General features: G+C 67.0%; 100 protein-coding genes, 3 tRNA genes, 2 pseudogenes and 1 riboswitch (2 of these 106 running past the window's edge). Of the genes and pseudogenes, 62 read left to right on the top strand and 43 right to left on the bottom strand.

Annotated elements, in window-relative coordinates:
- From ACZ9BC_RS19890 to ACZ9BC_RS19875, 4 genes are all read left to right on the top strand, one after another.
- Positions 1-2,039, top strand: partial view of a prolyl oligopeptidase family serine peptidase gene (locus ACZ9BC_RS19890; RefSeq protein ID WP_476247434.1) — the 3' portion only. The gene continues 238 nt to the left of window position 1, outside the view; 2,039 of the gene's 2,277 nt are visible here — the last part of the coding sequence; its start codon lies off the left edge, out of view; the stop codon is at positions 2,037-2,039.
- Positions 2,036-2,566, top strand: coding sequence for a GNAT family N-acetyltransferase (locus ACZ9BC_RS19885; protein ID WP_476247433.1), 531 nt, complete (start codon positions 2,036-2,038; stop codon positions 2,564-2,566). Before ACZ9BC_RS19890 ends, ACZ9BC_RS19885 begins: the two co-directional genes overlap by 4 nt.
- Before the next feature lie 100 nt (positions 2,567-2,666).
- Positions 2,667-2,755, top strand: a tRNA-Ser gene (locus ACZ9BC_RS19880).
- A gap of 166 nt (positions 2,756-2,921) precedes the next feature.
- Entirely contained in the window at positions 2,922-4,448 is a 1,527-nt protein-coding gene (locus ACZ9BC_RS19875) for an MFS transporter (RefSeq protein WP_476247432.1), read from the top strand.
- On the opposite strand, the gene ACZ9BC_RS19870 is transcribed toward ACZ9BC_RS19875, so the two are convergent.
- Complete coding sequence (locus tag ACZ9BC_RS19870; RefSeq protein WP_476247431.1) at positions 4,372-6,594, bottom strand: RecQ family ATP-dependent DNA helicase; 2,223 nt, start codon at positions 6,592-6,594, stop codon at positions 4,372-4,374. The genes ACZ9BC_RS19875 and ACZ9BC_RS19870 overlap by 77 nt on opposite strands.
- A gap of 142 nt (positions 6,595-6,736) precedes the next feature.
- Between ACZ9BC_RS19870 and ACZ9BC_RS19865 the strand changes: the two genes are divergently transcribed.
- The 4 genes from ACZ9BC_RS19865 (at position 6,737) to ACZ9BC_RS19850 (ending at position 10,437) form a co-directional block, all read left to right on the top strand.
- Positions 6,737-8,155, top strand: coding sequence for a phosphomannomutase/phosphoglucomutase (locus ACZ9BC_RS19865; RefSeq protein WP_476247430.1), 1,419 nt, complete (start codon positions 6,737-6,739; stop codon positions 8,153-8,155).
- Between the two features lie 6 nt (positions 8,156-8,161).
- Positions 8,162-8,650: a hypothetical protein gene (locus ACZ9BC_RS19860; protein ID WP_476247429.1), complete on the top strand. Its 489-nt coding sequence runs from the start codon at positions 8,162-8,164 to the stop codon at positions 8,648-8,650.
- A 14-nt stretch (positions 8,651-8,664) separates the two neighbouring features.
- On the top strand, positions 8,665-9,114 hold the full coding sequence (locus ACZ9BC_RS19855; protein ID WP_079598304.1) for an RrF2 family transcriptional regulator: 450 nt from the start codon (positions 8,665-8,667) through the stop codon (positions 9,112-9,114).
- Positions 9,115-9,276: 162 nt separating this feature from the next.
- Complete coding sequence (locus ACZ9BC_RS19850; RefSeq protein WP_476247428.1) at positions 9,277-10,437, top strand: globin domain-containing protein; 1,161 nt, start codon at positions 9,277-9,279, stop codon at positions 10,435-10,437.
- Positions 10,438-10,567: 130 nt separating this feature from the next.
- Here ACZ9BC_RS19850 and ACZ9BC_RS19845 read toward each other — a convergent pair whose 3' ends face one another.
- A complete protein-coding gene (locus ACZ9BC_RS19845; protein WP_115525922.1) occupies positions 10,568-12,397 on the bottom strand; it encodes a phosphoenolpyruvate carboxykinase (GTP) in 1,830 nt (609 codons plus the stop codon).
- Between the two features lie 277 nt (positions 12,398-12,674).
- On the opposite strand from ACZ9BC_RS19845, the gene ACZ9BC_RS19840 reads away from it, so the two are divergent.
- The 5 genes from ACZ9BC_RS19840 (at position 12,675) to ACZ9BC_RS19820 (ending at position 17,817) form a co-directional block, all read left to right on the top strand.
- A tRNA-Arg gene (locus ACZ9BC_RS19840) sits at positions 12,675-12,748 on the top strand.
- A gap of 118 nt (positions 12,749-12,866) precedes the next feature.
- Positions 12,867-14,321, top strand: a complete 1,455-nt coding sequence (locus ACZ9BC_RS19835) for a dihydrolipoyl dehydrogenase family protein (RefSeq protein WP_476247427.1) — start codon at positions 12,867-12,869, stop codon at positions 14,319-14,321.
- Positions 14,322-14,387: 66 nt separating this feature from the next.
- Positions 14,388-15,104 carry an ABC transporter ATP-binding protein gene (locus ACZ9BC_RS19830; protein WP_476247426.1) on the top strand — a complete coding sequence of 239 codons (717 nt, stop codon included), beginning with the start codon at positions 14,388-14,390 and terminating at the stop codon, positions 15,102-15,104.
- Entirely contained in the window at positions 15,101-17,137 is a 2,037-nt protein-coding gene (locus tag ACZ9BC_RS19825) for a YhgE/Pip family protein (RefSeq protein WP_476247425.1), read from the top strand. The genes ACZ9BC_RS19830 and ACZ9BC_RS19825 overlap by 4 nt, the downstream gene beginning before the upstream one ends.
- Positions 17,134-17,817 carry a TetR/AcrR family transcriptional regulator gene (locus ACZ9BC_RS19820; protein ID WP_476247424.1) on the top strand — a complete coding sequence of 228 codons (684 nt, stop codon included), beginning with the start codon at positions 17,134-17,136 and terminating at the stop codon, positions 17,815-17,817. Before ACZ9BC_RS19825 ends, ACZ9BC_RS19820 begins: the two co-directional genes overlap by 4 nt.
- Before the next feature lie 490 nt (positions 17,818-18,307).
- On the opposite strand, the gene ACZ9BC_RS19815 is transcribed toward ACZ9BC_RS19820, so the two are convergent.
- The 3 genes from ACZ9BC_RS19815 to ACZ9BC_RS19805 all read right to left on the bottom strand — a co-directional run bounded on the left by ACZ9BC_RS19815 (position 18,308) and on the right by ACZ9BC_RS19805 (position 21,061).
- On the bottom strand, positions 18,308-19,309 hold the full coding sequence (locus ACZ9BC_RS19815) for an EamA family transporter (protein WP_476247423.1): 1,002 nt from the start codon (positions 19,307-19,309) through the stop codon (positions 18,308-18,310).
- Positions 19,310-19,431: 122 nt separating this feature from the next.
- On the bottom strand, positions 19,432-19,959 hold the full coding sequence (locus tag ACZ9BC_RS19810; protein WP_476247422.1) for a SixA phosphatase family protein: 528 nt from the start codon (positions 19,957-19,959) through the stop codon (positions 19,432-19,434).
- Positions 19,960-20,197: 238 nt separating this feature from the next.
- Positions 20,198-21,061, bottom strand: a complete 864-nt coding sequence (locus ACZ9BC_RS19805; protein ID WP_476247421.1) for a winged helix-turn-helix domain-containing protein — start codon at positions 21,059-21,061, stop codon at positions 20,198-20,200.
- 745 nt (positions 21,062-21,806) lie between these two features.
- On the opposite strand from ACZ9BC_RS19805, the pseudogene ACZ9BC_RS19800 reads away from it, so the two are divergent.
- The 3 genes and pseudogenes from ACZ9BC_RS19800 to ACZ9BC_RS19790 form a co-directional block, all read left to right on the top strand.
- Positions 21,807-21,980 (top strand): annotated as a pseudogene (locus ACZ9BC_RS19800) (ATP-binding protein); the annotation flags it as partial.
- 103 nt (positions 21,981-22,083) lie between these two features.
- Positions 22,084-22,236, top strand: a riboswitch (cyclic di-AMP (ydaO/yuaA leader).
- A gap of 5 nt (positions 22,237-22,241) precedes the next feature.
- Positions 22,242-22,970, top strand: a complete 729-nt coding sequence (locus ACZ9BC_RS19795; protein ID WP_476247420.1) for an aggregation-promoting factor C-terminal-like domain-containing protein — start codon at positions 22,242-22,244, stop codon at positions 22,968-22,970.
- Positions 22,971-23,078: 108 nt separating this feature from the next.
- Positions 23,079-23,354, top strand: a complete 276-nt coding sequence (locus tag ACZ9BC_RS19790; RefSeq protein WP_476247419.1) for a YdeI/OmpD-associated family protein — start codon at positions 23,079-23,081, stop codon at positions 23,352-23,354.
- Here ACZ9BC_RS19790 and ACZ9BC_RS19785 read toward each other — a convergent pair.
- From ACZ9BC_RS19785 to ACZ9BC_RS19770, 4 genes are all read right to left on the bottom strand, one after another.
- Positions 23,335-24,015: an HAD-IA family hydrolase gene (locus ACZ9BC_RS19785; RefSeq protein WP_476247418.1), complete on the bottom strand. Its 681-nt coding sequence runs from the start codon at positions 24,013-24,015 to the stop codon at positions 23,335-23,337. The two genes, ACZ9BC_RS19790 and ACZ9BC_RS19785, sit on opposite strands and share 20 nt — an antisense overlap.
- A gap of 15 nt (positions 24,016-24,030) precedes the next feature.
- Entirely contained in the window at positions 24,031-24,399 is a 369-nt protein-coding gene (locus ACZ9BC_RS19780; RefSeq protein ID WP_476247417.1) for a glyoxalase superfamily protein, read from the bottom strand.
- Positions 24,400-24,539: 140 nt separating this feature from the next.
- The gene (upp, locus tag ACZ9BC_RS19775; protein ID WP_079598319.1) at positions 24,540-25,175 is read right to left on the bottom strand and encodes a uracil phosphoribosyltransferase; all 636 of its coding nucleotides are present in this window, start codon (positions 25,173-25,175) and stop codon (positions 24,540-24,542) included.
- A gap of 12 nt (positions 25,176-25,187) precedes the next feature.
- The gene (locus ACZ9BC_RS19770; protein WP_476247416.1) at positions 25,188-25,991 is read right to left on the bottom strand and encodes a phosphatase PAP2 family protein; all 804 of its coding nucleotides are present in this window, start codon (positions 25,989-25,991) and stop codon (positions 25,188-25,190) included.
- A gap of 62 nt (positions 25,992-26,053) precedes the next feature.
- On the opposite strand from ACZ9BC_RS19770, the gene ACZ9BC_RS19765 reads away from it, so the two are divergent.
- On the top strand, positions 26,054-26,557 hold the full coding sequence (locus ACZ9BC_RS19765; RefSeq protein ID WP_476247415.1) for a nucleoside deaminase: 504 nt from the start codon (positions 26,054-26,056) through the stop codon (positions 26,555-26,557).
- Positions 26,558-26,598: 41 nt separating this feature from the next.
- Here the strand turns inward: ACZ9BC_RS19765 and ACZ9BC_RS19760 are convergent, their stop codons facing one another.
- The 5 genes from ACZ9BC_RS19760 to ACZ9BC_RS19740 form a co-directional block, all read right to left on the bottom strand.
- A complete protein-coding gene (locus ACZ9BC_RS19760) occupies positions 26,599-26,961 on the bottom strand; it encodes a DUF3846 domain-containing protein (protein WP_476247414.1) in 363 nt (120 codons plus the stop codon).
- 62 nt (positions 26,962-27,023) lie between these two features.
- Positions 27,024-28,130: a glycosyltransferase family 4 protein gene (locus tag ACZ9BC_RS19755; RefSeq protein WP_476247413.1), complete on the bottom strand. Its 1,107-nt coding sequence runs from the start codon at positions 28,128-28,130 to the stop codon at positions 27,024-27,026.
- Positions 28,131-28,133: 3 nt separating this feature from the next.
- Complete coding sequence (locus ACZ9BC_RS19750) at positions 28,134-28,529, bottom strand: 6-pyruvoyl trahydropterin synthase family protein (protein WP_476247412.1); 396 nt, start codon at positions 28,527-28,529, stop codon at positions 28,134-28,136.
- 77 nt (positions 28,530-28,606) lie between these two features.
- Positions 28,607-29,638, bottom strand: coding sequence for a zinc-dependent alcohol dehydrogenase (locus ACZ9BC_RS19745; protein ID WP_476247411.1), 1,032 nt, complete (start codon positions 29,636-29,638; stop codon positions 28,607-28,609).
- 169 nt (positions 29,639-29,807) lie between these two features.
- On the bottom strand, positions 29,808-31,241 hold the full coding sequence (locus ACZ9BC_RS19740; RefSeq protein ID WP_476247410.1) for an HNH endonuclease signature motif containing protein: 1,434 nt from the start codon (positions 31,239-31,241) through the stop codon (positions 29,808-29,810).
- Positions 31,242-31,349: 108 nt separating this feature from the next.
- On the opposite strand from ACZ9BC_RS19740, the gene ACZ9BC_RS19735 reads away from it, so the two are divergent.
- A tRNA-Ser gene (locus ACZ9BC_RS19735) sits at positions 31,350-31,439 on the top strand.
- A 119-nt stretch (positions 31,440-31,558) separates the two neighbouring features.
- Positions 31,559-32,140, top strand: coding sequence for a dihydrofolate reductase family protein (locus ACZ9BC_RS19730; RefSeq protein WP_476247409.1), 582 nt, complete (start codon positions 31,559-31,561; stop codon positions 32,138-32,140).
- Between the two features lie 162 nt (positions 32,141-32,302).
- Here the strand turns inward: ACZ9BC_RS19730 and ACZ9BC_RS19725 are convergent, their stop codons facing one another.
- From ACZ9BC_RS19725 to ACZ9BC_RS19710, 4 genes are all read right to left on the bottom strand, one after another.
- The gene (locus tag ACZ9BC_RS19725; RefSeq protein ID WP_476247408.1) at positions 32,303-33,766 is read right to left on the bottom strand and encodes an MFS transporter; all 1,464 of its coding nucleotides are present in this window, start codon (positions 33,764-33,766) and stop codon (positions 32,303-32,305) included.
- 85 nt (positions 33,767-33,851) lie between these two features.
- Positions 33,852-34,325 (bottom strand): MarR family winged helix-turn-helix transcriptional regulator, encoded by a 474-nt coding sequence (locus tag ACZ9BC_RS19720; RefSeq protein WP_476247407.1) that lies wholly within the window; start codon positions 34,323-34,325, stop codon positions 33,852-33,854.
- Between the two features lie 123 nt (positions 34,326-34,448).
- A complete protein-coding gene (locus ACZ9BC_RS19715; protein ID WP_476247406.1) occupies positions 34,449-35,708 on the bottom strand; it encodes an FAD-dependent oxidoreductase in 1,260 nt (419 codons plus the stop codon).
- On the bottom strand, positions 35,705-36,928 hold the full coding sequence (locus ACZ9BC_RS19710) for an MFS transporter (protein WP_476247405.1): 1,224 nt from the start codon (positions 36,926-36,928) through the stop codon (positions 35,705-35,707). Before ACZ9BC_RS19710 ends, ACZ9BC_RS19715 begins: the two co-directional genes overlap by 4 nt.
- Before the next feature lie 180 nt (positions 36,929-37,108).
- Between ACZ9BC_RS19710 and ACZ9BC_RS19705 the strand changes: the two genes are divergently transcribed.
- The 8 genes from ACZ9BC_RS19705 to ACZ9BC_RS19670 all read left to right on the top strand — a co-directional run bounded on the left by ACZ9BC_RS19705 (position 37,109) and on the right by ACZ9BC_RS19670 (position 46,875).
- Entirely contained in the window at positions 37,109-37,915 is an 807-nt protein-coding gene (locus ACZ9BC_RS19705; protein ID WP_476247404.1) for an IclR family transcriptional regulator, read from the top strand.
- Positions 37,916-38,030: 115 nt separating this feature from the next.
- A complete protein-coding gene (locus ACZ9BC_RS19700; protein WP_476247403.1) occupies positions 38,031-39,161 on the top strand; it encodes a cupin domain-containing protein in 1,131 nt (376 codons plus the stop codon).
- Entirely contained in the window at positions 39,161-39,985 is an 825-nt protein-coding gene (locus ACZ9BC_RS19695) for a fumarylacetoacetate hydrolase family protein (RefSeq protein ID WP_476247402.1), read from the top strand. Before ACZ9BC_RS19700 ends, ACZ9BC_RS19695 begins: the two co-directional genes overlap by 1 nt.
- Entirely contained in the window at positions 39,985-40,743 is a 759-nt protein-coding gene (locus ACZ9BC_RS19690) for a maleylpyruvate isomerase family mycothiol-dependent enzyme (protein ID WP_476247401.1), read from the top strand. The genes ACZ9BC_RS19695 and ACZ9BC_RS19690 overlap by 1 nt, the downstream gene beginning before the upstream one ends.
- 192 nt (positions 40,744-40,935) lie before the next feature.
- Positions 40,936-42,534, top strand: a complete 1,599-nt coding sequence (locus ACZ9BC_RS19685) for a PucR family transcriptional regulator (protein ID WP_476247400.1) — start codon at positions 40,936-40,938, stop codon at positions 42,532-42,534.
- Complete coding sequence (locus tag ACZ9BC_RS19680) at positions 42,531-43,502, top strand: glutaminase (protein ID WP_476247399.1); 972 nt, start codon at positions 42,531-42,533, stop codon at positions 43,500-43,502. Before ACZ9BC_RS19685 ends, ACZ9BC_RS19680 begins: the two co-directional genes overlap by 4 nt.
- A 73-nt stretch (positions 43,503-43,575) precedes the next feature.
- Positions 43,576-45,090 (top strand): amino acid permease, encoded by a 1,515-nt coding sequence (locus ACZ9BC_RS19675; protein WP_476247398.1) that lies wholly within the window; start codon positions 43,576-43,578, stop codon positions 45,088-45,090.
- A gap of 45 nt (positions 45,091-45,135) precedes the next feature.
- Positions 45,136-46,875, top strand: a complete 1,740-nt coding sequence (locus ACZ9BC_RS19670) for a thiamine pyrophosphate-dependent enzyme (protein ID WP_476247397.1) — start codon at positions 45,136-45,138, stop codon at positions 46,873-46,875.
- 104 nt (positions 46,876-46,979) lie between these two features.
- Here ACZ9BC_RS19670 and ACZ9BC_RS19665 read toward each other — a convergent pair whose 3' ends face one another.
- Complete coding sequence (locus tag ACZ9BC_RS19665; RefSeq protein ID WP_476247396.1) at positions 46,980-47,327, bottom strand: hypothetical protein; 348 nt, start codon at positions 47,325-47,327, stop codon at positions 46,980-46,982.
- A 210-nt stretch (positions 47,328-47,537) separates the two neighbouring features.
- On the opposite strand from ACZ9BC_RS19665, the gene ACZ9BC_RS19660 reads away from it, so the two are divergent.
- The 5 genes from ACZ9BC_RS19660 to ACZ9BC_RS19640 all read left to right on the top strand — a co-directional run bounded on the left by ACZ9BC_RS19660 (position 47,538) and on the right by ACZ9BC_RS19640 (position 51,439).
- Positions 47,538-47,747 (top strand): hypothetical protein, encoded by a 210-nt coding sequence (locus ACZ9BC_RS19660; RefSeq protein ID WP_476247461.1) that lies wholly within the window; start codon positions 47,538-47,540, stop codon positions 47,745-47,747.
- A gap of 176 nt (positions 47,748-47,923) precedes the next feature.
- Positions 47,924-49,012 (top strand): NAD(P)H-dependent flavin oxidoreductase, encoded by a 1,089-nt coding sequence (locus ACZ9BC_RS19655; RefSeq protein ID WP_476247395.1) that lies wholly within the window; start codon positions 47,924-47,926, stop codon positions 49,010-49,012.
- A gap of 117 nt (positions 49,013-49,129) precedes the next feature.
- Positions 49,130-49,765: a hypothetical protein gene (locus ACZ9BC_RS19650; RefSeq protein WP_476247394.1), complete on the top strand. Its 636-nt coding sequence runs from the start codon at positions 49,130-49,132 to the stop codon at positions 49,763-49,765.
- A gap of 139 nt (positions 49,766-49,904) precedes the next feature.
- Positions 49,905-50,654, top strand: a complete 750-nt coding sequence (locus ACZ9BC_RS19645; RefSeq protein WP_476247460.1) for a YcnI family copper-binding membrane protein — start codon at positions 49,905-49,907, stop codon at positions 50,652-50,654.
- Between the two features lie 134 nt (positions 50,655-50,788).
- Positions 50,789-51,439 (top strand): DUF4232 domain-containing protein, encoded by a 651-nt coding sequence (locus ACZ9BC_RS19640; protein ID WP_476247393.1) that lies wholly within the window; start codon positions 50,789-50,791, stop codon positions 51,437-51,439.
- A gap of 157 nt (positions 51,440-51,596) precedes the next feature.
- On the opposite strand, the gene ACZ9BC_RS19635 is transcribed toward ACZ9BC_RS19640, so the two are convergent.
- Positions 51,597-52,058, bottom strand: a complete 462-nt coding sequence (locus ACZ9BC_RS19635; RefSeq protein ID WP_079598175.1) for a DUF4383 domain-containing protein — start codon at positions 52,056-52,058, stop codon at positions 51,597-51,599.
- Positions 52,059-52,253: 195 nt separating this feature from the next.
- Between ACZ9BC_RS19635 and ACZ9BC_RS19630 the strand changes: the two genes are divergently transcribed.
- From ACZ9BC_RS19630 to ACZ9BC_RS19620, 3 genes are read left to right on the top strand one after another with little or no spacing between them, the layout of a single operon-like run.
- On the top strand, positions 52,254-53,804 hold the full coding sequence (locus ACZ9BC_RS19630; RefSeq protein WP_476247392.1) for an FAD-dependent oxidoreductase: 1,551 nt from the start codon (positions 52,254-52,256) through the stop codon (positions 53,802-53,804).
- A 56-nt stretch (positions 53,805-53,860) separates the two neighbouring features.
- On the top strand, positions 53,861-58,900 hold the full coding sequence (locus tag ACZ9BC_RS19625) for an ATP-dependent helicase (RefSeq protein WP_476247391.1): 5,040 nt from the start codon (positions 53,861-53,863) through the stop codon (positions 58,898-58,900).
- The gene (locus tag ACZ9BC_RS19620) at positions 58,893-59,723 is read left to right on the top strand and encodes an Fpg/Nei family DNA glycosylase (RefSeq protein WP_476247390.1); all 831 of its coding nucleotides are present in this window, start codon (positions 58,893-58,895) and stop codon (positions 59,721-59,723) included. Before ACZ9BC_RS19625 ends, ACZ9BC_RS19620 begins: the two co-directional genes overlap by 8 nt.
- Before the next feature lie 23 nt (positions 59,724-59,746).
- On the opposite strand, the gene yczE is transcribed toward ACZ9BC_RS19620, so the two are convergent.
- Positions 59,747-60,367 (bottom strand): membrane protein YczE, encoded by a 621-nt coding sequence (gene yczE / locus ACZ9BC_RS19615; protein WP_476247389.1) that lies wholly within the window; start codon positions 60,365-60,367, stop codon positions 59,747-59,749.
- Between the two features lie 60 nt (positions 60,368-60,427).
- Between yczE and yczR the strand changes: the two genes are divergently transcribed.
- Entirely contained in the window at positions 60,428-61,912 is a 1,485-nt protein-coding gene (gene yczR / locus ACZ9BC_RS19610; protein ID WP_476247388.1) for a MocR-like transcription factor YczR, read from the top strand.
- Between the two features lie 15 nt (positions 61,913-61,927).
- Here the strand turns inward: yczR and ACZ9BC_RS19605 are convergent, their stop codons facing one another.
- Positions 61,928-62,455, bottom strand: coding sequence for a DUF4188 domain-containing protein (locus tag ACZ9BC_RS19605; protein WP_476247387.1), 528 nt, complete (start codon positions 62,453-62,455; stop codon positions 61,928-61,930).
- Between the two features lie 76 nt (positions 62,456-62,531).
- On the opposite strand from ACZ9BC_RS19605, the gene ACZ9BC_RS19600 reads away from it, so the two are divergent.
- The 3 genes from ACZ9BC_RS19600 (at position 62,532) to ACZ9BC_RS19590 (ending at position 64,898) form a co-directional block, all read left to right on the top strand.
- Complete coding sequence (locus tag ACZ9BC_RS19600; protein WP_476247386.1) at positions 62,532-63,107, top strand: TetR-like C-terminal domain-containing protein; 576 nt, start codon at positions 62,532-62,534, stop codon at positions 63,105-63,107.
- 114 nt (positions 63,108-63,221) lie between these two features.
- On the top strand, positions 63,222-64,190 hold the full coding sequence (locus ACZ9BC_RS19595) for an RluA family pseudouridine synthase (protein WP_476247459.1): 969 nt from the start codon (positions 63,222-63,224) through the stop codon (positions 64,188-64,190).
- A 90-nt stretch (positions 64,191-64,280) separates the two neighbouring features.
- A complete protein-coding gene (locus ACZ9BC_RS19590; protein WP_476247385.1) occupies positions 64,281-64,898 on the top strand; it encodes a DedA family protein in 618 nt (205 codons plus the stop codon).
- Between the two features lie 6 nt (positions 64,899-64,904).
- On the opposite strand, the gene ACZ9BC_RS19585 is transcribed toward ACZ9BC_RS19590, so the two are convergent.
- The 4 genes from ACZ9BC_RS19585 to ACZ9BC_RS19570 all read right to left on the bottom strand — a co-directional run bounded on the left by ACZ9BC_RS19585 (position 64,905) and on the right by ACZ9BC_RS19570 (position 69,483).
- Positions 64,905-65,210 carry a hypothetical protein gene (locus tag ACZ9BC_RS19585; RefSeq protein ID WP_115526230.1) on the bottom strand — a complete coding sequence of 102 codons (306 nt, stop codon included), beginning with the start codon at positions 65,208-65,210 and terminating at the stop codon, positions 64,905-64,907.
- A 117-nt stretch (positions 65,211-65,327) separates the two neighbouring features.
- Complete coding sequence (ppc, locus tag ACZ9BC_RS19580; RefSeq protein WP_476247384.1) at positions 65,328-68,138, bottom strand: phosphoenolpyruvate carboxylase; 2,811 nt, start codon at positions 68,136-68,138, stop codon at positions 65,328-65,330.
- A 113-nt stretch (positions 68,139-68,251) separates the two neighbouring features.
- Complete coding sequence (locus ACZ9BC_RS19575; protein WP_476247383.1) at positions 68,252-68,788, bottom strand: hypothetical protein; 537 nt, start codon at positions 68,786-68,788, stop codon at positions 68,252-68,254.
- A 5-nt stretch (positions 68,789-68,793) separates the two neighbouring features.
- Positions 68,794-69,483: an NADPH-dependent F420 reductase gene (locus tag ACZ9BC_RS19570; RefSeq protein ID WP_476247382.1), complete on the bottom strand. Its 690-nt coding sequence runs from the start codon at positions 69,481-69,483 to the stop codon at positions 68,794-68,796.
- A gap of 152 nt (positions 69,484-69,635) precedes the next feature.
- On the opposite strand from ACZ9BC_RS19570, the gene ACZ9BC_RS19565 reads away from it, so the two are divergent.
- Positions 69,636-70,472 (top strand): DUF1684 domain-containing protein, encoded by an 837-nt coding sequence (locus ACZ9BC_RS19565; RefSeq protein ID WP_476247381.1) that lies wholly within the window; start codon positions 69,636-69,638, stop codon positions 70,470-70,472.
- A gap of 65 nt (positions 70,473-70,537) precedes the next feature.
- On the opposite strand, the gene ACZ9BC_RS19560 is transcribed toward ACZ9BC_RS19565, so the two are convergent.
- Both ACZ9BC_RS19560 and ACZ9BC_RS19555 read right to left on the bottom strand, forming a co-directional pair.
- Positions 70,538-71,749 carry an acyl-CoA dehydrogenase family protein gene (locus tag ACZ9BC_RS19560; RefSeq protein WP_476247380.1) on the bottom strand — a complete coding sequence of 404 codons (1,212 nt, stop codon included), beginning with the start codon at positions 71,747-71,749 and terminating at the stop codon, positions 70,538-70,540.
- A complete protein-coding gene (locus tag ACZ9BC_RS19555; protein WP_476247379.1) occupies positions 71,746-72,537 on the bottom strand; it encodes an SDR family NAD(P)-dependent oxidoreductase in 792 nt (263 codons plus the stop codon). The genes ACZ9BC_RS19560 and ACZ9BC_RS19555 overlap by 4 nt, the downstream gene beginning before the upstream one ends.
- 134 nt (positions 72,538-72,671) lie before the next feature.
- On the opposite strand from ACZ9BC_RS19555, the gene ACZ9BC_RS19550 reads away from it, so the two are divergent.
- On the top strand, positions 72,672-73,898 hold the full coding sequence (locus tag ACZ9BC_RS19550) for a glycoside hydrolase family 76 protein (protein WP_476247378.1): 1,227 nt from the start codon (positions 72,672-72,674) through the stop codon (positions 73,896-73,898).
- On the opposite strand, the gene ACZ9BC_RS19545 is transcribed toward ACZ9BC_RS19550, so the two are convergent.
- Complete coding sequence (locus ACZ9BC_RS19545) at positions 73,851-75,845, bottom strand: glycoside hydrolase family 32 protein (protein ID WP_476247377.1); 1,995 nt, start codon at positions 75,843-75,845, stop codon at positions 73,851-73,853. The genes ACZ9BC_RS19550 and ACZ9BC_RS19545 overlap by 48 nt on opposite strands.
- Positions 75,846-75,969: 124 nt before the next feature.
- Positions 75,970-76,587 carry a YdeI/OmpD-associated family protein gene (locus ACZ9BC_RS19540; RefSeq protein WP_476247376.1) on the bottom strand — a complete coding sequence of 206 codons (618 nt, stop codon included), beginning with the start codon at positions 76,585-76,587 and terminating at the stop codon, positions 75,970-75,972.
- 103 nt (positions 76,588-76,690) lie between these two features.
- On the opposite strand from ACZ9BC_RS19540, the gene ACZ9BC_RS19535 reads away from it, so the two are divergent.
- From ACZ9BC_RS19535 to ACZ9BC_RS19510, 6 genes are all read left to right on the top strand, one after another.
- Complete coding sequence (locus tag ACZ9BC_RS19535; protein ID WP_476247375.1) at positions 76,691-77,443, top strand: VOC family protein; 753 nt, start codon at positions 76,691-76,693, stop codon at positions 77,441-77,443.
- Positions 77,444-77,452: 9 nt separating this feature from the next.
- Positions 77,453-77,992: an NUDIX hydrolase family protein gene (locus tag ACZ9BC_RS19530; RefSeq protein ID WP_079598113.1), complete on the top strand. Its 540-nt coding sequence runs from the start codon at positions 77,453-77,455 to the stop codon at positions 77,990-77,992.
- Positions 77,993-78,080: 88 nt separating this feature from the next.
- Positions 78,081-79,142 (top strand): DUF6707 family protein, encoded by a 1,062-nt coding sequence (locus ACZ9BC_RS19525; RefSeq protein WP_476247374.1) that lies wholly within the window; start codon positions 78,081-78,083, stop codon positions 79,140-79,142.
- Between the two features lie 47 nt (positions 79,143-79,189).
- On the top strand, positions 79,190-79,918 hold the full coding sequence (locus ACZ9BC_RS19520) for an SRPBCC family protein (protein ID WP_476247373.1): 729 nt from the start codon (positions 79,190-79,192) through the stop codon (positions 79,916-79,918).
- Positions 79,919-79,987: 69 nt separating this feature from the next.
- Positions 79,988-81,292, top strand: a complete 1,305-nt coding sequence (tgt, locus tag ACZ9BC_RS19515) for a tRNA guanosine(34) transglycosylase Tgt (protein WP_476247372.1) — start codon at positions 79,988-79,990, stop codon at positions 81,290-81,292.
- A 180-nt stretch (positions 81,293-81,472) separates the two neighbouring features.
- Complete coding sequence (locus ACZ9BC_RS19510; RefSeq protein ID WP_476247371.1) at positions 81,473-82,465, top strand: type IV toxin-antitoxin system AbiEi family antitoxin domain-containing protein; 993 nt, start codon at positions 81,473-81,475, stop codon at positions 82,463-82,465.
- 75 nt (positions 82,466-82,540) lie between these two features.
- Here the strand turns inward: ACZ9BC_RS19510 and ACZ9BC_RS19505 are convergent, their stop codons facing one another.
- Complete coding sequence (locus ACZ9BC_RS19505) at positions 82,541-83,275, bottom strand: queuosine precursor transporter (protein ID WP_476247370.1); 735 nt, start codon at positions 83,273-83,275, stop codon at positions 82,541-82,543.
- 186 nt (positions 83,276-83,461) lie between these two features.
- Between ACZ9BC_RS19505 and ACZ9BC_RS19500 the strand changes: the two genes are divergently transcribed.
- The 4 genes from ACZ9BC_RS19500 to ACZ9BC_RS19485 all read left to right on the top strand — a co-directional run bounded on the left by ACZ9BC_RS19500 (position 83,462) and on the right by ACZ9BC_RS19485 (position 86,632).
- A complete protein-coding gene (locus tag ACZ9BC_RS19500; protein ID WP_476247458.1) occupies positions 83,462-84,118 on the top strand; it encodes a TetR/AcrR family transcriptional regulator in 657 nt (218 codons plus the stop codon).
- A gap of 34 nt (positions 84,119-84,152) precedes the next feature.
- Complete coding sequence (locus ACZ9BC_RS19495; protein WP_476247369.1) at positions 84,153-85,121, top strand: TIGR01777 family oxidoreductase; 969 nt, start codon at positions 84,153-84,155, stop codon at positions 85,119-85,121.
- Positions 85,118-85,687: a hypothetical protein gene (locus ACZ9BC_RS19490; RefSeq protein ID WP_476247368.1), complete on the top strand. Its 570-nt coding sequence runs from the start codon at positions 85,118-85,120 to the stop codon at positions 85,685-85,687. Before ACZ9BC_RS19495 ends, ACZ9BC_RS19490 begins: the two co-directional genes overlap by 4 nt.
- An 87-nt stretch (positions 85,688-85,774) precedes the next feature.
- Entirely contained in the window at positions 85,775-86,632 is an 858-nt protein-coding gene (locus tag ACZ9BC_RS19485; protein ID WP_476247367.1) for a hydroxymethylpyrimidine/phosphomethylpyrimidine kinase, read from the top strand.
- 37 nt (positions 86,633-86,669) lie between these two features.
- Here ACZ9BC_RS19485 and ACZ9BC_RS19480 read toward each other — a convergent pair whose 3' ends face one another.
- A complete protein-coding gene (locus ACZ9BC_RS19480; RefSeq protein ID WP_476247366.1) occupies positions 86,670-88,001 on the bottom strand; it encodes a serpin family protein in 1,332 nt (443 codons plus the stop codon).
- A 197-nt stretch (positions 88,002-88,198) separates the two neighbouring features.
- A complete protein-coding gene (locus tag ACZ9BC_RS19475; protein ID WP_476247365.1) occupies positions 88,199-89,605 on the bottom strand; it encodes an MFS transporter in 1,407 nt (468 codons plus the stop codon).
- 240 nt (positions 89,606-89,845) lie between these two features.
- Between ACZ9BC_RS19475 and ACZ9BC_RS19470 the strand changes: the two genes are divergently transcribed.
- The 3 genes from ACZ9BC_RS19470 (at position 89,846) to ACZ9BC_RS19460 (ending at position 92,974) form a co-directional block, all read left to right on the top strand.
- Complete coding sequence (locus ACZ9BC_RS19470; protein ID WP_476247457.1) at positions 89,846-90,514, top strand: response regulator transcription factor; 669 nt, start codon at positions 89,846-89,848, stop codon at positions 90,512-90,514.
- Entirely contained in the window at positions 90,511-91,956 is a 1,446-nt protein-coding gene (locus tag ACZ9BC_RS19465) for a sensor histidine kinase (protein ID WP_476247364.1), read from the top strand. Before ACZ9BC_RS19470 ends, ACZ9BC_RS19465 begins: the two co-directional genes overlap by 4 nt.
- 79 nt (positions 91,957-92,035) lie before the next feature.
- Positions 92,036-92,974, top strand: coding sequence for a TAXI family TRAP transporter solute-binding subunit (locus ACZ9BC_RS19460; RefSeq protein ID WP_476247456.1), 939 nt, complete (start codon positions 92,036-92,038; stop codon positions 92,972-92,974).
- Between the two features lie 131 nt (positions 92,975-93,105).
- Here the strand turns inward: ACZ9BC_RS19460 and ACZ9BC_RS19455 are convergent, their stop codons facing one another.
- Complete coding sequence (locus ACZ9BC_RS19455; RefSeq protein ID WP_476247363.1) at positions 93,106-94,620, bottom strand: helix-turn-helix domain-containing protein; 1,515 nt, start codon at positions 94,618-94,620, stop codon at positions 93,106-93,108.
- A 148-nt stretch (positions 94,621-94,768) separates the two neighbouring features.
- Here ACZ9BC_RS19455 and aceA point away from each other — a divergent pair, with 148 nt between their 5' ends.
- On the top strand, positions 94,769-96,085 hold the full coding sequence (gene aceA / locus ACZ9BC_RS19450; protein WP_115526170.1) for an isocitrate lyase: 1,317 nt from the start codon (positions 94,769-94,771) through the stop codon (positions 96,083-96,085).
- A gap of 224 nt (positions 96,086-96,309) precedes the next feature.
- Positions 96,310-97,962: a malate synthase A gene (aceB, locus tag ACZ9BC_RS19445; RefSeq protein WP_476247362.1), complete on the top strand. Its 1,653-nt coding sequence runs from the start codon at positions 96,310-96,312 to the stop codon at positions 97,960-97,962.
- A 185-nt stretch (positions 97,963-98,147) separates the two neighbouring features.
- On the opposite strand, the gene ACZ9BC_RS19440 is transcribed toward aceB, so the two are convergent.
- Positions 98,148-99,341 (bottom strand): MFS transporter, encoded by a 1,194-nt coding sequence (locus ACZ9BC_RS19440; protein WP_476247361.1) that lies wholly within the window; start codon positions 99,339-99,341, stop codon positions 98,148-98,150.
- 138 nt (positions 99,342-99,479) lie between these two features.
- Here ACZ9BC_RS19440 and ACZ9BC_RS19435 point away from each other — a divergent pair, with 138 nt between their 5' ends.
- Positions 99,480-100,439, top strand: a complete 960-nt coding sequence (locus tag ACZ9BC_RS19435) for a D-2-hydroxyacid dehydrogenase family protein (protein ID WP_476247360.1) — start codon at positions 99,480-99,482, stop codon at positions 100,437-100,439.
- A gap of 13 nt (positions 100,440-100,452) precedes the next feature.
- Positions 100,453-100,986 (top strand): GNAT family N-acetyltransferase, encoded by a 534-nt coding sequence (locus ACZ9BC_RS19430; protein WP_115526167.1) that lies wholly within the window; start codon positions 100,453-100,455, stop codon positions 100,984-100,986.
- Between the two features lie 33 nt (positions 100,987-101,019).
- Here the strand turns inward: ACZ9BC_RS19430 and ACZ9BC_RS19425 are convergent, their stop codons facing one another.
- Together ACZ9BC_RS19425 and ACZ9BC_RS19420 are read right to left on the bottom strand one after the other, a co-directional pair.
- On the bottom strand, positions 101,020-103,182 hold the full coding sequence (locus tag ACZ9BC_RS19425) for an amylo-alpha-1,6-glucosidase (protein ID WP_476247359.1): 2,163 nt from the start codon (positions 103,180-103,182) through the stop codon (positions 101,020-101,022).
- A gap of 61 nt (positions 103,183-103,243) precedes the next feature.
- Positions 103,244-104,305, bottom strand: coding sequence for a glycosyltransferase family 4 protein (locus ACZ9BC_RS19420; RefSeq protein ID WP_476247358.1), 1,062 nt, complete (start codon positions 104,303-104,305; stop codon positions 103,244-103,246).
- A 217-nt stretch (positions 104,306-104,522) separates the two neighbouring features.
- Here ACZ9BC_RS19420 and ACZ9BC_RS19415 point away from each other — a divergent pair, with 217 nt between their 5' ends.
- Positions 104,523-105,221, top strand: coding sequence for a DsbA family oxidoreductase (locus tag ACZ9BC_RS19415; RefSeq protein WP_476247357.1), 699 nt, complete (start codon positions 104,523-104,525; stop codon positions 105,219-105,221).
- A 36-nt stretch (positions 105,222-105,257) separates the two neighbouring features.
- The gene (locus ACZ9BC_RS19410; RefSeq protein WP_476247356.1) at positions 105,258-105,908 is read left to right on the top strand and encodes a TetR/AcrR family transcriptional regulator; all 651 of its coding nucleotides are present in this window, start codon (positions 105,258-105,260) and stop codon (positions 105,906-105,908) included.
- A 6-nt stretch (positions 105,909-105,914) separates the two neighbouring features.
- Here the strand turns inward: ACZ9BC_RS19410 and ACZ9BC_RS19405 are convergent, their stop codons facing one another.
- Together ACZ9BC_RS19405 and ACZ9BC_RS19400 are read right to left on the bottom strand one after the other, a co-directional pair.
- Positions 105,915-106,592, bottom strand: coding sequence for a LytR C-terminal domain-containing protein (locus ACZ9BC_RS19405; protein WP_476247355.1), 678 nt, complete (start codon positions 106,590-106,592; stop codon positions 105,915-105,917).
- The gene (locus ACZ9BC_RS19400) at positions 106,585-106,884 is read right to left on the bottom strand and encodes a type II toxin-antitoxin system VapB family antitoxin (protein ID WP_009358464.1); all 300 of its coding nucleotides are present in this window, start codon (positions 106,882-106,884) and stop codon (positions 106,585-106,587) included. Before ACZ9BC_RS19400 ends, ACZ9BC_RS19405 begins: the two co-directional genes overlap by 8 nt.
- Before the next feature lie 149 nt (positions 106,885-107,033).
- Between ACZ9BC_RS19400 and ACZ9BC_RS19395 the strand changes: the two genes are divergently transcribed.
- On the top strand, positions 107,034-107,963 hold the full coding sequence (locus ACZ9BC_RS19395; protein ID WP_476247354.1) for a Cof-type HAD-IIB family hydrolase: 930 nt from the start codon (positions 107,034-107,036) through the stop codon (positions 107,961-107,963).
- A gap of 62 nt (positions 107,964-108,025) precedes the next feature.
- Positions 108,026-109,663 carry a stealth family protein gene (locus tag ACZ9BC_RS19390; RefSeq protein WP_079598139.1) on the top strand — a complete coding sequence of 546 codons (1,638 nt, stop codon included), beginning with the start codon at positions 108,026-108,028 and terminating at the stop codon, positions 109,661-109,663.
- Positions 109,664-109,743: 80 nt separating this feature from the next.
- On the opposite strand, the gene ACZ9BC_RS19385 is transcribed toward ACZ9BC_RS19390, so the two are convergent.
- The 4 genes and pseudogenes from ACZ9BC_RS19385 to ACZ9BC_RS19370 form a co-directional block, all read right to left on the bottom strand.
- Positions 109,744-110,673, bottom strand: a complete 930-nt coding sequence (locus tag ACZ9BC_RS19385) for a phosphodiesterase (protein ID WP_476247353.1) — start codon at positions 110,671-110,673, stop codon at positions 109,744-109,746.
- Between the two features lie 163 nt (positions 110,674-110,836).
- Positions 110,837-111,322, bottom strand: coding sequence for a glutathione peroxidase (locus tag ACZ9BC_RS19380; protein ID WP_476247352.1), 486 nt, complete (start codon positions 111,320-111,322; stop codon positions 110,837-110,839).
- Positions 111,323-111,828: 506 nt separating this feature from the next.
- Entirely contained in the window at positions 111,829-112,083 is a 255-nt protein-coding gene (locus tag ACZ9BC_RS19375; RefSeq protein WP_476247462.1) for a hypothetical protein, read from the bottom strand.
- A 161-nt stretch (positions 112,084-112,244) separates the two neighbouring features.
- Positions 112,245-112,334: pseudogene (locus ACZ9BC_RS19370) on the bottom strand (M23 family metallopeptidase); its annotated part runs 216 nt beyond the window's last position; the annotation flags it as partial.

Here is a 112,334-nt window from a genome sequence, read left to right as displayed (position 1 = left end):
ACCGCATCGCCATGGTGGGTAAGCGCGGGGACTGGTACTACAACTTCTGGAAGGACCAGCAGAACCCCAAGGGCCTGTGGCGCCGCACCACGTGGGAGAGCTACTGCACGGACTCGCCCGAGTGGGACATCCTGCTGGACGTGGACGCCCTGGCCGCCGCCGAAGGCGAGGAGTGGGTGTTCCATGGCGCAACGTTCCTCCGCCCCGCTCCCGGCGAGCCATACCGGCTGGCCCTGCTGGCGCTCTCCCCCGACGGCGGCGACGCCAACCGCTACCGCGAATACGACGTCGAGGCACGCGGCTTTGTGGACCCGTCCCGCGGCGGCTTTGACCTTCCGACGGCGAAGGGCAACGTGTCCTGGCTCGATGCGGATACGCTGCTGGTCGCCTCCACCGCCGACGGGCTCCCCAAGACTGCCTCTTCCTACGCCCGGACCGCGGTAACCCTCAAGCGCGGCGCCGGACTGCCGGGCGCACCCCGGCTCTTCGAGGTCCCCGAGGACCACATGATGGCGGTGGTGGCGCACGACTCCACCCCCGGCTTCGAACGCACCTTTGCCGTGGACTACATCGACTTCTTCAACCGCACCAACCTGGTGCTGCGGGACGGGGAGTGGGTGGCAATTGATGTCCCCACCGATGTCAATGTCAGCGCCCACCGGGAATGGCTGCTGTTCCGCCCGCAGCAGGACTGGGTCCTGGACGGAACCACCTACCCCGCCGGATCACTGCTGGCCGCCAACTTCGAGGACTACCTGGCCGGCGCCCGGGACGTCCTGGTCCTGTTCACCCCGGATGAGAGCACCTCGCTGCAGTCCTGGAGCTGGACCCGGAACTTCCTGCTGCTCAACCTCCTCCAGGACGTCTCGTCGCAGATCAGGGTCCTTGACCCGTCCCGCCCGGCTGGGCGAACCGCCAGCCAGAGCGGAACCGAAGGCGCCTGGGCCTCCACTCCCCTGGATGCCTGCCCGCCGCTGCACGACGTCAACGCCTACGCAGTGGACGACGAGGACGAGACTGCGGCCGACGGCGGTGCGGGCGACGACTTCTGGCTCGTCGCCACCGGGTTCACCACCCCCAGCACGCTGATGCGGGGCACGCTGGAACGCAACCACGGCGATGCCGGGACGCCCGGCGTGGTGAGCCGTCATGCGGCCGTGAAGACGTCGCCGTCGTTCTTCGCCGACGGTGACTACGAAGTACAGCAGCACTTCGCCGTCTCCGACGACGGCACACGCGTCCCCTATTTCCAGGTGGCCGCGCGGAACCTGCCGCTCGACGGCCAGAACCCCACCCAGCTTTCCGGATACGGCGGGTTTGAGATTTCCCGTACGCCCTCCTACAGCGGCACGGTGGGCAGGGCCTGGCTGGAGCGCAGGACCACCGGCCGGCCGGGCGACGACGGCCAGACCCCGCACTCCCGCGGCGGCGTTTACGTGGTGGCCAACATCCGGGGCGGCGGGGAGTACGGCCCGGCCTGGCACCGGGCAGCCCTGCGGGAGAACAGGCACAAGGCGTTCCAGGACTTTGCCGCCGTGGCCCGCGATCTCATCTCGCGGGGCGTCACGTCACGGGAACGGCTGGGCTGCGTGGGCGGCTCCAACGGCGGACTGCTGGTGGGAAACATGCTCACCCAGTACCCGGAACTCTTCGGCGCCGTCTCGTGCGGCGTTCCCCTGCTGGACATGCGCCGCTACACCAGGCTGTCCGCGGGCCACTCCTGGATCGCCGAATACGGTGATCCCGACGTGCCGGAGCAGTGGGAGTTCATCAAGACGTTCTCTCCCTACCACCTGCTCAAGGACGGGGTGGAGTATCCGGAAACCTTCATCTGGACGGCGACGTCGGATGACAGGGTGGGCCCCGTCCAGGCCCGGAAGATGGCGGCGCGCATGCTGGCCATGGGCATTCCCAACGTGTGGTTCCACGAAGCCCTGGAGGGTGGCCACGCCGGCGCATCGGACAACCGGCAGGCCGCAGCGCTGCAGGCCCGCAGCCAGCATTTCCTGTGGAAGGCGCTGGCGGGCGGGACGGCGTGACCCCGGAGTTGTCGGTACGGCAGGCCGTGGTGGGTGACGTGGAACGGCTGGCGGTGGTGCACCTCCGCTGCTGGCAGGAAACCTACCGGGGCATGCTGTCCGACGCGCACCTCGCAGCAGCGGACCCTGCCGACAGAGCGGCCATGTGGCGGGGGTTGCTGGACCGGCCGGAGCCGGCCGGGGCGTGGGTGGCGTGCGACGGCGGCACGATAGTTGGGTTCTCCGGCGTCCGGCATGTGCCGGCGGACGATCCATGGCACGAGTCGCCGCCGCCGTCTTCCGGCGATCTTGAGTTGTGGGGGCTGTACCTGTTTGCCTCGCACCAGGGTCTCGGCCTGGGGCGGCGGTTGCTGGAGGCCGCCCTCGGCACCGCGGCCGCGTCACTCTGGGTTGCCGCGGACAACGGCAACGCCATCGCTTTCTACCGCAGGTTCGGCTTTGAACCGGACGGGGCCGTGGAAGTGATTCCCAGCTGGGAGAACCTCCGGGAGATCCGGATGGTCCGTCCGGCGCAGCCCGCCTCCTGACGTTGCCCGCGTCCTGCCGCCCTGTCCTGCGGCCGGCGGACAGCCGTTTTGCACTGCATGCCCCGATCTGCGTATCCTTGGTGGGCTAGGAATAGCAATTGGAGACGTGCCAGAGCGGCCGAATGGACTTCACTGCTAATGAAGGGTCGGGGTTAAACTCGACCGGGGGTTCAAATCCCCCCGTCTCCGCGTTTGGCCCCGGTCCTTGGACCGGGGCCTTTTGCGTATCCGGGGCTTGCGCAGCCTCATGTCCTGGTCTTGTTCGCCGATCCGAGCCGTCTGGATTCGGATTCGCGAACACGCTTCTGATCCAGCAGTGTTTCTGGAGATGCCCGTCGGGTGGCACCATAATCGGATGGCAGCAAGCGCACCTCACAACGGACCCGACGGTATCCGGCATGTGTGGAGCCCCCGCCTGGCCCTCCTGGTGGCGGCAACGTTCTTTATGGAGTTCCTGGACGGCACGGTCCTCACCACCGCCATCCCCAACATATCCGCGGATTTCCGGGTCCCCGCGGCCGACGTGAACATCACCATGACGGCCTACCTGCTGACCGTGGCCGTGGGCATTCCGATCAGCGGCTGGTTGGCCGAACGGTTCGGAGCCCGGCGGATCTTCTGCCTGGCCATCGCCGTCTTTACCGTGGCCTCGCTGGCCTGCTCGCTGAGCCAGGACCTGGCCACGCTGACCCTGAGCCGCATCGCCCAGGGGGCAGGCGGCGCGATGATGGTTCCGGTGGGAACCCTGCTGGTGCTCCGCGGCACCCCCAAATCCGAACTGCTCCGCGCCACTGCCTTCCTGGTGTGGCCGGGGCTCCTGGCACCGGTCCTTGCACCCTTGGTGGGCGGCGCACTGACCACCTACCTGTCCTGGCACTGGATCTTCCTGATCAACCTTCCCCTTGGCCTTGCTGCATTCCTTGCCGCGTTGAGGCTGGTGCCCCGGTCAGCAGGAGACCCGGGCCGCCGGCTCGACTGGGCCGGCCTGGTCCTCACCACGGTGGGCGTCGGCGCCCTGGTGGTAGGCCTGGAACTGGCGAGCGCCCACCCGGACACGCCCTGGGCCGGGATCAGCGCAGCATCCGGTGCCGCGTCGCTAGCCGCCGCCGTGCTGTGGATGCGCCGTACCCGGAATCCGCTGTTCAACCTGGACGTGTTCCAAACCCGGACCTTCCGGGCCATGGCGACGGGCGGTTTCGTCTACCGGCTCACCATCAGTTCCGTCCCCTTCCTGCTGCCGCTGATGTTCCAGGCAGGATTCGGCTGGTCCCCCATCCACGCCGGCATCATGGTGGCGGCAGTCTTCATCGGCAACATCGGCATCAAGCCGGCCACCACGCCGCTGATCCGGCGCTTCGGCTTCAAGGCCATGCTGGTGTTCGCGTCGCTGGCGTCGGCCGCAACCTTCGCCGCCTGTGCCCTGCTGACGCCCCAAACTCCCCAGGCCGTGATGTTCGCCCTGCTCGTCTGCAGCGGAGCCTTCCGGTCCATCGGCTTCTCGGCCTACGCCTCGGTGCAGTACGCGGACATCGTGCCGGCCCAGCTGACGTCCGCGAACACCGTCTCCGCCACGCTCGTTCAACTGGCCACGGGCGCGGGCATAGCGGTGGGGGCCCTGCTGATCCGGATCTTCGACGGGCTGGCCGCGTTTCCCCAGGACCCTGCGGGGCCATTCCGCGGGGCGTTCCTGGTCATGGCCGCCCTGATGCTCGCCAGCACCGTCGACAGCCTGTTCCTGCCGCGGCATGCGGGCGCTGAAGTCAGCCGGCCTGGAGTGAACAATCCTGTGCCCAGCGGTCCAGAAGTCAGCCGGCCTGGGCCAGGACCAGCGGAAGAACAGCTCCAGCCCCGGCCTGCCGAAGAGCGCGGCCCGCGACCGTAAGTGTCCACCGGCTGTCCGCCAAGTCATCAATGAGCATCACGCTTTGCCCCTGGATACCGCCCATCGCGGCTGCAAGCTCCGGCCCAACCACCAGACGGTCCCAGACCCCGGCCAGCCGATAGGCGCTGTTGCCGCCCCGGCCTCCGGTGGGGCCGCCATGCTCAAGCTGCAGCTCTCCAAGGTAGGGTATGCGGCCAATCTCCGAGATCCCCCTGGCAAGGGATCCGACCAGCTGGGGCTTGCTCCGGGACGGGACGCTGATAATGGCGGCGGGCCTCCCGGCCCCGCTCCAGCCCGGCGTACGCGAATCACCGGCACCCCATTCCCTCAGGACCTGGACACATGCCTGCAGCATCCCCGGGTCCACGGGCCGGTCCTCTGCGCCGGCAGCAAAAAGCTCACGCAAGGCACCGCCCCACCCCAGATCGGTGAGCCTGGCAAGGACACGCCCTTCTGCAAGGCCTTCACCGGGTTTGAGCTTGCCCTTCACCGGGACACCCAGGCGGTCCATACCGCTGGGCCATTGCAGCCGTACTTCCAGCACGCCACCCGCCCTGCTGAGGGTCTGGTTCGCCGCGGCCGTGGCATCGGCCGCCACCTCTGCCGGGAACCACCGCCCGGCGCAGTTGTCGCACCGCCCGCAGGGGTGCGCCGTTTCGTCGTCCAGGACCGACGTGATGTACTCCATCCGGCAGCCGGCCGTGTCCTGGTAGATGATCATGGAGTCCTGCTCGTCCACGCGGGCCTCGGCAATCCTCTGGTACCGCTCCGCGTCGTAGACCCACGGCTGCCCGGTGGACCGCCAGCCGCCGCCGACGCGTTCCACGGCACCGTCCACCGAAAGGACCTTCAGCAGCAGCTCGAGGGGAGTGCGGCGGAGGTCCACCCGCGCTTCCAGCGCCACGGTGGAGAGCGCCGTACCTGCCTCGGCCAGTGCAGTAAGGACAGCCGCCGCCTTTTCCTCCGACGGCATGGAGGCGGTGGCGAAGTACTGCCAGATCTCGCGGTCCTCCGAGCCGGGCAGCAGCAGGACGTCGGCGTTGGCTGCGCCACGTCCGGCTCGGCCCACCTGCTGGTAGTAGGCCACCGGCGAGGACGGTGCGCCGAGGTGCACCACGAAACCGAGGTCCGGTTTGTCGAATCCCATCCCGAGGGCAGAGGTGGCAACTAGCGCTTTGACCTGGTTGTCCTTCAGCAGCTGTTCGGCGCGTTCCCTGTCGGCGGGGTCGGTGCGGCCGGTGTAGGCAAGGACTTCGTGCCCCGCTTCGGCGAGGAGCCTGGCAGTGTCCTCCGCCGCGGAGACCGTCAACGTGTAGATGATGCCGCTGCCGGGAAGGTCGGACAGGTGCGTCAGGAGCCAGCCCAGGCGCTGCTTCGAGTCGGGCAGCGTCAAGACTCCCAGCCGCAGCGAATCGCGGCCCAGGGCGCCGCGGATGGTGAGGACCCCCGCTCCGAGCTGTTCCTCAATATCGTGCACTACCCGTGAATTGGCGGTTGCCGTGGTGGCGAGGACAGGGACCGACTCCGGCAGCCGGGTGATGAGATCAGCGATCCTGCGGTAGTCCGGGCGGAAATCATGGCCCCAGTCGGAGATGCAGTGTGCTTCGTCGATAACCAGCAGGCCGGTCCGCCGGATCAGTTCGGGCAGCTGGTTCTCGCGGAAGGAGGGATTGGTGAGCCGCTCAGGGGAGACCAGCAGGACGTCCACCTCGTTTGCGGCCAGCTGCTCCCTGACGGTGTCCCATTCGAGCTGGTTGGCGGAGTTGATGGCCACCGCGCGGACCCCGGCCCTGGCTGCGGCGGCCACCTGGTCGCGCATCAGGGCAAGCAGGGGCGAGACGATCAGGGTGGGACCGGCACCCCGGCGCCGCAGAAGCAGGGACGCGACGAAGTACACCGCCGACTTTCCCCAGCCGGTGCGCTGGACCACCAAAGCACGACGGCCGCCGTCCACCAGCGCCTCAATGGCTTCATACTGTCCCTCATGGAAACCGGCTTCGGGGTGTCCGACCAGCTCCCGGAGGACCTCCAGCGCCTGGTGGTGCGTTCCGGAGGCGGAAGAAGTTGAGCCGGCATGGGTGGCATCGGCAACGGCAACTGTTGAAGGGGGCGTGTCAGAGAACGTGGCGTGCTGGTTATCGACCATTGATTCAGTATCCCAGCCGGCTCCGACACCCGGCACCTCGGCAGCACGTATGTGGAAAGCCTGGACCAGTACCGACCGTCATATTCTGCAGCCCCCACCCCTCCTCCGCAGGCACCTTCCGCGTCCACGTAAGATAAAGCCCGTGACTAGCGAACAGACAACGACTTTTGATCTCTCGGCATCCTTCAAGGCCTACGACGTCCGTGGCATTGTGGGCGAGTCCATTACCGCCGAAATTGTCGAAGCCGTGGGGGCCGCTTTCGTGGACGTCCTGCAGCTCGAAGGCCAGACCATCCTGGTGGGCGGGGACATGCGTCCGTCCTCCCCCGAATTCAGCAAGGCCTTCGCCAACGGGGCAGCCACGCGCGGCGCCAACGTGGAGCTGCTGGACCTGATTTCCACCGATGAGCTGTATTTCGCCTGCGGTTTCCTCAACCGCGCCGGCGCCACCTTCACCGCCAGTCACAACCCGGCCGGCTACAACGGCATCAAGATGTCCAAGGCCGGCGCCGTCCCCATCTCATCCGAAACCGGACTCAAGGACATCCAGACCCTCGCCGAGCACTACCTCAACACCGGCTCCATCCCCGCCGCCGGCGCCCGGGGCCTGATCGGCGTCCGCGACGTCCTCAAGGACTACTCCGAGTACCTCCGCAAGCTGGTGGACCTTTCCGGCTCCCGGCCCCTGAAGGTTGTGGTGGATGCCGGAAACGGCATGGCCGGCCTCACCACCCCCGCGGTCCTGGGTGACGCCCTGCTCCCCAAGCTGCCCTTTGACATCATTCCCCTGTACTTCGAGCTGGACGGCTCCTTCCCCAACCACCCCGCCAACCCGCTGGAGCCGGAGAACCTTCGCGACCTGCAGGCGGCAGTGGTCGAGCACGGTGCGGACATCGGCCTGGCGTTCGACGGCGATGCCGACCGCTGCTTCGTGGTGGACGAGAAGGGCGAGCCCGTCTCGCCGTCGGCCATCACCGGCATGGTGGCCCGCCGGGAAATCGCCCGGGCCAAGGCCCTGGGTGAGACCACTCCCACGATCATCCACAACCTCCTCACCTCCCGTGCCGTATCCGAACTGGTGGAGCGCGACGGCGGCCGCGCCGTCCGCACCCGTGTGGGCCACTCGTTCATCAAGGCGGTCATGGCAGAGGAAGGCGCCGTGTTCGGCGGCGAGCACTCAGCGCACTTCTACTTCCGCGACTTCTGGAACGCTGATACCGGCATGCTGGCTGCTATGCATGTCCTCGCCGCTCTGGGTGAGCAGGACGGCCCCCTGTCAGAGCTCGGCCGTGAATACGAGCCCTACGTCAGCTCGGGGGAAATCAACTCAGAGGTGGACGACAAGCCCGCCGCCGTCGAGCGTGTGCGTGCAGCCTTTGCCGGCGAAGACATCACCATCGACACCATGGACGGCAGCACGTTTACGGCGAACGACGGCAGCTACTGGTTCAACCTGCGCCCGTCCAACACTGAACCGTTCCTGCGGCTCAACGCCGAAGCAACGGACCGCGGCACCATGGAACGGATCCGCGACCGCGTCCTGTCGATCGTCCGGGCCTAATCCGGGATGGCGGACCATACGGGGCCAGCTGCGGAAGAACAGGCCGGCTGGCGTGGTTCTGTTCCGGAGGGCACGGCGACTGACCTGGAGAACCTCCTGGGAACGGGCGTCAGCGCCGCCCAGGAGCAACTCCAGCGCAACGGCGGGTTCATGCCCTTCGCCCTGACGGTGCAGAACGACGGCGAGGTGCGGCTCGTGGCTGTCTCCCCGGCCGACGCGGCGGAGGGAACGGACGCGGACTTCGACGCCGACGCCATGATCAGTGACCTGCAGGCCCTGCTGCGGCAGAACCGGGACGACTTCCGGGCAGCGGCCGTGGTCTGCGACATCCTGCTGGTGGAAGAGGATTCAGACGCCATCCACGTGGCCGCGGAGCACCGGGACGGATCAGTTTTTGCTGCCGTACTGCCCTACGTAGCCAACCCGGCCACCAGGACCTGGGAGTTCGGCGAATTGGGTGCGGACACCAACGAACCCTCAATCTGGGTGGACTAGACCGCGGTCCGGCCATGAAGATCAACGCCTTCGCCGACGTCAGCCTGCGGGCATTGATGGTGCTTGCTGCCGTTCCCGGCGGCGAGCTGCTCACCACCCAGAACATCGCCGATGCCGTGGGAACGCCCTACAACCACGTCAGCAAGGCCATGGCCAAGCTCCGGATCATGGGCCTGATCGAGGTAGTCCGCGGCAGGGCGGGCGGATCCCGCCTGAGCCACGCGGGCCGCACGGCAACCGTGGGGCAAATCCTGCGCGAACTCGACACCCGCAGCGACCCGGCGGAGTGCGTCGCACCCAGCGGCAACTGCCCGCTCATCAACGAGTGCCATCTGCGCGGCGCCCTGGCACGGGCCCGGGAGGCGTTCTACCGGGAGCTCGATTCCGTGGTGATCGCAGACCTGCCGGGCTCCCGCCAGATGGCTCCCGTCTTCACCATGATCGGCCTCCGGCCAGGCCTTTAGCCTCCCCGCACCATGGTTCGGAACACCGCGGCAACGTCCGTCCGCGTAAGTTGATTTCATCTTCTACAAGCTGTAGAACTTGAGGTGTGAATACACGCATTTCAAATGCTGGTATTCGTGACTGGCCGGACGAAGGCCCCGGCCGCTATCTCAGGAGTCCGTATGCTCTCGGAAAAGTCCCGCCCCGTCATTGAAGCCACCCTTCCGCTCGTCGGGTCGCGGATCGGCGCGATCACGCCCAAGTTCTACTCCCGCCTTTTCGCTGCCCATCCGGAATTGCTGGACGGACTTTTCAGCCGCTCCAACCAGCGGTCAGGCAACCAGCAGCAGGCACTGGCAGGCAGCATTGCGGCGTTCGCGGCCCACCTGCTCAGCAACCCGGGCACGCTCCCCGAGGCCGTCCTGTCCCGGATCGCGCACAAGCACGCTTCCCTGGGCATCACTGAGCCCCAGTACCAGGTGGTCTACGAGCACCTGTTCGCCGCCATCGCCGAGGACCTCGCCGAGGTCATCACACCGGAGATCGCGGAAGCCTGGACCGAGGTCTACTGGCTGATGGCCGATGCCCTGATCAAGATCGAAAAGGGACTGTACGCCAGCCAGGCCAATGGCCGGACGTGGATGCCTTGGCGGGTTGCGGCCAAGACTCCCGCCGGCACGGGTGCCATGACCTTTACGTTGGAGCCGGCCGACGATACGCCGGTCACCGCGGCGCTCCCGGGCCAGTACATCAGCGTCAAGGTAGTCCTGCCCGAAGGCCTGCGGCAGGTCCGCCAGTATTCCCTGTCCGCGGACGCCGGCACCAACCGCACCTTCACCACCAAGCTGGACGACGGCGGCGAGGTCTCCCCCGTGCTTCACAACAATGTGCAGGTGGGCGACATCCTCGAGATCTCGAACCCATACGGCGAGATCACCCTCAAGGACGGAGACGGCCCGGTGGTCCTGGCCTCCGCCGGGATCGGCTGCACCCCCACCGCGTCCATCCTGCGTTCACTCGCCGAGGCCGGAACGGACCGGCAGGTCCTGGTGCTGCACGCCGAGAGCACCCTGGACAGCTGGGCCCTGCGCGGCCAGATGACGGACGACGTGCAGCGCCTGGACAGTGCCGAACTCCAGCTGTGGCTGGAAAAGCCTGAGGCGGGCGCCCGGGAGGGCTTCATGTCGCTGCGGGAAGTGGACCTGCCCGCTGACGCGTCCCTCTACCTCTGCGGGCCGCTGCCGTTCATGAAGAACATCCGCAACGAGGCCATCAACGCCGGCATTCCGGCCACCCGGATCCACTACGAAGTCTTCGGACCGGACATCTGGCTGGCCGGCTAACCCCTCATCGATTGCTCCGAAAGCGCCGTTTTGACAAGCGAAAAGGGCAATTACGGAGCAATCGATTGAGGAACGACGACGGTCCCGCACCTTTTCGCAAAGGTGCGGGACCGTCGTCGTACTTTTTTGGCTACTGGCCCAGGCGCTTCTTCAGCCCGGCGAGCTCGGACTGGAGTGCCTCCGGGAGGGAGTCGCCGAAGTTGGCGAACCATTCCTCGATGGAGGCAAGCTCGGCGGCCCACTCGGTGGGGTCAACCTTGACAGCTTCCTCAACCTGCGCCGGGGTCATGTCGAGGCCTTCGAGGTCAATGGCGTCACCGGTGGGAACGAACCCGATGGGGGTCTCTACGGCGTCGGCCTTGCCTTCGAGGCGCTCGATGGCCCACTTCAGGACGCGGGCGTTGTCGCCGAAGCCGGGCCAGGCGAAGCCGCCCTCGGAGTTCCGGCGGAACCAGTTGACCAGGAATATCTTGGGCAGGCGCTCCGGGTTGGCCTTGGCGGACAGGTTGACCCAGTGGTTCAGGTAGTCGCCTGCGTCGTAGCCGATGAAGGGGAGCATGGCCATCGGGTCGCGGCGGACCACGCCCACCGCACCGGCTGCCGCGGCAGTGGTCTCGGAGGACAGGGTGGAGCCCATGAAGATGCCGTTGGTCCAGCTGCGGGCCTCGGTGACCAGCGGGATGGTGGTCTTGCGGCGGCCGCCGAACAGGATGGCGGACAGCTCCACGCCGTTGGGGCTGTGGTATTCCTCGGCCAGCATGTCGATCTGGTCGATCGGGGTGCAGAAGCGCGAGTTGGGGTGGGCGGCGGGCTTGTCCGAGTCCGGAGTCCAGGAGTTGCCCTGCCAGTCGGTCAGGTGTGCGGGCACTTCCTCGGTCATGCCCTCCCACCAGACGCCGCCGTCGTCGGTCAGTGCCACGTTGGTGAAGATGCTGTTGCCCTTGGCGATGGCGCGCATGGCGTTGGGGTTGGTGCCCCAGCCGGTGCCCGGGGCGACGCCAAAGAGGCCGGCCTCGGGGTTGACGGCGCGCAGCTCGCCTTCCTTGCCGAACCGCATCCAGGTGATGTCGTCGCCGAGGGTCTCCACCTTCCATCCCTTGATGGTGGGATCGAGCAGGGCGAGGTTGGTCTTGCCGCAGGCGGAGGGGAACGCCGCGGACAGGTAGTAGGTCTTCTGCTCCGGGGAGGTGAGCTTGAGGATGAGCATGTGCTCAGCGAGCCAGCCCTCGTCGTGTGCCATGACGGAGGCGATGCGCAGTGCGTAGCACTTCTTGCCCAGCAGGGCGTTGCCGCCGTAGCCGGAGCCGAAGGACCAGATGGAGCGCTCTTCCGGGAAGTGGACAATCCACTTGTCCGGGTTGCACGGCCACGGCACGTCCGCCTGGCCTGCTTCCAGCGGAGCACCCAGGGAGTGCAGCGCGGGAACGTAGAAGGCATTGGTTTCGGTGATCCGGTTCAGGACATCAGTGCCAATGCGGGCCATGATGCGCATGGAGGCAACAACGTAGGCGCTGTCCGTGATTTCGACGCCGAACTTCGGGTCTTCGGCGTCGAGGTGGCCCATGACGAACGGGATGACGTACATGGTGCGGCCGCGCATGCAGCCGGCGAACAGCCCGCGCAGCTTGTCCTTCATCTCGGCCGGGGGCATCCAGTTGTTGGTGAAGCCGGCGTCGTGCCTGTTCTCGGAGCAGATGAAGGTCTGCTCTTCAACCCGGGCCACGTCAGCGGGGTCCGAGAAGGCGGCGAAGGAGTTCGGGAACAACTCCTGGTTCAGCCGGGTCAGGGTGCCGGCTGCAACAAGCTCATCGGTGAGACGGGTGTTTTCCTCTTCGGACCCGTCAACCCAGTAGATGCGGTCCGGCTGCGTAAGCTCAGCAACCTCTTCGACCCATGCCAGCAGACCGGCATGTGTGGTGGGTGCATTCTCAAGCAGCGGCTTCTGCGCCAGATCGCCCATTGCGGTTCCCTTCCTCGGGTTCATCGGTGTGTCCTAAATGCTATGGTCCGGACCACTGCCGTTTTTTGGGAGCATGCTTAGGGAATCTGCAGCTTCAGACGGGAATCCGCGTAAATCCAAGGAATAGTTGCTGGAAATAGGCCGATTAAGTGACGAAGGTCACCTATACCGGTCTAGTCGTGCAGATTACACGCCTTTCGATTTGGCACTACGGCCAACCCTCGCGTAAAGTAATTCGAGGTTCAGGGAGAGCGGTTCTTCTCCAGGAACACGAGATGCGCCCATAGCTCAGCTGGATAGAGCGTCTGTCTACGGAACAGAAGGTCAGGGGTTCGAATCCCTTTGGGCGCACCGACAAGGTCCGCACCGGTTCGCTGGTGCGGACCTTTTGTTTTAAGTTTTGTTACCGCCTCCCGGGCTGGCCGCCAACCCGCGCTTCCCGCGCCACCTCGGGGCGTAGGCTTTCCCCATGACGCCCCAGCCTGTTGAACGCGAATTTGATGTTGTGGTGATCGGCGCAGGCGCCGTGGGGGAAAACGTGGCCGACCGGGTTGTGCAGGGCGGGCTCACCGCTGTGCTGGTGGAGGCGGAGCTGGTGGGCGGTGAATGCTCCTACTGGGCATGCATGCCGTCGAAGGCAATGCTCCGGCCCGGCACCGCCCTGCACGGAGCACAGACCACGCCCGGAGCCAAGGAAGCGGTCACCCGTACACTGGACGCCGCCGCCGTCCTGAAGCGCAGGGATTACTTCACCGCCAACTGGCAGGACGACAGCCAGGTTTCGTGGGTCAAGGAGACCGGGATCGAACTGGTGCGCGGCCACGGCTGGCTGACGGCGCCGAAAATGGTCGAGGTGGCGGGGCTGGACGGCACGTCGCACCAACTGCAGGCACGTCATGCAGTAGTCCTGGCCACCGGTGCCATGCCCACCATGCCTCCCATCGAGGGACTGCAGGACGTGCAGGTGTGGGGCACCCGCGAAGCCACGTCGGCCAGCGAGGTTCCGGAACGGCTTGCCGTACTGGGCGGCGGCGTGGCAGGCACCGAGCTGGCCCAGGCCTTCGCCCGGCTGGGATCAGCCGTGACCCTCGTCGCGCGCAGCGGACTGCTCGGAAACTTCCCGCGGGAGGCTGCCGGCCTGGTGGCGGCCGGCCTGCGTGCGGACGGCGTGGAGCTGCGCCTTGATACAGCCACGGAGCGCATCAGCGGGAACGACGACGGCACGTTCAGCCTCGAGCTGGGTGACGGAACCACCCTCACCGTGGACAAGGTCCTGGTATCCACCGGCCGGCATCCTGCCCTGGAGGGCCTTGGCCTGGAGAGCCTCGGCTTCGAACCGGACGGGCACGGCCGCCTGGTGTTGGCAACGGACGAGTCCGGCCTGGTGCGTGGAACTCCCGGTGACGAGCCCTGGCTCTACGCGGTGGGGGACGCCGCCGGGAAGAACCTCTTCACCCACCAGGGGAAGTACGAGGCCCGCGCCAGCGGCGATGCCATCGCCGCGCGGGCAAAGGGGGAACTTAAGGGCACGCCGGGCGCCTGGAGCCGGTACGCCCAGACCGCCAACCAGCACGCCGTCCCGAGCGTCGTTTTCACCGACCCCGAACTGGCCTCCGTGGGCCGGACCCTGGAGAAGGCGCGGAACGACGGGTACAACGCCTCCTCCGTGGAGCTTCCCATCCAGGTTGCCGGATCCTCGCTCCACTCCGAGAACTACGAAGGCTGGGCCCAGCTGGTGGTGGACGAGGACCGGAGGGTGCTCCTCGGTGCTACCTTCGCGGGACCGGACGTGGCTGAACTGCTGCACGCCGCCACGATCGCCGTGGTGGGCGAGGTTCCGCTCGACCGTCTATGGCACGCCGTTCCCTCCTACCCCACCATCAGCGAGGTATGGCTGCGTCTTTTGGAAAAGTACGGCCTCTAAGACCTATTTGTACTGACTGGTCAGTTTAGTTAGGCTGGAAGCAGACGCATTCTGTGAAAGGCAACCTTGCTCTCAGCACACCAGCTTCACGTCAAAGGCCGCCGCGATCCCCTGCTTCCCCCCACCTCACTCCAGGTCAGCCGTGGCGAACTGCTGCTCGTGACCGCGGGCCGGCAGGACCAGCGGACATCCCTCTCCCTCGTTCTCAGCGGCAGGATGAAGGCCAGCAGCGGCCTCATCAGCTGGGACAACCAGGAGCGCGTCAGGCCGCTCCGGGTGGCCAGTGCGCTGGTGGACTCCCCCGGGGTCAATGAACCCGAGCAGCACCTGAGTGTCCGAGACCTGGTGACGGAGGACCTTGCCCTGGTGCCGCGCCGCTACCGGGGAGCCCTGCTCAGCAAACCCTGGCTCAAAGTGAACAGCTTCGAGGACATCGCGGACCTTTGGACAGAGCAGCTGGCGCCCGGCAGGCGCCTGGAACTTTTGACGGCGCTGGCGCTGGCCAACCCCCGCACGGACTTGCTGGTTGTCGACTCCCCTGACCGGCACAGCGCGGACGACGGCGACTGGCTGCCACGGCTGCAGCGTTTAGCGTCCGACGGCGGCAGGCAACTTGCCGTCGTCGCTGCGGTCAGTGCCCTCCCGCCGTCGTGGACGGGGCCCACGGCCGCGGTCGGCAATGCCATCCAGCACCAGCCCGCACGGCAGGCAAAACAGCAGCCGGACGCCACCGCCCAGCCTGACAACCAGGACACCGAACTCGAAACAGAGGTTGCCAAGTGACCGTACTGCGGCTGGCCCGCTCAGAACTCAAGCGCATGACCGGCGGTCTGCTGCCCAAACTGACAATCCTTGCCCTGACCATGGTGCCGCTCTTGTACGGCGCCGTATACCTGTACGCCAACTGGGATCCGTACGGCAACCTGGACCACCTGGATGCCGCCCTGGTAATGGAGGATTCGGGCGCCACAGCCAGCGACGGCAGCCACCTTTCAGCCGGCACCAAGGTGGCGGACAGCCTGGTGGAAGGGAACGTCTTCCACTGGGTGCCCGTGGACAGCACGGCCGAAGCCGACCAGGGTGTCAGCGACGGCAAGTACGCATTTGCACTGAAAATTCCGAAGGACTTTTCCGCCAACCTGGTATCGCCGGGCAGCTTTGATTCGGCCAGCAAAGCGATGCTCAACGTCACTACCAACGACGCCAACAATTACCTTCTGAGCACCATCGTGGACAAACTGACGACGTCGGTCCACTCCACGGTGGCCACCGAGGTGGGCGAGGAAACTGCCAACCAGCTGCTCACCGGCTTTGGCACCATCCACACCCGGATGGTCAAGGCAGCCGAAGGCGCCGGACAGCTGGCCAGCGGCGTAGCAGGCCTTCGAGACGGCACGGTCACCCTTCATGAGGGGACCACCGGGCTCAGCAGCGGAGCCTCCGAGCTGTATGCCGGGCAGCTGAGGCTGCGGGACGGCGCCAACCAGCTGACCGACGGCGCCGGGCAGCTGAGCAGCGGACTGTCCACCCTCAAGGACAAGACCGCCTCGTTGCCCACCGATACGCAGACCCTCGCCAACGGGGCCGCACAGGTGGCCGCGGGGAACGCCCAGCTGAATACCAAGGTCCAGGACGTAGCAGCCCAGCTGGACGCCGCCGACCAGGGCCTCCGTACACGGGTTATCGAAGCCAACACCCGGCTTATCGCGTCCGGCGTCCTGACCCAGGAGCAGGCTGATGGCGTCCTGGCCGATTTCGATGCGGTGGCAGCATCCAGCCCTGTTGCAGCGGCAAAAACCAAAATCCAGACCGACGCGGCCCAGATCCAGCAGCTGGCCGACGACGCCGAAGCCGTCAGTGTGGGTGCCGCGCAGCTGGCCGCCAGTACGCCGGCGCTTCGGGACGCGATCCAGCAGGCATCCGGCGGAGCCGACCAGTTGCACACGGGTGCTGCCACGCTTGCCACCGGTGGGCAGGCAGCCCTGGACGGCACCGCCGCCCTGGTGGACGGTGCGCGGAAGCTGGACGCGGGCGCAGCCCAGCTGGAGGAAGGCGCCGGCACGGCCGCGGACGGCTCACGGACCCTCGCCGACGAGATCGGCAAGGGAGCAGGGCAGGTACCCAACCCGGATGACGCCCAAAAGAGCAACCTGTCCCGTGTCATGGCGGATCCTGTTGCGGTCAGCAACGTTTCGCAGGCAAAGGCCGATTCATACGGGGCGGGACTTGCCCCGTTCTTCCTTACCCTGGCCCTGTGGATCGGCATCTTTATGCTGGTGCAGGTGATGCGTCCCATCACCCAGCGGGCGCTCGCCTCCAACGCCCCGTCATGGAAGATCGCCCTGGGGGGCTGGCTTCCGTTCCTGGCCGTCTCCGTCGTGCAGGCCACCCTCCTGACCCTGGTGGTGAACCTCGCCCTTGGCCTGAACCCTGCCCACCCGGTCCTGATGTGGCTCTTTATGCTTGCTGCAGCCATGGCCTTCAGCGCCATCATCCAGGGCGTGGTGGCACTGCTGGGCTCACCCGGCAAACTGGTGGTGCTGATCCTGCTGGTGCTCCAGCTGGTGTCCTCCGGCGGAACATTCCCCTGGCAGACCACTCCGCAGCCCCTGCACGTGGTCCACGAAATCCTGCCCATGGGCTACGTGGTCACCGGCATGAGGCACCTGATTTACGGCGCCGACCTTTCCATGATTGCTCCCACGGTGGCCGGGCTCCTGGGCTACACCCTGCTGGGCACGGCCCTGTCCACGCTGGCCGTCCGCAAGAACAAGTACTGGACGCTGAAGACGCTCAAACCGGAGATCGCCGTATGACCTCCGGGGCACCACCGAAAGGGCCAGCACCGAAGGGGCCGACACCGACGGGACAGCGCCCGGCACGGACCACCGCCACGCGGCAAAAGCTCTTCGACGCCTGCATGGAACTCATTGGTGAACGCGGTGCCGCCAACGTCACCGTGGACGAGATTGCCGCCGCCGCCGGAGTGTCCAAGGGCACCGTCTATTACAACTTCGGCAGCAAGGCCGAACTCATTGCCCAGCTGCTGCGGCACGGCGTGGACATCCTCAAGGCCCGCCTGCTGGGAGCGGCAGAGGACGGGACAGTGGGCCCAGGGACAGCCAGAGACCCTTTGCTGGCCATGGAGGCCATGATCGGGCAGGCCATGGATTTCATGTCCGAGTATCCATCCTTCGCACGTCTCTGGGTCAGCGAAAACTGGCGGACGCCCAGTGAATGGCAAGGAACATTCACGGTACTGCGCGGTGAGCTGCTGGCCGTGATCGCGCAAGCGGTGGAGAGCGTGGCGAAGGCCTACCCCGTGGACGAATCGGTGTCCCGGGGCAGCCTGGAGACGGCCATTTTTGGTGCCTGCTTCGTAGTGGGCCTGGACCGCCAGACCTACAATCCAGAGCGCACCCGTGACCAAAGCGTTGCAGCAATCATGGCCATCATGCGCGGCTACGTGCTGAAGCCGGATGTTCCTCAGGAATGATGGTGCTCATGCGGCATATGGGGAACAGCGGAAAGTTTGCGGTCATCTGCGGCGTCGTCGCTGCCGGGTTGCTTGTACTCACGGGAATCACGCTCGCGGAACCGGTGTTCGTCGCGTTCCTGGGGGTCCTGGGCCTGGCCTACGTTGCCGCTGTGGCCGAGATCCTCGCCCGGGGTCGGCGGTTCATGCTGCTGGCCGCAGGCGCCGGCACCAGCCTCACGGTCGGCTTCGCCCTGGCGTTTATGGGCACGTGGGAATTGGCATACGACGGACAGTCCTCATTCCTGGGCACTCCCCTGCCCACCAGCGACCCTGACAACTACTTCATTGGTGCGGCTGCCTCGTCCGTCGCCACCCTGCTCGTCCTTTTCCTCGGCGCCGCCTGGCCCGCCGGACGGCGGCCCGGCACCCCGAGCGGCAGGCAGTCCCCAGCACAGGGCCGTGCGGCCGCCACAACGGCACGCCCTGTCGCAAGGAACACAGCAACAGCTCAGCGGCCCTCCGGTTCACGCGCTCCGGCGAGGGTGCCCGCGGCAGCCAAGCGGCCGTCGTCGTCCGTCCCGCCGGTCCGCAAGCCTGCACCCAAGCCAGGCGCCGGTTCGGCAACCCGGCGCTGACGCCGCCGGCCGCCAAAGGTGAGCACCGCCGTCGCAACCCCGCCCAGGAGCAGCAGCCCGCCGCCCAGTTCGGCGGGCGTCGGAACCTCCCCCAATGCCAGCCAGGCAGCCGTCATCCCCACCACGGGGACCAGCAAAGTGAATGGAACAACGGCCGACGACGGGTGGCTGGCCAGGAGCCGGTTCCAGATTCCGTAGCCCACGAGCGAGGCAAACACCGCGGTGTAGAGGGCGCTGAGGATTGTGGGCGGCTGCAGGGTGGTGAGCGTGGCGATGACCTCGTCCGGGCCGTCGACGAGCAGGGAAAGCGCGGTCAGGGGCAACGGCACCACCGCACCGGACCAGACCACCAGGCCAAGTCCGGAGGCAGCCTTGGCCTTGCGGGCAATAACATTTCCGGCAGCCCAGGAGAGGGCCGCGGCCAGCACAATGAGCAGGGGCAACAGCGGTGCCACGGCGCTGCGCCCCACTGCAACCACCGCCAGGCCCGCCACGCCCAGGACAACACCTGCCAGCTGCCTGCGGTTCGGCCGCTCTCCCAGGAAGGCGGCGGCGAGGAGGACCGTCAGCAGCACCTGGGCCTGCAGCACCAGCGACGCGAGGCCCGCCGGCATGCCCAGCGCCATGGACAGGTACAGGAGGCCGAACTGGCCCGCGCTCATGAACAGCCCGACGCCGACGATCGCCTTCCAGCTGACGTCCGGTTTCCTGATGAAGAAGATCCACGGGAAGACGACGAGCACAAAGCGCATTGCCACAAACAGGAGCGGGGGCACTTCGTGGCCTTCGGGGTGGAGCCCGACGTCGATGGCAACGAAGTTCAGGCCCCACAGGACGGCAACCAGGGCGGCGAGGAGGGAATCTCGGAGGTTCACGCTCCCACTGTGTCAGAGCGCGGGCACATTGCGGGGCTGCTGCGGGAAATCACGGCCCCAACTGGGTAGCGCTATATGCCGTTTTGAGTGCTTATAACGGCACTTGGCGCGACCTACATGGGTCAATGGGCGCGCGGAACCTTGAATTTCGTGATGCGGGCGTCCTGTCCGTCCAGCTCCGCCCACGATTTTTCCGTCTCCAGAACCGTCAGTGCGCTGGTGGGAAAGCGGGTGGCGGCATCCATGTAGGCGTCGTGGTCGGAGTCCCGTGAGGCCAGGTGCATGGCCAGGTCCTGGACGCCGGGCAGGTGGGAGATCAGCATGAGCGTGGTGACGGTGTCCGGCACGTGGTTGATGACAGTGAGCATCCGCAACGCCGAAGCAGCGTAGAGCCCGTCTTCCAGTTTGGGGGTGGGGGCCTTGTCACCGAGTTCGGAGCACACCCAGGTGCAGGTCTGCCGGGTCCGCAGCGCGCTGGAGCACAGGATGAAATCCGGAACGATGTTGTGCTTGAGCAGCCAGCGTCCGGCCAGCGGGGCTTCCCGGTGTCCGCGTTCCTCCAGCGGCCGCTCATGGTCAGCCACGCCCCCGGGCCAGTCGGCCTTGGCATGCCGCATGATCACAAGCCGTCGAAGATGGTGCTCACTCATGCCCCAAGCCTAGTCGGCCCGGAAATTATGGGGCGCACCGACGGAGCCCAACCAGCCGCGGAGGCACATGCCCGGAGAGGCCGGACGCGCAAAAGCGGCATTTCGCGTAGTGCCGCATCGCCGGGGGCCACGCCGCCCGGGTTCCCTGGCCGAGCTTGCGAGGCGAGGGAGGCGGTGGGGAGGAACGAAGGAGGTGTCTAAGGCACGGCGAAATGCCGCTTTCGGGCGTCGCTGAGTGCTAGATCGAGTATTCCGGAGCGGCCCAGACCACAACTTCGGGGTGTTCGTAGAACCGGTAGCCCTGGCCGCGGACGGTGCGGACGGTGTTGGCGAGGCGGCCCAGCTTGGAGCGGAGCCGGCGGATGTGGACGTCGATGGTGCGCTCGTTGGGCACTTCCTCGGCATTGCGCCACAGGCCTTCGAGGAGTTCGTCGCGGCCCACGGTGCGGGTGCCGTTCTCCACGAGGTAGTTCAGGAGCTCGAACTCCTTGAACGTGAGGTTGAGTGACTCGCCGTCGAGGTGCACTTCGCGGCGGGCGAGGTCGATGAGGACACCGGACGGGCGCGGCTCCTGCGGCTGCTGCGGACGGGGCGTCTCCGTGCGCTGGCGGGAGTTGACGGTGGGGTCACCGAAGGTGGAACGGACGACGTCGAGCGCGGAACCGGGGGTGCCGGCGGGGGCAACGGCCACGGCCGCGTAGCTCTCGGCCCCGGTCACCAGGGACTGGGCGTAGGCGCGGATTTCCTGGGCGAGCTTGGCAATGGAGGTGCCTGCAGCGGCCGCGGTTTCCTCGTCGATGCCCATGTAGAGGACGAATCCGCGGGCCACGGTGTCGTTTGCGACGGGACGTACTGCGTTGGGTCCTGCTACCACAGGGGTGGGTGCGGTCAGGGGCGCAGACTCGGCCGGCGGAACAGCGCGCAGCTGGCCGTAGGAGTTGGGGTTGTATCCCTGCGGGGCGTAGCCCTGCGCCGGGAAGCTGCTTCCGGATGACGGCGAGAGCGACGGGCGGGGCCCGAAGCCGGGGCGCAGGCCGGAGGGCTGGCCGGCCTTGGCGGCGTTACGGACGGAAATGTGGACGTATCCGGATGCAACTGACATGGAATGCTTACCTCAATGTGAATGGCCGCAGTAGCGGCTCGAATGCTGGGTTTCCCCGCAATGCGAATTGGAGAGGGGCGCCCGACGCTGGGCTGGGGGGCGAATGCCTAGGAACTTCGGCGGGTGGGAAGGTCAGGCGTGCATTCGACAACAGCGCATGTCGGCAGCAGCTGATGTGCTGGGCCAATATTCTGCGGCTGCAGGTGCTGTTGAGTTCTTGTTCACATTGGAAGTGTGCAGCGTAACAATGGCAACTTGCAAGTAACAATGGACGCAATCGTCCGCATGGTGAGACAAAATGCTCCGTTGTGGCGCAGATCACGATTCCGGAAGTCCCTAAAGAATAACGTTCGTTATCCGATGAGTGGACCTCGAAGGGAGTATTTCGCAACATCCTTCGCCGAAACACTCCTTTCGTGCTCTTTTATTCAACTGAGGGCAGAATCCCAAAATCGGACTCCTTACCTCCCTGCTATGTCCAGCGGCGCGCTGGCGGGGCAGGAAAATTTTTTGGGCTGGGGCACCAAAAAGGATGGAACGGCACGTGGAGGCGTTACCGAAGGCCCTGCCCAAGGATCGGTGGCATCCCTGCAGCAGGAGCGGGGCAGTACAACCTCCCCAAACTCTCGCACCCGCACGGGTCCCCATCCGCACCCTGGTCGTGGACGATGAGTCCAGCCTCTGCGAGCTGATGAGCATGGGGCTGCGGACAGCCGGTGGTCCGTCGAAAGGATCGGAAGGCCAGGCGGCACCCTCCGCGGCCGAAGGCGCCAGCGGCCTGGGCCTGTCCATCGTGCAGTCGATCGCGGAAGCTCACGGCGGCCGGATAACGGTGACGTCACGGCCGAGCCGTGCGGAGTTCGCCCTGCAACTGCCACTCCTTCATCAAAAGGGGCAAGGCGACGCGCCGCCGTCGTGATCTCCGTTACCTAAATGTGACTTAAGTCCTGCACTCCTGTACCGTCGATTGGGTGCGGTTCCCGTTCGGACCGCATATCCGGATGACGCCAAGCTCTGCCACTTCCCGGATCTCCCCGATTGACCAAGGCAGAGGCGGGGGACCCACCGTCCCGGGCATGTACTGCCCTTGGGGTTAAGCCAGCACGTGATCTTTCCGTGTGGCCGGATGCCCTCATCCGAACCCGACAGCTAACTCCGCAGGTGTGAGAGGCGATCAATCATGTTCAAATTCCCGGTAGAACCGCGCCCGAAAAACGGCTCTGACAGCAATGCGGAGCGTCCTGAAGGCAAGAACTTCACCTTTGGCCAGCGTGCCGCAGTCCTGGCAGCGTCCTGTGCGCTGCTGGTCGGAGTAGGCGCCGCAGGCCAGGCGACCAATGCCATGACTACAGTCTCATCAAGCGCCCAGTCCGCAGCGGATTCGGATGCGCAGATGAGCATCGAGAAGAGCGAGATCCGGTCCAACCCGGCTCAGTCACCCGCGCCCCCTGCGATCAACGTTGTGCCGCAGGCGGCGGAGCCGGCACCGGCCCCCGCACCCGAGCCTGCTCCGGTTGAACCTGCTCCGGCACCGGCCCCTGAACCCGCGCCCGCTCCGGCACCGGCACCGGCACCCGAGCCGGCTCCCGTCGTCGCGGTTAATGACCCCGCAGGTGCCCAGGCTTACGCAGCCGGCCAGCTGGCATCCTACGGCTGGGCCGCGGACCAGATGCAGTGCCTGGTGACGCTGTGGGACAAGGAATCGGACTGGACCACCACGGCCACCAACCCCAGCAGCGGCGCCTACGGCATCGTGCAGTCCCTGCCTGCCGAGAAGATGGCGAGTTCCGGCGCCGACTACCTCACCAACTACCGCACGCAGATCAACTGGGGCCTGAACTACATCCAGGAGCGTTACCAGTCCCCGTGCGGCGCGCTGAACTTCCACTACGCCAACAACTGGTACTAAGCCTGCGCTGCCGCCGTTGAAGCGGCACTAGCATGTTGAAGCCGCCCTCTTCTTTTGAAGGGGGCCGCTTCTGTTGAAGCCGGTCCGGGGCCGGGTTTATTTTGAACCATGAACTTCACCACCACCATCCAGGGCAGCGGCAATAAGACCGGCATCGAGGTTCCCGAGCATGTTGTGGAGGGGCTGGGGGCCGGCAGGCGGCCTCCGGTGGTGGTGACCATGGCAGCGATGGCTGCGGAGCCGGCTGCGCAGGAGCGCTACGCCACCCTCAGCTACAGCGCCCAGCGGCGGTATGTAGAGCCGCTGGATAACGCCACGGCACCGGAAACCCGGGCGCGGCGGATCGCCAAGGTTGTGTCGGATTTCAAAGCCGCAAAGAAATAACCGGCTGGCCGTTGCCGTCCGCGTCCACAACGGCGGTGACACTGCTGTAGTCCGCGATGTGCAGCACGCCGTCCGGCAGCGGTCCGGTGTTCGGCCCCACAGCCACGGTGCGGATGCCAGCAGCAACGCCTGCGGCAATGCCGGCGGGGGCGTCCTCGAACACCAGCGCCTCCGCCGGGTCCGCTCCCAGGAGGGCTGCTGCCTTGAGGTAGCCTTCCGGGTCCGGCTTGCCGCGGCTCACCTGTTCGGCCGTAACTGCAATGGCCGGCATTGGCAGCCCCGCAGCGGCCATGCGGATATCGGCCAGCACACGGTCGGCGGAGGTGACCAGCGCGACGGCGTCGGTGGGCAAGGCTCCCAGCAGCCGCGCCGCTCCGGCCAACGCCAGGATGCCGTCCGTCCGGACCCGCTCCATGGCGCCGAGCTCCGCAGCCAGGGCGTGAACATCAGCACCGGCGGGGGCAAAGCGCCGGACGGTATCAATGGCCTGCACACCGTGGGACGTCCGCAGGATCTCCTCGAAGTCCAGGCTGTAGCGCACGGCGAATTCACCCCAGACCTCTTCCACCACGGCGGTGGAGTCCACCAGCGTGCCGTCCATGTCGAACAGGACGGCACGGCAGGTCAGGGTTCGTTGGCTGGCGGAAGCGGAATGGCTCATGCTTCCCATCGTGCCCTACCGGCCTGGGATGTACTGCACCGCCCACCTGTTGCCGTCGGGGTCTGCGAAGTAGACAAAGTGGCCCCAGTCCTGCACATCGACGTCGGTGACATCAACGCCGTTGTCCTTCAGGTGGCGGTGCGCGGCCTCGATGTCGCTGACCACCAGCTGCAGGTTGGAGCCCGTTCCGGGAGCGGCGTCGGTGAGCCCGTCGCCGATGCAGATCGAACAGGCGGAGCCGGGCGGCGTCAGCTGGACAAAGCGGATGGAGTCCGTGGGCCGCTCGTCGAAATCGGCGTTGAACCCCACCTTGTTGACGTAAAAATCCTTGGCGCGGTCCACATCGGACACAGGGACATATACAAGTTCAAGTTTCCAGTCCATGGGCACAGGCTACGACCGGGCCCGGGAATGCGGAAGGCTTCGCCCTTGCCGGCTTCCCGGAAGCCTTTACCGGAGCCCTACACCGGACCCTTTACCGGAGCCCTCGTCCGGAGCCCTTGTCAGGAGTCTCAAAGGCGGCGCTAGCCTGCGATGCCGTACAGGCGGTCGCCCGCGTCCCCAAGCCCGGGAACGATGTAGGACTTCTCGTTCAGCTTCTCGTCGATGGAGGCCAGGACGATAGTGACGTTGGCGCCGGACAGTTCCTCTTCCAGCTTGGCCAGGCCCTCGGGCGCCGCCAGCAGGCAGATGCAGGTTACGTCCGACGCGCCGCGCTTGAACAGGAACTTGATGGCCTCGCGCAGCGTTCCCCCGGTGGCCAGCATGGGGTCCAGCACGAAGATCTGGCGGTCCGTGAGGTTCTCCGGGAGCCGCTCTGCATAGGTGATGATGTCCAGGGTTTCCTCGTCCCGGGCCATTCCCAGGAATCCCACCTCGGCGGTGGGCACCAGCTTGGTCATGCCCTCGAGCATGCCCAGGCCTGCGCGGAGGATGGGAACCACCAGCGGGGTGGGCTTGGTGAACGCCGTGCCCACGGTGGTGCTGACGGGCGTCTCGATGGTTACCGGTTCCGTGCGGACCTCGCGGGTGGCCTCGTACGCCAGGAGCGTCACCAGTTCCTCCGTCAGCTGCCGGAAAACCGGGGACGGAGTGTTTTTGTCCCGGAGAACGGTGAGCTTATGGGCGACCAGCGGGTGGTCCACAACGAGAGTGCGCATGCGTCAAAACTATCATCCGGCGTTATCCTTGCCGCGTCCGCCGTGGCCGTCATGGTGCATGGCATCCGCCACGACATCGCGCACCACGGGGTGCTCGAAGGTGGGTGCCGGGCCTGCGTGCTCCCGCCGCCGGATCAGGTGGAACAGCCGGTGGGCCAGAATCACCATTCCCACCCAGGCGAGGCCCAGCAGCCAGCCGGCCATAACGTCCGTCAGCCAGTGGTGGCCCAGGAACACCCTGCTCAGGCCCATGGCGATGATGAAGATGACCCCCGCCGTGATGGCGGTGATCCGCGCCCAGAGCATCTGGAACTGCAGGCACATGATGTAGAGCAGCACGCCGATCACCACGGTGGTGTTCAGGGTATGGCCGCTGGGGAAGGACGGCGAGTTCTCGTAGGGCGGTACCGCTTCCGTGTGGTCCGGGCGGGTCCTGCCCACGAGCCGCTTGCCCACCGTGGTGGCCGTGGTGGACACCAGAGCCGCACCTCCGACCAGGATGATGGGCCGCCACGTCCTGCTTAGGAAGGTCAGCCATGCCGTCAGGATGCTTGCCAGGATGGGCATGCCGATTCCGCCGCCCACATTCGTGAAGCCGGTGACAAAGGCGTCCGTTTCGGGGTTCCGCAGCGTCTGGAAGTATTCGAGGGCGGGAATATCAAGGCCCGCCAGCCCTTCCTCGTCCACAACGTCGGAATACACCTCCGTGCCCAGCGCGGCAAGGCTGACCACCAGGGCTCCGCCTATGATCAGCGTCAGCCACAGGGCGGCATACGGCTTGATCCACTGGTCCATGCGGTCTCGGACGGTGCTCATGTGTGCCTCCCGGCGGATGTTCGTCACGGGCTCTGGGTATCCTTCGAAACTATCATTGAGCCATGGTCTCCGCTGAAAAACACGACACGTGGATGGGGCTTGCCCTCGCGGAAGCCCGCCGTGCCCTTGCTACCGAGGATGTGCCGATCGGTGCCGTGGTGTTGGGGCCCGACGGCGCCGTACTGGGTTCCGGACGGAACCAGCGGGAGGAGCTTGGAGACCCCACCGCCCATGCCGAGGTGGTTGCCATCCGCCGGGCTGCGGAGCGGTTGCGGGAGCGCGCGCTGCTCGACGGCGGCCAGGCGGACGGCTGGCGGTTGTCCGACTGCACGCTGGTGGTCACCCTCGAACCGTGCGCCATGTGTGCCGGCGCCATTGTCCTGGCCCGGATTCCCCGGGTGGTTTTCGGGGCGTGGGATGAGAAGGCGGGAGCGGCGGGCTCTGTGTTCGACGTCCTGCGCGAGCGCCGCCTTAACCATTGGGTGGAGGTGTATCCAGGCGTACGGGAAGCGGAGTGTGCGGTGCTGCTGCGCGATTTCTTCGCCGGGCACCGGAGCCGGCTTTAGGATCTGTCAGACGGCCGGTGAAGGACAGACGCCGGTGAAGGTCAGGCGGCCATGCCGGATCCGCCAAAGAGTTGTTCCGCACGGCGGATGAGGTGTTCCGGGACGTCTGCGGCAGAGCCCCAGTTCCTGCCCCGGCCCAGGAAGACTGCGGTGCCGCGCGGCACCACCACGTCATCCACGCCGCACTCCTGCATCAATCGCGCGGCCCGGGCATTGACGGGATGGTTTGCATAGTGGCCTTCGGCGTTCAGATAGACGCACCAGTCGCCGCGGATGACGTCCTCCAGAACCCCGCACACCAGGCCCTCAAGGACCTCCGGGTTGTATTCCAGGCGCTCAACGCGGACAGCCTCGGCGTCGTCGTCCGGGATGATCAGTGCTCTGTACTTCGTGGTGTCCACCATGTTTGTCTCCACCAGGTTTAACACCAGAAAGCTACGTTGTGTTCCCCAATCGAGCGGGGCGGCTAAGGGGCGGACGCACCTTTTGGGCCGGGTGTGGCCAGGGCCTCCAGGACGATCTCCGCGGTCCGGTTCCAGTCCGGCAGGAGGGTCCGGGCTTCCATGGCGGCACGCCGCCATGCCCCACGGATGTCCGGGTCCCCAAGCCAGCCGCGCAGCACCCCAGCCAGCCTGGCCGGCCCCTCCCGGTCGCCCGGCACAAGGGGCACTGCCACTCCGGGAAGCCGGGGGCCGCCGTCGTCAGCTGTCAGCCCGGCAAGCCCCAACGCTTCCACCGCTCCCGTCCCCTGGCGCACTACCACCGGAAGGCCCCGGGCAAGAGACTCTGTAACCACCATTCCGAACGCCTCAGCCCGGGACGGCAGGAGGCTCAGGTTGGCAGCATCCCACTCCCGGTCCAATTCTTCGCCCACCAGCTCGCCGGTCAGCCGCACCCGCTCCTCCAGTCCGTTGGCGGCGATCGAGGCCCGCACCTGCCCCGCATACGCGGGGTCGGCCTGGTCGGATCCAACCAGCCCCGCCGTCCACTCAAGGTCCTGGATCCGGGATAACGCATCAATCGTCAGCAGCTGGTCCTTGTTGGGCAGGAGGGCCGCCACGGCAATCATGTGGGGTGGCCGGGAACCGGAAGCAACAGGTGCGGGATCCACACCGGGCAGTGCAACCCTGATGCCGTGAAGCCCGTGCCGCTGCGTCAACGTGGCCGCCGTGCTGCTGCTGGTGCTGATGAGGCCGGAAGCGGCGCGAAGAGCGCGCCCCTCCCGCTTCCATGCTGGCCCGCCGGGGCCATCGGGCACTGTCATGTGGAGCAGCACCCAGGTCTCGTGCCCTGCCTTGGCTGCAAACTCCATCTCGTCCGGGGCACCCACAGCCACCAACCCGTCCACGATGACCACCGCCGGCCCCCGTCCCGCCTCCGGTTCCCACGCCCCGAGAAGCGTCCCCAGCCGGCGTCGATCCTTCGCCGAGGCCTCGGGCCAGGATCCTTCCACCGCCAGCACCTCGACGTCGGCTCCCAATCCCTTCAGCCCTTCCACCATCCGGGCGTTGTAGGCGTTCCCGCCGGAATGATGGTGGATGTTGCCGGGGACCAGCAGGCGGATGGGTCGCATGGATCAGGCGGAAAGGTCCAGCGAGAAGGTGGCCCACGCGTCCGGGTTCTCGCGGAGGGTGACGTCGATTCCTTCAAGGTGGCGGCCGTCGTCGTGATCCTTGATCTTTTCGGCGACCGACTGGGCGATGTACTGGGCGAGCGCCTCAGTGGTGCTGAGCTTGCCGGCAAAGTCAGGATGTGCGTCCAGGTTGCGGTAGTTCAGCCCTGCCAGCACCTCCTCGATGACCGTGCCGGCGGCGCCGATGTCCAGGACGATGGCGTCATCATTGAGGGCACGACGGCGGAACGCCACTTCCGCGACGAAGGTTGCGCCGTGCAGGGCCTGGGCCGGCCCGAAGGCCTCCCGGGGCAGGCTGTGGGCGATCATGAAGTGGCGGCGGACGGTCAGGCTGAACATGGATTACCTCGTGGCTTGGGGGTCGATGGGCGGGGTGGGCTTTGCGGTGTCCTGGCTGTTTCAGGCGCCCTGCTGTTTCAGGCGTCCTGGCTGGTGTCCTGGCCGCCCTGGCTGCTGTCCTGCGGGTACTCGATGACGTGGCAGAGCGCCTCCAGGGTTCCGTGGGCCAGGCCCTGCACTACCTCCGGCAACTCGTCGAACGGGGACGAGCCGGTGAGGAAGGCGTCAAACACCGGATCGGCCAGCAGGGAGACGGCCAGGTCCAGGCGGTCTGCGTTGGTCCGGCGGTGGCGGCGGGCGCGAGCCACCACCCCTACCTGGCTTGCCCTGATGGAGAGGCGCCGCGCGTGGAAGTCCTCCCCCAGCGGCAGGGTGACCTCGCGGTTGGCGTACCAGGACATCTCGATCACGTCCCCTTCGTCGCCCGCCAGCTGCAGGCTGCGTTCCAGGCCCTCCTGTGAGGCGGAGCAGTGGAACACGATGTCGCAGTCGGCCAGGGCCTCATCGGGGTGGGCGAAATCAACGTCCAACGCATCCGCCAGCTGTTTCCTGCCGGGGTCCAGGTCCACGAGCTGCAGGCGGTCCAGGGGGAAGGTGCGCAGGAGCGTGGCCACCATGCCGCCCACCAGGCCTGCCCCTACCACTGCAACCCGGTCCCCCAGCCGAGGTCCGGCTTCCCAGAGCGCGTTGATTGCGGTTTCCACCGTTCCCGTGAGGACGGCGCGCCGGGCGGGGACGCCGTCGGGAATTCTTGTCAGGTCGGCAACCGGGACGATGTAGCGGTCCTGGTGCGGGTTCAGGCAGAACACGCGCTGGCCCTTCCAGCCCTCCGGCCCGTCCTCAACCACTCCTACCGACAGGTATCCGAATTTCACCGGCCCGGGGAACTGCCCCTCCTGGTGCGGAGCCCGCATTTCCTTGGCGACCCGTGGCGGGACAGCACCGTGGTGGACCACCATTTCGGTGCCCTTGCTGATGCCGGAATAGAGGGCGCGGACGAGGGCCTCGCCGGGGCCGGGGGCCGGCAGTTCCTCGGACCGGAGCTCGCCGTGTTCACGTTCGGTGGTCCAGTAGGCGATGGCGTGGACGGGATTCTGCGCGTTAGTCATTGTGCTGATGAATCTAGCTGGACGGATGGGTGCGGGGAAAGTCTGACACCAACGGCGTGCCTCTTCTCAGAAGTTGTGTCCGGTGCAGCCCAGGGAACGCCCGCCCGCGGCAGAACCGTTAGGCAGAGCCGGCCGCTAGGCAGAGCCGGCCGCTAGGCAGAGCTGGCCGCTAGACAGAGAGTCGTTCCAGTATCGCCTCCTCGAAAAGGCTCCTCTCCCCGGGCAGGCACCCTCGAGGCAAGTGTGGTGGTTCCCAGTCCTGGTGTTCGCTTTTGTAGCGGCGGCCTGTTGGTGAGATCCAGCTGGGTGGTTCGTTTTTGGTGGCCGGGGTGGGTGTCCAGCCGCTGGTGTGCCTGAGGCGGTGGTGTTTGCGGCAGGGCTGACCCAGGTTACTGATCCCGGTGGTCCCACCCTCGTGCCAGGCGAGAATGTGGTCTGCTTCATTGTCCAGCGAGTTGTTGCTACAGCGCGTGAAAGGGCACTTCCCGTCCCGCAAGCGCAGCCACCGCCGGATGGCCTTCGTAACCCGGTAGCTGGTGCGGCCGATCTCCAGCGGCGCCCCGTCCCGCGGATCCACCAGCACCCGGTAAAACGAGCCAGCCCCGTCCGCCACCAGCTTCCGCGCCATCGACGCAGGGATCGGGCCGTGGCCATCGAGCATGGCCGGTTCATCCGTCAGACCCATGAGCGAGAACACGGGCACCGTAACCAGGACCTCCGCGTGCGGAGTGCGGACATCGGCCGCCGTACCGCCGGAATCCTGCACGTTCTGCCCGTTATGCCCGTCCTGTCCGTTGCTGAGGACGGCGGCGGCGAAGATGTCGGCGCAGAGCTGGGTCAGGGTCCGGGACTCGTCCGGGCCCTGCAATCCCCGGGCCAGCGCCCTGGTCCGGTTCCACATCGCCGACGCCGTGTCCGCCGGGAGGTAGGCGTGGAACCAGGCCATCCCGTCCACGTCCGGACGGTGCTCCACCCGCCGCTCCGCAACACTCCGGGCATGGCGCTTTTCAAGGGATTCGGGATGGTGGCGTTCGCGCCAGGTCCGGGCCTTGTGCCGGAACCGGTGCGGCACCAACTCCCCCGGCGCCGCACACCCGCGGGCCGGGTTCGGTGCGTCCGGGCCCAGGAAATGCGCCTCCAGCGCGGCGGCCCCGGCCCGATCCAGCGTGGCCGTTTCCTCAACCACCGCCTTCGCGTGCGCCCACGACAAGCTTCCGTCCTGCAACCCCGCCAAGGTCAACGGCAAAACATTCGCCAGCACCTGCGACTGCTCCAGCAGCACACCGGCAGCCCTCGCACCAATGGTCAACACACCCGCAACCTCGGCGGCCACCGCCATCTCCTGCGCCTGCGCTGATACAGCGGCAGGCGTCACCGCCCGGTCGCTCTCCGCATAGGCCGCCACAGCCTGGACCTTCAACCCCGCCAGCCGCGCCTCACACCCCGCAACACCGGCAAGGATGTCCAGGCACCCATCCGCCAAACCACGCAACGGATCAGCCACCGAAAACGGCTCCACACCCGCCCCAGCCACCTCAGCAGCCAGCACAGCAAGAGCGCCATCGATATCCGCAAATGCCCTCACCACCGCTGCGCTTCCCATAAAAACATCATCCCGCGAGGGTCTGACAATGCGAGCGGCCACAGGGCCTCATCAGCCTGACCGCCCGTTTTGGGGATGTGCGCCTCGCTCCGGTACCCTATTGAGGTTGGTGACGTGTCCGAGCGGCCGAAGGTGCAACACTCGAAATGTTGTTTGGTGTAAAAGCCAACGTGGGTTCAAATCCCACCGTCACCGCCAATGAGAAGGTCCGTTTCCCTGACACCAGGGAAACGGGCCTTTTGCTTTGTCCCGGAGGGGTTGATGGGTTCCAAGCCCCGGCGTAAAGTCCACGACGTCACGGGAGCGAGGAGCAGGCCATGGGGCAACTGATCATTCAGGACTTCGTCAGCGCCGACGGTTTCGCCACAGACGCCAATAATAAGTTCACCTTCTATGAATATCTGGACGGGGGCACCGCTGAGTTCGACCGAAGCCAGCTGGAGTGGCTAAAGACAGTGGACACGATGGTCCTCGGGGCAAACACCTACCGGGAGTTCGCTGAGTACTGGCCCACCCCGGCCTCCAAGGACGAGATCATCGCCCCGTCGCTGAACGGACTCCGGCGCGTCGTTTTCTCCCGCCACCTGGCAAAGGCGCCATGGGGAGATATGGCGGAGGCCGCCGTCGAATCCGGCGACGCCATCGAAGCGATCAGGCGGATCAAGGGCGAGACCGACGGCGATATTGTCGTCTGGGGCAGCCTCACCCTGGCAGAAATTTTCCTGGCCGCGGGCGTCGTGGACTCGGTGCGGCTCGTGGTGATGCCGATTGCGATCGGCGCGGGCCGGAGTGTTTTTCCGTCCGGGCAGGACCCGAACGTGCTGAAGCTTCAGAGCGCAACAATGTATGACCAGGGTTTGGTCGAGCTGGTATATGGAATGCGGGCGATGAACGAATAGCTCACCCAGGAAGCGGCTGGCCTAGAGACGAGCATCGAAGGGTTTAGTCACCGCCCATCTACGACGAACGGCCCAACCGGACCGCAGCAAGTGTCGTTTCGGGGGCGCACAACGACACTTGCTGCGACTGGATTGGGCAAGGGGTTGCCGGAGCGGGTTTGCCTAAAGGTGGACCGCCGGCGCGGCGGAGGAAGCAGCGCCGCTGAACGTCTTCCGGCTGATGTCGATCAGCAGCAGGGCGATCGGTGCGGCCAAAATGGCCAGGCCTGCCGCCCAAAGGAACACAGCGGAGTAGCCGGCCGACAGGGCCGCCAGCTGTGTGCCCCCTGCCGCGGCCGTTACCGCCGCGGCGATGGTGCTGAAAAGGGCAATCCCCAGGGAGCCGCCAATCTGCTGGGACGCGTTGACAAGGGCACTTGCCACGCCCGCGTCGTCCTTGTTCACCCCAAAGAGCGCAAGGTTCTGCATGGGAACGAAGACCATGCCCAGGCCGATACCCAGGAGGATCAGTGCGGGCAACATGGTGACCGCGTAGCTGCCGTCAGCTGTGACCTGCGTCAGCCACAGCATGGCTGCCGCCATGAATACCGGGCCCACGGCAGAGGGGATTTTCGCTCCCAGCACCGGAAGGTTCCGCGCAACGATGCCTGCGGTGACGATCAGCACCACCGTCATGGGGAGCGATGCGATGCCGGCGAGGAACGGGGCGAACCCCAGCACGATCTGGATGTAGTAGTTGATGAACAGGATGCCGCCGATGAGGACAGCGCCGGCCAGGAAAGAGGCACAGAACGCCGCGGCCCGGTTGCGTTCCGTTGCCACGCGGAGGGGCAGCAGGGGGTGCTGCACCTTCTTTTCGACGACGACGAAAAGCACCATCAGCACCACACCGGCCAGGATGAAGCCCCACGCCTCCGGCGCACCCCAGCCATGCTCGGCGTTGGTGAAGCCAAACACGAGGGAGCCCAGGCCAAGCGCGGCCAGGACAACGCCCGGCCAGTCATATTTGGTGGAGCCCCCTGCCCTGCTCTCGCTGCCCCGCCGCCCGACACCCAGCAGGGCAACCACCGCAATGGGGACGTTGATGAAGAAGCACCAGCGCCAGGAGACATAGTCCGTCAGGAACCCGCCCAGCAGGACGCCCACGGCTGCCCCCACACCACTGATGGAACCGAAAATGGCAAAGGCGGTGCCGCGCTCCTTCCCGCCCGGGAAGGAAACGGTCAACAGTGCCAAGGCCGCAGGTGCCAAAAGTGCCGCGAACAGCCCTTGCAAGGCCCGCGCTCCGATCAGCTCCCACGGCTGCTGGGCGATTCCGCCCAGGAGGGACGCTGCGGCGAACCCGGCCGCTGCCAGGATGAAGGTGCGCTTCCGCCCCCAGAAGTCCGCGATGCGACCGCCCAGCAGCAGGAACGCTCCCAGCGCGAGTGCGTATGCAGTCACCACCCACGATCGGGTGGAATCGCTGATGCCCATTTCCACCTGGAGGCGGGGCAACGCCAGGTTAACGATGGTGCCGTCCAGGACCACCATGAACTGGGCAAGCGCCAGGAAAACCAGCGCCCACCACTTCCCTTTTTCTTTGCTCCGAGGCTGAACCTCAGCCGCTGCCAACTGTGTAGCCACGTACGTCTCCATCTTCTTTTGCAAATACTTATATAAGTATAAGTGTTGCCGGGTGAAGCGGTAAGCGGATCCGGTGTTATTCCGGTTACTCCGGCTCGGCCAGCAGGGACGCCAGGCGCTCCAGTACGGGGGCTGCGGCCATGAGCTGCTCACGCTCCTCGGGCAGCAGCCTGCTGCTGGCCGCGGCGAGGGTATTGGCCCAGGCGCCCTCCAGGAGAGCCTTGATCCGGACGGCTTCAGGCGTGGGATGCAGGGCAACGTATCTCTTGTCCGAGGCATCGCGCGTCCGGGTGACCAGCCCGAGTGCCACCAGTTCGCGCAGTTGCGCGCTGACGTTGCTTAACTGCCGGCCCAGGCGGGCGGCGACGTCCGCCACCGTGATTCCGGGGTGCCGTTCAATGACGCGGATGACGTCAAGCACCCCACTGGACAAGGGCAGCACCCCGGTTCCCTCGTGGGATTTCCGCCGTACCTCAAAGGAGATGTCGAGGACCGCCACCGCCAGTGGCCGGTGGTCCGGCAGGGCTGCTTCTTCGTGAGGGGGCGTGGACTGGCGCATCCTCCAAGCATAGGAGAGCCCGGCGCGAACCTTTCCAGGAGGGCTTACCAGCCCCCGCGCACAGCAAAGCGGCCGACGGCGGGAAGCACCCGCCGTCGGCCGCTGGCCTTCCGGGCCTGCTGCTTAGGCCTTTGCCAGGACCGCGTGGGCCGGCGCCTGGCCGGGAACCTCGGCCGGAACCCCCGGCTCGCCGCGGCCGTACAGCCAGTCGTTGTACTGGAAGTTGTTGTCGCCCCGGCTCTTGAACAGCATGTTCCGCAGCACCCGGGCCACACCGTCCACGTGCCAGGACTCGCCCCAGATCCGCGCAGTCCGCTGGACCCGGGCAGTCCTGGCGGCCCGGGCCTCGTTGAAGTCGCGGAAGGCAGTCTCCCACGCACTTGCGTCAATGCCGTCGGCGGTGAAGACGCTGCCACGGGTGGCGTCCTGCAGGACGGCTGCATCCTCGAGCGCCTGGCACGCACCCTGCGCCAGGTACTGGAGCATCGGGTGCGCCGCGTCCCCGATGAGTGCCATCCGGCCGGCAACCCAGTTTTCGATCGGATCCCGGTCATACATCGGCCAGCGGATGCCGGTGGCCAGGTTCTTCAGGGCTTCCTGCACGGCGGGCACGCAGCCCGCGTAGGCGGCCTCAAGCTCGTCAACGCCCCCGTACTGTTCTTCACCCCGTTCAAAGGAGGCGGACTTGAAGACCGCCACGGTGTTCAGCAGCTCGCCCTTGCGCAGCGGGTACTGGACAAGATGGCAGTTCGGCCCCAGGTAGACAATGACGTCCTCGAGGTCCGCGGCGGGCGTCTCGGGCGTGATGGGCACGGTTCCGCGGTAGGCAACGTAGGCCGATGAGACGGGACCGTCACTGGCCACGGTGCCACGGAGGGTGGACTTCAGGCCGTCTGCTGCCAGGACGGCGTCGGCCTCGTACACGGTGCCGGCGGCGGTGTAGGCCCGGGCCTTGCCGCCGTCCGTCTCCACTTTCTGGACCAGGACGTCGTTGACCAGGGTGACGCCGGCTGCCTGGCAGGCCTCGAGCAGGATCCGGTGCAGGTCGCTGCGGTGGATCACCACGTAGGGGGCGCCGTAACGCTCCTCGAATTCGCCGCCGAGGGTCTGGCGGGTCAGTTCCTCGCCGGTGACGGCGTCGCGGAACACCAGGTGCTTGGGCTGCACACCGATCTCCAAGGCCTTTTCCAGCAGGCCCCAGCGCTTGAGCACCCGGGAGGCGTTGGGTGCCATCTGGAGTCCGGCGCCCACTTCGCCGAAGGCGGGAGCCACCTCCACCAGGGTGACGTCGGCGCCGTTCTCCTTCAGTGCGAGCGCCCCGGCAAGCCCGGCCATGCCGCCGCCCACTACCAGGACATCGGTGGACGCTTTGATGTTGGTCATTGTGAAACTCCTACTGCTTTAGTGGTCGATGCGATTTTGGTGCCGATGATTCCGAGCAGTACGGCTGCTGCGGCGGCTGCCCCGGCAAATGCCAGGAAGTTCGAGTTGACGCCCAGGCCCGCTGCGAGCAGCAGCCCGCCCACCTGCGGGGCGGCCACGGCGCCGATCCGGCCGACGCCGAGTGCCCAGCCAAGTGCCGTGCCCCGCAGGTGCGCCGGATAGTGGCTGGCCACCGCGGCGATGATGAGGCATTGGGTGCCGTGCGTCCCCACCCCGGCGAGCACCAGCATGAGATAGACGACGGCGACCGGCGGCCCCGTGACCAGGACCAGCAGTCCGGCGGCGGCGACGGCGGCCGCCGCGATGGCCGTGGGTATGGGTCCGAAGCGGGTGCCCGCCCAGGCGGTGATCACCGAACCGGCCACCGCTCCGAGGTTCAGCGCCAGCGCGAACGTCAGGGCGGAGCCCAGGTTGTAGCCCGCAAGCTGCATGAGGTTGGGCAACCAGGTCCCCAGCCCGTACCAGGCGAACAGCGTCACGAGCGTCGCGATGGCATACAGCACGCTCATGCCGATGAACGGTGCGCGGAGCAGGGATCCAAAGCCCACGGGCTCCTTGCCGGCGCCATTCCCGGCGGTTCCGGTTTCCCCGGTTACGCCAGTTGCACCGGGCGGCAGTGTCTCCGGCAGGTAGCGCAGGCCCAGTGGAATGACCACTACCAGCGCGAGGACGGCCACCAGGAACATGATGGGCCAGCCGAAGGCCGGGATGAGCGGGATGCCCACCAGGGCCGCGATGGACCCGCCGATGGGAACACCGGACATCATGAGGGTGGCGATGGTGGACCGCCACTTGACCGGCACCAGCTCAGCCACCAGCGCGTTGGCGGAAGGCACCAGGCCGCCCAGCCCTATTCCGGCGAGCAGCCGCAGGCCGCCGAACACCGGAGCGTTCGGGGCGAAGGCGCACAGGATGGTGAACACGGAGAAAACCACGGCGCACCCGAGGATGGTCCGCCGTCGGCCCCAGCTGTCGGACATCCGGCCGGCGAAGATTGCACCGATCATCATGCCGATAAAGGCCATGGACCCGACGGTCCCTGCCGTGGCTTTGGTCAGGCCCCAGTCGGTGTCGTTGATCAGGGATCCCTGCACTGTCCCGTAGACGATGAGGTCGTAGCCGTCGAAAACGACCAACAGCCAGCAGACCAGGACGGCCATGACAGAACGCCTGGGAAACGCGGCTGGTCCTGACTCTGGATTCCCGGAGCCTGCAGTCCCGGGACCCGTGCCGGCGGGTATGGTGCCCGCAGATGGGCGCTGCGGCACTGCAGCGGAAGGTGTGTGATTCATCCCACTACTGTGCTGGCCGCTCCCCTGCACCGCCTATAAGATTCTGGCATGCAGAATCTTCCGGCCCGCCGGATGCCCACGTACCCCATCGAGGCCGTGGACAACGCCCTGCAGCTCCTCCAGCTCCTGCGCGACGTCGGCAGCCTTCGACTCAAGGACGCCGCCGAAGAACTGGGAGTGGCGCCGTCCACCGCCCACCGGCTGCTGGCCATGCTGGTGTACCGGGGGTTTGCGGTGCAGGACGAAACGCGGCGTTACGTTCCCGGTCCTGCGATGGGTGCAGGTCCGGCGGGCGTCAACTGGACCCGGCCTTTGCGTGAACTGGCGCGGCCGCACATGGAGCTGCTCAGCTCTCGGACCAGCGAAACCGTGAACCTGATGATCAGGGTGGGAACGAAAGTGCGTTTCCTGGACACCGTGGAAGGCACCAACGCGCTGCGGGTGGGCGACCGCCAGGGAACAGTTATGCCGGCCAACAAGGCCTCGGGCGGGAAGGCGATGCTGGCCGAACTGGATCCGGCAATGCTCGAACAGCTGTTCCGCAGCCCCAATGCGGAGATCGGCGGCGACAACATTCCGGATGACGAATATCCCGGCTTCCTGCGCGAACTGGAAACCATCCGCAGCAACGGGTTCGCGGCGAACTTCGAAGGCACCGAGGAAGGGATCAGCGCATTCGGTGTGGCCCTCCATAACGGCCGGGGCAACGTAGTGGGCGCCATCAGCGTCGCAACCCCGGTGGCCAGGTTCCGCCGCCTGTTCGATGCCGGCCTCGTTGCGGTGATGATGGAAACCCGGAGGCAGCTGGAAATCGACATCGCGGCCAATCCGGTGGACCCCGCCGCCCGCACCTAGGCCAATCCCGCTCCCCCAATAATTCTGTACACCAGAATTAGATGGGGATCACACTCCACTCTCCTTAGTGTCGAATGCACGCCGCAATCAGTCCGCATGCAAGGAGAAGGCCATCGTGTCCATCAGCGCTGAAAACCACACGCACGAGTCCGTAGCCCAGGGGATGTCCCTTCCGGATCCCACTCCCGAAGAGACTGCCCAGCTTGAGCAGCTCTACCGTGACTTTGACCGGGAAAACCTGATCCCGTTGTGGACCGAGATCGCGGACCTGATGCCCATGGTCCCGTCGCCCAAGGCGGTGCCGCATGTGTGGCGGTGGAGCGACCTGTATCCGCTTGCAGCCCGCGCCGGCGACCTGGTTCCGGTGGGCCGCGGCGGGGAACGCCGGGCCATTGCCCTGGCCAACCCGGGCCTGGGCAACACCCCCTACGCAACCCCCACGCTGTGGGCCGCCATCCAATACCTGGGCGCCCACGAGACCGCCCCCGAGCACCGCCACTCGCAGAACGCCTTCCGGTTCGTCGTCGAGGGCGAAGGCGTGTGGACCGTGGTGAACGGGGACCCTGTGGCCATGCGCCGCGGGGACTTCCTGCTGACGCCGGGCTGGAACTTCCACGGCCACCACAACGACACGGACCAGCCCATGGCTTGGATCGACGGCCTGGACATCCCCTTCGTGCACTACACGGACGCCGGGTTCTTCGAGTTCGGCACCGAGCGGGTCACCGACGAAGCCACCCCGGACATCTCCCGCTCCGAACGCCTCTGGGCCCACCCCGGCCTGCGCCCGCTCTCCGGCCTGGATGACACCACCAACTCCCCCATCGCCGCCTACCGGTGGGAGCACACGGACGCCGCGCTCCGTGAACAGCTCCTGCTGGAGGACGAGGGCCACCCCGCCACCGTGTCCCAGGGCCACGCCGCCGTCCGCTTCACCAACCCGACCACCGGCGGGGACGTGATGCCCACCATCCGCGCCGAGTTCCACCGCCTGCGCGCCGGTGCCGCCACCGAACCCCTCCGCGAGGTGGGGTCCAGCGTCTGGCAGGTCTTCGAAGGCACCGGCACCGTGGTGCTCAACGGCGAACCGAAAAACCTGGCCAAGGGCGACCTGTTCGTCGTCCCCTCCTGGCAGGAATGGTCCCTGCAGGCCGGCACCGAATTCGACCTCTTCCGCTTCAGCGACGCCCCCATCTTTGAACGCCTGAACTTCAACCGCACCTACATCGAAGGACGCACCAAGTAATGAGACTCCTCACCCTCCGCACTTCCGAAGGCACGACGGCGGTCCGCCAGGACGGCGACACCCTCACCGAAATTTCCGGGTTCGGCGACGTCGGCGCCCTGCTGCAGGACCCCGCCTGGGAAAGCACGGCGAAGGCCGCCAGCGGCGCAAGGCACGCCCTCGACGGCGCCGACCTCGCCGCCGTCGTGCCCTCCCCCGGGAAGATCATCTGCGTGGGCCACAACTACCGCAACCACATCAAGGAAATGGGCCGCGAAGTCCCCGAATACCCCACCCTGTTCGCCAAGTACGCCGAATCCCTGATCGGGCCCAACGACGACCTCGCCCTGCCGCAGGAATCAGACACCGTGGACTGGGAAGCCGAACTCGCCGTCGTCATCGGCAAGCAGGGCCGCCGGATCAGCGAAGCCGACGCCGCGGACCACATCGCCGGCTACGCCGTCCTGAACGACATCAGCATGCGTGACTACCAGTTCCGCACCATCCAGTGGCTGCAGGGCAAAACCTGGGAGAAGTCCGCCCCGTTCGGCCCCGCCCTGGTCACCAAGGACGAATTCACCCCAGGCCCGCTCATGACCTCCGCCGTGGACGGCGACTTCCAGCAGTCCACCCCCACCTCGGACCTGGTGTTCACCCCCGAATTCCTGGTGTCCTACATCTCCACCATCATCACGCTGAACCCCGGCGACGTCATCGCCACCGGCACCCCCGGCGGCGTTGGCCACGCCCAGGACCCCAAGCGCTACCTGCAGGAAGGGCAGGTCCTGGTCACCACCATCGAGGGCCTGGGCCAGCTGACCAACCGCGTGGTCAAGGAAGCCTGATGGCAGCACGCCACGACCAGACGAAGGACCCGGCGCTCCTGGACGCACTGCTCCAGGCGCACCGGGGCACCGCGTTCTTCGCCCGCAAGCTCAACGAGCTTTCCGACGCGGACCTCGACGGCGCATCGCTGCTGCCGGGCTGGACCCGCCGGCGCGTCGTGGCACATGTGGGCTACAACGCGCGGGCCATCGCCAGGCTGACTGAGTGGGCGGCCACCGGGGTGGAGACTCAAATGTATGCCTCCCCGGAGGCCCGGAACCACGAGATCGATTTTGGCTCCACACTCAGCCCCATCGCGCTGCGGAACCTCTTCGACCACTCCGCCATCCACCTGAACGTTGAATGGCGCGACCTGCCCGCCGACGCCTGGCACCACAAGGTCAAAACAGCCCAGGGAAGGGTTGTTCCTGCCGAGGAAACCGTCTGGATGCGCACCCGCGAAGTCTGGCTCCACGCCGTCGACCTGGACAACGGCGCCTCCTTCGCCGAGATCCCGGACCCCGTCCTGGCACGGATCCTCAAGGACGTCACCGGAGCCTGGGCCACCCGCGGCACGGACCAAGGCCTGAGGGTGGAGGTCACCGGGCAGCCCACCGCTATGGTGTTCGGCGATGCCGCATCCGCCTCGCCCCTGGTGGTCTCCGGCACCCTCTCCGCCATCGCACAGTGGGCCACCGGCCGTGGCACAGCCGGGACCTCCGCTTGGCACAACGGCGGACCGGTCACACCGGTGCCCGCGGCACCTGCTTGGATATGAGCTGCGTGCACTGACCTGCATGCTCTGACATGCGCTTTTTCAACCCCAGGTACGGAACCCGGTTCCTCGGAACGCCGACCAAAGAACGGCCGCCCGAGTTGGACCGGGTTCCATACCTAAGGCCCTCCGCGCTGGATACCATGAGGTGACCGGACAGAGCCGTCCGGCCGGATCGAGCGCAAAGGGAACCCCATGGCCGCGGTTACGGTGGACGACATCCTCTCGGATCTCCCCCTGGGTTTCGCCAGCCTCATCCTGCGGCCCGGCCCGGCCGGCGCTGCCATCGAACGGTTCCTCATCCTGGACGCCGACGATGAAGCCGCCGACGCCGGCGGGGCCTTTGTCCTCCTGATCGGCGTGCGGGGTCGTTCCGCGCTGCCCGCGCTCCGCAGGCTCCTGCGGAACCCGCCGCCGGTGGTTGCCGTCAAAGGCAGCCGCGAAGACCTCGCCGAAGCCGAAGAACTGCTCCAGACCGCCGGTACCGGGCTGCTCCTGGTGGATCCGGGGGCCGACTGGGACCGGCTGCTGTCCATCGCCAAGGACCGCATCCAGCCGCCCAGCTACCAGAGCGAAGTCCTCACGCTGCTGGAAGAGGACCTTTTTGCCATCGCCCAGACCACGGCCCGGCTGACCTCAAGCCACGTGGTCATCGAGGATGCCGCCAACAAGGTCCTGGCCTACTCCACCGTCTCAAACGACATCGACGAGCTGCGGAAAGCCTCCATCCTGGCCCGGCGCGGGCCCCGGAAATACGAGCTGCTGCTCAAGGACCTTGGCGCCTACCGCGAACTCCACCGCACCCGGCTGCCGGTCCGTGTTCCGGCCCGGCCGCAGGACGGGCTGCGGGAACGGGTTGCCATCACGCTCTTCGCCGGCGAGCGGATCATGGGCTACATCTGGCTGCAGGAAACCGGGGACGGCTTCGGGCCGGACGTCGACTATGTCCTCACCGGGTCCGCCGCCCGCGTTTCGGCCGAGCTGATCCGCTACCGCAACCAGCAGTCGGTGCACATGCGCGAAGACCGGATCGTCCGGATCCTGTCCGGTCCGGCAGAGGCGGCAGCCAGCGCCCACAGCGAAAAGATCCCGGCGGAGCACCCGGCCGCGCTGATCCTCATCGGCATGTCCGACGCCCAATCCCAGGCCGACGACGCCGCACTCAAGCACGGCGAACTGGCCAACCTCGCCTCCATCCATGCCGCTGCCTACAAGGCGTCCGCCGTCGTCGGGCAGTTCAACGGGGACACCGCCGTCATTGTCCCGGGCCTGCAGTCGGCTGCCGTGGAACCGGGGCTGCGCACGCTTGCCGAGGCCATTGTCCGGGACGCCCGCAAGCATCTGGGCATCAGTCCCTTCGCGGCCATCAGCCCGGTGGTGCCGAACCTGCTGACCATCCACTCGGCCACCCGGATCACCGAGGCCCTGCTGGCTTGCGTTGCCACGTCACCGGACGCCGCCGTGGCAACCGTGGACGACTTCGAAGGCGAAATCCTGTTCCGCGAAGCCGTCACGAACTTCACCTCCTCGCCCTTCCGCCACCGCAGCCTGGCGGCGCTGCTCCAGGGGGACGCCGAACTCGCCGAAACCCTGCGGGTGTACTTTGACGCGTCGTTCGACGTTGCCGAGTGTGCACGGCGCCTGGCCCTTCACAAAAACACCGTCTATTACCGCGTCAGCAAGGCCGCCCGCTCCACGGGCCTTGACTTCGGCAACCCGCGCGACGCGCTGGTGGCCATGCTCCACCTCCAGGAATGGGCTGCTGCGCACAACGATCGATCAGGCAGGAAATGACCACACTTCTCGAGGCCCCGCCGCTTGGCCCGCTGCTCGATGACATCGTCCGCAGCCACCGCCCCCGGCAGGAGTCCGGCACTGTCCCCACCAACATCCCGTTCCTGGCGAACGTGCCTTTCGACAGCTTCGGGATAGCCGTTGCCACCACCGGCGGCGAAGTCTTCAGCTCCGGCGACGCGCACGTCCCCTTCTCCATCCAGAGCATCTCCAAGGTTTTTACGCTGGCCATGGCGCTCCAGGGGAGCAGCCCGGGAAGCCTCTGGTCCCGGGTCCTGCGCGAACCGTCCGGAACATCCTTCAACTCCCTGGTGCAGCTGGAGGTTGAGCACGGCATCCCGCGCAATCCCTTCATCAACGCGGGCGCGCTGGTGGTAACCGACCACCTGATGGAAGAAACGTCCGACGCCGCCGCGCAGCTTCTGCGGTTCGTCACCGAACAGGCGGGAAACGGCCAGGCGGGGAGCAGACCGGGGGCAGGTTCCGGGGCAGCGGGGCCCTTTATCGACGAGGCCGCCGCGGCCAGCGAATTGGCCCGCAGCAGCCGCAACCTCGCCCTGGCCCACTTCCTGAAGGACTTCGGCAACCTTCGGCGCCCGGCCGAAGCCGTGGTTCACAACTATGTCCGGCAGTGCTCCATCATGATGACCTGCGTTGAACTGGCCAGGGCCGGACTGTTCCTTGCCAACAACGGCCAGGGCACGCAAGGAACCGTCCTGTCCAGGAGCGAGGCGAAACGGATCGGGTCCATCATGCTCACCTGCGGCATGTATGACGCCGCGGGCGAGTTCGCCTACCGTGTGGGCCTGCCCGGCAAAAGCGGCGTGGGCGGCGGCGTCCTGGTCATCGTCCCGGGCCAGTGCGCCATCTGCGTCTGGAGCCCGCGCCTGGACGCCAAGGGCAATTCCCTGGCCGGCACCGCGGCCCTGGCTGATCTTTCGGACCGCACCGGCTGGTCCGTTTTCTAGGTTTCCCCCGCTGCACTCCCCACAGCTTCTTTCCCCAACCAGCAGGATCTTCTCCGTATCGAAAGGATCACCCATGCCCAACAACCCCAATGACGAGGTTGAGATTTCCCAGCTTGACGGCGGCCACGCCCATGCTTCCGAGTCGGCATTGCATGCCGAGGACAAGGGTTACCACAAGAACCTCAAACCCCGGCAGATCCAGATGATCGCAATCGGCGGTGCGATCGGTACCGGCCTGTTCCTGGGCGCCGGCGGGCGGCTGAACGCCGCGGGCCCGTCGCTGGTCATCGCGTACGCGGTCTGCGGGTTCTTCGCGTTCCTGATCCTCCGGGCCCTGGGCGAACTCGTCCTCCACCGCCCCTCCTCCGGCTCGTTCGTCTCCTACGCCCGGGAATTCTTCGGCGAAAAAGCCGCGTTCGTCTCCGGCTGGTTCTACTGGATCAACTGGGCCACCACCACCATCGTGGACATCACCGCCGCGGCCCTGTACATGAACTTCTTCGGCAACTACATCCCCTGGATGGCAGCGGTCCCGCAATGGGCCTGGGCCCTGATCGCCCTGGTCGTGGTCCTGGCCCTGAACCTGGTCTCGGTCAAGGTCTTTGGCGAAATGGAATTCTGGTTCGCCCTGATCAAGGTCGCCGCCCTGGTCATCTTCCTCATCGTGGGCACCTACTTCGTCATCTTCGGTACCCCCGTGGACGGCCAACAGGTCGGCTTCAGCCTCATCTCCGATAACGGCGGGATCTTCCCCAACGGCCTGCTGCCCATGATCATCCTCATGCAGGGCGTCCTGTTCGCCTACGCCTCCATCGAACTGGTCGGCACCGCCGCCGGCGAAACCGAAAACCCCGAAAAAATCATGCCCAAGGCCATCAATTCCGTGGTCTTCCGCATCGCCGTGTTCTACGTCGGCTCCGTCATCCTCCTGGCCCTGCTGCTCCCGTACACCTCCTACGAAAAAGGCGTCAGCCCCTTCGTGACCTTCTTCGGCTCCATCGGCATCCAGGGCGTGGACGTCATCATGAACCTCGTGGTTCTCACCGCCGCCCTGTCCTCCCTGAACGCCGGGCTCTACTCCACCGGCCGGATCCTGCGCTCCATGTCCGTCAACGGCTCCGCCCCCAAGTTCGCGTCCCGGATGAACAAAGCAGGCGTCCCCTACGGCGGCATCGCCATCACCGCAGGCGTCTCCCTCCTGGGCGTCCCGCTGAACTACCTCGTTCCCGCCGACGCCTTCGAAATCGTCCTCAACGTCGCCTCCGTGGGCATCATCATGACCTGGGCCACCATCGTCCTGTGCCAGATCCAACTCCACCGCTGGTCAAACAAGGGCTGGCTCAAACGCCCCTCCTTCCGCATGTTCGGCGCCCCCTACACCGGCTACCTCTCCGTCCTCTTCCTGGTAGGCGTGCTGGTCATGGTCTTCATCGAATCGCCCCTGACCATGCTCGTCACCGCCATCGCCTCGATCCTGATGGTCTTCGGCTGGTACGCCTGCCGCAAACGCATCCGCGACATCGCCGAAACCCGCGAAGGCTACACCGGCACCGCACCCGTCATCGCCAACCGCACGCCCATCTCTTGAATTCGCCACATTCGTCTCCAGCCCGCCCTCAACAAAAGAAAGACCATGACACCTGAGTCCCAGTCCACCGTGACCACCTCCCCCACCCCGCCCTCCGCCGTCGTCCTCCACGAGGACGGCGCGCTGCAGGCGCGGCCCAACGTCCCCAACGCACCACTCAAATCCGCCGGCCACGTCATCGTCGATTCGCTCGCGGCCCACGGCGTGGAGCGCACGTACGTGGTTCCGGGCGAAAGCTTCCTGGACGTCCTGGACGGCCTGCACCATTCGGACATCGAGACCGTCGTGTGCCGGCACGAGGGCGGCGCCGCCTACATGGCCGAGGCCGACGGCAAGATGCAGCAACGCCCCGGCGTCGCCATGGTGACCCGCGGGCCGGGCGCGGCGAACGCCCATGTAGGTCTGCACACGGCGTGGCAGGACTCAACGCCCATGCTGCTCTTTGTAGGCCTCATCCCCTTCGCACACCGCGACCGCGAAGCATTCCAGGAGTTCGACATCAAGGCCTGGTTCGATACCGGTGCCAAGCGCGTGATGGTCCTGGACCATGCCGAGCGGGCATCCGAAATCGTGGCCGAAGCAATGTTCGCAGCCATGAGCGGCCGGCCGGGACCGGTGGTGGTGGGCCTGCCGGAGGACATCATCCGGCAACAGATCAACCCGGCCCTGCACCCCGCCATCCCGGTTGCCGCAGGCGGCATGAGCAGGACGGACGCCGCGGCCTTGGAAGCTGCGCTGACGGAATCGAAAAAACCGCTCTTCGTCACGGGGGGCAACGACTGGAGCCAGGAAGCAGCCGACGAGCTCACCGGCTGGCTGGAGCGGCACCACATCCCGGCAGCGGCAGAATGGCGCACCCAGGGAACCGTGTCATTCGATTCCCCCTCCTATGTGGGCCCGATTGGCTATGGCCGCCCGCGCCCCACCTATGACCTGCTGGAGGAAACGGACCTGCTGGTATTCGTGGGCACGGTGCCGGGCGACGTTATTACGGACGGTTTTGTCTGCCGGCAGGACTGGAACAAGAAAAACTTCCTGGTCACCGTCGACCCGTCCCTTCGTGGCCGGTCCGGTCCGGTGTCGCGGCAGATCCTGGCCAAGCCGGAAGCGTTTGTGCGTGAACTGGCGGACATCAGCCTCCCTGTGAAGGAGGAGTGGAAGGCCTGGACCGGCCGAATGCGCGCCGAGCAGGAGCAGTTCGCCGCGCTTCCCCCAGCGGCGCCTGCACCGGGCCAGGCACGGATGGACACGCTGATGGCGAACCTGGTGCCGCGGCTGCCCAAGGATGCGATGGTGACGTTCGGGGCGGGCGAGCACACCAACTGGGCCCACCGGTACTTTCCCACCCGCCGCTACGCGTCCATGATCAGCGCCCGCAACGGCTCCATGGGCTACTCCGTCCCGTCGGCCATCGCGGCATCCCTGGCTGAACCACGACGGCGGGTGGTCACCATCGCCGGGGACGGCGAGTTCCTGATGAACGGGCAGGAGCTGGCCACGGCGGCGCAGTACGGCGCCACTCCGCTGGTGATTGTTATGGACAACCAGGAATACGGCACCATCCGCACCCACCAGGAGCGGCACTACCCGGAACGGGTGTCCGGCACCCAGCTGAAGAACCCCGACTTTGGCCTCATGGCCCGGGCCTTCGGCGGTTTTGGCATCACGGTTACCGAGGACAAGGATGTTGCGGCAGCACTGGACGCGGCGCTGGCAGCCATCGACGGGGACGGCGTGTTCGCGCTGATCCACCTGGTGGTGGCGCAGCGGGTCAAGGCGTACTAGCCACTCAAGGCGTACTGAAGAACCGCACGCTGAACGCGTGCCACAGGGAAAGCGGACAGCGCGAGGAGGTCCCGGCGTCGTCCGCTTTCCCTGCCGGCCGCCGGCTAAAGCCGGTCTGACCTGTCGTCGCCGCCCTTGTGGCCTGCCCCGCGGAGGTTTTCCTGGACCTTGCCAAACAGGTCCTTGATGGTGGATTCGGCGTTGGTCATGACGTCCACCTGCAGGTAGACGTCATGTGTGAGGGGAAGATCGTACTCATCCTTCAGGTGCGTGCCGCCCGCCACCCCGTCCAGGGACAGGTAGACCATTGCCTCGGTCCGGGCGATCCCGGCGATCCTGCCGAAGACAACGGTGAACTCGTTCGGCTGAAAGCTGACGGTGTGGCCAATATGGGAACGGTCCAGCTCACCTGCGGGAACGGCCTTCTCTGACTGGCTTCCGGTGTAGTCCATGAACTTCTCCTTCAATCGCCTGGCACTTACGCAGGCAGTCTAGCGCCCCGCTCCTTTTGGCTGGCTTGGGTGCCTGCTGGAGGGCTGCACAAACAGGCAGCGGAGGCCGTGGTCAGTCCTCCATTGAAGCCGCGGGCCCGGCACCTGTTTGATGGCAGGAAGCGGTGGTAAGGCCGCTGCCGTAAACCGAAGGAAAAAACCGTGACTTCAATGGCGAACCGCGTCACAAGCCCTGCGCGCTGGGACGATGTCGAAATTGGCGACAACGTCGAACTTCGACGGAATGATGCCCCCGTCTTCGCCGGACTGGTGGATGCCCGCACGGAAGACGGCGACGTGGTGTGGGTTGTCGCCCTTGGCGGAGGACGCCGGTTGTTTCACATCGCCGACGGCTACCACCTGACGGCGGCACCGGCGTGACGCAGAGCTGCCCGGAGGACTGCCACTACTGCCGGGGCCCGGAGACGGACTGAGGCACTGGTCGCGGGGCACTGGCTGATGTGGATGCCGAGTGACGCGGGTCCTGGCTGACTTGGGTGCCGCGGCCGGTCCTGCCAGACTGGCACCAGCCCAGCAGCCAACCGCCAGGAGACCCCATGGCCCCGCACAGCACCCCCGCCTTCGGCACCAACCGGTTCACGGATCTCCTGGGGATCGACCTTCCGGTGGTCCTGGGCCCCTTCGGCGGCGCTTCCTCCGTCCAGCTCACCGCGGCAGTGAGCGACGGCGGCGGGCTGGGTTCCTACGGCCTGTACGGTTACGACGGCGAGGCGATCCACCGGACCGCGGCGGACCTTCGCGCTGCCACGGCCAAACCCTTCGCACTCAATTTATGGGTGCCCACCGGCAGTGAGGCCACGTCCGTGCCGCAGGCTGACTTCGACCGCTACGTCGATGGCCTCAAACCTTACTTCGAGGAGCTCGGCATTCCGCTGCCGCAGATGCCGGCCCGGTACCTTGCCGACTACGACGAACAGGTGGAGGCCACGCTGGAAGCCCGGCCCGCCGTCGTCAGTTTTGTGTTCGGTGTCCCCGCTCCCGAGGTTGTGGAAAAAGCACACCGGCGCGGCATCAAGATCCTCGGCACCGCCACCACCGTTGATGAGGCAGTTGCCCTTGAGGAAGGCGGAGTGGACGCCGTCGTGGCCAGCGGGATGGAGTCCGGAGGCCATCGCGTTTCCTTCCTGAAGCCGGCCGAAGAATCGCTGGTGGGAACCTTCGCCCTCATCCCCCAGGTGGTGGATGCCGTGGCAATTCCGGTCATTGCGGCCGGCGGAATCGCCGACCGGCGCGGATTTGCCGCTGCCCGGGCCCTCGGCGCCGACGCCGTGCAGGTGGGCACGGCGTTCCTGGCAACGCGCGAATCGGCCGCCGTCCCCGCTTACCGCGCAGTACTCCGCAGCCCCGATGCCGGCCGCACTGTACTCACCCGTGCAATGAGCGGCAGGCTGGCCCGCGGCATCCCCAACCGCGTCGTCACAGAACTGGCCGACTCCCCATCCGTCGCACCGTTCCCGGTCCAAAACTGGCTCACAGGCCGCTTCCGGCCCGAGGCCGCTGCGCAGGGAAAAACCGAGCTGATGTCCCTCTGGGCTGGCCAGTCCGCACGCCTGATCCGGCATGACACCGCCGCGGACGTCCTGGCCGAACTGCTGGCCGGCGTCCCCGGCCAGTTATCCACTTAGACCCCATCCCGGCAGGTTTGTACGGCGAATCCCCGATAGTATCTGGTGGACCGAAAACATGGCCTGGACCGCAGTTCTGCCCCCGGCAGTTCCGCATCTGCCCGGAGAGGATTAGCCGTGCCAACGCATCGCCCGCGGACTCCCTTCCACGTCTTCCGTTCCTCCGCGCTGGCAACCGGCATCCTCACCCTTGCGGCGGGGGCGCACCTTGCCGGCGGCGCTCAGCTGCCCGCCCCCGGGATCCTGCTGGCAGTTCTGGCACTGACCGTCCTCGTCAGCACCGCAGCCACACGGCTGCGGCTCGCCTTCCCCGCGATGGCAGCTCTCCTCGGCGCCGGCCAGCTTGTGCTGCACGAGCTGTTCACTGCGTTCGGCCGCCCGGGTTTGGCGGCAGCACCGGGGTTCCGAATGGACGGCCACCAGCACGGCGGGAGCCACGCAGCCTCAGCGGAACTGGCTGCCCTGGCCGCGCACCTGAGCCCTGCAGACCCCCGCTCGGCGCCGCTAATGCTGGCGGCCCACGCAATGGCAACACTCGGCTGCGCGCTCCTGCTCGCCAGGGGTGAGGCGGCCCTCTGGGCCCTCGCCGCCTGGCTTCGCCCGCTGGCCGCCCTCCCCCAGGCCGTAACGCCCAGCGCTGATAGCCCCGTTGCCGAAACTTTTCCGCCCGACGCCGTGCCCCGGCGTCCCTGGCGCAATCTCCGGCAGGACAACCGGCGCGGCCCGCCTTCCGCCGTCGTTCTCCCGTCCTGAACCGCACCCGGATACCTGCCGGCCGCGGCCCCCACTTCCTGCACGCCCGGTTCCGGGCATGCATCCGAAAGGCAACCCCATGAACACCCACCCCCTTCGCCGTACCCAGATGCGGCGTCCCCTGAACCACCGTTTCCTGATGCACCGTTCCCTGATGCACCGTTCCCTGGCCGCCGCCGCTGCAACCGGCGGCGCCGCAGCCCTGCTGCTGGCAGCAGCGGGCGGAGCCGCGGCACACGTCGGCGTCACACCTGACAAGACCTCAGCCAACTCCTACGCCCTGTTGACCTTCGCGATTCCGCACGGCTGCGAGGAGTCCGGCACCACCAAGGTGGCAATTACCCTGCCATCGGAACTCAACGACGCCCAGCCCACGGTCAACCCCAACTGGACGGTCGAAAAGGTGACGGAGCAGCTTCCCGAGCCTCAAAAGCTCGCGGACGGCACGTCCATCACCAAGCGGACCAGCCAGATTGTCTACACCGCCAAGGCGCCCCTCCCCCACGAACTCCGGGACGCCCTGGTCCTGTCCGTGAAACTCCCCGACTCAGCCGGGACAACCCTGCACTTTCCCACCCTCCAGACCTGCGAAGTGGGCCAGACGGACTGGTCGGAGATCGCGAAGGACGGCGAGGACCCGCACTCCCTCAAGGCCCCCGCCCCGGCCATCACCATCACGGAGGCGGCTAACGCTGCCGGCCATGGCGAGGGCTCCGCCAGCCCGGCATCGCACTCCACCGAGCAGGCCGCGGCCGTCACGGACAGCGGAGCCGAGGCCCGCAGCTGGGCAGGACTCGCGGCCGGCATCGGCGGCCTGGCACTGGGCGGGGCAGCCCTGCTGCGCAGCGGTGCCCGTAACAAAGCAACGGCCGGCGCCGCCGGAAAGTAGGCGGCCCGCGGCACCAAAACCGGTGCCGCACTAACGGCCCCTTTGATGCCCGGATCATCACGATCCGGGCATCAAATGCGCGCCAGGCACACCGCATCGTTGACGCGGCCAGCGGCTGCCGCGAAGGTGGTGCCATGAGGTCTCAGAAAATTTTCCAGGGGATAGCCGTGTCGACGGCGGCCGCAGCTGCCGCCCTGATGCTTACAGCGTGCGGGCCCAGCAGCACGCCGCAAGCGCAAACCACCACGACGGCGCCGGGCACCGGCTCAGCCAGCCCGGAGGCGCCGTCCGCGTCACCGCCGTCGTCCGCAGCGCCGTCGTCCGCGCCGTCCACCCCTGCACCGGCAACCTCCACCCCGGCGTCACCGGGGCTGTGCAAGGCGGCGGCACTGTCCGCCGCCACCGATGCATCAGGCGGAGGCGCCGCCGGCAGCGTCTACATGAAGCTCAACCTGACCAACACCGGCCCTGAATCCTGCATCCTTAAGGGCTTCCCCGGTGTATCCCTGGCCGCGGACAACGCCGGCGCTCCCATCGGTGCGCCCGCCACCCGCGACGAATCTGCCCCTGTTGTGGACGTCCTCCTGGCCCCGGGCCAGACGGGCTCCGCGGTGCTGCGCTATACCCAGGCCGGAAACTACACCGACTGCGCCATGGTGGACGCCGCGGGCTACCGGATCTACCCGCCGGAGGACACCGCGTCCCTGTTCCTGCCGCAGCCCACCAAGGCATGCAGCAACGCCGGCATCACGCTACTGAGCATCGGCGCGTTCCAGCCGGCCTAGCGCCTTTCCTGTCCATACGCGAAAACGACCGCAGGCGGTCCGGCATGTAGCCGGGCCGCCTGCAGTGAAATGTCCGCCGCCAGGCACGCTGTCGCTGCCTGGTCCGATGGTCCTGGTTCTTGATTCCTCGTTGGATGATTCCTGGTGCGGCGCTTTTCTAGTGCGCCGTGGTGGTGCGGCCGGCACGTGCCGTGCCCCGGGACAGGGCGAGGCCCAGGCCCAGCATGCCGACACCCAGGATGAAGTGCAGCCAGTTGTCCGCCATGTTGACAGGGACGAAGTTGGCCGGGGTGTCCAGGCCGATCAGCAGGCCGTAAAGCCACAGCACCAGGTAGATGGCACCGCCAATAACCAGGTAGTTCCTGGACTGGGCGGCACTGCGGGCCATGGCGATACCGGCTGCGCCGAAGAGCAGGTGGACGATGTTGTGCAGCACTGACACCTGGAAGATGCCCAGCAGCAGGGCCCCGGATCCATGCCCCGCGAAGCTCATGGTCTCGTAGTTGGTGGTGATTCCGGGGATGAATCCCAGGATGCCTACCAGGAGGAAGACCGCTCCCACGGCGAGGGCTGCCTTTTGAATGTTTGTCCGGCCTACGGTTCGACCGTCGGAACTCATGCTTGTCATGGTTTCTCCTGCTATTTGTCGAAAACGTTCACATCATGGCTGCCGGGCTGTGCCTGACCATAGACTTAAACCCCGACAAGGTAAGTATACTTATCAAGTGCGCCACGGATAGGTCAGGGTATATAACAGACCCATCACAAACTGGCCCCCCACCAGCGGATTTATTACCGGAGGCAGGTTGAGCTCATGACGTCGATTTGGTTGGACCGCAGCGAAACGTTCACTTCTGATCCGTTTGAGCCCGACAGCAAGTACGACACCGTGGTGGCAGGGGCCGGGCTGACCGGCCTGGTCACCGCCTTGCTGTTGGCGCGCTCCGGACAGAAGGTACTGGTGATCGAGGCGCGCTTCCCCGGAGCTGTGACCACCGGGAACACCACCGCCAAAGTGACCCTGCTGCAAGGGACCTTCCTGTCCCAGCTCGCCCGCCAGTACTCCGCCAAACAGGTCCAGGCGTATGTTGATGCGAACCGTGAAGGCCAGGCGTGGCTGCTGCGCTACCTGGACGAACACCAGGTGCCTTACCAGCGCCGGGACGCCTACACCTACGCCGCCACCCCGCAGGGCACCGAGAAACTGCGGGAGGAGGTCAGTGCCGGCACCACCGCCGGACTGGACATGGAGTACGTGCGCGACGCCGGCCTTCCCTTTGCCGTGCACGGCGCCGTCCGGCTCCCTGACCAGGCCCAGATCAACCCGATGCAGGTCCTGGACACACTGATGGCGGACATCCGGAGCCGCGGGGGCAGCATCGTCAGCGGGGTGCGCCTGCGGGACGTCACCGGCGACATTCCCTCAGCCGTGAAGACGGACCGCGGCAGCGTGCGGGCGGACCGGGTGGTGCTCGCCACCGGCGTCCCCGTCCTTGACCGGGGCCTGTACTTCGCCAAGCTGAAGCCGAGCCGTTCCTACGCCGCAGCACTTCAGCTGCAGGAAGGGCAGGAGCCGCCTCCGGGCATGTACATCTCGGTGGAGCAGCCCACCCACTCGCTCCGGGACTTCGAGCACAACGGCCGCAGGCTCCTGCTGGTGGGCGGCCACGGGCACCACGTGGGCCGTGCACAATCGGAAAAAGCCCACCTTGCCGGGCTGCTCGACTGGTCCCGGCAGCACTACCCGGGTGCGGTCACCACGCATACATGGTCCGCCCAGGATTACATGGCCACCAACCTGATGCCGTTCTTCGGCAAGCTCCCCCGGGGTAAAGGGCACGTCTATTTCGGCACGGGCTACAACAAATGGGGCATGACCAACGCCGTTGCGGCAGCGGTGGGAATCTCAGCGGATATCCTGGGCGGCCAGGTGCCGTGGGCGGATACCATCCACCACCGGGTCACGTCCCCCTCCGGCGCACTCTCCGCGGTGGCACTCAATGCCGGAGTTGCCGCCAAGCTTGCGTCCGGCTGGGGGCAGCTGGCGGCGGAAGGGCTGAAAACCGAAGGCACCAAGGCGCTGAAGAAGGGCAAGGAGCAACCTGCGCCCCCGGCGGCGCCGGTGGTGCCTGCGGAAGGCCAGGGCGAGGTTTACCGGGAGGGAACGCGGCCCGTAGCTGCCTCGACCGTGGAGGGGACCACGTGCAAGCTGTCTGCTGTCTGCACCCACCTGGGCGGCATCGTGCACTGGAACGACAGTGAACTGACGTGGGACTGCCCCCTGCACGGTTCCCGGTTCAGCAGTGAGGGCAAGCTCCTGGAGGGCCCGGCCACCCGGGACCTCCCCCGGGCCGGAAAGGCTTGAGCGGGCGTTCCGGAGGCGCCGGCATCCCTGTCGGTGCCTTGGGGCATGATGGAGGCATGAACCAGGAACAGCCTTCCGGCAGCGGCGCGGACGCCGGTGCGGCCGCGCCCATGGGCCAGTTCAGCAGGCCCACCCGCGACTGGTTCCTGGGCGCCTTTTCCGAGCCCACCCCCGCGCAGGCAGGGGCATGGAACGCCATCTCCTCGGGCTCCCACGCGCTCGTGGTCGCCCCTACGGGTTCGGGCAAAACGCTTGCCGCTTTCCTCTGGGCCCTGGACCGGCTCCTCTCCTCTGCAGCAGCAAGCCCCGAACCCGAAGCTGCCGGTCCCGCGGTTTCTGCCGCCGGGTCAAAGGGAGCAGCAAAGGGCCGGCGCCCGCGGGCTCCCAAGCGGAAAACCCGGGTCCTCTACATTTCGCCGCTGAAGGCGCTGGGCGTGGACGTGGAGCGGAACCTCCGCTCCCCGCTCATCGGCATCACGCAGACCGCCAAGCGCCTGGGACTGCCCGCGCCGCTGATCACCGTGGGAGTCCGGTCCGGGGACACCACCACGTCGGACCGGCGGGCGCTGCTCAGCAACCCGCCGGACATCCTGATCACCACACCCGAGTCCCTGTTCCTGATGCTGACGTCCCGGGCCCGCGAGACCCTCACCGAGGTGGACACCATCATCGTTGACGAGGTCCACGCCGTGGCGGGAACCAAGCGCGGCGCGCATCTCGCCGTCTCCCTTGAACGGCTGGATGCCCTGCTGCCCAAACCCGCCCAGCGGATCGGGCTCTCCGCCACCGTGGAACCGCGGGAGCTCGTGGCCCAGTTCCTGGCGGGCATGGCGCCGGTGGAAATCGTTGCGCCGCCCGCGCAGAAGAACTGGGACCTTACGGTCTCGGTCCCTGTGGAGGACATGTCCGACCTCCAGGGCGCGGCCGGGGCCTTCGATTCGGGTCCTGCCTCCGGCCTCCAGCCCCAGGCGTCCATCTGGCCGCACGTGGAGGAGAAGATCGTTGACCTGGTGCTTGCCAACCAGTCCACCATCGTCTTCGCCAACTCCCGGCGGCTGTCCGAACGGCTGACTGCCCGCCTGAACGAGATCTACGCCGAACGCCAGCTGGTGGCCGTGGGCGGCGGCTGGGACGATCCCGGCGCGGAAGGGCTGGAAGCCGGCGGTGCCTCCGCGCCTGGCGCCCCGCCGTCGGGCGTTCCAGCCTCCACCGCCACGCCGGCGCACATGATGGCCCAGGCGGGAAGCTCGGCGGGAGCGGATCCGGTGCTCGCCCGGGCCCACCACGGCTCGGTGTCCAAGGACCAGCGGGCGCTCATCGAGGATGACCTCAAATCCGGCCGGCTGCGGTGTGTGGTGGCCACGTCCTCGCTGGAACTCGGCATCGACATGGGCGCCGTGGACCTGGTGGTGCAGGTGGAATCCCCGCCGTCGGTGGCCAGCGGCCTGCAGCGGGTGGGCCGCGCCGGCCACCAGGTGGGGGAAGTTTCCCAGGGTGTGCTGTTCCCCAAGCACCGCGCGGACCTGGTCCACACCGCCATCACGGTGGAACGGATGCTCGGGGGCAAGATCGAGCGGCTCAGCATCCCCGCGAACCCGCTGGATATCCTGGCCCAGCAGACCGTCGCCGCCACCGCACTGGGCAGCATCGATGTCGAGGAATGGTTCAGTACGGTGCGCCGCTCGGCCCCCTTCGCGTCGCTCCCCCGCTCGGCGTTCGAGGCCACCCTTGATCTGCTGGCGGGCCGTTACCCGTCGGACGAATTCGCCGAGCTCCGCCCCCGGATCGTCTGGGACCGCAATGCCGGCACCATCGAAGGGCGGCCGGGTGCCCAGCGCCTGGCCGTCACGTCCGGCGGCACCATCCCGGACCGCGGACTGTTCGGTGTCTACATCATCGGGACCGAGCTTGAGGGCTCGGCGTCGCCGTCCGCCGACGGCAAGCCGGCCCCTGCCCCCAAGGGAGGCCGGCGCGTCGGCGAACTGGACGAGGAGATGGTCTACGAATCCCGGGTCGGGGACGTCTTTGCCCTGGGCGCCACCAGCTGGAAAATCGAGGACATCACGCACGACCGCGTGCTGGTATCGCCCGCCTTCGGCCAGCCCGGCAAGCTGCCTTTCTGGAAGGGCGATTCTCTGGGCCGGCCCGTGGACCTGGGCCGCGCCCTCGGCGCGTTCGTCCGCGAACTCTCCGCGTCGGACACCGGCCCTGCCACCGAGCGCTGCAAAGCGAGCGGCCTGGACGAGTTCGCCGCCAACAACCTGATCCAGTACCTGACGGAACAGAAGCAGGCCACCGAGGTGGTCCCCAGCGACACCACGCTGGTGGTGGAGCGGTTCCACGACGAGCTGGGCGACTGGCGCGTCATCCTGCACAGCCCGTTCGGCATGCCGGTGCACGCTCCGTGGGCCCTCGCCGTCGGGCAGCGCCTGCACCAGCGGTACGGGCTGGACGGCTCGGCCATGGCGGCCGACGACGGCATCGTCCTCCGCGTTCCCATGATGGAGGACGAGCCGCCGGGCGCCGAGCTGTTCCTCTTTGATCCGGAGGAGCTGGAGCAGATTGTCACCGCGGAGGTAGGCGGCAGCGCACTCTTCGCCTCCCGGTTCCGGGAATGCGCCGCCCGGGCCCTGCTGCTCCCCCGCCAGACCCCGGGGAAGCGGCAGCCCCTCTGGCAGCAGCGGCAGCGCTCGGCGCAGTTGCTGGATGTGGCCCGGAAGTACCCCACGTTCCCCATCGTCCTGGAAACCGTCCGGGAATGCCTGCAGGATGTGTACGATCTCCCTGCGTTGAAGGACATCGCAGCCTCCGTGGAACGGCGGGAGCTGCGGATCGTGCAGACCACCACGTCGCAGCCGTCGCCGTTCGCCAAGTCCCTCCTGTTCGGCTACGTGGCCCAGTTCCTGTATGAGGGCGATTCCCCGCTGGCCGAGCGGCGGGCCGCGGCCCTGGCCCTGGATTCCACCCTCCTCAACGAACTCCTGGGACGCGTTGAACTGCGCGAACTCCTGGACGCCAAGGTCATCGAAGCCACCGAACGTGAGCTGCAGCGGCTGGTCCCCGACCGGCGGGCGCGGGGCCTCGAAGGCGTGGCCGACCTGCTGCGGCTGCTCGGTCCGCTGGCGCCGGAGGAGGCTGCGGCACGTCTCCAGGCGGAGGCAGACGCCGACGCGCCGGCCGACGCCGCGCTGGCCGCTGCACACCTGCTTGCGCTGCAGCGCGCCAACCGCGCCATCAAGGTCAATATCGGCGGGGTGGAGCGCTTCGCTGCCGTCGAGGACGCCGCCCGGCTCCGGGATGCCCTCGGCGTCCCGCTGCCCATGGGGGTGCCGCTGGCCTTTATCGAGCCGGTGGCCGATCCACTGGGAGACCTCGTTTCCCGGTACGCCCGGACCCACGGGCCCTTCACCTCAGGTGAGGCGGCAGCGCGGCTGGGACTCGGCGTGGCGGTGGTGGGTACGGCCCTGAAACGGCTCGCCGCGGACGGCCGGGTGGTGGAGGGTGAGTTCCGCCCGCACGCGACGGAGCCGGAAAACACCTCCACCCTTGTTGAAGCGGAGGCCGCGGAAGATTCTGAAACGGCGGTGGATGTCGAACCGGGGCGGGAAGAAGGGCTCCCGTCGCCGGCACCACAGCCCCTCCCTCACACTGCTGTCAGCGAATGGTGTGACGCCGAGGTGCTGCGCAAGCTCCGGCGCCGTTCGCTGGCTGCCCTGCGTGCCGAAGTTGAGCCGGTGGACGCCGCCGCCTACGGGCGTTTCCTGCCCGCCTGGCAGCACGTCAGGGTTCCCGGAACCGGCCGGGGGCAGCCGTCGCTCCGCGGCCTCGACGGCATCGTCACCGCCATCGACCAGCTCTCCGGGGTACCGGTGCCGGCGTCCGCCTGGGAACCGCTCATCCTGGCCAGCCGGGTGTCCAACTACCAGCCGGCCATGCTGGATGAGCTGATGGCTGCCGGGGAAGTTTTGTGGTCCGGCGCCGGGGCTTTGCCGGGGAATGACGGCTGGATCAGCCTGCACCTGGCGGATTCGGCGGAGCTGACCCTGAACCCCGCGCCGGAGTACGAGCCGGGTGACGCCGGGCAGCGCCTCCTGGACCATCTGCGGAACAACGGCGGCGGCTACTTTTTCCGCCAGCTGACGGACGTCGCCGGCGGCATGGACACCGTACTCAGTGACCAGGAGGTGGTGACGGCGCTGTGGGAGCTGGCGTGGGCCGGGCGCGTCACCGGTGACACCTTCGCTCCCGTCCGGGCCCTCATCGCAGGCGGCCACACGGCGCACCGCCAGGTGGCCCGCGCACCACGGGCCCGGGCGCCGCGGCTCAGCAGGCTGGGCCGCTCACACGGTACCGGGCTCATGGGCTCTCCAGGCCTGGCCGGCGGCCGCTACGGCACCTCAGGTGCTGCCGCCACTCCGCCCATGGCCGCTGGCCGCTGGTCTGCGCTTCCTGCACCGGAACTGGACGCCACCATCCATGCCCGCGCCACCGCCGAACTCCTGCTGGACCGCTACGGCGTGGTCACCCGGGGTTCGGTCATGGCGGAACAGATCCTGGGCGGCTTCGGCCTGATGTACAAGGTACTGGCCCGGCTTGAAGAAGCAGGGCGCTGCCGCCGCGGCTACTTCATCGAACACCTCGGGGCTGCCCAGTTCGCCGTTCCGGCCACGGTGGACCGGCTCCGCTCCTACGCGGAGGACACCCAGCTCGCCAAGCCCGATCCCGTCGCTCTGGCACTCGCGGCCACCGACCCCGCCAATCCTTACGGCGCCGCCCTGCCCTGGCCAGCCCTGCAGGATGAGGCCGGCACGGGGCACCGCCCGGGACGCAAGGCAGGGGCCCTTGTTGTCCTGGTGGACGGAGCGTTGGTCCTTTATGTGGAACGCGGAGGGAAGACGCTTTTGGCTTTCAATGACGACGAAGCCGTCCTGGCCGCCGCGGGCGCGGCACTGGTGGGCGTTGTGGCCCGGGGCGCGGTGGACAAGCTGATCATGGAGAAAGTGAACGGGCACGGCATCCTGGACACTCCCGTGGCGGCCGCCCTCAGCTCCGCCGGGGCCTACTCCACGCCGAAGGGATTGCGGATCCGTGCCTGAGGGTGATTCCGTCTGGCGTGCCGCCAACCAACTGCACCAGGCCCTGGCCGGGCAGACCCTGCTGGCCTCCGATTTCCGCGTCCCACGCTTCGCTACCCTGAACCTGGCCGGCTGGACCGTGAGCGAGGTGGTGCCCCGCGGAAAACACCTCCTGATGCGGGTGGTAAGCCCTGATGACAAGAAGCTCACCATCCATTCGCACCTGAAGATGGAGGGAACCTGGCAGGTCTATCCACCCGGCGGCAGGTGGCGCAAACCCGGCTTCACCGCACGGTGCGTCCTGCGCACCAAAGCGGCGGACGCCGTCGGATTTTCCCTGGGCCTGCTGGAAGTCGTGGCCACCGACAAAGAAGACTCCGTTGTGGGGTTCCTCGGCCCGGACCTCCTGGGCCCGGACTGGGACCTGGATGAGGCCGAACGCCGGGTCCGCGCCGCGCCGGACGTTCCCGTGGGAGTGGCCCTCCTGGACCAGCGAAACCTTGCCGGAATCGGCAACATCTACCGGTGCGAGGCCTGCTTCCTCTCCGGCGTGCATCCCGCCACTCCTGTCTCCGGGGTCGAAGATGTGCGGACCATGATGACGGACGCCAAACAGCTGCTGGAAGTCAACCTCGGCCCCGGGCGCCGCGTCACCATCCTCAATGCCCGCGGTTTGCCGGTGGGCAGGATGGCGGGACGTCCCGGGTACTGGGTCTACCGGCGAGAGCACCAGCCGTGCCTCAAATGCGGGACGCCCATCCGCCGCGGCCTGCTGGGCAACCCCAACGGCGACGAAGAGCGCGACATCTACTTCTGCCCCCGGTGCCAGCCGGCTCCGGCGTAATCATGCGCCCTCTGCGCCCGGGCTTAGCGGACGGCGGCGGGAGCGTCCTCGGCAGGTTGCGGCACGGCGGCGGGAACCATGAACAGCGGCAGCAGCAGCTGGACCAGGGGTCCGATGGCGAGCGCGTAGACCACCGTTCCCACGCCCACCGAACCTCCCAGCAGCCAGCCGACGGCCAGGACCGTAATCTCGATGAGGGTGCGGGAAAGGCGGACCGACCACCCGGTACGGCGTGCGAGTCCGGTCATCAGGCCGTCGCGCGCTCCGGGGCCGAAACGGGCACCGATGTAGCAGGCTGAGGCCACGCCGTTCAGCAGGACCGCCCCGGCCAGCATCCCGATCTGGCCGCCCAGGTGGGACAGGGTGGGGATCACGGCCAGCCCGACATCCGCGAACACACCTACCAGGACGGCGTTGCACAGCGTGCCAAAACCAGGCCGTTGGCGCAGGGGTATCCACAGGAGCAGGACCAGGAAGCTCACGATGATCACCACCAGTCCGATGCTCAGGCCGGTCCGGTTGGCCGTGCCCTGATGGAAGACGTCCCAGGGATCCAGTCCCAGGCCGGCCCTGATGAACATGGCAAGGGAAATGCCGTACATGGCAAGGCCGGTAAAGAGCTGGATCAGTCTGCGGGTCATCATGCAGATACTTTCCCACGTAACTGGCATTGAATTGCATAGCCAGTTTGAGATACTGGCCCTATGGCGCCTTCCCTTAACTCAGCATCACTGTCCCGCCTCCTCGGGACGTGGAACAACGGGACGGCTCCTGCCTACCGCAGTTTGGCGGACGTGGTGCGCCTCCTCATCCTGGATGGCAGACTGCCGCTGGACACGGCATTGCCCAGCGAGCGCGCGCTCTCGGAAGCCCTGGGCGTCAGCCGGACCACCGTGACCGCCGCTTATGCCAGCCTCCGCGACCAGGGTTTCCTGAGCAGCGGGCAGGGCAGCCGCGGCAGGACACGCATCCCGCAACTCACCCCGTTCGGGCCGGCGCTAGTGGGCCCGCCACCGCCCCGCCCCCACCCGGCCCTGGCCGCCCCCGGTCTCGCCGCCCCGGACGGCCTGATCGACCTCGCGTACTCGGCCCTGCCGGCCAGCGGCGAGGTGGTGCACCGCGCCTTCGCCGCGGCACTGACGGAGCTTCCGGCGCTGCTGCCGGGCTTCGGGTACGACGCCATCGGCCTGCTGCCCCTGCGCCAGGCGATCGCAGACCGGTATACGGCGGCAGGAGTACCAACCCACGCCGGCCAGATCATGGTTACCTCCGGCGCCCAACATGCGCTGACAATCGTTATCCGCACTCTGGCGGACCGGCAGGACCGGGTTCTCGTGGAGCACCCCAGCTACCCCAACGCGCTGGATGCCATCCGAGCAGCGAGATGCCGCCCCGTTCCGGTGGCCTTTGCGCCAGGGGGCTGGGACCTGCCGGCCCTGGAATCAACCCTGTCCCGGCAACGCCCGAAAATCGCCTACGTTGTGCCGGACTTCCACAATCCCACAGGCCTCGTCATGCCTGACTCCCAGCGCCGCAGGCTGGCCCGCGCGGCGTCCGCGGCCGGAACCGTCCTGGTGGTGGATGAGACCCTTCGTGAACTGAACCTCGACGGCGTCACCACCACTCCGGTAGCAGGCTTCAGTTCCGCCGTTGTCACCATCGGCTCGCTCAGCAAATCGCACTGGGCAGGGCTCCGGACAGGCTGGATCCGGGCATCCGAACCCATGATCCAGCGGTTCGCAGCGGCCCGCACCACCCTTGACCTTGGAGGGCCGGCCATGGAACAGCTTGCAGCCGCCCATCTGGTCCGGGCACTTGATGAGCCGCTGCCGGCCCGGCTGCGGGAACTTCGCGACAACCGGGCAGCACTGCTTGAACTGCTCGGGGAACACCTCTCCGGATGGCAAACGATGCAGCCTGCCGGTGGCCTGTCCGTTTGGTGCCGGCTGCCCGAGCCGACCAGCACAGCCCTGGCAGTCATCGCCCCCGACTTCGGCATCCGGCTGGCGGCCGGACCGCGGTTCGGAATCGGTGGGGCTTTCGAACGGAACCTGCGGGTGCCGTTCACTCTGCCGCCCGACCGGCTCGAGACTGCGGTACTGGCACTTCGCGCAGCGCAGGACAGGCTCGACGCCGCCCCCCAGCTCCGGCGGACCCTCAAGAAGGCGCCGGCAGCTGCCATCGCCTGAGGAGTATGCGCTCCCCTAGGAAGCCTGGCCCGCGCCTGCCGTTTTCGCACCGTCACCCCGCGCACGGGAATGTCCCATACGCTGCTTTGCGGTATTGGTGCCGCGCCCGATGGGTACCTGTGCTGTGGCTTTCGCCAGCCCAAACAAGGGCATTCCGCTGTACACGGTCTCGATTCCCGCCGCGGGAACCTGGTATGTCTCGTGCCAGATGCCGACGTCCCCTGTTCCGGAGAGCTCCTTCATGAAACGCCGCCATGGTTCCAGGTGGGGCGCCTCCCGGTCGGCGGCGAACTTCCGCAGGTGCTCGGGACTCTCCCAGTAGCTCACCAGCATGGTGGTGCGCCCGAACCACTGTTCGAAGCCCAGCATTCCGGAGGCAGGATCGGTGGCAAGATGCCGGAGGATCCGCGGCATGGCGGCGGCCACCTGTGCCACCTTGCCCACTTTCCACCACCGGTTGGCCCGCATTCCAATCAGGAACACCGTTACGGACTCCCGCCCGGGATCCGCGGTGTAGCGGCCCGGAAATACCTGTTGCTCCATGAGAACTCCTGGGTGAAGGGTCATAACCTGGTTTTATAACAAGGTTATGAAACAAGGTTATGAAACAATGGGACCCATGGCAAGACCTGTGGTGCACACCAGTTCCCTGCGTGAAGAGCTCCTCGCCGTCACGGCAGACCTTGTGGACCGCCACGGGCCGGCACGGGTAACCCTCAGGGATGTTGCCGCAGCAGCCGGAACCTCCACGTCCGCGGTCTACTCGCTCTTCGGCGGAAAATCCCAGCTCCTCACCGCGGTGGTCGACAGCGGATTTCAGTCCTTCCATGACTCCCAGACCGCCGCAGCCCCGGGCGGCCTTCAGGGACTGGGCGTGGCCTACCGGACCTGGGCACTGGAACACCAGTCGCTGTACCGGCTGATGTTCGGCGGCGCACTGGCCGCGTACGTCGACTGCCAGCCCCGCCCGGAGGTCGCCGCCCAGGCCATGGTGCCCCTGATCAGCGCGGTTGCCGCAGCCCAAAAGGCCGGCAGGCTGTTAGAGGCCCCGGTGGAGATGGTGGCGGTTGCCATCTGGGGCCAGGTCCACGGCCTGGTCAGCCTGGAACTGGCGCAGGTGGGTCCGCCGGACGCCGACTGGGCCGCGGCGTACGACTCCGCGCTGGCCGCCATCGCACGCGGTTGGGCCGCCTGACTCCCTGTGAAAGCACGGGCGTCCGGGCACTCGTTCCCGCGGCGCCAGTTCCGTCCCGACCAGCACATGAGCTCGGCCAGGCTCCCACAGCGCCCCCGGTAGAATGGACCGGTGATGCAATCCCCCCTTCCCGTGCGCGACGGCGTCAACGCCACCCGCCTCCGCCTCCCCGGGGAGGGCCCGTGGGACACTGCGATGGACTACATGATGCACCGCTGGGGGCACATCGACCCGCAGGGCATCGAGGACAGGTTCGACGCCGGCGAGATCGTCGGCGAGGGCGGCATTCCGCTGGACCGCGGCACGCCCCTACAGGACCACACCTTCATCTGGTACTACCGCACGCTGCCGCCGGAGGAGCGGATACCCGTGGAGATCACCATCCTCCACCAGGACGAGCACCTGCTGGTGGTGGACAAGCCCCACTTCCTGCCCACCACTCCGGGCGGCACGTACATTCAGGAGTCGGCCCTGGTCCGGCTGCGGAACCAGCTCGCCCTTCCAGACCTCATTCCCATGCACCGGCTGGACCGCATGACCGCCGGGGTGCTCCTGTTTTCCACCAACCCGCAGACGCGCGGCAAGTACCAGGTGCTCTTCGAAAAGCGGCAGGTCCAGAAGGAATACGAGTGCGTGTCCGCCGCCGAGCCGGCCCCGGGGCATCCCGCCGTCGAGTTCCCGGTGGTGGTGCGCAACAGGATGACCAAGTCCCGCAGCTACCTGCTCGCCGAAGTGATCGACGGCGAGCCCAACGCCGAAACCCGGATTGAGCGGCTGGAAACGTTCGACGGCGGCCCTGCTGTGAGTGCCTCAGGCAGCACTGCCGGTGGCCGCCTCGCCCGGTACCGCCTTGAGCCGCACAGTGGCAAGACACACCAGCTCCGGGTGCACATGGCGTCCCTGGGGCTCGGAATCCTCCATGACGCCTTCTACCCTGAGCTGCTGGACAAGGCACCGGACGATTACGCCAAACCCCTGCAGCTCCTGGCCCGCGGCATCCGTTTCGTGGATCCGATCTCCGGGCAGCCCGTGGAGTACCGCAGCCGCCTGGAACTCAGCGAGGCCGCTCGGGCCCGTCCCTGACAACGGGGGCTGGGCACTGCTTTCGTCCTCTGCCTGGATGGGGAAAAACCCGGCCGTCCGGGAGCCAAAAAAGTGCGGTACCTTGTGGCAATGGACTTCGGCAGCGCTGACAGCTGGGGGGCGGCCATCTACTTCTGGATCATCCCGGTGGTCCTCGGCGATGCCATCTTCCCGCCCATCCCGTCCGAGATGGTGGTGATCACCAGCGGGGCATTGTCCGCCGATGGCAGGACAAACGTGTTCCTGGTGGTGGCCCTGTCCGCGGTGGCGTCCTGGGTGGGCGATATGGTGGTCTTCCAGCTCTTCCGGAAACGGCTGAGCCATGTCCTGGACCGCTGGAGGTGGGGACGGCGGGTCCACAAAGGCATCCACGACGCCCTGGCCAAGGCGGGCCGGTCATCCACGTACGGCACCATCATCGGCGCCAGGTTCATCCCCGGCGGCCGGCTTGCCACGTCAGCGGCAGCCGGCATCGCCAACGTGTCCGTCCGGGGCTTTAGCCTGTGCGCCGGCCTGGGCGCGTTGCTCTGGGCCTGCTGGCTGGTGGGCTTGGGCTACTTCACGGGTTCAGCCACCGGCCTGCCGTTCTGGGCCAGCTCGCTCATCGGGGTGGGGCTCGGGCTGGTGGTCGGCGCCGTCGTCGGGATCATTGTCACCCGCCGCCGGGGCAACCGGTCTCCCGTGGAGGAGCCAGGGCCGCTGGCCTGACGTGGCCTAGACGGGTGCCCAGCGGCCGCGGCTGCGCCGGAGCACGCTGAGGGAGCCGGTCAGGGCAACGCGTTCGACGGCGTCGCGCATCATCGCTGCCGATTCCCGCGCCTGCCGGTTCTCGCCGCTGTATTCGGTGGCCTCCACGAGGAAGCGCAGGTTCAGCTGCGGCACGCCGCCGGAGAGCTGCAGCTGGTGCGACTCAACGTGATGGCGCGTTCCCAGCGCCTCGACGGCAGCATCCATGACCGACTCCGGCGGGTTGCCCGGCCGGAGCCCGGTGATCTTCAGGCGGGTCTGGAACGAAGGCATGCCCTCCACCCTATCCAAACCCTCTCTCACCTTTTGCCCCGATACACCAAACCCTCTCGCACTCAGTGCCAGAGGGTTGGGGAAAAGGCTGCAGAAGGTGAGAGAGGGCCTGGGTGGTTAGCCGGTGTTGCGCAGGCCGGCTGCCACGCCGTTGACGGTGATGAGCATGGCCCGCTGGAGCCGTTCGTCGATTTCCGCCCCGCTGATGGTTCCGCTTTCGGCCCGGACGCGGCGCAGGAGTTCCACCTGCAGGTAGCTGATGGGGTCCAGGTACTGGTCGCGGACTTCCAGGGAACGCTTGAGGGTGGGCTGCGCGTCCAGGAGCACGTGCTCGCCGGTGAGGTTCTGGATCTCGGTGACGGTGAGCTCGTATTCCTCGCGGATGGTCCGGAAGATGTGGTGCAGGTCCTTCGGCACCAGGGTGTCCACGTAGTATCCGGCGATGTCCAGGTCCGTTTTGGCGAGGGTCATCTCCACGTTGGACAGCACCGAGCGGAAGAAGTGCCAGTGCTCCATCATTTCCACGAGCTGCGCCGGGTTGCCGGCCTCGCGCGCCGCCTTGAGGCCGGATCCGACGCCGAACCATCCGGGCACGATCTGGCGGGACTGGGTCCAGCCGAATACCCAGGGGATGGCGCGAAGGCCTTCCAGCCCTGCACCGGAGTCGGGGCGCTTGGACGGGCGGGAACCGATGTTCAGGGACCCGAGCTGCTCCACCGGGGTGGACGCCATGAAGTAGGCCGGGAGGTCGGGGTGGTCCACCAGTTTCCGGTAGCGGTCAAAGGCGGCGCCGGAGATGGTCTCCATGACGTGCCCGTACCGTTCCCGCTGGTCTTCGGAGGTGCGGGGGTCGCGGTGCAGGGCGGAACCCTGCAGCACGGCGGCAAGGGACAGCTCGAGGTTTTCCCGTGCCAGCTCCGGCAGGGAGTACTTGTCCGAGATGACCTCGCCCTGCTCGGTGAACTTGATTTCACCTTCCAGGACGCCGTTGGGCTGGGCCAGGATGGCGTCGTAGGTGGGCCCGCCGCCGCGGCCCACGGACCCGCCGCGGCCGTGGAACAGGCGGACCCGCACGCCGTGCTTGGCTGCAACGTCGCGGAGCTTGCGCTGGGTCTTGTGGATCTCCCACTGGCTGGTCATCACCCCGGATTCCTTGTTTGAATCCGAGTAGCCCAGCATCACTTCCTGGACGTCCCCGCGCAGCCGCACCAGCTCCCGGTAGGAGGGATTGGAGAGCAGCTGATCGATGATCTCGGCGGAGGCACGCAGTTCCTCCACGGTTTCCAGCAGCGGGGCAAACCCGAGCTTGGCGTATGGCTTCTCGCCGAAGAGGTTCACCAGGCCGGCCTCGCGGGCCAGGACGGCGGCGGCCAGGACATCGTCCGCGCCACGGGTCATGGAGATGATGTAGGTTTCGATGACGTCCGGGCCATATGTGCGCAGGGCACGCCGGATCTCGCGGAAGACGTCATACGTGCCGTCCGCGGCGCCGTCGAGCTTGATGGGGTGGCCGGACAGCGGGCGGCGCGAGGCGAGCTCGGAGCCCAGCACCTCGAAGCGCTCCGCGCGGCTCAGCTCGGCGTACCGCAGGCCCGGTCCGCCGATGCGGTCCATCAGCTGGCCCACGGCGTCGTGGTGGTGGTCGGCGTGTTCGCGGATGTCCAGGGTGGCCAGGTGCAGGCCGAAGGATGCCACGGCGCGGCGGACCCGGGCCAGGGCACCGTCCGCGGCGAGCGACGCCGAGTGGTTGCGGAGCGAGAGCTCCAGCAGCTCAAGGTCCGCCAGCAGTTCGTCGGTGCCGCTGTAGTCCCGGCCGTGCTCGTGGTTGGAGTTGGCAGCCACCCGCTTGCCGGTGTTGATGAGCTTGGCCTTGATGCAGGTCAACTTCAGCCGGTAGGGCTCCTGGGCGTTCAGTTCCAGGACCCGCTTGTCCAGGCCCGGCAGCTTCTTCAGGTCCTCATCGATGGATTCCAGCAGCTCCCGGTCCGCACCGGCGAGCGCGGTGGAGTTGGACAGGATGGAGATGAGTTCGTCGATCATGCCGATGCTGATGCGCACGGCGTGCTGGTTCTGGATCTGCAGGATTTCGCGGGTGACGGCTGCTGTGACGTTGGGGTTGCCGTCGCGGTCCCCGCCAATCCAGGACCCGAACCGGATGGGAGCGTCCTGGGACGCGAGGCTGACGCCGTGCTCACTCAGCAGCTCGGACAGTTCCGTCAGCATCTCCGGCATGGCGTCCGTGAGGATGCCGCCCAGGTAATAGATCGCGTTGCGGGCCTCATCCACGGGTGTGGGCCGGACCTGGCGCAGTTCATCGGTCTGCCACATCTGGTCGATGATCTCGGCGAGCTGCCGGTCCTGGCGGCGGCGGGCCGTGGTGCCCTCGGCCGTGGGCTGGGCGAGCACGTCGGAGAGCTTGCGGATCTTGTCGAGAACCGAACGGCGGGAGGCTTCGGTGGGGTGGGCGGTGAAGATGGGCCGCACGTCCAGGCCGTTCACCACGTCCTGCAGCACCGCGGGCCCGGCCTGGCTTGCAATGTCGGCTACGGTCTTGGCCAGCCAGCCGTCCTTTTCCGCCCGGGTCCGCAGCCCGCGGACGCGGTGGACCTGTTCGGCGGCGTTGGCGAGGTGGAAGTAGAACGCGAAGGCGCGCACCAGGTCCGTGGCCTGCTCGATGGGCAGGGAGCCGAGGAGCTCGCGGACCTGGGCGACGACGTCGTGCGCGCTCCAGGGACCTGTGGCATCGGCGCCGCCGCGGGCGGCCTCCTTGGACTCCTTGGTGAGGAGGCGGACCTGTTCCACGAGGTCCAGGAGTTCCGGCCCGTGCTGGCGGACCAGGGATTCGCCCAGCAGAGTGGAAACGCGCCGGACGTCGGCCCTCAGTTCGGAGGCGAGGTCTGTTTCGGGGTGTGCAGCAGTGTGAGCCATGGAAGCAATCTTTCGAGGGTTTCGGACTTGGCTCGTACACTGCGCTGGATACTGTGAGCCACGTTACTAGCTAAAGATGCTACCCGCAGGGCGGGGGCAAGGGTCAATCCGTCTCAGATAATGTCGTGCTCCGGGTACCCGACATGGCGTTTCACCAGCTCGAGCTCCGCCCGGAGACCCGCCACCTGCGCCGCCGACTCCGCAGCACGCCGGCGGTCCTGCACCGAGGTGATGGCGAGTGCCGCAACCCCCAGCGGCACCATCAGGGCCAGCGCCCATCCGGCCGCCGCAAAGTAGTCCAGCGCCACGGGCAGGGCAGCACGGAAATCGAAGAAGTCGTTGACGCCGTCGGCCATCCCGTTCATCACCCCGTTTAGGGGCCGGAGGGCCTCCCCCACCAGGGGCGTTTCAGAGAACGACGGCGGGTCCAGCCTTGCTTCCTTGTCGCCGCCCCAGCGCCCATCACCCAGATGGTTCAGGACGTAGATGCCGGCGCCGGCGCTGGCGGCCGTATAGGCGATGGCGGCGGCGAGCGCGGCGAGGTCCGGACGGCGGGGCCGCCACAGCAGAAGTGCCGCGGCACAGGCCAGCGCCGCGATCCACGTCAACGCTTTGAGCCACTCACTGCTGATTCCTGCCAGGATGTCCACGCCACCTATTCAACCGCGCGGACCACCTTGATGTTAAAGTCCAGCGTGCCCAGGGCGCCGTAAAGCCGCAGCCACAGGGGAAGCACCATCTCGGCTCCCCTGGCCGTGGTGATGTCACCCAGGTCGATGATGTCCCGGTGCCCCAGCGATTCCAGCAGCCCCTTGACGATGGCTTTGGCCAACGGATCGTCGCCGGACAGAAACACGGAGTGGTCCCCGCCGGCAAGCCGTTGCGGGTCCACCATCAGCCTTGCGTTCATCGTGTTGAGGGTTTTTACCACCCGGGAGTCCGGGAACGCCCGCTGGATCCTCTCCCCCAGGCTGTCCGTATTGACCGGGTTCAAAACCGGCGGCATCCCCTGCGAAAAGTCCAGCGGGTTGGCGACGTCCATCAGAACTCTTCCGTGCAGCCGGGCGGACCCCGCCGCGCCCAGCGCCGCAAGGGTACCGGCGCCGGTGGTGGCGTTCACCACCACTTCGCCGTTGCCGGCGGCTTCGGCGAAGGTGCCCAAAGCGACGTCCCGGTGGCCCGCGTGCCACTCGCTGAAAGGCAAACCGCCCATCCGGCCGGGCACGTTCCGGGCGGCAGTACTTTCGGGGTCCCGCGTGCCCAGGGTTACCTCGTGCCCCAGTTTGACCAGCGCAGCGCTGAGTGCGCGTCCCACTGTTCCGGTTCCCAAGACGGCAATTTTCATGGCATCTCCCGTGGACGGGCAGCGGACCGACTGAAGGTTTCGACCCGATCCTGCTGGTTCCGAGGGTACTCCGCGGTCCATGGCAGGCAAGGTTCGGAATGAAGACGCCGTGGCGGCAGTTGTAGCGTGGGCACGGCAAACCGGAAGGAATCATGTCCATCACCCCAGACGCCAAGGTGGAGCGCTGGCAGCGCTTCCGCGCCAACCGGGACAAGGCGCTCGCCGCTCCCCACGGCTGGCTCACCCTCACCTCCTTCCAGTGGCTGGACGCCTCCCCGGCCGCCGTCGACCTGGTCCCCGGCCTGTGGTCCACGGACGGTACGACGGCGGCACTCACCGCGGTCCGGGAGGACGGGCTGACGCTGGTGGGGACAGGGAAAGCAGTGGATGGCACTATTACGGCCGTGCTCGCCGACGAGGAGTCGCTGATGTGGGTGCAGTTCGGCGGGGCGGACGGCGCCGGGGTGGTCGTCGAGCTCGCCATGCGGGGCGGGCGTTACGCGATCCGCACCAGGGACTCCGGCTCGCCCGTGTTCACGGAGTTCGACGGCGTGCCCACCTACGGCTACAACCCGGACTGGGAAGTCACTGGGCGCTTCGAGCCGTACCCCGAGCCGATGGAGGTGCCCATCGCCACGGCCAACCCGCTGGTGGACGGCGTCCACCGGACCGTGGGCGAGGTGGTGTTCCGCCTTCCCGGCAGCCCGCACGAATTCCGGCTCCAGGCGGAGGAGGAAAAGCTCGGCGCCCTCACGGTCACCTTCCACGATGAGACCAACGGGGACACCACGGACGACTGGCGGAAGCTCTCGGCGCCCCGGCCCCGGCCCGGCGTGGATGGAAGTGCCACGGTGGTGCTGGACTTCAACCGGGCCATCAACTACCCCAGCGCCTTCACGCCGTACGGCACCTGCCCCATGCCGGTGAAGAACAACAGCCTGGACATCCGCGTGGAAGCCGGTGAAAAGCTGCCGTTCCCGAACGAGTGAGCCTGCCGGCAGCCAGGTGGTTGAGCCTGTCGAAATCCGGTTTCGACAGGCTCAACCACCGGCAGTCAGGCGATGGCGGACACCCCGGTGACTGCGCGGCCAACGATCAGGGTGTTGATCTCGAAAGACCCCTCATAGGTGTAGATCGCCTCGGCGTCGGAGAAGATCCTGGCCATCCGGTAGTCGGTGAGGATCCCGTTGCCACCCAGGATGGAGCGGCCCAGCGCCACTGTTTCGCGCATCCGGGCGCTCAGGTAGGACTTGGCCAATGCCACCTGGGGCATGTTCGCCGCGCCTTCGTCCTGCAGCCGGGCCAGCCCCGCCATCATCGCCATGCTTGCCACCGTGTTGCCCAGCATGGTCACCAGCTGCTGCTGGATCAGCTGGAACTGCGCCAGGGGACGGCCGAACTGCTGGCGTTCGACGGCGTACTGCCGGGCGACGTCGAACGCCGCCAACTGCTGGCCCACCGTCTGCCATGCCACCATGATCCGGGAGCCGCGCAGGAGTTCCTTGGTGTCCTCGAAGCTGCTGATCGCGGCGAAGCGGTCGGCCTCCGCCACCCGGACATCCTCGAACACAATGTCCGCGTTCTGCACCGTCCGCAGGGCGATCTTGTTCTCGATCCGGGTCCGGCTGATGCCAGGCAGGGCGGCGTCCACGATGAAGCCGCGGACCGCTCCGTCAGCCTCGTCCCGAGCCCACACCAGCATGTAGTCGCAGAACGTCCCGTTGCCGATCCAGCGCTTGGCGCCGTTCAGCACCCAGGTGTCCCCGCCGCCGTCGGGCCGTCCTGTGGAGGAGGAGATCCGCCTGGCACGGGTTTCCATCCCGCCGGCCACGTCCGAGCCGTGGTTCGGCTCGGTCAGCGCGAACGCGCCGGTGATCCGCAGGCTGGAGGCATCCGCCAGCAGCCGCTGCTGCTGTTCGGGGCTGCCGAAGGCGTAGAGGGATTCCACGAAAAGGTCGTGGTGGACCAGGAAGAACGTGGCAATGGACGTGTCCACGCGGGTCATCTCGGCAATGACCAGCCCGGCGAACAGATGGCTGTAGCCGCGCTGCGCCGGGGTGCTCAGTTCCAGGGCGGCCAGCTTCGGCAGGATGTGGGCGGGAAACTCGGCCTTGTTCCACCACTCCCCCGCGTACGGTGCTATCTCGGTGGCCAGGAAGGCCCTGAGTTCGGCCAATTTGTCCCGCTCCGGCTGGCTCAGCAGGGACTCGTAGGCGAAGAAGTCCGCGGTGGGCAGGTCCACGAGGTTGCCGGCGGCGGGGCTCATTTCGGCCCCATCCGGATGGCGCCGTCCAGTCTGATAACTTCCCCGTTCAGCATCGCATTGTCCACGATGTGTGCCACCAGCCTGGCGTATTCCTGCGGTTTCCCCAGCCGCGACGGGTGCGGAACCTGGGCACCCAGCGAGTCCTGCGCGTCCTGGGGCAGGCCGGCCATCATAGGGGTTTCGAAGATTCCCGGCGCGATGGTCACCACCCGCACAAGGGAGCGCGCCAGTTCGCGGGCGATGGGCAGGGTCATGGCGGCCACCGCGCCCTTGGATGCCGCGTAGGCGGGCTGCCCGATTTGGCCTTCGAACGCCGCCACTGAAGCGGTGTTGATGATGACCCCCCGTTCCGGCCCGCCCAGTTCCGTGACGGCCGGCTCGGTGGCCACCATTGCCGCTGCCGCCAGGCGCAGCACGTTGAACGTTCCGAGGAGGTTGACCTGGACCACCCGGTTGAAGGCCTCCAGTGGCAGCACACCCTCGCGCCCCAGCACCTTTCCGGGTGTGGCGATGCCCGCGCAGTTCACCACGATCCGCAGGGGACCCAATCCCACGGCGGTGTCGACGGCGGCCTGCACCTGCTCCTCGCTGGTCACGTCCGCCGGGGCAAAGACGGCCGTCCTTCCGTCCGCTGAACGGTTGAGTTCGTCGGCGAGCGCGGCCCCGCCGGATGTTGGGAGGTCCAGGAGCACCACGGAGGCGCCGGCGTCGAACAGGGTCCGGGCGGTGGCGGCACCCAGGCCGGACGCACCTCCGGTGATGAGCGCGACGCTGCCTGTGATGTCCATCCATCCTCCTTGATGTGGCCCAGCACCGCGGCAGGGCCGCGGACTAACAGTTAGTGAATGTTAACTGAAATGCCTGCCGCCCGCACCATCCGACATTCAGGGCAGGTTGGGGCAGGCCGGTTAAGGTGGAAACCATGACCTCCAGTTCCGCCACCGATCCGGCCTGGCAGGACCGGGCAGACCACGCCGCGCACTCCGTGGCCGCGCTGTTCGGCCGGAAGCTGCTGTTCCTGCCGGGCACCCATCTTGCCGCCGTGACATGGAACCCCGGGCAGCCCGCGGGGACCTGGCAGGCAGCGCTGCGGCGGCTGGGCTCACTCGCTGCCCTGCAATTTCCTTGGCACTACTGGTGGCAGGCCCACTACGTTGACTGCCTGGTGGATGCGGGGCGGCGTGCTCCCGGCAGCCCCATCGGGGGCAGTTTGGCGTCCCGGCTGCTCACGGGGATCTGGGTGCGCAACGCGTTCACGTTCGTCAACAACTACTACGACGACATGGCCTGGCTCGCCCTGGCCACCCTCCGCCTGGATGTTTTGGCCGGGGAAACGGGGGGATCCGGACGCCGCCGCAACGCAGCCGTCCGCGAAAGGCTGAAGCTCGAGTTCGATGCAGCCAGCACTGACCATAAGGGCGGTGGTGTGTTTTGGAGCAAGACGCGGGATTTCAAAAACACGCCGGCCACCGCTCCGGTTGCGCTCTTCTACGCCCGGACAGGGCAGCAGGCGAAAGCCCAGGCGCTGGTTGACTGGCTGGACAGGACCCTGTTCGATCCAGCCCAGGGCCTGTACCTTGACGGCGTACGGCTGAACGCCGCCGGTGAAGTCCAGGTGGACCGGGCAGTCTACACCTACAACCAGGGGCCGGTACTGGGCGCCCTCCTGGAACTGGGCGGGGAGGCCAACCTCGCCCGCGTGGCCGAGGTGGTGGAGGCGGTGAACCGGCAACTGACCGTGCCCGGCGGCGGTACGGTGCTGCGCTGTGACGGAACGGGCGACGGCGGCCTGTTCACCGGGATCCTCTGCCGCTACCTGGCGCTCGCCGCAACGGATACCCGGCTTCCGGAACGGACCCGCGCCACTGCCACGCGGCTGGTGACCGATACCGCGGAGGCCTTCTGGAGCGGAAAGCGCAGCCTGGGCGCCGCCGAGCCTGGGGGAAAACATCGCGGCGGGAGCATCTTTTCGGTGCATGCTGCACGGCCGGCGGAGGAGACGTATCCCCGGGGAGCCGCCGTCGAACTTTCCACCCAGCTGCAGGCATGGATGGTGCTGGAGGCCGCGGCGGCCATCAGCTCCGGCAAGCCGTGGGGACGTTCACTGGCGGATGGCGGCGAGAGGCGTGACGGCAGCGCTCTTGAGTGACACCGGCCCGCCCTCGGCCGCCAGCCGGGCTTCCTTCTTGCCTGCCGGCGGAAACACCAGCGATGTCAGCGTCTGGCGCCCGCCGTCCACGAACACTTCGAGGGAGGACCGGTCGACGTAGACAGTGAGATTCACCGTGCCGCCGCCGGACTTCGTCTCCACGGCACGCGCCTGCCGGTACTCGTCCGCGGCGGTCCGGGCTCCCGCGTCGGCCGCCCGATCGGGTGCTGCTGCAACAACATCGCCGTCCCGGACCACGAAGGCCTTGCCGGTTTCAAAGTCATAGCCCACCGTGGCGTACGTCCTGCCTCCGCTCTGCAGCAGCAGCCGCGCTTCCCCTGCTGCTGAAGCCGGCTTTTCCAGCTCGATGTCAGCCTTGAACGCACCACTCTCCGGCAACGCCGGCAGGGGGATGTCACCCAAGGTGGCGCCCGGTACCTGGACGGGCTCGCCCTCCAGTGACTGCAGCGCGGGCGTCGGCGTGGAGACCAAGGCCGGGCGGCCGCCGTCGGACTCCAGACGGATGTCCCGCACCACGGAAGCCGCGCCAAACCAACCGTCGGTGGGGAGCTCGCGGGCGTAGGCCCAGTTGTTCATCCAGCCGATGGCGTGGCGGGACGCCTTGCGCTGGCCGTCCGTCAGGCGGGGGTCATCCCAGGTGGCGGCGGCGTAGAAGTCCGATCCGCCGTCGAGCCACTGGTGGCCGCCCTCCGGGGAGAATCCCTTGCCGTCCCAGGCGCCGGTCCAGTACGCCAGGCCGGTGGTGCGGCCCTCCTCCGCACCGTTGGCGCTGGCCGCCAGCACCCAGGTGCGCTTGGCGGGATCGCCGTCCACGTCCATCTGGAAGAAATCGGGGCACTCCAGGATGCCCAGCCCGTCCCGCTCGAAAGCGGAGACGTAGTTCCACTGCTTGAGGTCCGGCGAGGTGTAAAAACCGATCTTGTGGCCCTCGGCCAGCAGCATCAGCCACTGGTTGTTGGCCTCGTCCCGCACGATCCGCGGGTCGCGCCAGTGCTCCGCGCCGGGGTTCTCCATCACCGGGTTCTGGTCGTAGTTCCGGAAGCTGTACCCGTTGTCCGTGGAGTAGAACAGGGACTGGCGCTGGACGCCGTCGTGCTGCTGGGTGAGGACGGCGATCACGGCCCCCTTGCCGAAGCCGGCGGTCCCTTCCGTGTCCACCACCGCGGAGCCGGTTTCGATGTCGCCCAGGCCGTTGCGGAACTTTTCGATGGCCACGCCCTCGTTTTTCCAGTGCACCAGGTCCGGGCTGGTGGCGTGGAACCACTCGGTGCCGTTCCCCTCCGGGTAGTGGGCGTTGTAGAGGTAGTAGTAGTGCCACAGCCCGTCCAGGAAGAACGGCCGCTGGGGATCATTCATCCAGCGTTCCTTAGGGGTGAGGTGGTAGGCCGGGCGGTAACCGGGATCCGCTGCCGGCGCCTCCAGACGTGCCGCGTCCGGTTCCGGCCATGACTGCTGAACGCCCAAGTCAGTGAGCAGGGCGTCCCGGGCTTCGGGGCTGACGCAGTCCGGAAGCTCCACTTTTGCAGGGTCTTCTTCCGCCGTTCCGGCCACGCTGCTGCGAAGATAGACTTTCCCGTCCGTCCGCACACCGGCCAGCCAGCCCGTGCCGCACTCGATGCTGCGGACGTCTTCCGCTCCCTCCGCAGGGACGTCGCCGCCGCGTTCAACCAGGGTGGAATCGTTGCCTTTGAGCCAGAGGGAGGCGTAGCCGCCGCTCCGGTCCTTGGCTGCAGCCTGCGCAGCGGCTACCTCTCCCAGCACGCGTTCGGCGGCAGCTGCTGCGCCCGGCCGGGCATTTCCGCCGAGCACCAGGGAGACTGCCAGGACCAGGACAGCCGACGCGGCCACCGCCCACAGGAGGGGGCGCCGGCTGAGGGCGAAGCTCTTGAGTGCGGGGAGTACAGTTCCGAGGATATTTCGGGGCATGGTTTCAATCCGTCGCTGAACGCACAAGTGCCGTCCCCCGGGTCGGGGAACGGCACCAGCGCAAGTGAACCGTCAATTTTACCGGCCCGGGGCATGGAACCTAATTGGCGTCCGGCGCGGGAGGTCACAAAGCCGGTGGTGACGGGGCGTCGCCTGGACGCTTTTTCTGCGGATAAGGAGCCTCACCGCGGGCCAGCATCTCCACGAATCCGGCGATTCTGCGCTCGCGGGTGGCGGCCTGCTTTGCCGAATTGGTCCGGACGATGAGGGCGAAACGGTTGGCCCTGGTGAGGACATCGAACATCGCCTGTGCAGCCGGTACCGCGGCGATGGCGGCCGCCAGGTCGGGCGGCATTTCCGCCGTCGCCTGGCCGGCATAAGCGGCGTCCCAGCGACCGTCAGCCTTGGCGGCCTCCACCGCGGCCCGCCCGGCGTCGGCCATCTTTCCTTCCTCCTCCAGCCGCGCCACATAAGTGACGTTCCTGGCCGACCACACGCTGCGGCGCCCCCGGGGCGTCATCCGCTGGAAGGAGCTTTCGTCATCCCGGCGCCTGGCCTGGCCGTCGATCCAGCCGAAGCACAGCGCCTCGTCCAGCGCGGCGGCGTAGTCCAGCTCCGTGACCTGCCCGCCTTTTTTGTGCAGGACCAGCCACACACCGGGGCTGCTCTGGTGGTTCGCCTCCAGCCAGGTCCGCCAGGCTGCAGCGTCCGGCACCAGCAGTTCGTCGAGTTCAGTGGCCATGCGCCTATTCTGCTCCTGAAGTGCTGCGGAACAAGCGGTGCCCTTGTGGCGCCGCCCGTGGCATTATGGCCGTAAACGTCACCGCCGACACGAAGGACAGCCCATGCTCCGCGTCCGTCCCCTGCATTTCACGTCCGCCATCGACTCCTGGGAGCGGCTTCTCACGGCCCTGGGCCTGGTCCTCACCGAGGGCGACGGCGGGTTCCGCATCTTTGACGCCGGAGGGGGCCGCCTGGCCCTGCATGACGTCCCGGAAGGGGACGCGAGCGACGGATCCACGGCCTTCGCGGTGGAAGTGGGCGACCTTGCGGAATTCGCCCGCCGCACCAACCTGGCTGCGCAGGAGGACGACGCCACGCCTGCGGAGCCGGCCACCGCCGAGCTGGTCACCGCTGACCATGGCGAGGCGTGCAGGATCACCGCACCTGACGGGTTCAGCTTCCTGGCGGACCAGGCCGGCACCGATGCGCCCTCAGCGGACTCGGACCCGGCCCTGGCCGTCGTCGGGGTCTGGTTCACACCGGACACGGACGCCGCTGCCCGCACCCTGCGGCACGTCGGTGCCCGGCCCCGCCTTGTGCCCGACAACGACGAAACGGCGGACTTCACCGCAAAGAACGGCGGGGTCCTCCTGGTGCGGCCGGCGTCGGGGCCGCCGCGGTCCGGCCTGGGCTTTGAGTACGACGGCGCACTGGAACCTTTGCGGGACCGCCTCGCCTCCGCCGGGTTCGACGTCAGCCTCACCGAGGAGGCGTTCGGAAGCACCCTTCACGTCGCCAACCCGGACGCGGCCCGGGACGGCGCGCCCTCCGTGCCCGCAACGGTCTGGATCTCGCAGCACCGTCCCATGGGGTAGAACTTAACCATGAACGTGCGCACACCTGACCCGAACCCCGGCTGGCTTTCCGAAGAAGACCTCTTTGAGGCGCGCGGGCGGCTGCCCATGGTCTACGTGGAGGCGGTACCGGTCAGGCTGGACCCGTTGGGTTACGTGAACGAAGTGGGCACCCTGCTGCAGGCCGACGAGGACGGGACCATGGTCCGGTCCTTGGTGTCCGGCCGCGTCATCTACCGCGAAACCATCCGCGCCGCCCTGCTCCGGCACATGGAAAAGGACCTGGGACCGCTGGCGTTCCCGCAACTGCCCATCAGCCCGGTTCCCTTCACGGTGGCCGAATACTTCCCGGCGCCGTCCCAGACCGGCTTCACCGACGAGCGGCAACACGCCGTGTCCCTGGCCTACGTCATCCCGGTGACGGGCGAGTGCGAGCCCCGCCAGGACGCCCTGGAACTGACGTGGATGACCCCTGAGGAAGTCCTCAGCCCCGGCGTCCAGATGGAGTTTTCCGGCGGCCGCGGCGGGCTGATCCGGCAGGCTCTGGCGTTTGCAGGCGTGGGCTCCTGACGCCCTCGCCGGAACCTGGGGGTCCCCGATATTAGGTGCCCGCCTTTGTAGACTGTAGGGCGGACCGCAAGAGAACTTAAGGACTCCCATGACCGAAACACCAGCCGCCCGGCACCTCCGTGAACAGCAGGCTGGATCCCTGACCACCGGCAACCTCATCCTCCTGCCGGACGGTGAACGGACGGCGGAGATCCACCAGGTGGAGCTTGAGCGGGACGATTTCGGCGCGCCGGCACTGGTGCTCGCCAGCCTGACGGGCGGCGGGACGCTGCGCATCGCCGTCGGCTCCTCCGTAACGGTTGTTGAGGAGCAGTCCGACGACGTCACGCACCTTACGCTGGCAACCTCCCGGCCCCAGGACGCAGGGCAGTCCCTTGAACCAGGGCAGGCGGAGGAACCGGCCGGGGCCGGGCAGTCTGCCGATGCACCGCAGGAGCAGCCCGGCGAAAAGCCGGCTCCCATGGCGGCGGTGCCCGCCGTCGTCGTACCTCCCCTTCCTCCTGCCCCGCCGGCCGCGAACGGTCCCAGCGAGGAGGAACTGGCTTTGATCCCGGCGCCTGCCGGCACCCCGGAATCCGTGGTGGAGGCCGCAGCGGAGGCGCATCCGGACGCGACGGGGGTCCTGCTGCTGACCGACCGGCTGGCCAAAGGCGTCAACTTCAAGTCCGGAAGCTGCCTCAAGGACCTCAGCGACCTCGCGCACGAACTCTTCATCACCCTCAAGGACGCCGAAAGCTCGCTGGCTGTGGCCGACCTCCTCACTGTCCTCCCCTACGACGGAAACCCCGGGCGCTGGGCATCGGTGGAAGCCTCCCTGGCGCTGGCCAGCTACATCTGCCGGCAGGACGGCCAGAACGAACGGGCAGCCGTGTACGAGAAACTGATCCGGACCCCGGAGAACCAGGAAACGGATCCGTTCAAGGCGCGGATGGCTGCCAAGGTCCGGCAGCGCTCGCTCAACGAACCCAACCTGTACGACAAGGAAATCTTCCGCTCCATCGATAATTCCAACCACGACGCCGAGCGCGAATGGCGGCTGCTGCGGCTGGAATCCCTGCTGTTCCTGCGCGCGCACGGCGGGTCGGAAACCATCGGAATGGGCGAACTGGAGCGCCGTATAAGCAACGAGCTTGAGGCCGTCCGCGCATAACAAATAGCCCCTACCCGGGGCCGGGCCTTAGTTGTACATTCGGGGCTATGACGAACAATCTCAGCGTAGTGATCAACGCCGATGCTCCGCAGGTCTGGACCATGCTGCGTGAACCGTCCAAGGTGGCCCAGTGGCACGGCTGGCAGGCCGAGGACCTGGACGCCGAAATCAAGGAGATCTACTTTTCCGGCGATGTGGAGGAGGCTCCGGACCACACCAGCCTCACCGTCCACGGCGGGGACACCTTCGAACTCCAGCCCGTGGCGGACGGCACCCGCGTGAGCGTGACGCGCGGGGCCCTGGACCACAACTCGGAGTGGGCCGCCTGGGACGAGGACATCACCCAGGGCTGGCTGACCTTTCTCCAGCAGCTCCGCTTCGCCCTGGAACGCCACCCGCACGGCAAACGCCATACCCTCTTCCTCCACCTCACGGAGGGGCAGGGCTCGGCGATCGGGAAGCTCGGACTGGACTCGGTTCCGGCTCCCGGCGAGCCCTATCAGCTGACCCTGGGCACCGGTGAGGAAATCTCCGGCAAGGTCTGGTACCGGACCAGCCACCAGGTAGGGCTCACTGTCCACGGCTACGCGGAGCACGGCGAGGGGCTCCTGGTGGTGGCCGACCACCCTGCCATCAAGGATGTGCGCGAGGAGGGTGAGGGCTCCCTGGTCATCGCCTCCACGTACGACCTCGGCGCTGCCAAACTCGACGCCATCCGTTCATCCTGGGACTCCTGGCGGTCTGAGAACTACCCCTCATCGGAACCGGTGAGTTGACGGGTCTGGCCGGTTTGCCGGCGCCCCACTGATTGCCGGGGGTGTGCTGATTGCTGGCACACTGGTACGGTGCCAGCCAACCCTGCCTCCGCCCTGTCGCCTGCTTCCGCACTCCCCGCCCGCCAGTCAGAATTCTCCTTTAGGGTGGGCACCCGCCTGGCGGAATCGTGCCCGCCGTCGGCTGCGCATGTGGACGCGAACGGCGGGGAGTTCCTGGGCCGCACCGGCACCATCACCACTCCGCACGGTGACATCCAGACGCCGGCATTCATCGCCGTCGGGACGAAGGCGACGGTTAAATCGGTGCTGCCGGAGTCCATGGCTGAGCTGGGAGCACAGGCACTCCTGGCCAACGCGTACCACCTGTACCTCCAGCCGGGCGCGGACATCCTGGATGAGGCCGGCGGGCTGGGGGCTTTCATGAACTGGCCCGGCCCCACGTTCACGGATTCCGGCGGGTTCCAGGTGATGAGCCTGGGCTCGGGGTTCAAGAAAGTCATCGACATGAAATCGGTGGACGCATCCGGGCCGGACGACGCCGTGGCGCCAGGCAAGGAGCGGCTGGCCCACATCGACGACGACGGTGTCTGGTTCAAATCGCACCTCAACGGCGACCGCCACCGGTTCTCACCCGAGATCTCCATGCAGGTCCAGCACCAAATTGGCGCGGACATTATGTTCGCCTTTGATGAGCTGACCACGCTGCAGAACTCCCGCGGCTACCAGGAGGAATCGCTGGAGCGGACCCGGCTGTGGGCGCTGCGCTGCATCGAGGAGCATTTCCGGCTCACCGATGCGCGGGTGGGGAAGCCGTACCAGGCCCTTTTCGGCGTGATCCAGGGGGCACAGTACGAGGATCTGCGCCGCAAGGCCTGCCGGGACCTGGGTGCCATGCCCTTTGACGGGTTCGGCATCGGCGGGGCGCTGGAAAAGGAGAATCTCGGCACCATTGTCCGCTGGTGCAACGAGGAGCTGCCGGAAAACAAGCCCCGCCACCTGCTGGGCATCTCGGAGCCGGACGACATCTTCACCGCCATCGAAAACGGGGCCGACACGTTCGACTGCGTCTCACCCACCCGCGTTGCCCGGAACTCCGCGTTCTACACGCCGTCCGGGCGGTTCAACCTGTCCGGCGCCAAGTACAAGCGGGACTTCGGGCCGCTGCAGGAGGGCTGCGACTGCTACGCGTGCACGCACTACTCCCGGGCCTACATCCACCACCTGTTCAAGGCCAAGGAGATGCTGTCCGCCACGCTGATCTCCATCCACAACGAGCGGTTCGTGGTGAAGATGGTGGACGACGCCCGGTTGGCCATCGAGTCCGGCACGTTCTTCGACTTCAAGGCCGAAACCCTGGGGCAGTACTACTCCTGACCGCCCGCTGCCCGGGCTCACCCTGCGCCCTCCTCGCGGCCTGCCGCCGTCGAAATCGCCGAAATGGTGCAGGTTCGCCGGAACGTTCCGGCGTCCCCGCACCGTTCCGGCGTTTTGGCGTTGTGCACATAACGACGGCGGAGGGCGGCGGGGCTGTGGTGCGTCCCGGAAGGTGGGAGGATGACACAGCCTCAAGCACAAAGTTCCCGGCTTCCGGAGACAGGAAACCTGTGGCGAACGGACCAACTTCGCGCCAAGGGACTGCAGGCGCGGGACATCCGCTGGCTCATGAAGCATGGTGAGCTGGTCCGACTGCGGTGGGGCTGCTACATCCGCGCTGCGTTGTGGGAGAAAAAGCCGGCCACTGTCCGCAGCGTGCAGCTGATCCACGCACACGCCCACGGGACATTGACGACGTCGACGGGAGGCTATGTCTACAGCCACACGTCGGCTGCACGTCTTCACGGCCTCTTCCTCTGGAACGTGGATGACCTGATCCATATCCTGCTCCGGGTATCACCGTCAGGCGAACGCCTCGGGAAAGACGTGCGCGGACACACCCGGCCCTACGCGGATCAGGACGTGACAACGATTGGCAGGCTGAGGGTCACAGCGCTTGAACGGACGGTAGTGGACTGCGTCACGGCGCTTGATTACCGCCAGGGGCTGATCCTCACGGACCATGCACTGCGGCTCGGCGCGGACCTGGGCCAGATGCAGGCCACGGCAGCGGGGCTTTCGGGACACCGCGGTGTCCGGAACCTGCGGATGGCTTTGGCCAACGCAGACGCCCGCGCCGAATCGGCCGGAGAAACACTGACCAGGGAACTCCTCGCCCGGTTGAAGCTTCCCATGCCGGACGCACAGGTTGACGTCCGGACCCGGTTGGGATGGCACCGGCTGGACTTCGCCTGGCGGGACAAGAAGGTAGCCCTTGAATTCGACGGCAAGGTCAAGTACTTCGACTACAAGCCAACCCCCGAAGTCCTGTTCCAGGAGCGGCGCCGGGAAAAGGCGCTCACCGAGGCCGGCTGGTTCTTCCTCCGGGTGGAATGGCGTGACCTCTTCCGGGAGCAGGAGTTCAAGAACCGGGTCCTGGACGCGCTCAGGCGCCAGCCCGCGCCCGAGGCAGCCGCCGCCGTCGAAATCGCCGGAACGGATCCAGGACGCTGAAACGTTCCGGCGAAACCACACCGTTCCGGCGTCCTCGGCGTGGGCGAGGGTCCTGGCGTTGCGGGCGCGACAGGGTCAGGCGGCCGCGGCGGATACGGTGCCGTAGCTCGGTTCCCGCTTCTTGATCCAGCCGATCACCAGGGACGTCACCGGGACCAGGATGAACTCCACCAGGGTTTTGTACACGAAGCCGACCACCACGTAGTTCACGAACGTTCCGAAATCCGTGATCCCGATGACGGAGGCCGCAATGCTGCAGAAGATCAGCGTGTCCACGAACTCGCCGGCGCCCGAGGACCCCATCAGCCGTGCCCACAGGGACTTTTCTCCTGAACGGGCCTTCATCCGGACCAGGATCCAGGAGTTGATCGTCTGCCCCGCCAGGAACGCCAGGAGTGAGGCCAGCACGATCTGCGGCACCGGGCCCAGGGCGCCCTCAAGGGCTGCCTGCTTGGACGTCCCGAATTCGTCGTCGAATCCCGGCAGGGCAATGATCACCCAGTAGCAGAGCGAAGCGAAGACGGACAGGGCGAAGGTGGTGAGGATGGCCTTGCGTGCCACCTTAAAGCCGTACACCTCGCTGATCACGTCGCCCAGGATGTACGCCAGCGGGAAGAGGAAGAAACCGCCGTCGGTGACGATCGGCCCGATGGCAACGCCCTTGGACGCTCCGATGTTGGACAGGATCAGCACCGCCGCCATGAAGGCCAGCATGATCCCGAAGTACGGGGATCCGATGGACGCGAACCTGGCCGCGGGTCCGGAGGGAGTTGTTTCAGGCAGGGCGTCCTGGCCGGAGGGTGAAGTCATAAGGGAGTCCGTTCAAAGTGGTTCGCTCGGCACCCTATTGCTGGGAGGAGGCCGGCTGTATTAGCACTGTCGGCCTATTCTCCCACCCGTCCCGGTGAAGGCAGTATCAGTGAAGGCCGGAATAGAACTGAACGTGTTCAAACACATGCCATAATGTTCTTGAACACGTTCAAACGGGGGTACGCGATGACGGCTAAAAGCGGGCACACCAGGCAGTTGGTGGTTGATGTGGCGCTGCGGATGTTCCGTGAAGTTGGTTTCGCCAAGACCACCATGCGCGCCATCGCGGCAGAGGCGGGCGTGTCCGTGGGCAACGCCTACTACTACTTCGCGTCCAAGGACGACCTGGTCCAGGAGCTGTACCTGCAGGTGCAGAAGGAGCATGCTGCACGGGCGGCGTCCGCCATGGAAACCGCCACCGACCTCAGCAGCCGGCTCCGCGCCACACTCCATGCAGGCCTCGATTCCATGGCCCCGTACCACCGCTTCGGTGCCGACTTCCTCACCACCGCCATCCGGCCCACCTCGCCAGTGAACCCCTTCGCGCCCGGTTCCGCCGCAGCCCGGGAAGCCTCCCTCTCGATCTTCCGGTCGGCGGTGGAGGGCGCGCGGCCAGCAGCCCCCAAGAAGCTTCGCGCCGATCTTCCGGAACTCCTGTGGCTCGGCTACATGGGCGTCACGCTGTTCTGGGTCTACGACACGTCCGAGGGGCAGCAGCGCACCAGGAAGCTGGTGGACGGCGGCGTCCCGCTGATCGCCAGGGTGCTCTCACTGGCGCGCGTCCCGGGCGTCAGCAAGCTCCTGGACGATATCCTCAGCCTCAGCCGGAGTATCCGTGGATAGCCGGAAGCCAGCAAAACTATATCGGGGGAAAAGCATGACCAGGACAAAGACCGTGGTGCTCGCCGGCGCCTCGGGCTTCATCGGAAAGTACCTGCGGGCCCGCTTCGAGCAGGACGGCTGGACGGTGAAGACGGTAGGAAGGGCGAGGACCGGAGGGCGGCGGCGTGCTCCCGGGCGGCCGGGCGCTAACGGCGGCACCACCGGCCGGAAAACAACGGACGCGTCCTGGGACGACGACGGCGCCATCACCGAGGTGCTTAACGGCGCCGACCTGGTCATCAACCTCGCCGGACGGTCCGTGTCGTGCCGCTACAACGCCCGGAACAAGGCGGCGATCCTGGGTTCCCGGATCTCCACCACCGCGGCACTCGGCCGTGCCATCGCCCAATGCCGGCGCCCGCCGTCGACCTGGCTGAATGCCAGCACCGGCACCATCTACCGCGACGCCCGTGACCGCCCACAGACGGAATCCGACGGCGAACTGGGGACGGGCTTTTCAGTGGAAGTGGCCCGGGCCTGGGAGGCAGAGCTCGAGGCCGCCGTCACGCCGGAAACGCGCAAGATTCCGCTCCGCATCGCCATCGTGCTGGGCGCCCGAGGCGGTGCCCTGCGCCCGTTCGCCAACCTCGCGCGGCTGGGGCTGGGCGGGCACATGGGCAACGGGACTCAGAAATTCAGCTGGGTGCACGTGGAGGACCTCTACCGGTGCGCCCGCTTCCTGCACGCCCGGACGGACATCACCGGGCCCGTCAACGTGGCCTCGCCGGATGTGGTGAGCAACCGGGAGCTGATGCAGCTGGTGCGCCGCGCGTATGGGGCACGCTTCGGCCTTCCCACCCCTTCCTGGCTGCTCCGCGCGGGTGCAGTCCTGATCCGCACGGAAACGGAGCTGGTGCTCAAGAGCCGCTGGGTCCAGCCCCAGAAGCTGCTGGATTCCGGGTTCGTCTACAGCCAGCCGGAGCTGGGCAGGGCACTGCTTCAGATCGCCAAGGGAACAGCGTGAGCCGGCCGCGGCGCGTCGTCGTAGGCACGGGCGCGCTGGCGCTGGCAACATTCGTCAGCCTGGTGTGCTGCGCCACGGTGCTCGCCTTTTTGGTCGGCAGTTGGATCCCATGGTGGCAGGCCCTCATGATGACGGTGATCTGGGGAGTGCTGCCGTCCATCGCCCTGGCCTTCTGCCTGGGCGTACCCCTGGCCATCCTGCTCCAGCCGGTCCGGAACCAGTGGCTGCACGTTGCCGCCTTTGCAGGACTGGGAGTGGTGCTGGGGATCGTCTTCGCGCTGCTGGCCTCCGGCCCCGCACCCCGGACGGATTACGTTCTGACCTTCGCTGCCACCGCCGCGCTCACGTGCGGCGGCGCCCTCGCCGTCGGCCGGCTGTCCATCTGGCGGCTGGTCCGCCTTGACCAGGATGGCACAGCACGGGATAGCGCCGCCCCGGATGGCGCGGACCAGCACAGCGCCAGCCAGGACGCGGGCAACCAGCAGGGCGAGGTACCCGAGGACGCCACAAAGCAGCACGAGCCGAGCATCGATCTGGAAACCATCCAGGACCGCTTTCAGAACTAAACCCTTGTGGCCCTGAACACCCCTCGCCGGCACCGGCTGTACGGCCACACAAGGAAATTGCCCGACGGCGGGTGGCAGGATGGGGGTATGACTTCCGTTTCCGCTGACGCAACGCAGACCGTCACCAGCCCGGCCGTGGTCCTCACCATCGCCGGCTCCGAAGCCACCGGCGGCGCCGGCGCCCAGGCCGACCTGAAGACCTTCCAGGAGCTCGGCGTCTTCGGCATCGCCAACCTGACCTGCATCGTCTCGTTCAACCCGAACGACAGCTGGAACCACCGCTTCGTGCCGGTGGACCAGCAGGTGATTGCCCACCAACTGGAGGCAACGACGGCGGCGTATGGTCCGTCGTCGGGCGCTCCGTCCGTGCTGGACACCGTGAAGATCGGGATGCTGGGCAGCCCGGCCACCATCGCCACGGTTGCCGGCGCCCTGAGGGACAACCGGTTTGCCAACGTAGTCCTGGACCCAGTACTGATCTGCAAAGGGCAGGAGCCCGGCCACGCGCTGGACACGGACCAGGCCCTCAAGGCGCAGATCCTGCCGCTGGCCACCTTCGTGACGCCGAACCATTTCGAGGCGGAGTCGCTGTCCGGGCTGGGGATCACAGACGTCGAATCCCTCAAGGCCGCCGCCGTCCGCATCCATGAACTCAGCGGCGCAGCAGTCCTGGCGAAAGGCGGGGTCCGGCTGGAAGGCCCGGACGCCGTCGACGTCTTCTACGACGGCCAGACATTGGAGGTCCTGAGCGCCCCGAAGGTGGGCGAGGTGGCCGTGTCCGGAGCAGGTTGCTCGCTGGCCGCCGCCGTCACTGCCGAACTGGCCAAGGGTGCCTCACCGCTGGAAGCGGCCCGGACCGCCAAGGACTTTGTCACCGCGGGGATCCGCAACCGGGTAGCGTCAGGCGCGCCCTTCGATGCACTGTGGCAGGGCGGGGCCCGCTAGGCGCATCGGCCGCCCGCAGCAGAGCAGGCGGCTGGCATCAGGAGCTCGGGTCCGCCATCTTGCCCATAAAGAGCGGCAGCCCCGTCTCTGTGTGGATGATCTGGTAGTGGAAGGGCCGGTCAAAGACTATCGACACGTCCGGCTGAAGCGTGCCGCTGACGGCCTCCGCGTTGATCTGGGTGACCGCAGCGGCCACGGTCCCCTTCTCGGCAACCGTGATGTTGGCTGCCTGGGCGGCCTGTGTGATTTTCATTCCGGACTGGATAGCGTCAAAGTCTTCGGCGGTGTTGAGGGTGTTGTGCAGGCCCATGGCTCCCAGGACTTCCCGCAGGTCGAAGCTGGTTTTGTGGTCCCAGCGGGGCAGGGTGATGTGCACGGGCTGGACGGCCGCCGTATCCAGCGCCGCCGACAGCCGGGAGAGCTGTTCAGCCGTCACCGCACTACCGGCGGGGGGACCGGCGGCAGTGTACGCCGGCAGGACAAGGCGCATCACGGCCCCTTCCGCATAGGGAAGGTCAACCGCCTGCCACCCCTCCCCCTCGGCGTATTTCATGTCCACGGTCTGCCCCATGGTGGGCACGTCGACCACTTCCCCGGTTCCCGTCGTGAAGGGCCGGTCAAGCGTCCGGGAGGGGTCGAAGGGGGTGTTCCAGGCGGCGGCGAAGTAGATGGCGTTGAGGATGCTGAAGGTGTTCTTCGGATCAAAAGCAGCAGGCGCCTTCTTGATGCGGCCACCGGTATTCCGGTCCACCCAGGCGTCGATGGCGGGTTCCGTGGTGTCCCGGTCGCGGAAATCCACTTTGTGGACGCCTGTGCCGTAATGACGCGCCAGGGTGTCCAGGTAGTCCGCTCCCGTGGGGGTGTTGATGTCCAGGAAGAGTCCGTTCGCCGAGTGGATGACGGGCTTCCGCGGCGGGTTGTCCTCATCAACGGCACCGGGATCGCCGTCGTAGCGTTCGACGGCGGCCAGCATCGCATTGGCGGCTTCGTCCCGGTTGGTGGGCGGCAGGGCCAGGACACGGTCCAGTTCCGCGGCGGTTTCACCGGCCGCTCCGGCCCGTAGCATCACCAGGGCGGTGAGCAGGCTGCCCGGTGAGGCGACCACGTTCCCGGCGGTGCCGTCCCCGCCGTCGGACAGGAGGGCCTCCCCCAGCGCGTAGGCCGAGGAGCGCAGGGAAGCAAGCTCCCGCGGGTAGGCCGCAGTGTCCACGGAGGCCCGCTCGACGCCCGGGGCGGTCACAAGCTCGGGCGGGGATACTGAACACGCGGTGAGCGCAACCACAACGCCGAGCGCCGCGAAGCCGGCCCGCCGCGGCACCTTTGCGTGTTTTGCGTGAGCAGAGTTTCCCAGGACTTCCAGCCGCTGCATGCATCAAGTGAAGCAGCCGGACCGGACGGTAGCGATGCCGGGCGGGTCACGGTTTGCCGTCGTTTCGGTCACGCCCGGCCAGGACTCAACGGGATGCGGAGACCCTGGCCGCGGGACCACACGGCGGGACGGCACGACGGCGAAAAGCGGCGCCCGCCCTGCCTTGCCGGCCAGGCGAGCGCCGCCGTCGGACTAAGTCAGCGCCTGGCACCCACCACCGTGTCGCCGTCGTCCGTCTTGGCCGCCGCCCAGGCATCGCCCTGTTCGTTATCCAGGTGCGTGGCTTTCTTGTTCTTGAGCGCGAGGATGTAGACCACCAGCGAAACGGCGATGGCCACGGTGACGTAGGTGAAGAACAGGTCCACCTGGCCGGCCTTCTGCAGCGCCGCGCCGATCAGCGGAACAGTGCCGCCGAACAGCGAGTTGGCGATCGCATAGCCCAGCCCGACCCCAAGAGCCCGGATCGAGGCCGGGAAGAGCTCGGCCTTCACCAGCGCGTTGATGGAGGTGTAGCCGCCCACCACCAGCAGGCCGCCCATCATGAGCAGGAACGCCGTCAACGGATCCTTAGTGCCGGACAGCGTGGAGAGCAGCGGCCAGGTGAACAGCACGCCGGTGATGCCGAACCAGAGGAGCAACGGCTTGCGGCCCACCTTGTCCGAGATGATGCCGTAGACGGGCTGCAGCAGCATGAAGATGAACAATGCCCAGAAGTTGATGACGGAAGTATCGGTCTTGGCGATGCCGGACGTATCGTTCATGAACTTCAGGATGAAGTTGGTGTAGGTGTAGAAGGCAACGGTTCCGCCCAGGGTGACGCCGATGCAGATCAGCAGCGGACGCCAGTGGCTGGTGAAGAGCAGCTTGAGGGTGCCGGGCTGCGCCTCGCCCGCAACCTGGACGTGTGCGGCGCGGATCTGGTCCGCGGAGACGGTCTCCTCCATGGAGCGGCGCAGCCAGAGCACCACCAGGGCAGCGACGCCGCCCAGGGCGAACGGAATACGCCAGCCCCATTCGGTGAGGGCATCGTTGCCGATGCTGTTCTGCAGGATCACCAGGACCAGCAGGGCCAGCATCTGCCCGCCCACCAGGGTCACGTACTGGAAGCTGGAGAAGAAGCCGCGCCGCCTGGACGTTGCCGCTTCGGACATGTAGGTGGCGCTGGTGCCGTACTCGCCGCCCACGGAGAAGCCCTGCAGCAGGCGGACCAGCACCAGCAGGACCATGGCCCAGATGCCGATGACGTCCTGGGTGGGCAGCACCGCGATGGCAAAGGAGCCGGCGGACATCAGCGTCACGCTGAGGGTCAGGGCGGCCTTGCGGCCGTTGCGGTCCGCGTACCTGCCAAAGAACCAGGCGCCGATGGGGCGCATGAGGAACGACGTCGAGAAGACGGCCATTGCCTCAAGTCCAGCCTGCAGGTCGTCAGTGGAGCTGAAGAAGTGGGCCTGGAAGTAGGCCGCGAAGACGGTGTAGACGTAGAGGTCGTACCACTCTACGAGGTTGCCGGCGGAACCTTTGAGGATATTTCCCACGGCCCTGCGGGTCTGTGCTGCCTCCGTCGGGGCTGCCTCGTTGAGAGGCGCTGCTTGTTGGGTGCTCATCAATGAACCTTCCTTGGCGTGAACAGTCTCCCGAAAGCGCGGAGGACCCCCACCAAAATATGGGTGATGCAGGGCACAACCAACGTGGCAGCCGCTTTCCTAACACTTCCTTAGGTTTTGGTCCGAAAACCCGTGCCCGTCCCGCCCGGCCTCCGCCCGCCGGGCAAAAACGTCCGCCAGGCGGTAGTCTCCACAAACGGGGGATGGCGCAGCCCCGCAGCAAAGGACAGGAACATGGCAATGGAAGTGCTCATCGTCGAGGACGACGACGCCATGGCCGGTGCCCTCGCGGCCGGTGTCGGGACAGCGGGACTGAAGGCAACCAGGGTTTCCCGTGGCGCCGATGCCCTGCTGGCGCACCGCCGTTTCCAGGTGATCCTCCTTGACCTGGGGCTTCCGGACTTGGACGGGCTGGAGGTGCTGCGGAAACTCCGCCAGGTTACGGATTGCCCCATCCTCATCCTTACCGCGCGCGACGACGAACGCAGCGTGGTGCTTGGCCTCCGTTCCGGAGCGGATGACTACCTGGTCAAACCGGTCAAGCTGGTGGAACTGCTGGCCCGGATCGAAGCGGTCACCAGGCGGGTGGGGCGCGGCAATGCAGCGACGCCGGGCACCATTGTCCTGGACGACCTCGAGATCGACCTGGACCGGCGCACAGCGGCAAAGGGCGCCGAAGTGCTTCCGCTGACCGCCACCGAATTCGAGCTGCTGGCCCTGCTCGCCCGGAACGCCGGCTCCGTGGTGACGCGGGAGCAGATCCTTGACGCCCTGTGGGGTGACGCCTTCCTCGCCTCCTCCCGTTCGCTGGACGTCCATCTCACCGGGCTCCGGGCCAAGCTGCAGAAGCCCGGGTTCATCATCAACGTCCGGGGCGTGGGCTACCGGGTGGAAGCGGACACCGCGTGAGGCTGCGCGTCCTCGGGGTCCTCAGTGTGCTCTGCCTGCTGGTGGTCTTCCTGGTCTCCGGCACCATCCTGGGCTCTGCTGCCCGCGAACTGACGCAGGAAGTCCAGATCAATCGGGCAGCGTCCCTGAACCGGCTGGCCCAGGTGGCCTTCGACGCTGCGAACGACGGTGACACCGTGCGGCTGCAGCGGGAAATGGACACCTACTCCAGCCTCTACGGCGAAGGCATTGTGGTGCGGCTGCAGCAAGGCATCCTGCGCTCCGGGGGCCTGAGTGAGGAGCGGACCGACGTGCAGGACGCCTTGTCCCTCGCCGGGCTCAACGTCAGTGACACGGATCTGGCCCCGTTGGAGCCTTTCGGCTCCGGCTCGGAACTCATTTTCCGCTCCTTCGGCAGCGCCAGCCAGGTCCTGGGCGGCGTGGTCCTGGACGTGGACCTCGACACTGCCCGCAACAAGCTCCGCGGCCGTTGGCTCGTGGTGGCTGTTGCCGCCGTCGCCCTTGCCGCGGTACTCCTGCTGGCCGCGGCCCGGGTGACCGGGTGGGTTCTCCGTCCTGTCCTTCGCCTGAATTTAGCGGTCACCGAGCTGGCGAGGACGGGACGGTCGGGGCGCCTGCCGGAGGACGGGCCGCCGGAGCTCCGCGAGTTGAGCCGGTCCTTCTCCGCGATGGCCCGCACCGTGAGCGCCAGCATCGAGTCGCAGCGCCAGCTGATCGCGGATACCTCGCACCAGTTGCGGAACCCCATCGGTGCCCTCAGGCTGCGGCTGGACGTACTCCAGCTTGAGCTGCAAAATGCCCGGGAGCACGATGCCGCCGCCAGCGCGATGGCGGAGCTGGAGCGGGTGGAGGAGATCCTGGACGGCGTCCTGAAACTTGCCGCTGCCGAGCACCGGGCGTCCGAGGACTCCGCCCGTTCGTTCAGCAGTCCGGGCGCCCGGCCGCCCGCCGGACCGGTGGATCCGTATCCCATTCTGCAGGGCGAGGTTGAGCGGGCAGCTCCGGCGGCGGAGCGTGCAGGGTGCCGCCTTGTCCTGCTGCCGCCGCCCTCCCCGCCGGCACTGGTTGCATGCCAGCCAGCGGAGCTTGCCCAGATGGCCGGCGAACTCCTCACCAACGCGGTCAAGTACGCCCCCGGTGCCACGGTGACAGCTGCGGTGCGGGTTAGCGCGGGCACTGCAACAGTGGAAATTTCAGACGACGGCCCCGGGCTTTCCGAGCAGGAGCGCGCCGCCGCTGCGACGCGGTTTTGGCGCTCACCCCGGCATTCCTCGGTCCGCGGGACCGGGCTGGGCATCACCATCGTGGGCGAGCTGGCGGCGGCGAACGGCGGGCAGTTGGTGCTTGCTCCGGCAACACCGCAGGGTCTGTCCGCCTGCCTCGAGTTTCCCCAGTCCCTAGCTGGTCCGGAGCCGGAATCCCGCGGAGGTGCCCGTGGCTGACGTCCTGCCTGCGGGTAGCGTGTGTGCGGGCGGTGCGCCCCCGCGCCGGGCACTGCTGAAGGCCGGTCTTGCCGCGGGAATGGCGGTATGGCTGCCCTCTGCCCTGACTGCCTGTACCGGAAACCGGCCCGATCTGCTGACAGTGGCCGGCGGCGAACCAGGTGGTTTTTACCTGGAGTTCTCCACTCTGCTGGCTGCGTCTCTGGAGCGGCACGGCGTGGCAGGCCGGGCCACGGCGATGTCCACGGGCGGAAGCCTGGACAACCTGGCGGAACTTCGCGCGGGAAGGGCCACCTTCGCCGTCGCGCTGGCCGATGCGGCAGGCGGGCAGTCACCCGACCCTGGCGCGGCACCGGTGCAGGTGGCCGCGCTCGGGAAGGTCTATGAAAACTATGTGCACTGCGTGGTGCGCAGGGACAGCGGAATTACCGGGCTCGGCCAGCTGGCCGGCCGCAGGGTGGCTATCGGCCAGCCTGGATCCGGCACGTCCCTCACGACGCCGCGGATTCTCGATGCCGCCGGTCTGGGCACCTCTGCGGAAGGTAGGCCGGCCGCTGCGGGGAGCGTTGCCGTCGTCAGCCTTGGACTGAACGACGGCCTGGCCGCCCTGAAGGCGGGCACGGTGGATGCCCTGTTCTGGTCCGGCGGGGTGCCCACAGCCGCGGTTGCCGCCGCGCAGCAGGATGTGGCCCTGGCGCTGCTGGATCTTTCGGCCCTGCTGCCCGAACTGCGGAAGCGGCACGGCGCGGTGTACGACAGGGTGCTTATTCCGGAGGGCAGCTATCCGGGGGTGCCGGCGGTGTGGACGGTGGGCGCCGCGAACCTGCTGCTGTGCCGGGCGGACCTGGACGCCGCCACCGTGGAGCGGACCGTCCAGCTGCTGGTGCATCATGCCGGCGAGCTGATCCCGCAATCCAGCCTGGGCGTGCAGTTCCTCAGCCCTGAGACCCTGATCAACACGGCCGGCGTCCCGCTGCACCCGGCGGCCGCAAACGCGTACCGGGAACTGCACGGCTGACCCGGCACGCTCTCTCACATCCTGCAGCGATATCGGGAACCCTCTCTCACCTGTCGCGGGATGAGCCGAAACCCCCGTCACAGATTGAGAGAGCGTTGCGGGAAAAACCGCAAAACGTGAGAGAGCGTCCCTCAGTTTCCGGAGTGAGCCTGCAGGAAGCTGTAGACCTCTGTCTCGTCCACGCCGGGGAAGGCGCCCGGCGGCATGGCGGCCAGGAGGTGCGAGTGCGCACGCGCCGAGGGCCAGGCGTTCCCGGCCCATTCGGAGGTGAGCGCTTCCGGCGGCCGCTTGCAGCAGGTGGGATCCGGGCAGTTGGAGGTGGCTCGGGCGGTGGTCTCCCGCCCGCGGAACCACTTCACGTGCTGGTACGGCACGCCGATACTCAGCGAAAACTCGCCCGTGGCGGAGCGTTCGGTGCGGGCGGTGCACCAGTACGTCCCGGAGGGCGTGTCCGTGTACTGGCTGTAGGCACTGAATTTGTCCGGCACATCGAACACCGCACGGGACGTCCAGGCCTTGCACGACGGCTGCCCCTCAATGGCGCCGGTGTGGTCCTGCGGAAAGTTCACGCCGTCGTTCTCGTAGGCCTTGTAGATGATGCCGCTCTGGTGCGTTTTCTGGAAATGCGTCGTGATGCCCAAATGCCTGGTGGCCAGGTTCGTGAAGCGGTGGGCCGCCGTCTCGTAGGAAACCGCGAACGCGTCGCGGATGTCCTCCACGGCGATTTCCTTCGCTGCTTTGGCTTTTTGCAGAAATTCCACGGTGGCCTGTTCCGGCAGGAGAAGTGCTGCGGCGAAATAGTTGGTGGCAACGCGTTGGGCCAGGAAATCACCGTAGCTGCGCGGTGTTTCATGCCCCAGGACGTAGTGGCCCAGGGCCTGCAGGAGCACAGACCGGGGGTCGTGGTCCTGTCGTTGGCTCTGCGTCAGGTAAATTCTGCGGTTCTTCAAATCCGTCACGGAACGGGTGGAATGCGGCAGGTCGCCCACATGGTGAAGGGTGAAACCGAGGTGCGCGGCGATGTCCGCAATGACGTGCTGGCTCAACGGGCCGGTGGTGTACCCCACCTCCTTGAGGACCTTCTGCGCCTCGGATTCGTACTCCGGAAAATAGTTCCCCCGCTCCCGCATCATGGCGCGCAGTTCGCCGTTCGCGCGGCGGGCTTCTTCCGGCGTTGCCACCTGCTCGTTCATCTTGCGTTCGAGCTCATGGAGGAGCCCCACCTGGGCCTCCAGGACATCGAGCGGAAGACGCGAACTGATGCGGATTTTGGGCAGGTCCAGGGACTCGTACAGCGGTCCGCGCTGGTAGCGCTCAAGCTCGATTTCCAAGGCGGCGCGGCGGCTTGGCGGTTCGGCTCCAAGCAGCTGGTCGATGCTGACATTCAGTGCCCCGGCCAGGTGCTGGAGGAGGGTGAGTTTGGGTTCCCGCTTGCCGTTTTCGATCAGGCTCAGCTGGCTGGGCGCAGTCCCGACGGCGGCGCTCAGGGCATCGAGGGTAAGTCCGGCCTGCTTGCGGAGATGGCGCACGCGGCGGCCCAGCGAGATGACGTCCAGTTCCGCGGCGGAGCCGGACGACGACGGCGGCGAAACTTCCCTGTTCCAGCTTGAAGGCGACATTTCTGAAGAATACGTGAAGAAGTGCATTTCTTTCCAGCATTTTTATCTAGAAAGGGTGTTGAAAGTACTGAAAAGTGGTGTCTACGGAAAGAAACACCGCACCGGAAAGCCGGAGGGAACCTCAATGACGCGGTTCCCACCTACTCCATCCGGAGCTCAATCAAGGAGATCAACGATGACTGCAGCATTTGAGCCCACCCAGCAGACGCCCGAACAGCAGGCCGCCGCCCTGGAGCTCGAGTGGGCCGCCAATCCCCGCTGGGAAGGTGTGACCCGGGACTACTCAGCCTCCGACGTCGTCCGTCTCCGCGGCCGCGTCTCCGAAGAACACACCCTGGCCCGCCGCGGCTCGGAAAAGCTGTGGAAGCAGCTCACCGAAGAGCACAAGGAAGGCAAGTACACCAACGCCCTCGGCGCGCTGACCGGGAACCAGGCCGTGCAGCAAGTCAAGGCGGGGCTCCGGGCCATCTACCTTTCCGGCTGGCAGGTAGCTGCGGACGCCAACAACTCGGGCCACACCTACCCGGACCAGTCCCTCTACCCGGCCAACTCCGTCCCCACCGTGGTGCGCCGGATCAACAACGCCCTGCTCCGGGCCGACCAGATCGAATTCTCCGAGGGCGTCCAGACCGTTGAGGACTGGCTGGTCCCGATCGTCGCCGACGCCGAGGCCGGCTTCGGCGGCCCCCTGAACGCCTACGAACTCATGAAATCCATGATCCAGGCCGGGGCGTCCGGTGTTCACTGGGAAGACCAGCTCGCCTCGGAGAAGAAGTGCGGCCACCTCGGCGGCAAGGTCCTGATCCCCACCCAGCAGCACGTCCGGACCCTGAACGCCGCCCGTCTCGCGGCCGACGTCGCCGGCACCCCCACCGTGGTCATCGCCCGCACCGACGCTGAGGCAGCAACCCTGATCACCTCCGACGTGGACGAACGCGACCAGGAATTCATCACCGGTGAGCGCACCGCCGAGGGCTTCTACAAGGTCCGCAACGGCATCGAACCCTGCATCGCCCGCGCCAAGGCCTACGCCCCCTACTCCGACCTGATCTGGATGGAAACCGGCACCCCGGACCTGGAGCTGGCCCGCAAGTTCGCCGAAGCGGTCAAGGCCGAGTTCCCGGACCAGATGCTCTCCTACAACTGCTCGCCGTCGTTCAACTGGCGCAAGCACCTGGACGACGCCACCATCGCGAAGTTCCAGCGCGAACTCGGCGCCATGGGCTTCACGTTCCAGTTCATCACCCTGGCCGGCTTCCACGCCCTGAACTACTCGATGTTCGACCTCGCCCACGGCTACGCCCGCGAAGGCATGAGCGCCTACGTCGAGCTCCAGGAAAAGGAATTCGCCTCCGAATCCCGCGGCTACACCGCCACCAAGCACCAGCGCGAAGTCGGCACCGGCTACTTCGACACCATCTCCACCGCGCTCAACCCGAACGCATCCACCCTCGCACTGGTCGGATCGACCGAAGAGGGCCAGTTCCACTAACTTCCTGCTCGACGGCGGTTGTCGCCTCCGGCCTTCGGACCGGCATCGCTCTGCCTGCTATTCCCCATGCCCGCCCCATGACCTCGTAGAACTCGGTCGGGGGCGGGCACAGGGCCCCTTTTACGCAGGCTGCCGCGTTACCGGCTCCTTCGGCCTAGTGCCTGAGTCGCCAAAGTGCCGTAAGCCGCCGTCGAACTTCCCTTTTCGTCTTTAAGGAGACTGAGATGAACAGCTTCACCGATAACTTCACGATTAATGGCATCACCCTGACCGCTCAACCCGTGTGCCGGCAGAACGAGGTTCTCACTCCGGACGCCCTGGAATTTATTGCGAAACTGCACCGGGCAACTGCTGAGCGGCGGCAGGAACTGCTGCAGGCCCGGCGGACCCGGCGTGCTGACATTGCCGCCGGCGCCGACCCCCGCTTCCTGCGGGAGACCGAGCACATCCGCAACGACCCGTCCTGGCGGGTCGCTCCCCCGGCCCCTGGCCTGGAGGACCGCCGGGTGGAAATCACCGGGCCGGTGGACAAGAAGATGACCATCAACGCCCTGAACTCCGGCGCGAAGGTCTGGCTGGCGGACATGGAGGACTCCTCCACCCCCACCTGGCGCAACGTGATCAAGGGCCAGCTGAACCTCACCGACGCCCTCGAGCGCCGAATCGACTTCACCACCGAGGAGGGCAAGGAATACAAGCTCCGCCCTGCCGGTGAACTGCCCACCATCGTGGTCCGCCCCCGCGGCTGGCACCTGCCCGAAAAGCACATGCTCATCGACGGCGCCCCGATCGCCGGCGGCATCGTGGACTTCGGCCTGTTCTTCTTCCACAACGCCCGCCGCCTCCTGGCCCAGGGCAAGGGCCCTTACTTCTACCTGCCCAAGATCGAAAACCACCTCGAAGCCCGGCTCTGGAACGACATCTTCATCCTGGCCCAGGACCTGCTCGGCATCCCGCAGGGCACCATCCGCGCCACCGTGCTGATCGAAACCATCACCGCAGCCTTCGAAATGGAGGAAATCCTCTACGAACTGCGCGACCACGCCGCCGGACTGAACGCCGGCCGCTGGGACTACATCTTCTCCCTCATCAAGAACTTCCGCACCCGCGGCCCCCGCTTCGTCCTCCCGGACCGCGGCCAGGTGACCATGACCCAGCCCTTCATGCGCGCCTACACCGAACAGCTCGTCCGGGCCTGCCACAAGCGCGGCGCCATGGCCATCGGCGGCATGGCGGCCGCCGTCCCCAACCGCAAGGACCCCGAAGCGAACGCCAACGCCTTCGAAAAGGTCCGCGCCGACAAGACCCGTGAGGCCAACGATGGCTTCGACGGCTCCTGGGTGGCCCACCCGGACCTCGTGCCGGTCTGCCGCGAGGTGTTTGACTCCATCCTGGGCGGGAAGCCCAACCAGCTGGACCGCACGCGCGAGGACGTCACCCCGGACGACCGCGCCCTGATCAACGTGGCCGCCACCACCGGAACCATCACCGAACAGGGCATCCGGAACAACATCGAAGTGGGGATCCGCTACATCGAATCCTGGCTCCGCGGCAACGGCGCGGTCGCCATCCACAACCTCATGGAAGACGCCGCCACCGCCGAAATCTCCCGCTCCCAGCTCTGGCAGTGGATCTACGCCCGGGCCATCACGGACCACGGCGAGATCATCACCCACGAGTGGATCGAAGAACTCCTGGACCAGGAATTCGCACGGCTGGAACGGTTCGACGGCGACCGCTTCGAAGACGCCCGCGACATCTTCGAAGAAGTCACCCTCGCCCGCGACTTCCCGTCCTTCCTCACTCTCCCCGCCTACGCCCGCTACCTGACGGAGGCCCGCGAAAAGGCAACCGTCGAGGAACTCGCCGCGGCGTAACCAGCTTCCGTCCGCCGGGCCGGCACGCCCTCCGCAACAGGCACCTCCGAAATCCGGAGGGCCGGCCCGGCGACGGAACCACCCCCCACTCGAGATGGCATTTGACGGCAATGTTTGAAAGAAACACTGCCGGCAAGTGCCATCTCGCGCGGGTTTAGGCGTATTAGTACGACGGCGGACGGGGCTTAGCGGCCCTTCGGCACCCGCCGCACGGCGAGGGTGGTGCTGACGAAGAAGGTCAGCACGGACACCAGGACGAGCAGCAGCGCCGGCGTCCAGGACCCGGACGCGTCGTGCACGAAGCCCATCAGGGGCGGTGCCACGGCGGCAAAGCAGTAGCCCAGGCCCTGCACGGTGGCAGACATTCGGCCCGCCGAGGCCTGGTCGCGGGCCAGCCGGATGATCGCGATGAAGATGACCGTAATGCCGCCGCCCTGGGCGATGCCGCCACAGATCGACCACAGCCACCAGAGCTGCGGCGCCAGCAGCAGCCCGGCCGGCACGGCCGTCCACAACGCTCCCACGGTGACCGCCACCGCCGTCGTACTCATGAATTTGGCGGCAAATGGCACTCCCAGGCCGCCCACGATGGCCAGGATCTGGAAGATCGAGGAAGCGGCACCCGCTTCGGTGACGGACATGCCCAGTTCGTCGTGCAGGTAACTCGGCAGCCACGCGGTCACCCCGTAGTAGGAGAAGGCCTGCCCGGCGAAGCCCGCCGTCAGGCCGGCCGTCGTCCAGCCCGTACCGGTCACCGGCGGCAGCTTCGTGTCCCCGCCGTCCTCCGCGGAAGCCAGGAATGCGCTCCGCGGACCCACGGCCAAGGTCCAGACAACGATGGCCGCAACGGCCAGGACAGCCACCGAGCCCAGCGCAAACCTCCACCCCGCCAGGTCTGCCAGCGGCGCGGTCACCACGGATGTCAGGAATGACCCGATGTTCAGTGCGGCGGTGTAGATTCCCATCGCGGTCCCCTGCCGGCGGGGGGCGAAGTCACGGCGGATGATAAGCGGCGCGGCGATATTGCCCACCGTAATGGCAAGGCCGATCAGCACCGTTCCGGCCACCACCAGGACCGGCCCGCCCGCTGAACGGACCAGCACGCCCGCCAGCACGCCGAGGATGGTCAGCGTCACCGCGAACTCGGCACCGAACTTCCGGGCCGCCAGGGAAGCCAGCGGCGCGGCCAGGGAGAAACACAGGACGGGGATGCTGGTCAGCAGGCCAAGCATGACCGGCGAAAAGGCCAATTCCGCCTGCATCGGGCCAACTACTGGGGCGACCGCAACGAACGGTCCCCGCAGGTTAAGCGCGAGCAGGCCGATGCAGGCGAGCAGGACCCAGCTCTTGGGTATCCGGGCGGGAATCCGGCCGTTCATGCGGCAGCGAAGGGAGTAGGCAGTTTCATCACTCCCATTGCTATCACGCGCCGTGCTTGACGGTTGCTGGGGCACCCTGATGGCACCCTGGCTTACGATGAACTTCACGCCAGGAACTCCGGGACGAAGGACACCGCCATGCAGCACCGCCTTGCCATCCTCGACGATTACCAGGACGTAGCTCACGGCTTTGCGGACTGGGCGGCGCTGGAAGCGGAGGGCGTCACCGTCACCACGTTCCGGGAGCCCTTCGCGTCCCAGGACGCCTTGGTCTCGGCGCTTGCCGGCGTCGGCATTGTCATTGCCATGCGGGAGCGCACCGCGTTTCCCCGGGAAGTATTCGAGAAACTTCCTGCCCTTCAGCTGCTGGTGACCACGGGGATGGCCAACGCCTCCATCGATGTGGCCGCTGCGGCGGAGCACGGCGTGACGGTCTGCGGAACTCCCGGTTCCCCTGCCGCCGCCCCGGAGCTGACCTGGGCCCTGCTGCTGGCAGCCGCCCGGCACCTGCCCGCCGAGGAGAACTCCCTGCGGGCCGGGACCTGGCAGTCCACGGTGGGATTCGAGCTGGCAGGCAAGACGCTGGGCATCGTGGGACTGGGCAAAATTGGCCGCCGGATCGCCGGTTACGGGCAGGCGTTCGGCATGGACGTGGTGGCCTGGAGCCAGAACCTGACGTCCGAAGCCGCCGCCGACGCCGGGGCGCGGCTGGTATCGAAGAAGGAGCTGTTCCGGATATCGGACGTCGCCACGCTCCACCTTCGGCTTTCTGAACGCTCGGAGAATACCGTGGGCGAAGAGGAGCTGCGGCTGCTGGGCCCCGAGGGCATCCTGGTGAACACCGCCAGGGGTCCTTTGGTCAACCAGGACGCACTGATCCGGGCGCTCACCCAGGGCTGGATCCGCGGTGCAGCCCTGGACGTCTTCGACCAGGAGCCCGTGCCCGCCACGCACCCCCTGCTGGCCGCCCCCAACACCGTGCTCTCACCGCACCTCGGATACGTCACCCAGGAGAGTTACCGGCAGTTCTACGGCGGCGCTTTCGAGGACGTCACAGCCTGGCTCGCCGGCTCACCCATCCGCACCATCACCGCCTGACACCGGGAAACACGTGAATCACACCATCCGCACAGCAACAGCGGACGACGCCGGGGCGCTGGCCGCGCTGGCGGCCGTCACCTTCCCGCTGGCCTGCCCGCCGTCGTCGTCACCTGAGGACATCGCGGCGCACCTGGCCAGCACGCTCAGCGAACAGCACTTCGAGCGCTACCTCGCGGACCCGGATATCACCATCCTTGTCCTCGACTCCGGCAAACGGCTCAACGGGTACAGCCTCCTGGTGAACCGGCCGGCTGCGGACCCTGACGTTGCGGCTGCCCTCACGATTGTTCCGTCGGTGGAACTCAGCAAATGCTACGTCCATCCCGAACATCACGGCCTCGGCGCTGCCGCCGAGCTCATGCACGCCAGCCTGCAGGCCGCGGCAGCAGCCGGCGGGGCAGCAGCCTGGCTGGGTGTCAACAGCCAGAACGCCCGGGCCATCCGCTTCTACGAAAAGTCCGGGTTCCGCAAGGTGGGCACCAAGTCCTTCACCCTGGGCAGCACCGTAGAGCACGACTTCGTCCTGGAGCGGGCCGTACCCTGATTGCCTGCCCTGGCGCCTCAGCGCCCGGCCGGCTCACCTTCCGGCCACTCCCCCTGCCACGACGCCTTCCGGCGGGTAAGCCAGCGGCGGGCGTGGTTCGGCCACCAGCTTGAGGCCCGGCGGAAGCCCTTCGATGCTGCCTTCGGTTCCGGAGGCGTTGATGGTCACCCTGGCCGAATCCAGGAGGACGTTTTCCGCCCTGAACGTACCGAGGGCTTCCGGCAGGATGGGTGCAAGATGGACCACCCCGCGGGTGAAGACGGGATCGAACCGGAGCAGGATCCGCGCCAGCTGCACCGGAGCCGCCGCCGCCCACGCCTGCGGCGAGCAGGCCGTGGGATACGGCACAGGGCCGGGAAACTCGCCGCGGTCAAAGCCGCAGAAGAGCTCCGGCAGCCGGTTGTCGAAATGCTCGGCCGCGTCGAAGATTCCCAGGGCCACGCGCCTGGCCTCGTCCACGAATCCGTAGCGCATCAGGCCTGTGGCCACCAGTGCCGTGTCGTGCGGCCAGACCGAACCGTTGTGGTAGCTCACGGGGTTGTACGCGCCCATGTCGGACGCCAGCGTGCGGATCCCCCAGCCGGTGAACATCTGCGGCGACATGAGGTGCTCCACCACTGACGGCGCCTTGTCCTCGTCCACGATGCCCGTCCACAGGCAATGGCCGATGTTGGACGTCAGCGCGTCCACGGGCCGCTTGTCCTTGTCCAGGGCGACGGCAAAATACCCCTTGTCCGGCAGCCAGAACTTCTCGTTGAATGCCGTCTTCAATTCTGCTGCCCGTTCAGCCCAGTGCTGCTCCAGGTCCGCGTCGCCGCTCCACCGCGCCAGCAAGGACCTGCCGATGTAGGCGCCGTACACGTAACCCTGCACCTCGCACAACGCAATCGGTGCCTCGGCCATGGTCCCGTCCGCAAAGTTGATGCCGTCCCAGGAGTCCTTCCAGCCCTGGTTCACCAGGCCGTGGTCGTTGGGGCGAAGGTATTCCACGAAGCCGTCGCCGTCACGGTCGCCGTACTTCTCGATCCATTCCAGGGCACGGTCAGCGTGCGCTATCAGCGGCTGGACCACATCCCGGGACAGGCCCCAGCGGCTGAGCTCACCCAGGAGTGCCACAAAAAGCGGCGTGGCGTCGGCGGTGCCGTAATAGGCCGTGCCGCCCAGCGAAAGTCCGGCGGTGACACCGAGCCGGACCTCGTGGGGTATGCGCCCCGGCTCTTCCTCCGAGTCCGGGTCCACTTTCTTCCCCTGGAGTCCAGCCAGGGTCTGCAGCGTACCGGCAGCGAGGTGCGGGTCCACCATCAGGCTCATGTAGGACGCGAGGAGGGAATCCCGGCCGAACAACGCCATGAACCAGGGTGCCCCGGCGGCCACGGCAGCACGTTCAGGGTGGTGGGCGTCGAAAATCCGGAGCGAGCCCAGGTCGATCTGGCTCCGGTTCAGCAGGTCCTGCAGCCCGGTGTCCGCCACATTGATCCGCGGGACGCCTTCTTCCCAGTCCAGGTGGCGGCGGACGCCTTCGCGATGGTGCGGAAGACGTCCCTCGGTGAAGGGGTCCGCCGGCGCCTTCCCGTTCACCAGCGGAACCACGATGACGCTGGTGGTCCACTTGCCGCGGGCCGGGATGGTGACGTGGAAGCGCAGCCCGTCCAGGCTGGCCACCCCTTCACGTGCGCCGACGGCTGTGCCGCGCTGCTGCCCGTGCCGGACAGCCTGGATGACCAGCCGGCCATCAACCACCTCGCGGGTGGTGTCGGCCGGGCCGGTGGTGCGGCCGCCCTTGACGTCGAAGAGGTCCGCCTGGTCCGCGTCCACCAGCAGTTCGATGTCACACTCCACCGGCTCCGCTGCATAATTTTCCAGGGTGATGTCGTCCTGGAGCCCCGGACCGACGTGCCGTGTCTGGCGAACCACAAGCGGGCTGTCGAAGCGCCCGTCCGGCCACTTGGCCCGACCGACGAACGTGGCCGCGAAGGGCCGGGACCGCTGGGCCGCCAACGGCTCACGCAGCGAGCCGTTGATTCGAAGCACCCAGTGGGAAATGATGCGGGTGTCCTGGAAAAAGGCCCCGTTCGTGCCACCTTCGGAACTGATGTCCCCGTTTCCGGCTGAGATACAGAACGAGGATCCTTCCACCACTGTCACGGAACCTGACTCGGATGCGCCAGCCTCGGTATTGGCATTCCATGCGGTCACGGAAGGGCTCCCTTCTCAAGCGACGGGATGTTGCCGGTCATCCGGCAACATCTGTAGGCCCTTATAGATTCTGGTGCACACGCCCCGCATCCGGAACCCCCGCGGGCATAGTCCCTTCAATAAGTTCCGTGAAGAGCTGCAGGTGGTCGGACACCATGCGATCCGCGCTGAACCGTTCCTCCACAGCTGCCCTGCACGCCCCCCGGTCCAGGTCCTCCGCGGCCTGGAGGAAGTCCGCGAGCTCCCCGACATTGCCGAGGTAGCCGGTCCGGCCATGCTCCACAATCTCAGGGGCGGAGCCGATCAATGTGCCTACCACGGGAGTTCCCGTGGCCAGCGCCTCGATCATGACGAGCCCGAACGGCTCCGACCACTGGATGGGGTTCAGGAAGGCGAGTGCTTCGCCCATCAGCCGGTACTTGGCAGCATTGTCCACTTCCCCCACGAAGTCCTCGTTCGGACCCAGCAGCGGTTCAATGACGTCCTGGAAATACCGGATCTCCTCCGGCTCCCGCATCTTCACGGCGATGCGCAGCGGCATGCCTGCCTGCCGGGCAATCATGATGGCCTCAAGCAGCCCCTTGTCCGGGCAGGACCGTCCCACAAAGCACAGGTAGCCGCCGCGGCCGGTTCCCACGGGCACCGACATCGGGTCCATGCCGTGGTGGATGACGCGGGTGACCGGCACCCCCGGAGCGTGCGACGCCTGGTCGCGGGAAATGGCGATGATGGCGGACCGCCGCGCGATGGCCCGGTAGATATCCGCCGCGTTTGAGTTCAGTGGGCCGTGGATGGTGGTCACCAGCGGAGTTTCCTCAGGCCGGTTCAGGTACAGCGGTCCGGCAAGCGTGTGGTCGTGGATGATGTCCACGTCCTGCAGCGCCTCGTGCGCCCGGATCACATGGCTGAACTCGGATATGGTCAGCCCGATCTCCTCCCCGGCCGAGGGCTGCATGCCGGGCACCAGGGGCACCGGGCAGCTGCTGTCCGAGGGCGCCGCCAGTAGAACCTCATGCCCCGCGGCGGCGAAGCCCCTGGCCAGGGTGTCCACCACCCTTTCAGTCCCGCCGTACGTTGACGGGGGCACTGGTATCCATGGTCCTGCAACCAGTCCTATCCGCATTCCTGGCCTCCCAGATGGTGACAGGCCGGGCTCCCCAGTTGGCCGGGCATTTTTAATCGCGGGACCTGATCCGGGCCGCGGGTGTATCGGCTTCCTATGTCGTCTGCTTAACCTAACTCTGACTATTGCCCACGAACCACCCCGCCACAAGACCTACTGTGGGGTATCTAACACGCGGGGCCGGAATGGCTGCCGGACCCGGGAGGTTGTTCCCAGCATGAAGATTGAGATCTGGTCAGACGTCGCGTGCCCGTGGTGCTACATCGGCAAACGCCGGTTTGAGGCCGCCCTGTCCGCCTTCCCGCACAAGGATGCGGTCGAGGTGGTGTGGCGCAGCTACCAGCTGGACCCGACCCTTCCCGAGCACTACGACGGCACCGAACTGGAGTACCTGAGCACCCGCAAGGGCATGGCTCCGCAGCAGGTTTCCCAGATGTTCGACCACGTCGCGCAGCAGGCAAAGGGCGAAGGCCTGCACTACCGGTTTGATTCTGTGGTGGTGGCCAACAGCTTCACGGCCCACCGCCTGATCCACCTCGCGGCCGCACACGGCAAGCAGGATGCGGCCAAGGAGCGCCTGCTCAGCGACCACTTCGAGCACGGCAAGGACATCGGCAGCCGGGAGTACCTGGCGTCGCTTGGCCGGGACCTCGGCATCGACGCCGAGGAGGTGGACGAGCTGTTCACCACGGACAAGTACGCCGACGACGTCCGCTTCGATTTCGAGGAGGGCCGGTCCCTGGGTATCAGCGGCGTCCCGTTCTTTGTCATCGACCGGAAGTTCGGCCTGTCCGGCGCCCAGCCAACGGAGACGTTCACGGCGGCACTGAACCAGGCCTGGCAGGACGCCAACCCCCTGGTGCTGGTCAACGCCGGCGAGGGTGACGCCTGCGGCCCGGACGGCTGCTCCGTCTAGCAGCCGTTTACTGACACATCGCTGTAAAGTGTCTGTATGCCCCGGATCTCAGCGGCCAGCAATGCCGAGCAGCGCGCGGACACCCAGCGCCGCATCCTTACGGCCTTCGGCGAACTCCTTTTCTCCCACGGCCTGCCCGGCCTGACCATGACGGACGTGGCGCGCCACGCCGGAGTGGGCCGTACCGCGGTGTACAACTACTACGCGGACATCGAAGAGCTGCTGATCGCCTATGCCCTGGAGGAGACTGAGAAGTTCCTGACGGAACTGCGCGACTCCCTCAACCGCCTGGACAACCCGGTGGAACAGCTGGCCCTGTACGTGCGCGCCCAGGTGGTGGACCTCAGCCGCCGCCACCTGCCGCCGGGCCCTGCCATGGGGGCCGTGCTGTCGCCGTCGTCCTTTGCCAAACTCGCGGACCACGTGGGCGAGCTGAGCGTGCTGCTGCAGGGCATCCTGCGCGACGGCATGGAGCAGGGCTACCTGCCGGCGGCGGACATCGGCCAGCAGGCGCAGCTGATCCTTGGAACGCTGTCCTCCAGTGCGGCCAGGGGCAGCGACGAGCCGGAGGAGCTGGAGGCGCGCGTCGCCAGGACGGTGCGGTTCATCCAGTTGGGTGCCGGTGCCAGGTTCGACGACGCCGGCCGCCCCATCCAACTCGCCCCGCTTCCCGCCGTGGCCGGCTAGCGATATTCAGCGTGTGGGCGCAGCGGACGGGTTGACAGGCCGCTTGTCGTCGTCGGCAACGCGGCGGCTTTCCCGGGGGCAGCTGAGCTTGCCGGGTGTCTGGTCCACCAGGTCCGGCGGAGTTAGGGCGGCGTAGTCCTGGGAGAGGATCACGTCCACGCTGCCGTCCGTCCTGCCGTCCTGGAAGTAGTCGGAACCGGGCAGGTTCCGCTGGACGCTGAAGGCCGCAGACTGTCCCGCGGCCCCGGAGATCACAGCCGCCACACCCCGGTAGCCGGCCTCGATGTTGGACACAGCGCCCACCACGAATTTCCGGCCGAGGAACTCGTCCGCCACTGAGCGGGCCAGCCCGGGCCGGCTGGTGGAGTTGTACACATTGAGGTTGATTTGTTCAGGCGGGGTGTAGTCGAAGGTTCCGGCGGGGCAGGTGGAGACGGTCTCCCCTGCCGGTTCAGCCGTGGGGATGGTCAGCTTCCCATTGATGATGGCCAGGGCGGCGATAATGCCTGCGGCGATCAGGCCAATGAGGAGCACCAGGACCACGCCGTGCAGCACCCGGCGGCGCACCCGGACGGCATCGTCCGCGTCCCGGGCGGCCGCTTGGAAGGTGGCGCGCAGTTCCGGGCCGCTTACTACGTGGTGGCCGTGCAGGACGCTCGGGTCCTTCGGCCGTTTCCTAGCCATCGAGCACCAGGACCCGGGCGTGGATCGCGGTGCGCTGGTGCAGGGCGGTCCGGACTGCGCGGTGCAGGCCGTCCTCCAGGTAAAGGGTTCCCTGGTACTGCACCACGTGCGGGAAAAGGTCGCCGAAAAAGGTGGAGTCCTCGGCCAGCAGCGCTTCCAGGTCCAGGGTGCGTTTGGTGGTCACCAGTTCGTCCAGCCGGACCGGCCGCGGCGGCAGCGAAGCCCACTCCTTGGGCGTGCTGTAACCATGGTCGGGGTAAGGGCGGCCCTCGCCCACAGCTTTGAATATCACCATGCCACCCTAGGCATCCTGCCGTCCCAGCGAAAGTGCCAAGCCCGGCAGGCGGCAGGTTGTAGCCAAACGGTGACCATCCGCCACACGGGGGCGGGCTTTTGGCTGTCTGAGCCAGGAGTTTCCGGCCCTGCTGACAGAATGGAGGCATGACAGCATCCGAGTCCCCCACCATTTCCCTGCCCGGTGTCCGCCTGCCGTCCTGCCCGCCGCTGGCGCTCCTGCTCGACGTTGACGGGCCGGTGGCGAGCCCGCTGACCCGGGACGTCAAACCGGAAATCATCGCGGACCTGGTAGCCCTGGCGGCAGCAGGAATTCCGGTGATCTTCAACACCGGCCGCTCCGATGCCTTCATTCGGGAACAGGTCATGGAACCCATGATCGAAGCCGGAATCCCCACCGGCACCATCATCCACGCGGTCTGTGAAAAGGGTGCCGTCTGGTTCAGCTACACCTCTGCCGGGCCGGGCCCCATCCATGTGGACCGGGACCTGGCCGTGCCCGCGGCGTACGGGGACGACATCCGCCGCCTGGTGGCCGAGGACTACTCCTCACACATGTTCTTCGACGAAACCAAACGGGCCATGGTGTCCGTGGAGCAGCACATCGACGTGCCGAATACCGATTACCTGGCCGAACAGAGACTTTTCGACGCCGATGCCATGGAGCTGATGGGCCGCCACGGGCTGGGAGTGGTCCGGCTGGACCACCACGCCCCGGATTCCGACGACGAGGTGGACTACCGCGTGGACCCCACCATCATCTCCACCGACATTGAATCGGTGCGGCTCGGCAAAGACCTTGGAGCCAGCCGGGCGGTGGAGCTCCTCGCGGCCCAGGGCATTACGCCGGAGGCCTGGCGGACGGTGGGTGATTCCCGCACCGACTACGCCATGGCAGACTGGCTGCACCACAACGACCATGACGTGAAGCATGTGGATGTCCGCCCTGCAGACGGCGTCCCGGACAAGCCGTATGATGTCCTCACTGCAGCGGATCTGGGACTCGAGGCAACGATCATCCACGACGACGCCGGGGGCGCCTTCCTGCGCAGCTGGCGGGAGGCGCTGGGCGCCTAAGCCCTGCCGGCACCGGGCCGGACGCACCGGCCGAAACATGCCGTTTCCCCCGCGCGGCTATCATGCAGGTAGGAAGGCTTACTTTGACCAGCACGGAGACAACCATTACAGAAGCACCGGTTCAGGACGAGGTTTACTACGGGGGCCAGGCGTCCGTAGAAGAACAATTTCATTCAGAGGTAACGTCAGCAGCTGCTGTACAGCGCTTCAGGCTCCGCCCGGACGTCATCCGGCACAAGGGCCGCTATGCCGTCATCAATGACAACAGGACCCCCTACCAGGCCATGGTGGAGGACCTGCTGTTCCTGCGCAATGTGCTGGCGAATGCGGGCCTGGCGTACCTCCTGGTCCGGGGCAACAATGACCGCCCTGTGATCGCCTTGGACTGGAAGAACCGCAAGAAGCTCCGGGCGGCCCTGGTGGAGGCGTGCCGGGACGAGCCCTTCTACTCCATGACGGTGGATGCGAAGAAAAAAACCTCGGTACTGGTTGCGGACGGCGAGCTTTCGTCCAACCGGCAGGCGCGGATCTTCCGCCTTTACCGGCCGCGGGTGGAGCCGGTGGGCGGCTTCGAATTCGGCGCCTCAGCCGGTGTGCAGATCGAACTGTGGTCCTTCGAAGGGGAGGAACTGATCCTTCCCATCGAGAACTCCCTGACCCGCAGGACCCTGCTGCGGCAGGACGCTGTCCGCGGCACGGTGGAACGCTACGGCCATACCTGGCCAACCATCGAGAACATGTTCGCCGACCATGCGAGCGACATCAGTTTCGACATCGACCTGGTCTTCTCCTGGGTGGATGGAAGCTCCCCCGAGTACATTGCCGCCCGCCGCGCCCAGCAGAAGGACGTGGTGCTGGGTGAGGGCGACGACCACGAAGCCCGCTTCCGGCAGATCAACGAATTGAAGTACGCGCTGCGGTCCGTCTACATGTTCGCGCCGTGGATCCGCCGCATCTTCATCGCCACGGACTCCCCCGCTCCCGCTTGGCTGGCAGACCATCCTTCGGTGACCATCGTGCGCAGCGAGGAGTTCTTTGCCGATCCCTCTGTGCTGCCCACCCACAACTCGCAGGCCGTGGAGTGCCAGCTGCACCACATTGAAGGCCTCTCGGAGCACTTCCTGTACTCCAATGACGACATGTTCTTTGGCCGCCCGGTCAGCCCGGACCTGTTCTTCACTCCGGGCGGGATCACGAAATTCATTGAGGCGGAGACCAGGATCGGCCTTGGGGAGAACGCTGCAGAGCGCAGCGGGTTCGAGAACGCCGCCCGGGTGAACCGCAAGCTGCTGTGGAACCGGTTCGGCCGGATCACCACCCGCCACCTGGAGCACTGCGCTGCACCGCTGCGCCGGAGCCTGGTGCGCAAAATGGAGCAGGAGTTCCCCGAGGAATTCCGCAAAACGGCTGCCAGCCGGTTCCGTGCCGCGGACAACATCTCGGTCACCAACTCGTTCTACCACTACTACGCGCTGCTCACCGGACGCGCGGTCACTCAGACCGCGGCGAAAGTACGCTACGTGGATACCACCATGCGGACGGGGCTCAACTATCTTCCGAAGCTGCTGTCCAAGCGGAACGTGGACTTCTTCTGCCTGAACGACGGCAGTTTCCCGGAAGTGAGCGCCGACGAGCGGGCCGCGCTGGTCACCGACTTCCTGGAAAAGTACTTCCCCATCAAGGCTCCCTGGGAAAAGTAGACGGTATAAGGCAGAGCCTTAACAGTGCGCCAACGCTGAAGGCCTGTCCCCGCGGGGACAGGCCTTCAGCGTTAGGCATTCTAGCGGCCGGAGGACGCACCGACCCGGGGGCTGCTTGGCTGTTTGGCGGTCTCGGGGATCCGGATCCCAGCGGCGGCCAGGCGCCGCTCTGTCTCCTCCGGGGCCACGTACTCGCCCACCGTCGTCGAACTGCCCAGTGGGACCACCGAGTGGACGATCGTGTGCTCGTAGACGTGCACCAGGTTGAAGGCCTGTCCGCTGTCCTGCCCTCGGGTTCCGCCCACCGGCACGTTCAGGTCCTGCGTGTAGCAGGTGGCCGACGCCACCGAGACGGGAATCCCGGCGAACGTCGCCGTGGTGGAGTAGTGGAGGTGGCCCGCCAGGATGGTGCGGACGTCGGAATTCCGGACCACTGCCGCAAGGGACGACTGATCCCGCAGTTCGACCAGCACCGAGAGGTCCAGGACGGACGGGACGGGTGGATGGTGAAGGGCCAGGATGGTTCCGTCCGGCGCAGGTGTATCCAACTCCTGGCCCAGCCACTCAAGCTGTTCCTCGCTGAGTTCGCCGTGGTGGTAGCCGGGCACGGAGGTGTCCAGGGTAATAACCCGGAGCCCGTTGATGAAGTAGCTGTTGTCCACGGGGGCGTCATTGCCGGGCTGGTCCAGCAAACCCGCGCGGAAGTTGGCCCGGTTGTCATGGTTGCCCATGGCCCAGATGACCTCCGCCCCCAGGTCCTCACAGGCAGGTTCCACGATGGCGCGAAGCTTCGCATACGCCTCGGGATGGCCCTTGTCAGCGAGATCGCCGGTGAAGATCACGGCCTCCGGCTTCGTCCCGGACGCTTTGACTTCTTCGAAGAGCTGGATGAGGCGCGCTTCGCTGTCAACAACGCCGTACAGGGGGTCCGGACCTCCCAACAGGTGGGGATCGCTCAGGTGGAGTAGGAAGTGGCGTGGCCGGGGATGCTCGGCCTCGATGTGCTCCATTGCTACCTCTGTGGTCGGTGGGAAACGGCGCTTCCCTGGTACCCTTCAGTAATATTTATCCAATCAGACATTTGGCAAACTTTGGGCAAATCGCCGTAGCCGATGTGGAAAAAGATAGAAGAACTGCGCTTTTGCAGACGGGATTCGGGAAAGCGCCGGTTTTTCAGCCGAGAGCCCTTTCGATGGCGTCGATGACCTCCGCCGAGTCGGGCTCCACAGTGGGCGCGAAGCGGTCCACTACCTGCCCGTCGCGGCTGACCAGGAACTTTTCGAAGTTCCATTTCACCAGCCCGGGCAGCAGTCCTCTCTTGAACTTGGTGAGCTCGGCGTAGAGCGGATGCTGGTCCTTGCCCCGCACATCGGACTTGACCGTCAACGGGAAGCTGACGCCGAAGTTGCGCTGGCAGAACTCAGCGATCTCGCTGTCACTTCCGGGCTCCTGCCCCGCGAACTGGTTGCAGGGCACACCCAGGATCTCGAAGCCGCGGTCGCGGAATTTTCCGTAGAGCGTCTCCAGCCCGGTGTACTGCGGGGTGAAGCCGCAGTTGGAGGCCACATTGACCACCATCACCACTTTGCCCCTGAATCTGCCGAAGTCGGTTTCGGTTCCGTCATTCAGGGTCAGCGGGACCGGGTACAGCTGTGCCAATGGTTGCGTCCTCAGGAAGTTGTCCACACGGGTAATTCGTTGCCAACCACTCAAGGTACTGTTCCGGGCTGAGAGTTTCCTGGGCAATTCTCCTGGCCTCGGCGTCCGGCACCGGGGGTTGCCCCTCCGGCGCCCCGGCGTCGGCGACTGTCCCGGCCGGGCAGGTTTCCGGCGCCGCCGGTTCCCCTGGGGTTCCCGGCGTGACCGATGGCTGTGTGGCCAGAGGTTCCGGTGAGGGCGACGGCGTCGGCTGGGTCGTGGAAGGTGTCGGCGTCGGCTCAGTCGGGGTTGGAGTAGGACTAGGCGTCGGTTGAGTCGGGGTAGGTGTCGGCGACTGCCCGGTCGACGACGGTGACGGCTCAGGCGGGGTAGGTGACGGCGATGGCGACGGCTCAGTCGGGGTAGGTGACGGCGCGGTCGGCGACGAAGTCGGCTCAGTTGGGGTAGGTGACCCGGTCGGCGACGGTGACGGTTCAGTCGGGGTAGGCGACGGCGACGGCGACGGCTCAGTCGGGGTAGGTGACGGCCCGGTCGGTGAAGCAGTCGGCTCGGTCGGGGTAGGTGACGGCGACGGCCCGGTCGGCGACGGCGACGGCGAAGGGGACGGCGTCGGCGAAAGCGCCGCTGCCGGAGCCGGTGCGGCAATCGAGGGCGGCGGTGCTGGAGGTGCAGTCGGCGATGCCGAAGCCGTCGGCGTCGGCGTCTTTGCCCCGATACCCCGAAGCAGCGGCACAACGCCGTGCTTGTCCGGGATGGTCCAACTGGTTGGGGTCTCAGACGGCGAGCCGGCACCTGGCGCATAGGACGTTTGCGCAGGTCCGGACCCACCGAGGGCGCGGAGCGGAATCAGGCCCCACTTGAGGGGGCTGGTATGCGTGCCGTCCAGGATGGTCTCAAAGTGCAGATGACATCCGGTAGACCAGCCGGTGCTGCCGACGCGGGCGATGACCTGTCCTACGTGCACCGTGTCCCCGCTGCGGACCGCGACGGACTCTAGGTGGTTGTACGTGGT

It is taken from the genome of Pseudarthrobacter sp. TE3704 (genome assembly GCF_056279405.1).
Note: the sequence above shows the minus strand (reverse complement) of the source record. Positions and strands in the feature narration are given on the sequence as shown.

What these genes read in the sequence shown, in the direction of transcription:
- ACZ9BC_RS19480 (WP_476247366.1), bottom strand. Translation starts at nt 88,001, where the DNA reads ATGCAGCGGCTGGAAGTCCTGGGAAACTCTGCTCACGCAAAACACGCA.
- ACZ9BC_RS19855 (WP_079598304.1), top strand. Translation starts at nt 8,665, where the DNA reads ATGAAGATCAACGCCTTCGCCGACGTCAGCCTGCGGGCATTGATGGTG.
- ACZ9BC_RS19670 (WP_476247397.1), top strand. Translation starts at nt 45,136, where the DNA reads ATGACACCTGAGTCCCAGTCCACCGTGACCACCTCCCCCACCCCGCCC.
- ACZ9BC_RS19660 (WP_476247461.1), top strand. Translation starts at nt 47,538, where the DNA reads ATGGCGAACCGCGTCACAAGCCCTGCGCGCTGGGACGATGTCGAAATT.
- ACZ9BC_RS19500 (WP_476247458.1), top strand. Translation starts at nt 83,462, where the DNA reads ATGACGGCTAAAAGCGGGCACACCAGGCAGTTGGTGGTTGATGTGGCG.
- ACZ9BC_RS19595 (WP_476247459.1), top strand. Translation starts at nt 63,222, where the DNA reads ATGCAATCCCCCCTTCCCGTGCGCGACGGCGTCAACGCCACCCGCCTC.
- ACZ9BC_RS19795 (WP_476247420.1), top strand. Translation starts at nt 22,242, where the DNA reads ATGTTCAAATTCCCGGTAGAACCGCGCCCGAAAAACGGCTCTGACAGC.
- ACZ9BC_RS19820 (WP_476247424.1), top strand. Translation starts at nt 17,134, where the DNA reads ATGACCTCCGGGGCACCACCGAAAGGGCCAGCACCGAAGGGGCCGACA.
- ACZ9BC_RS19665 (WP_476247396.1), bottom strand. Translation starts at nt 47,327, where the DNA reads ATGGACTACACCGGAAGCCAGTCAGAGAAGGCCGTTCCCGCAGGTGAG.
- ACZ9BC_RS19415 (WP_476247357.1), top strand. Translation starts at nt 104,523, where the DNA reads ATGAAGATTGAGATCTGGTCAGACGTCGCGTGCCCGTGGTGCTACATC.
- ACZ9BC_RS19570 (WP_476247382.1), bottom strand. Translation starts at nt 69,483, where the DNA reads ATGAAAATTGCCGTCTTGGGAACCGGAACAGTGGGACGCGCACTCAGC.
- ACZ9BC_RS19535 (WP_476247375.1), top strand. Translation starts at nt 76,691, where the DNA reads ATGCTCCGCGTCCGTCCCCTGCATTTCACGTCCGCCATCGACTCCTGG.
- ACZ9BC_RS19440 (WP_476247361.1), bottom strand. Translation starts at nt 99,341, where the DNA reads ATGAACGGCCGGATTCCCGCCCGGATACCCAAGAGCTGGGTCCTGCTC.
- ACZ9BC_RS19760 (WP_476247414.1), bottom strand. Translation starts at nt 26,961, where the DNA reads ATGGTGGACACCACGAAGTACAGAGCACTGATCATCCCGGACGACGAC.
- ACZ9BC_RS19810 (WP_476247422.1), bottom strand. Translation starts at nt 19,959, where the DNA reads ATGAGTGAGCACCATCTTCGACGGCTTGTGATCATGCGGCATGCCAAG.
- ACZ9BC_RS19550 (WP_476247378.1), top strand. Translation starts at nt 72,672, where the DNA reads ATGACCTCCAGTTCCGCCACCGATCCGGCCTGGCAGGACCGGGCAGAC.
- yczE (WP_476247389.1), bottom strand. Translation starts at nt 60,367, where the DNA reads ATGATGACCCGCAGACTGATCCAGCTCTTTACCGGCCTTGCCATGTAC.
- aceA (WP_115526170.1), top strand. Translation starts at nt 94,769, where the DNA reads ATGACTGCAGCATTTGAGCCCACCCAGCAGACGCCCGAACAGCAGGCC.
- ACZ9BC_RS19655 (WP_476247395.1), top strand. Translation starts at nt 47,924, where the DNA reads ATGGCCCCGCACAGCACCCCCGCCTTCGGCACCAACCGGTTCACGGAT.
- ACZ9BC_RS19720 (WP_476247407.1), bottom strand. Translation starts at nt 34,325, where the DNA reads ATGCGCCAGTCCACGCCCCCTCACGAAGAAGCAGCCCTGCCGGACCAC.
- ACZ9BC_RS19585 (WP_115526230.1), bottom strand. Translation starts at nt 65,210, where the DNA reads ATGCCTTCGTTCCAGACCCGCCTGAAGATCACCGGGCTCCGGCCGGGC.
- ACZ9BC_RS19835 (WP_476247427.1), top strand. Translation starts at nt 12,867, where the DNA reads ATGACGCCCCAGCCTGTTGAACGCGAATTTGATGTTGTGGTGATCGGC.
- ACZ9BC_RS19765 (WP_476247415.1), top strand. Translation starts at nt 26,054, where the DNA reads ATGGTCTCCGCTGAAAAACACGACACGTGGATGGGGCTTGCCCTCGCG.
- ACZ9BC_RS19860 (WP_476247429.1), top strand. Translation starts at nt 8,162, where the DNA reads ATGGCGGACCATACGGGGCCAGCTGCGGAAGAACAGGCCGGCTGGCGT.
- ACZ9BC_RS19690 (WP_476247401.1), top strand. Translation starts at nt 39,985, where the DNA reads ATGGCAGCACGCCACGACCAGACGAAGGACCCGGCGCTCCTGGACGCA.
- ACZ9BC_RS19455 (WP_476247363.1), bottom strand. Translation starts at nt 94,620, where the DNA reads ATGCACTTCTTCACGTATTCTTCAGAAATGTCGCCTTCAAGCTGGAAC.
- ACZ9BC_RS19520 (WP_476247373.1), top strand. Translation starts at nt 79,190, where the DNA reads ATGACGAACAATCTCAGCGTAGTGATCAACGCCGATGCTCCGCAGGTC.
- ACZ9BC_RS19790 (WP_476247419.1), top strand. Translation starts at nt 23,079, where the DNA reads ATGAACTTCACCACCACCATCCAGGGCAGCGGCAATAAGACCGGCATC.
- ACZ9BC_RS19545 (WP_476247377.1), bottom strand. Translation starts at nt 75,845, where the DNA reads ATGCCCCGAAATATCCTCGGAACTGTACTCCCCGCACTCAAGAGCTTC.
- ACZ9BC_RS19600 (WP_476247386.1), top strand. Translation starts at nt 62,532, where the DNA reads ATGGCAAGACCTGTGGTGCACACCAGTTCCCTGCGTGAAGAGCTCCTC.
- ACZ9BC_RS19870 (WP_476247431.1), bottom strand. Translation starts at nt 6,594, where the DNA reads ATGGTCGATAACCAGCACGCCACGTTCTCTGACACGCCCCCTTCAACA.
- ACZ9BC_RS19395 (WP_476247354.1), top strand. Translation starts at nt 107,034, where the DNA reads ATGACAGCATCCGAGTCCCCCACCATTTCCCTGCCCGGTGTCCGCCTG.
- ACZ9BC_RS19770 (WP_476247416.1), bottom strand. Translation starts at nt 25,991, where the DNA reads ATGAGCACCGTCCGAGACCGCATGGACCAGTGGATCAAGCCGTATGCC.
- ACZ9BC_RS19560 (WP_476247380.1), bottom strand. Translation starts at nt 71,749, where the DNA reads ATGAGCCCCGCCGCCGGCAACCTCGTGGACCTGCCCACCGCGGACTTC.
- ACZ9BC_RS19705 (WP_476247404.1), top strand. Translation starts at nt 37,109, where the DNA reads ATGCAGAATCTTCCGGCCCGCCGGATGCCCACGTACCCCATCGAGGCC.
- ACZ9BC_RS19530 (WP_079598113.1), top strand. Translation starts at nt 77,453, where the DNA reads ATGAACGTGCGCACACCTGACCCGAACCCCGGCTGGCTTTCCGAAGAA.
- ACZ9BC_RS19555 (WP_476247379.1), bottom strand. Translation starts at nt 72,537, where the DNA reads ATGGACATCACAGGCAGCGTCGCGCTCATCACCGGAGGTGCGTCCGGC.
- ppc (WP_476247384.1), bottom strand. Translation starts at nt 68,138, where the DNA reads ATGGCTCACACTGCTGCACACCCCGAAACAGACCTCGCCTCCGAACTG.
- ACZ9BC_RS19495 (WP_476247369.1), top strand. Translation starts at nt 84,153, where the DNA reads ATGACCAGGACAAAGACCGTGGTGCTCGCCGGCGCCTCGGGCTTCATC.
- ACZ9BC_RS19405 (WP_476247355.1), bottom strand. Translation starts at nt 106,592, where the DNA reads ATGGCTAGGAAACGGCCGAAGGACCCGAGCGTCCTGCACGGCCACCAC.
- ACZ9BC_RS19435 (WP_476247360.1), top strand. Translation starts at nt 99,480, where the DNA reads ATGCAGCACCGCCTTGCCATCCTCGACGATTACCAGGACGTAGCTCAC.
- ACZ9BC_RS19740 (WP_476247410.1), bottom strand. Translation starts at nt 31,241, where the DNA reads ATGGGAAGCGCAGCGGTGGTGAGGGCATTTGCGGATATCGATGGCGCT.
- ACZ9BC_RS19850 (WP_476247428.1), top strand. Translation starts at nt 9,277, where the DNA reads ATGCTCTCGGAAAAGTCCCGCCCCGTCATTGAAGCCACCCTTCCGCTC.
- ACZ9BC_RS19730 (WP_476247409.1), top strand. Translation starts at nt 31,559, where the DNA reads ATGGGGCAACTGATCATTCAGGACTTCGTCAGCGCCGACGGTTTCGCC.
- ACZ9BC_RS19675 (WP_476247398.1), top strand. Translation starts at nt 43,576, where the DNA reads ATGCCCAACAACCCCAATGACGAGGTTGAGATTTCCCAGCTTGACGGC.
- ACZ9BC_RS19460 (WP_476247456.1), top strand. Translation starts at nt 92,036, where the DNA reads ATGGCGGTATGGCTGCCCTCTGCCCTGACTGCCTGTACCGGAAACCGG.
- ACZ9BC_RS19590 (WP_476247385.1), top strand. Translation starts at nt 64,281, where the DNA reads ATGGACTTCGGCAGCGCTGACAGCTGGGGGGCGGCCATCTACTTCTGG.
- ACZ9BC_RS19710 (WP_476247405.1), bottom strand. Translation starts at nt 36,928, where the DNA reads ATGGCCGTCCTGGTCTGCTGGCTGTTGGTCGTTTTCGACGGCTACGAC.
- ACZ9BC_RS19470 (WP_476247457.1), top strand. Translation starts at nt 89,846, where the DNA reads ATGGAAGTGCTCATCGTCGAGGACGACGACGCCATGGCCGGTGCCCTC.
- upp (WP_079598319.1), bottom strand. Translation starts at nt 25,175, where the DNA reads ATGCGCACTCTCGTTGTGGACCACCCGCTGGTCGCCCATAAGCTCACC.
- ACZ9BC_RS19780 (WP_476247417.1), bottom strand. Translation starts at nt 24,399, where the DNA reads ATGGACTGGAAACTTGAACTTGTATATGTCCCTGTGTCCGATGTGGAC.
- ACZ9BC_RS19525 (WP_476247374.1), top strand. Translation starts at nt 78,081, where the DNA reads ATGACCGAAACACCAGCCGCCCGGCACCTCCGTGAACAGCAGGCTGGA.
- ACZ9BC_RS19635 (WP_079598175.1), bottom strand. Translation starts at nt 52,058, where the DNA reads ATGAGTTCCGACGGTCGAACCGTAGGCCGGACAAACATTCAAAAGGCA.
- ACZ9BC_RS19745 (WP_476247411.1), bottom strand. Translation starts at nt 29,638, where the DNA reads ATGACTAACGCGCAGAATCCCGTCCACGCCATCGCCTACTGGACCACC.
- ACZ9BC_RS19645 (WP_476247460.1), top strand. Translation starts at nt 49,905, where the DNA reads ATGCACCGTTCCCTGATGCACCGTTCCCTGGCCGCCGCCGCTGCAACC.
- ACZ9BC_RS19715 (WP_476247406.1), bottom strand. Translation starts at nt 35,708, where the DNA reads ATGACCAACATCAAAGCGTCCACCGATGTCCTGGTAGTGGGCGGCGGC.
- ACZ9BC_RS19510 (WP_476247371.1), top strand. Translation starts at nt 81,473, where the DNA reads ATGACACAGCCTCAAGCACAAAGTTCCCGGCTTCCGGAGACAGGAAAC.
- ACZ9BC_RS19385 (WP_476247353.1), bottom strand. Translation starts at nt 110,673, where the DNA reads ATGGAGCACATCGAGGCCGAGCATCCCCGGCCACGCCACTTCCTACTC.
- ACZ9BC_RS19540 (WP_476247376.1), bottom strand. Translation starts at nt 76,587, where the DNA reads ATGGCCACTGAACTCGACGAACTGCTGGTGCCGGACGCTGCAGCCTGG.
- ACZ9BC_RS19565 (WP_476247381.1), top strand. Translation starts at nt 69,636, where the DNA reads ATGTCCATCACCCCAGACGCCAAGGTGGAGCGCTGGCAGCGCTTCCGC.
- ACZ9BC_RS19685 (WP_476247400.1), top strand. Translation starts at nt 40,936, where the DNA reads ATGGCCGCGGTTACGGTGGACGACATCCTCTCGGATCTCCCCCTGGGT.
- yczR (WP_476247388.1), top strand. Translation starts at nt 60,428, where the DNA reads ATGGCGCCTTCCCTTAACTCAGCATCACTGTCCCGCCTCCTCGGGACG.
- ACZ9BC_RS19875 (WP_476247432.1), top strand. Translation starts at nt 2,922, where the DNA reads ATGGCAGCAAGCGCACCTCACAACGGACCCGACGGTATCCGGCATGTG.
- ACZ9BC_RS19505 (WP_476247370.1), bottom strand. Translation starts at nt 83,275, where the DNA reads ATGACTTCACCCTCCGGCCAGGACGCCCTGCCTGAAACAACTCCCTCC.
- aceB (WP_476247362.1), top strand. Translation starts at nt 96,310, where the DNA reads ATGAACAGCTTCACCGATAACTTCACGATTAATGGCATCACCCTGACC.
- ACZ9BC_RS19630 (WP_476247392.1), top strand. Translation starts at nt 52,254, where the DNA reads ATGACGTCGATTTGGTTGGACCGCAGCGAAACGTTCACTTCTGATCCG.
- ACZ9BC_RS19485 (WP_476247367.1), top strand. Translation starts at nt 85,775, where the DNA reads ATGACTTCCGTTTCCGCTGACGCAACGCAGACCGTCACCAGCCCGGCC.
- ACZ9BC_RS19680 (WP_476247399.1), top strand. Translation starts at nt 42,531, where the DNA reads ATGACCACACTTCTCGAGGCCCCGCCGCTTGGCCCGCTGCTCGATGAC.
- ACZ9BC_RS19390 (WP_079598139.1), top strand. Translation starts at nt 108,026, where the DNA reads ATGCAGGTAGGAAGGCTTACTTTGACCAGCACGGAGACAACCATTACA.
- ACZ9BC_RS19605 (WP_476247387.1), bottom strand. Translation starts at nt 62,455, where the DNA reads ATGGAGCAACAGGTATTTCCGGGCCGCTACACCGCGGATCCCGGGCGG.
- ACZ9BC_RS19845 (WP_115525922.1), bottom strand. Translation starts at nt 12,397, where the DNA reads ATGGGCGATCTGGCGCAGAAGCCGCTGCTTGAGAATGCACCCACCACA.
- ACZ9BC_RS19640 (WP_476247393.1), top strand. Translation starts at nt 50,789, where the DNA reads ATGAGGTCTCAGAAAATTTTCCAGGGGATAGCCGTGTCGACGGCGGCC.
- ACZ9BC_RS19785 (WP_476247418.1), bottom strand. Translation starts at nt 24,015, where the DNA reads ATGAGCCATTCCGCTTCCGCCAGCCAACGAACCCTGACCTGCCGTGCC.
- ACZ9BC_RS19695 (WP_476247402.1), top strand. Translation starts at nt 39,161, where the DNA reads ATGAGACTCCTCACCCTCCGCACTTCCGAAGGCACGACGGCGGTCCGC.
- ACZ9BC_RS19750 (WP_476247412.1), bottom strand. Translation starts at nt 28,529, where the DNA reads ATGTTCAGCCTGACCGTCCGCCGCCACTTCATGATCGCCCACAGCCTG.
- ACZ9BC_RS19755 (WP_476247413.1), bottom strand. Translation starts at nt 28,130, where the DNA reads ATGCGACCCATCCGCCTGCTGGTCCCCGGCAACATCCACCATCATTCC.
- ACZ9BC_RS19625 (WP_476247391.1), top strand. Translation starts at nt 53,861, where the DNA reads ATGAACCAGGAACAGCCTTCCGGCAGCGGCGCGGACGCCGGTGCGGCC.
- ACZ9BC_RS19805 (WP_476247421.1), bottom strand. Translation starts at nt 21,061, where the DNA reads ATGTCAGTTGCATCCGGATACGTCCACATTTCCGTCCGTAACGCCGCC.
- ACZ9BC_RS19420 (WP_476247358.1), bottom strand. Translation starts at nt 104,305, where the DNA reads ATGCGGATAGGACTGGTTGCAGGACCATGGATACCAGTGCCCCCGTCA.
- ACZ9BC_RS19410 (WP_476247356.1), top strand. Translation starts at nt 105,258, where the DNA reads ATGCCCCGGATCTCAGCGGCCAGCAATGCCGAGCAGCGCGCGGACACC.
- ACZ9BC_RS19475 (WP_476247365.1), bottom strand. Translation starts at nt 89,605, where the DNA reads ATGAGCACCCAACAAGCAGCGCCTCTCAACGAGGCAGCCCCGACGGAG.